At 74.3% G+C, this 110,780-nt stretch carries 120 protein-coding genes and 2 riboswitches (2 of these 122 running past the window's edge); of the genes, 62 read left to right on the forward strand and 58 right to left on the reverse strand.

The window, feature by feature from the left end; genetic code table 11:
• Positions 1-222, forward strand: partial view of an SDR family NAD(P)-dependent oxidoreductase gene (locus tag GCE86_RS10795; RefSeq protein WP_154226819.1) — the end only. The gene continues 486 nt to the left of window position 1, outside the view; the window shows 222 of its 708 coding nt (coding positions 487-708); its start codon lies off the left edge, out of view; its stop codon occupies positions 220-222.
• A 114-nt stretch (positions 223-336) separates the two neighbouring features.
• The gene (locus GCE86_RS10800; RefSeq protein WP_091257866.1) at positions 337-531 is read left to right on the forward strand and encodes a CsbD family protein; all 195 of its coding nucleotides are present in this window, start codon (positions 337-339) and stop codon (positions 529-531) included.
• 109 nt (positions 532-640) lie between these two features.
• Here the strand turns inward: GCE86_RS10800 and GCE86_RS10805 are convergent, their stop codons facing one another.
• Positions 641-2,047, reverse strand: coding sequence for a KamA family radical SAM protein (locus tag GCE86_RS10805; protein ID WP_154226820.1), 1,407 nt, complete (start codon positions 2,045-2,047; stop codon positions 641-643).
• 142 nt (positions 2,048-2,189) lie between these two features.
• Here GCE86_RS10805 and kdd point away from each other — a divergent pair, with 142 nt between their 5' ends.
• Genes kdd through GCE86_RS10835 form a run of 6 tightly spaced genes read left to right on the forward strand, consistent with a single transcriptional unit; the run spans position 2,190 to position 8,856 of the window.
• The gene (gene kdd / locus GCE86_RS10810; protein WP_154226821.1) at positions 2,190-3,251 is read left to right on the forward strand and encodes an L-erythro-3,5-diaminohexanoate dehydrogenase; all 1,062 of its coding nucleotides are present in this window, start codon (positions 2,190-2,192) and stop codon (positions 3,249-3,251) included.
• A 5-nt stretch (positions 3,252-3,256) separates the two neighbouring features.
• Positions 3,257-4,831, forward strand: a complete 1,575-nt coding sequence (locus tag GCE86_RS10815; protein WP_154226822.1) for an amidohydrolase — start codon at positions 3,257-3,259, stop codon at positions 4,829-4,831.
• Positions 4,828-6,387, forward strand: coding sequence for a lysine 5,6-aminomutase subunit alpha (kamD, locus tag GCE86_RS10820; protein ID WP_154226823.1), 1,560 nt, complete (start codon positions 4,828-4,830; stop codon positions 6,385-6,387). Before GCE86_RS10815 ends, kamD begins: the two co-directional genes overlap by 4 nt.
• Positions 6,384-7,136, forward strand: coding sequence for a lysine 5,6-aminomutase subunit beta (kamE, locus tag GCE86_RS10825; RefSeq protein WP_154226824.1), 753 nt, complete (start codon positions 6,384-6,386; stop codon positions 7,134-7,136). The genes kamD and kamE overlap by 4 nt, the downstream gene beginning before the upstream one ends.
• Positions 7,133-7,525, forward strand: coding sequence for a 3-aminobutyryl-CoA ammonia lyase (kal, locus tag GCE86_RS10830; protein WP_154226825.1), 393 nt, complete (start codon positions 7,133-7,135; stop codon positions 7,523-7,525). The genes kamE and kal overlap by 4 nt, the downstream gene beginning before the upstream one ends.
• Complete coding sequence (locus GCE86_RS10835; protein WP_154226826.1) at positions 7,522-8,856, forward strand: glutamate mutase L; 1,335 nt, start codon at positions 7,522-7,524, stop codon at positions 8,854-8,856. Before kal ends, GCE86_RS10835 begins: the two co-directional genes overlap by 4 nt.
• A 25-nt stretch (positions 8,857-8,881) precedes the next feature.
• Here GCE86_RS10835 and GCE86_RS10840 read toward each other — a convergent pair whose 3' ends face one another.
• The gene (locus tag GCE86_RS10840) at positions 8,882-9,775 is read right to left on the reverse strand and encodes a helix-turn-helix domain-containing protein (protein WP_154226827.1); all 894 of its coding nucleotides are present in this window, start codon (positions 9,773-9,775) and stop codon (positions 8,882-8,884) included.
• Positions 9,776-9,924: 149 nt separating this feature from the next.
• Between GCE86_RS10840 and GCE86_RS10845 the strand changes: the two genes are divergently transcribed.
• The 7 genes from GCE86_RS10845 to GCE86_RS10875 all read left to right on the forward strand — a co-directional run bounded on the left by GCE86_RS10845 (position 9,925) and on the right by GCE86_RS10875 (position 15,591).
• On the forward strand, positions 9,925-10,947 hold the full coding sequence (locus GCE86_RS10845; RefSeq protein WP_154226828.1) for a zinc-dependent alcohol dehydrogenase family protein: 1,023 nt from the start codon (positions 9,925-9,927) through the stop codon (positions 10,945-10,947).
• A 10-nt stretch (positions 10,948-10,957) separates the two neighbouring features.
• Positions 10,958-11,371, forward strand: coding sequence for a (R)-mandelonitrile lyase (locus GCE86_RS10850; RefSeq protein ID WP_154226829.1), 414 nt, complete (start codon positions 10,958-10,960; stop codon positions 11,369-11,371).
• A gap of 459 nt (positions 11,372-11,830) precedes the next feature.
• On the forward strand, positions 11,831-12,139 hold the full coding sequence (locus GCE86_RS10855; RefSeq protein ID WP_154226830.1) for a hypothetical protein: 309 nt from the start codon (positions 11,831-11,833) through the stop codon (positions 12,137-12,139).
• A complete protein-coding gene (locus GCE86_RS10860) occupies positions 12,136-12,534 on the forward strand; it encodes a hypothetical protein (RefSeq protein ID WP_154226831.1) in 399 nt (132 codons plus the stop codon). The genes GCE86_RS10855 and GCE86_RS10860 overlap by 4 nt, the downstream gene beginning before the upstream one ends.
• 68 nt (positions 12,535-12,602) lie before the next feature.
• Positions 12,603-14,207, forward strand: coding sequence for an apolipoprotein N-acyltransferase (lnt, locus tag GCE86_RS10865; protein ID WP_154226832.1), 1,605 nt, complete (start codon positions 12,603-12,605; stop codon positions 14,205-14,207).
• Positions 14,208-14,232: 25 nt separating this feature from the next.
• Complete coding sequence (locus GCE86_RS10870; RefSeq protein ID WP_154226833.1) at positions 14,233-15,021, forward strand: polyprenol monophosphomannose synthase; 789 nt, start codon at positions 14,233-14,235, stop codon at positions 15,019-15,021.
• A gap of 54 nt (positions 15,022-15,075) precedes the next feature.
• Positions 15,076-15,591 carry an FxsA family protein gene (locus tag GCE86_RS10875; RefSeq protein ID WP_154226834.1) on the forward strand — a complete coding sequence of 172 codons (516 nt, stop codon included), beginning with the start codon at positions 15,076-15,078 and terminating at the stop codon, positions 15,589-15,591.
• A gap of 69 nt (positions 15,592-15,660) precedes the next feature.
• Here the strand turns inward: GCE86_RS10875 and GCE86_RS10880 are convergent, their stop codons facing one another.
• Positions 15,661-16,002 carry an RNA polymerase-binding protein RbpA gene (locus tag GCE86_RS10880; protein WP_046564157.1) on the reverse strand — a complete coding sequence of 114 codons (342 nt, stop codon included), beginning with the start codon at positions 16,000-16,002 and terminating at the stop codon, positions 15,661-15,663.
• 222 nt (positions 16,003-16,224) lie between these two features.
• On the opposite strand from GCE86_RS10880, the gene GCE86_RS10885 reads away from it, so the two are divergent.
• The gene (locus GCE86_RS10885) at positions 16,225-17,706 is read left to right on the forward strand and encodes a peptide MFS transporter (RefSeq protein WP_154226835.1); all 1,482 of its coding nucleotides are present in this window, start codon (positions 16,225-16,227) and stop codon (positions 17,704-17,706) included.
• A gap of 7 nt (positions 17,707-17,713) precedes the next feature.
• Here the strand turns inward: GCE86_RS10885 and GCE86_RS10890 are convergent, their stop codons facing one another.
• The 3 genes from GCE86_RS10890 to GCE86_RS10900 form a co-directional block, all read right to left on the reverse strand.
• On the reverse strand, positions 17,714-18,304 hold the full coding sequence (locus GCE86_RS10890) for a pyridoxamine 5'-phosphate oxidase family protein (RefSeq protein WP_154226836.1): 591 nt from the start codon (positions 18,302-18,304) through the stop codon (positions 17,714-17,716).
• Positions 18,305-18,386: 82 nt separating this feature from the next.
• Complete coding sequence (locus GCE86_RS10895; protein WP_154226837.1) at positions 18,387-19,526, reverse strand: hypothetical protein; 1,140 nt, start codon at positions 19,524-19,526, stop codon at positions 18,387-18,389.
• 26 nt (positions 19,527-19,552) lie between these two features.
• Positions 19,553-20,131, reverse strand: coding sequence for an XRE family transcriptional regulator (locus GCE86_RS10900; protein ID WP_154226838.1), 579 nt, complete (start codon positions 20,129-20,131; stop codon positions 19,553-19,555).
• 97 nt (positions 20,132-20,228) lie between these two features.
• Here GCE86_RS10900 and GCE86_RS10905 point away from each other — a divergent pair, with 97 nt between their 5' ends.
• Positions 20,229-21,647, forward strand: a complete 1,419-nt coding sequence (locus GCE86_RS10905) for an MFS transporter (RefSeq protein WP_154226839.1) — start codon at positions 20,229-20,231, stop codon at positions 21,645-21,647.
• Here the strand turns inward: GCE86_RS10905 and GCE86_RS10910 are convergent.
• A complete protein-coding gene (locus tag GCE86_RS10910; protein WP_154226840.1) occupies positions 21,602-22,957 on the reverse strand; it encodes an MFS transporter in 1,356 nt (451 codons plus the stop codon). The genes GCE86_RS10905 and GCE86_RS10910 overlap by 46 nt on opposite strands.
• A gap of 69 nt (positions 22,958-23,026) precedes the next feature.
• On the opposite strand from GCE86_RS10910, the gene GCE86_RS10915 reads away from it, so the two are divergent.
• From GCE86_RS10915 to GCE86_RS10935, 5 genes are read left to right on the forward strand one after another with little or no spacing between them, the layout of a single operon-like run.
• Positions 23,027-23,677 (forward strand): TetR/AcrR family transcriptional regulator, encoded by a 651-nt coding sequence (locus tag GCE86_RS10915; protein WP_239542650.1) that lies wholly within the window; start codon positions 23,027-23,029, stop codon positions 23,675-23,677.
• Between the two features lie 54 nt (positions 23,678-23,731).
• Positions 23,732-25,042: a flavin-containing monooxygenase gene (locus tag GCE86_RS10920; RefSeq protein ID WP_154226841.1), complete on the forward strand. Its 1,311-nt coding sequence runs from the start codon at positions 23,732-23,734 to the stop codon at positions 25,040-25,042.
• Complete coding sequence (locus GCE86_RS10925) at positions 25,039-25,863, forward strand: SDR family NAD(P)-dependent oxidoreductase (protein WP_208818087.1); 825 nt, start codon at positions 25,039-25,041, stop codon at positions 25,861-25,863. The genes GCE86_RS10920 and GCE86_RS10925 overlap by 4 nt, the downstream gene beginning before the upstream one ends.
• Positions 25,864-25,872: 9 nt before the next feature.
• On the forward strand, positions 25,873-26,382 hold the full coding sequence (locus GCE86_RS10930) for an NUDIX hydrolase (protein ID WP_154226843.1): 510 nt from the start codon (positions 25,873-25,875) through the stop codon (positions 26,380-26,382).
• A gap of 47 nt (positions 26,383-26,429) precedes the next feature.
• Positions 26,430-26,978, forward strand: coding sequence for a GNAT family N-acetyltransferase (locus GCE86_RS10935; protein WP_154226844.1), 549 nt, complete (start codon positions 26,430-26,432; stop codon positions 26,976-26,978).
• 12 nt (positions 26,979-26,990) lie between these two features.
• On the opposite strand, the gene GCE86_RS10940 is transcribed toward GCE86_RS10935, so the two are convergent.
• On the reverse strand, positions 26,991-27,650 hold the full coding sequence (locus GCE86_RS10940; RefSeq protein ID WP_244317259.1) for a sulfite exporter TauE/SafE family protein: 660 nt from the start codon (positions 27,648-27,650) through the stop codon (positions 26,991-26,993).
• 53 nt (positions 27,651-27,703) lie between these two features.
• Positions 27,704-28,126 carry a YkvA family protein gene (locus GCE86_RS10945; RefSeq protein WP_154226846.1) on the reverse strand — a complete coding sequence of 141 codons (423 nt, stop codon included), beginning with the start codon at positions 28,124-28,126 and terminating at the stop codon, positions 27,704-27,706.
• Positions 28,127-28,464: 338 nt separating this feature from the next.
• Between GCE86_RS10945 and GCE86_RS10950 the strand changes: the two genes are divergently transcribed.
• Both GCE86_RS10950 and GCE86_RS10955 read left to right on the forward strand, forming a co-directional pair.
• Complete coding sequence (locus GCE86_RS10950) at positions 28,465-29,052, forward strand: DUF1062 domain-containing protein (protein ID WP_244317260.1); 588 nt, start codon at positions 28,465-28,467, stop codon at positions 29,050-29,052.
• Positions 29,053-29,169: 117 nt separating this feature from the next.
• Positions 29,170-29,652, forward strand: a complete 483-nt coding sequence (locus GCE86_RS10955; RefSeq protein ID WP_154226848.1) for a DnaJ family domain-containing protein — start codon at positions 29,170-29,172, stop codon at positions 29,650-29,652.
• 57 nt (positions 29,653-29,709) lie between these two features.
• Here GCE86_RS10955 and GCE86_RS10960 read toward each other — a convergent pair whose 3' ends face one another.
• The 10 genes from GCE86_RS10960 to GCE86_RS11005 form a co-directional block, all read right to left on the reverse strand.
• Positions 29,710-31,143, reverse strand: coding sequence for a DHA2 family efflux MFS transporter permease subunit (locus GCE86_RS10960; RefSeq protein WP_154226849.1), 1,434 nt, complete (start codon positions 31,141-31,143; stop codon positions 29,710-29,712).
• A 75-nt stretch (positions 31,144-31,218) separates the two neighbouring features.
• On the reverse strand, positions 31,219-31,803 hold the full coding sequence (locus GCE86_RS10965) for a TetR/AcrR family transcriptional regulator (protein ID WP_154226850.1): 585 nt from the start codon (positions 31,801-31,803) through the stop codon (positions 31,219-31,221).
• A gap of 41 nt (positions 31,804-31,844) precedes the next feature.
• Positions 31,845-32,306 carry a DUF6069 family protein gene (locus GCE86_RS10970; protein WP_154226851.1) on the reverse strand — a complete coding sequence of 154 codons (462 nt, stop codon included), beginning with the start codon at positions 32,304-32,306 and terminating at the stop codon, positions 31,845-31,847.
• Between the two features lie 57 nt (positions 32,307-32,363).
• A complete protein-coding gene (locus GCE86_RS10975; RefSeq protein WP_154226852.1) occupies positions 32,364-33,362 on the reverse strand; it encodes an RNA polymerase subunit sigma-70 in 999 nt (332 codons plus the stop codon).
• A gap of 64 nt (positions 33,363-33,426) precedes the next feature.
• Entirely contained in the window at positions 33,427-34,815 is a 1,389-nt protein-coding gene (locus GCE86_RS10980; RefSeq protein ID WP_239542709.1) for an FAD-dependent monooxygenase, read from the reverse strand.
• A 455-nt stretch (positions 34,816-35,270) separates the two neighbouring features.
• Positions 35,271-35,750: a hypothetical protein gene (locus GCE86_RS10985; protein ID WP_154226853.1), complete on the reverse strand. Its 480-nt coding sequence runs from the start codon at positions 35,748-35,750 to the stop codon at positions 35,271-35,273.
• 284 nt (positions 35,751-36,034) lie between these two features.
• A complete protein-coding gene (locus tag GCE86_RS10990) occupies positions 36,035-39,262 on the reverse strand; it encodes a glycosyltransferase (RefSeq protein WP_154226854.1) in 3,228 nt (1,075 codons plus the stop codon).
• Positions 39,259-39,825, reverse strand: coding sequence for a hypothetical protein (locus GCE86_RS10995; RefSeq protein WP_154226855.1), 567 nt, complete (start codon positions 39,823-39,825; stop codon positions 39,259-39,261). Before GCE86_RS10995 ends, GCE86_RS10990 begins: the two co-directional genes overlap by 4 nt.
• 205 nt (positions 39,826-40,030) lie before the next feature.
• On the reverse strand, positions 40,031-40,615 hold the full coding sequence (locus tag GCE86_RS32575) for a hypothetical protein (RefSeq protein WP_420846464.1): 585 nt from the start codon (positions 40,613-40,615) through the stop codon (positions 40,031-40,033).
• Between the two features lie 37 nt (positions 40,616-40,652).
• Complete coding sequence (locus GCE86_RS11005; RefSeq protein ID WP_154226856.1) at positions 40,653-42,119, reverse strand: hypothetical protein; 1,467 nt, start codon at positions 42,117-42,119, stop codon at positions 40,653-40,655.
• Positions 42,120-42,346: 227 nt separating this feature from the next.
• Here GCE86_RS11005 and GCE86_RS11010 point away from each other — a divergent pair, with 227 nt between their 5' ends.
• Positions 42,347-43,861, forward strand: coding sequence for a vWA domain-containing protein (locus GCE86_RS11010; protein ID WP_154226857.1), 1,515 nt, complete (start codon positions 42,347-42,349; stop codon positions 43,859-43,861).
• A 24-nt stretch (positions 43,862-43,885) separates the two neighbouring features.
• Here GCE86_RS11010 and GCE86_RS11015 read toward each other — a convergent pair whose 3' ends face one another.
• Positions 43,886-44,704, reverse strand: coding sequence for a TIGR04222 domain-containing membrane protein (locus GCE86_RS11015; RefSeq protein ID WP_154226858.1), 819 nt, complete (start codon positions 44,702-44,704; stop codon positions 43,886-43,888).
• A gap of 39 nt (positions 44,705-44,743) precedes the next feature.
• A complete protein-coding gene (locus GCE86_RS11020; protein WP_154226859.1) occupies positions 44,744-46,291 on the reverse strand; it encodes an ArnT family glycosyltransferase in 1,548 nt (515 codons plus the stop codon).
• A gap of 89 nt (positions 46,292-46,380) precedes the next feature.
• Between GCE86_RS11020 and GCE86_RS11025 the strand changes: the two genes are divergently transcribed.
• Positions 46,381-46,776, forward strand: a complete 396-nt coding sequence (locus GCE86_RS11025; protein ID WP_091257940.1) for a cupin domain-containing protein — start codon at positions 46,381-46,383, stop codon at positions 46,774-46,776.
• 12 nt (positions 46,777-46,788) lie between these two features.
• Here the strand turns inward: GCE86_RS11025 and GCE86_RS11030 are convergent, their stop codons facing one another.
• On the reverse strand, positions 46,789-48,024 hold the full coding sequence (locus GCE86_RS11030; protein WP_154226860.1) for an MFS transporter: 1,236 nt from the start codon (positions 48,022-48,024) through the stop codon (positions 46,789-46,791).
• Positions 48,025-48,092: 68 nt separating this feature from the next.
• On the opposite strand from GCE86_RS11030, the gene GCE86_RS11035 reads away from it, so the two are divergent.
• The 5 genes from GCE86_RS11035 to GCE86_RS11055 all read left to right on the forward strand — a co-directional run bounded on the left by GCE86_RS11035 (position 48,093) and on the right by GCE86_RS11055 (position 50,951).
• Entirely contained in the window at positions 48,093-48,596 is a 504-nt protein-coding gene (locus GCE86_RS11035) for a MarR family winged helix-turn-helix transcriptional regulator (protein ID WP_154226861.1), read from the forward strand.
• Positions 48,597-48,665: 69 nt separating this feature from the next.
• Positions 48,666-49,232, forward strand: a complete 567-nt coding sequence (locus tag GCE86_RS11040) for an isochorismatase family protein (RefSeq protein WP_154226862.1) — start codon at positions 48,666-48,668, stop codon at positions 49,230-49,232.
• 147 nt (positions 49,233-49,379) lie between these two features.
• Entirely contained in the window at positions 49,380-49,901 is a 522-nt protein-coding gene (locus GCE86_RS11045; protein ID WP_154226863.1) for a DUF2087 domain-containing protein, read from the forward strand.
• A 39-nt stretch (positions 49,902-49,940) separates the two neighbouring features.
• Entirely contained in the window at positions 49,941-50,450 is a 510-nt protein-coding gene (locus tag GCE86_RS11050; protein ID WP_244317261.1) for a GNAT family N-acetyltransferase, read from the forward strand.
• Between the two features lie 75 nt (positions 50,451-50,525).
• Complete coding sequence (locus GCE86_RS11055) at positions 50,526-50,951, forward strand: Hsp20/alpha crystallin family protein (protein ID WP_154226864.1); 426 nt, start codon at positions 50,526-50,528, stop codon at positions 50,949-50,951.
• A gap of 139 nt (positions 50,952-51,090) precedes the next feature.
• Here GCE86_RS11055 and GCE86_RS11060 read toward each other — a convergent pair whose 3' ends face one another.
• Positions 51,091-52,164 carry a helix-turn-helix transcriptional regulator gene (locus GCE86_RS11060; RefSeq protein WP_154226865.1) on the reverse strand — a complete coding sequence of 358 codons (1,074 nt, stop codon included), beginning with the start codon at positions 52,162-52,164 and terminating at the stop codon, positions 51,091-51,093.
• A gap of 209 nt (positions 52,165-52,373) precedes the next feature.
• On the opposite strand from GCE86_RS11060, the gene GCE86_RS11065 reads away from it, so the two are divergent.
• From GCE86_RS11065 to GCE86_RS11080, 4 genes are read left to right on the forward strand one after another with little or no spacing between them, the layout of a single operon-like run.
• Positions 52,374-53,366 carry a tyrosine-type recombinase/integrase gene (locus GCE86_RS11065; RefSeq protein ID WP_154226866.1) on the forward strand — a complete coding sequence of 331 codons (993 nt, stop codon included), beginning with the start codon at positions 52,374-52,376 and terminating at the stop codon, positions 53,364-53,366.
• 41 nt (positions 53,367-53,407) lie between these two features.
• Positions 53,408-54,049, forward strand: a complete 642-nt coding sequence (locus tag GCE86_RS11070; protein WP_204342144.1) for a TetR/AcrR family transcriptional regulator — start codon at positions 53,408-53,410, stop codon at positions 54,047-54,049.
• The gene (locus tag GCE86_RS11075) at positions 54,046-54,420 is read left to right on the forward strand and encodes a VOC family protein (protein ID WP_154226867.1); all 375 of its coding nucleotides are present in this window, start codon (positions 54,046-54,048) and stop codon (positions 54,418-54,420) included. Before GCE86_RS11070 ends, GCE86_RS11075 begins: the two co-directional genes overlap by 4 nt.
• A 29-nt stretch (positions 54,421-54,449) precedes the next feature.
• Positions 54,450-55,295, forward strand: coding sequence for an LLM class flavin-dependent oxidoreductase (locus GCE86_RS11080; RefSeq protein ID WP_154226868.1), 846 nt, complete (start codon positions 54,450-54,452; stop codon positions 55,293-55,295).
• Between the two features lie 4 nt (positions 55,296-55,299).
• On the opposite strand, the gene GCE86_RS11085 is transcribed toward GCE86_RS11080, so the two are convergent.
• The gene (locus tag GCE86_RS11085) at positions 55,300-55,701 is read right to left on the reverse strand and encodes a winged helix-turn-helix transcriptional regulator (protein WP_154226869.1); all 402 of its coding nucleotides are present in this window, start codon (positions 55,699-55,701) and stop codon (positions 55,300-55,302) included.
• A 121-nt stretch (positions 55,702-55,822) separates the two neighbouring features.
• Between GCE86_RS11085 and GCE86_RS11090 the strand changes: the two genes are divergently transcribed.
• On the forward strand, positions 55,823-56,620 hold the full coding sequence (locus GCE86_RS11090) for an NAD(P)H-binding protein (RefSeq protein ID WP_244317262.1): 798 nt from the start codon (positions 55,823-55,825) through the stop codon (positions 56,618-56,620).
• Positions 56,621-56,668: 48 nt separating this feature from the next.
• Here the strand turns inward: GCE86_RS11090 and GCE86_RS11095 are convergent, their stop codons facing one another.
• Entirely contained in the window at positions 56,669-57,040 is a 372-nt protein-coding gene (locus GCE86_RS11095; RefSeq protein WP_154226871.1) for a VOC family protein, read from the reverse strand.
• A 109-nt stretch (positions 57,041-57,149) separates the two neighbouring features.
• On the opposite strand from GCE86_RS11095, the gene GCE86_RS11100 reads away from it, so the two are divergent.
• On the forward strand, positions 57,150-57,611 hold the full coding sequence (locus GCE86_RS11100) for an Rv0361 family membrane protein (RefSeq protein WP_154226872.1): 462 nt from the start codon (positions 57,150-57,152) through the stop codon (positions 57,609-57,611).
• A gap of 18 nt (positions 57,612-57,629) precedes the next feature.
• Here GCE86_RS11100 and GCE86_RS11105 read toward each other — a convergent pair whose 3' ends face one another.
• From GCE86_RS11105 to GCE86_RS11115, 3 genes are all read right to left on the reverse strand, one after another.
• Positions 57,630-58,349 carry a thymidine kinase gene (locus GCE86_RS11105; RefSeq protein ID WP_154226873.1) on the reverse strand — a complete coding sequence of 240 codons (720 nt, stop codon included), beginning with the start codon at positions 58,347-58,349 and terminating at the stop codon, positions 57,630-57,632.
• A gap of 61 nt (positions 58,350-58,410) precedes the next feature.
• Positions 58,411-59,808 carry an MFS transporter gene (locus tag GCE86_RS11110; protein ID WP_154226874.1) on the reverse strand — a complete coding sequence of 466 codons (1,398 nt, stop codon included), beginning with the start codon at positions 59,806-59,808 and terminating at the stop codon, positions 58,411-58,413.
• Positions 59,809-59,823: 15 nt separating this feature from the next.
• Complete coding sequence (locus GCE86_RS11115) at positions 59,824-60,591, reverse strand: glycerophosphodiester phosphodiesterase family protein (protein ID WP_244317263.1); 768 nt, start codon at positions 60,589-60,591, stop codon at positions 59,824-59,826.
• 99 nt (positions 60,592-60,690) lie between these two features.
• Between GCE86_RS11115 and GCE86_RS11120 the strand changes: the two genes are divergently transcribed.
• Together GCE86_RS11120 and GCE86_RS11125 are read left to right on the forward strand one after the other, a co-directional pair.
• Entirely contained in the window at positions 60,691-61,143 is a 453-nt protein-coding gene (locus tag GCE86_RS11120; protein ID WP_239542646.1) for a helix-turn-helix domain-containing protein, read from the forward strand.
• Positions 61,136-61,504, forward strand: a complete 369-nt coding sequence (locus tag GCE86_RS11125; RefSeq protein ID WP_154226876.1) for a DUF4180 domain-containing protein — start codon at positions 61,136-61,138, stop codon at positions 61,502-61,504. Before GCE86_RS11120 ends, GCE86_RS11125 begins: the two co-directional genes overlap by 8 nt.
• A 3-nt stretch (positions 61,505-61,507) precedes the next feature.
• On the opposite strand, the gene GCE86_RS11130 is transcribed toward GCE86_RS11125, so the two are convergent.
• From GCE86_RS11130 to GCE86_RS11145, 4 genes are all read right to left on the reverse strand, one after another.
• Positions 61,508-62,350, reverse strand: coding sequence for an SDR family NAD(P)-dependent oxidoreductase (locus GCE86_RS11130; RefSeq protein WP_154226877.1), 843 nt, complete (start codon positions 62,348-62,350; stop codon positions 61,508-61,510).
• 88 nt (positions 62,351-62,438) lie between these two features.
• The gene (locus GCE86_RS11135; protein ID WP_239542644.1) at positions 62,439-62,864 is read right to left on the reverse strand and encodes a flavodoxin family protein; all 426 of its coding nucleotides are present in this window, start codon (positions 62,862-62,864) and stop codon (positions 62,439-62,441) included.
• Positions 62,865-62,913: 49 nt separating this feature from the next.
• Positions 62,914-63,690, reverse strand: coding sequence for a lysophospholipid acyltransferase family protein (locus tag GCE86_RS11140; protein WP_154226878.1), 777 nt, complete (start codon positions 63,688-63,690; stop codon positions 62,914-62,916).
• 87 nt (positions 63,691-63,777) lie between these two features.
• Positions 63,778-64,191 (reverse strand): VOC family protein, encoded by a 414-nt coding sequence (locus GCE86_RS11145; protein ID WP_091257985.1) that lies wholly within the window; start codon positions 64,189-64,191, stop codon positions 63,778-63,780.
• Positions 64,192-64,402: 211 nt separating this feature from the next.
• Here GCE86_RS11145 and GCE86_RS11150 point away from each other — a divergent pair, with 211 nt between their 5' ends.
• From GCE86_RS11150 to GCE86_RS11160, 3 genes are all read left to right on the forward strand, one after another.
• Positions 64,403-65,818, forward strand: coding sequence for a cytochrome ubiquinol oxidase subunit I (locus tag GCE86_RS11150; protein WP_208818089.1), 1,416 nt, complete (start codon positions 64,403-64,405; stop codon positions 65,816-65,818).
• Positions 65,819-65,832: 14 nt separating this feature from the next.
• Positions 65,833-66,831: a cytochrome d ubiquinol oxidase subunit II gene (gene cydB / locus GCE86_RS11155; RefSeq protein WP_154226880.1), complete on the forward strand. Its 999-nt coding sequence runs from the start codon at positions 65,833-65,835 to the stop codon at positions 66,829-66,831.
• 223 nt (positions 66,832-67,054) lie between these two features.
• Positions 67,055-68,572: a hypothetical protein gene (locus tag GCE86_RS11160; RefSeq protein ID WP_154226881.1), complete on the forward strand. Its 1,518-nt coding sequence runs from the start codon at positions 67,055-67,057 to the stop codon at positions 68,570-68,572.
• Positions 68,573-68,588: 16 nt separating this feature from the next.
• Here GCE86_RS11160 and GCE86_RS11165 read toward each other — a convergent pair whose 3' ends face one another.
• Both GCE86_RS11165 and GCE86_RS11170 read right to left on the reverse strand, forming a co-directional pair.
• Positions 68,589-69,269, reverse strand: a complete 681-nt coding sequence (locus GCE86_RS11165) for a hypothetical protein (RefSeq protein ID WP_154226882.1) — start codon at positions 69,267-69,269, stop codon at positions 68,589-68,591.
• 67 nt (positions 69,270-69,336) lie between these two features.
• Entirely contained in the window at positions 69,337-70,179 is an 843-nt protein-coding gene (locus tag GCE86_RS11170) for a patatin-like phospholipase family protein (protein WP_154226883.1), read from the reverse strand.
• A gap of 77 nt (positions 70,180-70,256) precedes the next feature.
• Between GCE86_RS11170 and GCE86_RS11175 the strand changes: the two genes are divergently transcribed.
• Positions 70,257-70,985, forward strand: a complete 729-nt coding sequence (locus GCE86_RS11175; protein WP_154226884.1) for an SDR family oxidoreductase — start codon at positions 70,257-70,259, stop codon at positions 70,983-70,985.
• Positions 70,986-71,034: 49 nt separating this feature from the next.
• On the opposite strand, the gene GCE86_RS32340 is transcribed toward GCE86_RS11175, so the two are convergent.
• Together GCE86_RS32340 and GCE86_RS11180 are read right to left on the reverse strand one after the other, a co-directional pair.
• Positions 71,035-71,160 (reverse strand): MFS transporter small subunit, encoded by a 126-nt coding sequence (locus GCE86_RS32340; protein ID WP_275587133.1) that lies wholly within the window; start codon positions 71,158-71,160, stop codon positions 71,035-71,037.
• Positions 71,157-72,575 (reverse strand): OFA family MFS transporter, encoded by a 1,419-nt coding sequence (locus tag GCE86_RS11180; protein ID WP_154226885.1) that lies wholly within the window; start codon positions 72,573-72,575, stop codon positions 71,157-71,159. Before GCE86_RS11180 ends, GCE86_RS32340 begins: the two co-directional genes overlap by 4 nt.
• A gap of 182 nt (positions 72,576-72,757) precedes the next feature.
• Here GCE86_RS11180 and GCE86_RS11185 point away from each other — a divergent pair, with 182 nt between their 5' ends.
• From GCE86_RS11185 to GCE86_RS11210, 6 genes are all read left to right on the forward strand, one after another.
• On the forward strand, positions 72,758-73,330 hold the full coding sequence (locus tag GCE86_RS11185; RefSeq protein WP_154226886.1) for a GNAT family N-acetyltransferase: 573 nt from the start codon (positions 72,758-72,760) through the stop codon (positions 73,328-73,330).
• Positions 73,331-73,364: 34 nt separating this feature from the next.
• The gene (pdxY, locus tag GCE86_RS11190) at positions 73,365-74,216 is read left to right on the forward strand and encodes a pyridoxal kinase PdxY (protein ID WP_154226887.1); all 852 of its coding nucleotides are present in this window, start codon (positions 73,365-73,367) and stop codon (positions 74,214-74,216) included.
• 139 nt (positions 74,217-74,355) lie between these two features.
• Positions 74,356-75,300, forward strand: coding sequence for a TerC family protein (locus tag GCE86_RS11195; RefSeq protein WP_154226888.1), 945 nt, complete (start codon positions 74,356-74,358; stop codon positions 75,298-75,300).
• 53 nt (positions 75,301-75,353) lie between these two features.
• Positions 75,354-75,806 carry a helix-turn-helix transcriptional regulator gene (locus GCE86_RS11200; protein ID WP_154226889.1) on the forward strand — a complete coding sequence of 151 codons (453 nt, stop codon included), beginning with the start codon at positions 75,354-75,356 and terminating at the stop codon, positions 75,804-75,806.
• A gap of 5 nt (positions 75,807-75,811) precedes the next feature.
• Positions 75,812-76,222, forward strand: coding sequence for a VOC family protein (locus GCE86_RS11205; RefSeq protein WP_154226890.1), 411 nt, complete (start codon positions 75,812-75,814; stop codon positions 76,220-76,222).
• A gap of 83 nt (positions 76,223-76,305) precedes the next feature.
• Entirely contained in the window at positions 76,306-78,684 is a 2,379-nt protein-coding gene (locus GCE86_RS11210) for an ATP-binding cassette domain-containing protein (protein WP_154226891.1), read from the forward strand.
• Positions 78,685-78,772: 88 nt separating this feature from the next.
• On the opposite strand, the gene GCE86_RS11215 is transcribed toward GCE86_RS11210, so the two are convergent.
• Positions 78,773-79,258, reverse strand: coding sequence for a carboxymuconolactone decarboxylase family protein (locus GCE86_RS11215; RefSeq protein WP_154226892.1), 486 nt, complete (start codon positions 79,256-79,258; stop codon positions 78,773-78,775).
• Between the two features lie 167 nt (positions 79,259-79,425).
• Here GCE86_RS11215 and GCE86_RS11220 point away from each other — a divergent pair, with 167 nt between their 5' ends.
• Entirely contained in the window at positions 79,426-80,340 is a 915-nt protein-coding gene (locus GCE86_RS11220; protein WP_154230450.1) for an RNA polymerase sigma-70 factor, read from the forward strand.
• Positions 80,341-80,396: 56 nt separating this feature from the next.
• Here the strand turns inward: GCE86_RS11220 and GCE86_RS31835 are convergent, their stop codons facing one another.
• Positions 80,397-81,653, reverse strand: a complete 1,257-nt coding sequence (locus GCE86_RS31835; RefSeq protein WP_163636737.1) for a COG1361 family protein — start codon at positions 81,651-81,653, stop codon at positions 80,397-80,399.
• Positions 81,654-81,840: 187 nt separating this feature from the next.
• Here GCE86_RS31835 and GCE86_RS11230 point away from each other — a divergent pair, with 187 nt between their 5' ends.
• A complete protein-coding gene (locus GCE86_RS11230) occupies positions 81,841-82,326 on the forward strand; it encodes a YybH family protein (protein ID WP_154226893.1) in 486 nt (161 codons plus the stop codon).
• 182 nt (positions 82,327-82,508) lie between these two features.
• On the opposite strand, the gene GCE86_RS11235 is transcribed toward GCE86_RS11230, so the two are convergent.
• Positions 82,509-83,378, reverse strand: a complete 870-nt coding sequence (locus GCE86_RS11235) for an aminoglycoside phosphotransferase family protein (RefSeq protein ID WP_154226894.1) — start codon at positions 83,376-83,378, stop codon at positions 82,509-82,511.
• A 95-nt stretch (positions 83,379-83,473) separates the two neighbouring features.
• Here GCE86_RS11235 and GCE86_RS11240 point away from each other — a divergent pair, with 95 nt between their 5' ends.
• The 3 genes from GCE86_RS11240 to GCE86_RS11250 all read left to right on the forward strand — a co-directional run bounded on the left by GCE86_RS11240 (position 83,474) and on the right by GCE86_RS11250 (position 86,499).
• Positions 83,474-84,481: a tyrosine-type recombinase/integrase gene (locus tag GCE86_RS11240; RefSeq protein ID WP_154226895.1), complete on the forward strand. Its 1,008-nt coding sequence runs from the start codon at positions 83,474-83,476 to the stop codon at positions 84,479-84,481.
• Positions 84,482-84,499: 18 nt separating this feature from the next.
• Positions 84,500-85,525, forward strand: a complete 1,026-nt coding sequence (locus GCE86_RS32345) for a hypothetical protein (RefSeq protein WP_154226896.1) — start codon at positions 84,500-84,502, stop codon at positions 85,523-85,525.
• A riboswitch (ZMP/ZTP riboswitch) is annotated at positions 85,523-85,604 on the forward strand. Its footprint overlaps the gene before it by 3 nt.
• A gap of 13 nt (positions 85,605-85,617) precedes the next feature.
• Positions 85,618-86,499 carry a bifunctional 5,10-methylenetetrahydrofolate dehydrogenase/5,10-methenyltetrahydrofolate cyclohydrolase gene (locus GCE86_RS11250; RefSeq protein ID WP_154226897.1) on the forward strand — a complete coding sequence of 294 codons (882 nt, stop codon included), beginning with the start codon at positions 85,618-85,620 and terminating at the stop codon, positions 86,497-86,499.
• Between the two features lie 3 nt (positions 86,500-86,502).
• On the opposite strand, the gene GCE86_RS11255 is transcribed toward GCE86_RS11250, so the two are convergent.
• Positions 86,503-87,282, reverse strand: a complete 780-nt coding sequence (locus tag GCE86_RS11255) for an endonuclease/exonuclease/phosphatase family protein (protein ID WP_154226898.1) — start codon at positions 87,280-87,282, stop codon at positions 86,503-86,505.
• A gap of 240 nt (positions 87,283-87,522) precedes the next feature.
• Between GCE86_RS11255 and GCE86_RS11260 the strand changes: the two genes are divergently transcribed.
• The 3 genes from GCE86_RS11260 to GCE86_RS11270 all read left to right on the forward strand — a co-directional run bounded on the left by GCE86_RS11260 (position 87,523) and on the right by GCE86_RS11270 (position 90,774).
• Positions 87,523-88,239, forward strand: a complete 717-nt coding sequence (locus GCE86_RS11260; protein WP_244317305.1) for a sulfite exporter TauE/SafE family protein — start codon at positions 87,523-87,525, stop codon at positions 88,237-88,239.
• A gap of 33 nt (positions 88,240-88,272) precedes the next feature.
• Positions 88,273-89,046, forward strand: coding sequence for a GNAT family N-acetyltransferase (locus tag GCE86_RS11265; protein ID WP_154226900.1), 774 nt, complete (start codon positions 88,273-88,275; stop codon positions 89,044-89,046).
• A 159-nt stretch (positions 89,047-89,205) separates the two neighbouring features.
• Entirely contained in the window at positions 89,206-90,774 is a 1,569-nt protein-coding gene (locus GCE86_RS11270) for a VWA domain-containing protein (protein WP_154226901.1), read from the forward strand.
• A 54-nt stretch (positions 90,775-90,828) separates the two neighbouring features.
• On the opposite strand, the gene def is transcribed toward GCE86_RS11270, so the two are convergent.
• Both def and GCE86_RS11280 read right to left on the reverse strand, forming a co-directional pair.
• Complete coding sequence (gene def / locus GCE86_RS11275; RefSeq protein WP_154226902.1) at positions 90,829-91,338, reverse strand: peptide deformylase; 510 nt, start codon at positions 91,336-91,338, stop codon at positions 90,829-90,831.
• Between the two features lie 10 nt (positions 91,339-91,348).
• Positions 91,349-92,137 carry a TetR/AcrR family transcriptional regulator gene (locus GCE86_RS11280; protein ID WP_154226903.1) on the reverse strand — a complete coding sequence of 263 codons (789 nt, stop codon included), beginning with the start codon at positions 92,135-92,137 and terminating at the stop codon, positions 91,349-91,351.
• A gap of 72 nt (positions 92,138-92,209) precedes the next feature.
• Between GCE86_RS11280 and GCE86_RS11285 the strand changes: the two genes are divergently transcribed.
• Both GCE86_RS11285 and GCE86_RS11290 read left to right on the forward strand, forming a co-directional pair.
• Positions 92,210-93,169 (forward strand): ATP-binding cassette domain-containing protein, encoded by a 960-nt coding sequence (locus GCE86_RS11285; RefSeq protein ID WP_154226904.1) that lies wholly within the window; start codon positions 92,210-92,212, stop codon positions 93,167-93,169.
• Complete coding sequence (locus GCE86_RS11290) at positions 93,166-93,972, forward strand: ABC transporter permease (protein WP_154226905.1); 807 nt, start codon at positions 93,166-93,168, stop codon at positions 93,970-93,972. Before GCE86_RS11285 ends, GCE86_RS11290 begins: the two co-directional genes overlap by 4 nt.
• A gap of 34 nt (positions 93,973-94,006) precedes the next feature.
• On the opposite strand, the gene GCE86_RS11295 is transcribed toward GCE86_RS11290, so the two are convergent.
• Positions 94,007-94,495, reverse strand: a complete 489-nt coding sequence (locus GCE86_RS11295) for a MarR family winged helix-turn-helix transcriptional regulator (RefSeq protein ID WP_154226906.1) — start codon at positions 94,493-94,495, stop codon at positions 94,007-94,009.
• 51 nt (positions 94,496-94,546) lie between these two features.
• On the opposite strand from GCE86_RS11295, the gene pip reads away from it, so the two are divergent.
• Complete coding sequence (pip, locus tag GCE86_RS11300; RefSeq protein ID WP_154226907.1) at positions 94,547-95,494, forward strand: prolyl aminopeptidase; 948 nt, start codon at positions 94,547-94,549, stop codon at positions 95,492-95,494.
• Positions 95,495-95,543: 49 nt separating this feature from the next.
• Here the strand turns inward: pip and GCE86_RS11305 are convergent, their stop codons facing one another.
• Positions 95,544-96,734 (reverse strand): chorismate-binding protein, encoded by a 1,191-nt coding sequence (locus GCE86_RS11305; RefSeq protein ID WP_154226908.1) that lies wholly within the window; start codon positions 96,732-96,734, stop codon positions 95,544-95,546.
• Positions 96,735-96,857: 123 nt separating this feature from the next.
• Between GCE86_RS11305 and GCE86_RS11310 the strand changes: the two genes are divergently transcribed.
• Positions 96,858-97,058, forward strand: a complete 201-nt coding sequence (locus tag GCE86_RS11310; protein ID WP_091258044.1) for a DUF5999 family protein — start codon at positions 96,858-96,860, stop codon at positions 97,056-97,058.
• Between the two features lie 93 nt (positions 97,059-97,151).
• Here the strand turns inward: GCE86_RS11310 and gcvP are convergent, their stop codons facing one another.
• Positions 97,152-99,974: an aminomethyl-transferring glycine dehydrogenase gene (gcvP, locus tag GCE86_RS11315; protein WP_154226909.1), complete on the reverse strand. Its 2,823-nt coding sequence runs from the start codon at positions 99,972-99,974 to the stop codon at positions 97,152-97,154.
• A 73-nt stretch (positions 99,975-100,047) separates the two neighbouring features.
• A riboswitch (glycine riboswitch) is annotated at positions 100,048-100,147 on the reverse strand.
• A 66-nt stretch (positions 100,148-100,213) separates the two neighbouring features.
• Complete coding sequence (locus tag GCE86_RS11320) at positions 100,214-101,071, reverse strand: NAD-dependent protein deacetylase (RefSeq protein ID WP_154226910.1); 858 nt, start codon at positions 101,069-101,071, stop codon at positions 100,214-100,216.
• Between the two features lie 83 nt (positions 101,072-101,154).
• On the opposite strand from GCE86_RS11320, the gene GCE86_RS11325 reads away from it, so the two are divergent.
• A complete protein-coding gene (locus tag GCE86_RS11325) occupies positions 101,155-101,808 on the forward strand; it encodes an NAD(P)H-binding protein (protein ID WP_154226911.1) in 654 nt (217 codons plus the stop codon).
• Between the two features lie 49 nt (positions 101,809-101,857).
• On the opposite strand, the gene GCE86_RS11330 is transcribed toward GCE86_RS11325, so the two are convergent.
• The 12 genes from GCE86_RS11330 to clsA form a co-directional block, all read right to left on the reverse strand.
• Positions 101,858-102,583 carry a DivIVA domain-containing protein gene (locus GCE86_RS11330; RefSeq protein WP_154226912.1) on the reverse strand — a complete coding sequence of 242 codons (726 nt, stop codon included), beginning with the start codon at positions 102,581-102,583 and terminating at the stop codon, positions 101,858-101,860.
• Positions 102,580-103,731: a globin domain-containing protein gene (locus GCE86_RS11335; protein WP_154226913.1), complete on the reverse strand. Its 1,152-nt coding sequence runs from the start codon at positions 103,729-103,731 to the stop codon at positions 102,580-102,582. The genes GCE86_RS11330 and GCE86_RS11335 overlap by 4 nt, the downstream gene beginning before the upstream one ends.
• Before the next feature lie 2 nt (positions 103,732-103,733).
• Positions 103,734-104,123 carry a group I truncated hemoglobin gene (locus GCE86_RS11340; RefSeq protein WP_154226914.1) on the reverse strand — a complete coding sequence of 130 codons (390 nt, stop codon included), beginning with the start codon at positions 104,121-104,123 and terminating at the stop codon, positions 103,734-103,736.
• A 456-nt stretch (positions 104,124-104,579) separates the two neighbouring features.
• The gene (locus GCE86_RS11345) at positions 104,580-105,158 is read right to left on the reverse strand and encodes a MerR family transcriptional regulator (protein WP_154226915.1); all 579 of its coding nucleotides are present in this window, start codon (positions 105,156-105,158) and stop codon (positions 104,580-104,582) included.
• Between the two features lie 208 nt (positions 105,159-105,366).
• Entirely contained in the window at positions 105,367-105,831 is a 465-nt protein-coding gene (locus tag GCE86_RS11350; protein ID WP_091258060.1) for a bifunctional nuclease family protein, read from the reverse strand.
• Between the two features lie 216 nt (positions 105,832-106,047).
• The gene (gene ftsR / locus GCE86_RS11355; protein WP_420846459.1) at positions 106,048-106,836 is read right to left on the reverse strand and encodes a transcriptional regulator FtsR; all 789 of its coding nucleotides are present in this window, start codon (positions 106,834-106,836) and stop codon (positions 106,048-106,050) included.
• Complete coding sequence (gene odhI, locus GCE86_RS11360) at positions 106,833-107,282, reverse strand: oxoglutarate dehydrogenase inhibitor Odhl (RefSeq protein WP_046570336.1); 450 nt, start codon at positions 107,280-107,282, stop codon at positions 106,833-106,835. Before odhI ends, ftsR begins: the two co-directional genes overlap by 4 nt.
• 217 nt (positions 107,283-107,499) lie before the next feature.
• The gene (gene gcvH / locus GCE86_RS11365) at positions 107,500-107,880 is read right to left on the reverse strand and encodes a glycine cleavage system protein GcvH (protein WP_154226917.1); all 381 of its coding nucleotides are present in this window, start codon (positions 107,878-107,880) and stop codon (positions 107,500-107,502) included.
• Between the two features lie 56 nt (positions 107,881-107,936).
• On the reverse strand, positions 107,937-108,878 hold the full coding sequence (locus GCE86_RS11370; protein WP_154226918.1) for a DUF881 domain-containing protein: 942 nt from the start codon (positions 108,876-108,878) through the stop codon (positions 107,937-107,939).
• Between the two features lie 10 nt (positions 108,879-108,888).
• Positions 108,889-109,221 (reverse strand): small basic family protein, encoded by a 333-nt coding sequence (locus GCE86_RS11375; protein ID WP_007071104.1) that lies wholly within the window; start codon positions 109,219-109,221, stop codon positions 108,889-108,891.
• Positions 109,218-110,162, reverse strand: coding sequence for a DUF881 domain-containing protein (locus GCE86_RS11380; RefSeq protein ID WP_154226919.1), 945 nt, complete (start codon positions 110,160-110,162; stop codon positions 109,218-109,220). The genes GCE86_RS11375 and GCE86_RS11380 overlap by 4 nt, the downstream gene beginning before the upstream one ends.
• A protein-coding gene (gene clsA, locus GCE86_RS11385; protein ID WP_154226920.1) for a cardiolipin synthase ClsA crosses the window boundary here: on the reverse strand, positions 110,159-110,780 show its 3' portion. The gene runs 17 nt beyond the window's last position; 622 of the gene's 639 nt are visible here — the last part of the coding sequence; the start codon falls outside the window, past its right edge; its stop codon occupies positions 110,159-110,161. The genes GCE86_RS11380 and clsA overlap by 4 nt, the downstream gene beginning before the upstream one ends.

A 110,780-nucleotide genomic window follows, 5' to 3' on the forward strand; every position in this document is an offset into this window, starting at 1 on the left:
TCGAAGGCGGCGGTCAACATGCTCACCGTGCAGTACGCCAAGGCGTTCCCCGGGATGCGCATCAACGCGGTGGAGCCCGGGTTCACCGCGACGGACCTCAACGGGCGTACGGGCACGCAGACCGTCGAGGAGGGCGCGGAGGTCATCGTCCGGATGGCCCAGGTGGGCCGGGACGGCCCGACCGCCGGCTATTTCGACGCCTCTGGCCCGTTGCCATGGTGAGCCACAACCTATCTTCCTAGGATGCCTTACGCGACGTGCGCACGAGCACAGCGTTTGGGGGGACGGGCACCGGGGACGCAACCCACGGAAACCGGAACGAGCCGAGGAGGCGCGATGAGCTTCACCGACAAGGCGAAGAGCCGGGCCCAGGAGATGGCCGGCATGGCCAAGGAGCGGATCGGCAACGCCACCGACAACGAGCGGTTGCGCGCCGAGGGCGCCAACGAGCAGAGCGCCGCGCGGGCGCGGCAGGCCGGGCAGAACGTCAAGGAGGCCGGGCGCAACGTCCGCGACGCCTTCGACAAGTGATCGCTACGGCGGCGGGCCTCCGGATCGAATCCGGAGGCCCGCCGCCGTGTGCGGATGCGCGTAGCCCCCGTGAGCCGGCCGGCTCACGGGGGCTACGCGGTGGTGCGGGTCAGTCGTCGCGGTGGGCGCTCCACCAGGCCTGGCCGGCCTCCGGCAGGGTGTCGATCGGGTCGTAGTACGCGTAGCGCTTGTTGAGCGCTTCGAGGTCGGCGGACTCGATCGAGGTGCGGTAGTTCTTGGTCCAGTACGAGATGCCGCGTTCGCGGTCGTACTCGGTGAGCATGTGCACCCAGCGCTTGCCGACGAACGGGACGTCGCACACGATGCGCGGGGTCGCGTAGCCGGGCAGGTAGCCCATGATGTCGTGCTGGAGCTGCTGGGCGTGCCACACCGGGACCCGCCAGTGCTCGGCGTTGGGGATCATGTCGCACATGTAGAAGTAGTACGGCAGGATGCCGGCCTCGCCCTGGAGGGCGAAGCAGAGGTCGAGCAGGTCGGCGCTGGTGGCGTTGACGCCGCGCATGAGCACGCCCTGGTTGCGGACGTCGCGGACGCCGACGTCGAGGGCGGTCTGGGCGGCCTTGGCGACCAGCGGGGTGATCGACTGCCGGTGGTTGACGTGGGTGTGGATGGCCAGGTTGACGCCGCGGCGGGCGGCGGTGCGGGCGACCCGTTCGAGGCCCTCGACGACGTCGGCCTGGAGCCAGTGCTGGGGCAGGCCCATGAGGGCCTTGGTGGCGAGGCGGATGTCGCGGATGGTCTCGATCTCGAGCAGCCGCATGAGGTAGGACTCGAGGTTCTTCCAGGGCACGTTGGCCACGTCGCCGCCGGAGACGACGACGTCGCGGACGCCCGGGTGGGCCTTGAGGTAGGCGATGTGGGCGTCGTAGCGGTCGACCGGCTTGAGGGTCAGCTTGAGCTTGTCGACGGCGGGGGTGGAGTTGCCGACGAGGTCCATCCGGGTGCAGTGGCCGCAGTACTGCGGGCAGGTGGAGAGCAGCTCGGCGAGGACCTTGGTGGGGTAGCGGTGGGTGAGGCCTTCGGCGACCCACATGTCGTGCTCGTGGAGGCTGTCGCGGCTGGCGTAGGGGTGCGACGGCCAGTCGGTGCGCCGGTCGGAGGCGACGGGGATCATGTAGCGGCGGATCGGGTCGGCGAGGAACGCCTCGGTGGTCATGGGCTCGAACGGCACCATGGTGTTGAGCATCTGCGGCGGCACCAGCATGGACATGGTGGCCAGGGCCTTCTGGTCGGCCTCGAGGTCGGCGTAGAAGGTCTCGTCGACGAGGTCGCCGAGGACGGTGCGCAGCTGCTTGATGTTCTTGACGCAGTTGACCCGCTGCCACTGGGCGTTCTCCCACTGCTCCCGGGTGACGTGGCGCCAGCCGGGGAAGCGGGTCCAGTCGGGTTCGACCAGGGGGCTGCGGCGGTATTCGTACGGCTGCCCGGCGGTCGGAACGGCGACCGGGGCGTGACGGGGTTGAGGGATGGTCTCAACCGGTTGGGTCTGGGTCACGGCCCCTCCTGACTGTGGTGCGGGTGATCAACGATCCCGAAGGCTACTGGAAAATATCCGGTGAAGAAATTAGTCTGCCGGAAGTTTTCCCGCGACGCGAGCCCTGACCGGGGTTTCGGGCGGCTGGACATAGGGGGTCGGCGTGACGTCACCGGTGGGTCTGCACCGAGTCGTGGAACCGGCGGGGGTGCTGCCGCAGGCGGCGTGGCGCCTGGACGCCGACCCGCGGATCGCCGCGAACGAGGTGCGGATCCGGGTCGAGCGGCTCAACCTGGACGCGGCGAGCTTCCGGCAGCTGTCGGAGAAGCACGGCGGCGACGGGGAGAAGGTCCGCGCCGAGGTGCTGGAGATCATCTCGACCCGGGGGAAGATGCAGAACCCGGTCACCGGCTCCGGCGGGATGCTGATCGGCACGGTGGAGGAGGCCGGGAAGCGGTCCCCGCTGGGCCTGCGGCCGGGCGACCGGGTGGCCACCCTGGTGTCGCTGACGCTGACCCCGCTGACGATCCTCGACGGGCTGGCCCGCTGGGACGGGCGCAGCGAGCAGGTGCCCTGTGACGGGTACGCGATCCTGTTCGCCCGGTCGATCGCCGCGGTGCTGCCGGGCGACCTGCACCCGGAGCTGTCGCTGGCCGTGCTCGACGTGTGCGGGGCTCCGGCGCTGACCGCGCGGGTGGTGGCCGAGCAGGTGGCGCGGCGCCGCCGCGGGGAGGACCCGCGGCCGGTGACGGTGGCGGTGATCGGTGGGGCCGGCAAGAGCGGTTCGCTGTCCCTGGCGGCGGCACGGCGGGCGGGCGCCGGCCGTACCGTCGGGGTGGTGCCGGTGGCGGCGGAGCGCGACGCCCTGGAGGCGGCCGGCCTGGCGGACGTGGTGGCGCTGGCCGACGCGCGCGACCCGGTGGGGTTGTCCACGGCGGTGACCACGGCGCTGGGTGGCCCGGCGGACGTGACGGTGGTCTGCGTGGACGTGCCGGGTTGTGAGCACGGTGCGGTCCTGGGCACCGAGGATGGCGGCACGGTGATCTTCTTCTCGATGGCGACGAGTTTCGCGGCGGCGGCGCTGGGGGCGGAGGGCCTGGCCGCGGACGTGACCATGCTGGTGGGCAACGGGTACGTGCCGGGGCACGCGGAGTTGGCGCTGGACCTGCTGCGCGGCGAGCCGGGGGTGCGTCGTCTGTTCGAGGCGCGGTTGGCGGCAGACTGAGCATCATGACGAACCCCTCGACCTTGTACCGCGGCGGAGTGCTGCACTGTCCGGCCGACCCGAGCGCGACGGCGTTGCTGGTGCGTGACGGACGGATCGCCTGGTTGGGTGCCGACGCGGACGCGCCGGCCGCCGACCGGGTGGTGGAGCTGGGTGGTGCGCTGGTGACGCCGGCGTTCGTGGACGCGCACGTGCACGCCACGGACACGGGGTTGGCCCTGTCGGGGCTGGACCTGTCGGCGGTGCGGTCGGCGTCCGGGCTGTTGGACGCCGTGTCCGCGTTCGCGGCCGCGCTGCCGGGTGACGCGGTGGTGCTGGGGCACGGCTGGGACGAGTCGTCCTGGGCGGAGCCGGTCCTGCCGGACGCGGCGGCGCTGGACCGGGCGGCGGGGGGCCGCAAGGTGTACCTGTCGCAGGCGTCGATCCATTCGGCGCTGGTGTCGGCGGCGCTGCTGGCGGCGTGCCCGGACGCGGCGGCCGCCGCCGGGTACGACCCGTCGGGCTGGCTGCGGCGCGACGCGCACCACGTCGTGCGGGCCGCGGCGCTGGGTTCGGTCACGGCGGCGCAGCGGGTGGCTGCCCAGCGCGCGGCGCTGCGACACGCGGCGTCGCTGGGCATTGCCGCGGTGCACGAGTGCGGCGGCCCGGGCACCTCCGACGAGAGCGACTTCACCGGCCTGCTGGCGATCTCCGGCGACGGCGTGCCCGAGGTGTACGGGTACTGGGGTGAGCTGCTGGGCGCGGCGAAGGCCCGGGAGCTGGGCGCGGTGGGCGCCGGCGGCGACCTGTACGCCGACGGGGCACTCGGGTCGCGCACGGCGCATGTGTCGGCGGCGTACCTGGACGGGGAGCCGGGGGCGTGCGGGCACGGTTACGTGACCGCCGAGCAGGTGCGTGACCATCTGCTGGACTGCTCGGCGCACGGGTTGCAGGGCGGGTTCCACGCGATCGGGGACGCGGCGATCGGCACGGTGCTGGAGGGGTTCGCGCAGGCGGCGCAGAAGGTGGGCGTGGACCGGTTGCGGGCGGCCCGGCACCGGATCGAGCACGCGGAGATCATGAGCAAGCGGTTGATCGCCGGGTTCGTGGAGTACGGGATCGTGGCGTCGATGCAGCCGGCGTTCGACCGGCTGTGGGGCGGGGCGGGCCGGATGTACGAGTCGCGGCTGGGGTTGTCCCGGTCGTTGGAGTCGAACCCGATGGGCGCCATGCACGGGGTGGGTGTGGCGTTGGCGTTCGGGTCGGATTCGCCGGTGACGCCGCTGGACCCGTGGGGGTCGGTGCGGGCGGCGGCGGCGCACCACAACCCGGTGCAGCGGATGAGTGTGCGGGCGGCGTTCGCGGCGCACACCCGCGGCGGGTGGCGGGCCGTGCACCTGGACAACGAGGGGGTCCTGGCGTTGGGGGCGCCGGCGACGTTCGCGGTGTGGGACACCCCGGCCGGGGTGGAGCGGGGGCTGCCGGTGTTGCAGGCCGAGGACCCGGAGGCGCGTGGCGCGGAGGATCCGACGCCGCTGCCGGTGTGCCGCGCGACGGTGCTGCGTGGTGACGTGATCTATCAGGAAGGCACTCCTCAGTGACAGGCAAGCTTGGGTTGGATCCGGCGCTGGTGGCGCGGGCGCGGGAGTTGGCGTGCCGGGCCGGGCAGCCGGTGGTGGATCTGGCGCGCAGCCACACCACGGTGTCGGTGGAGCGGGCGGTGCTGCGGCTGGCCGGGGTGACGGGGGCCGACCCGGACGGCATCCCGTGGGTGAACCGTCTGGTGGACGCGGTGGTCGCCGACGTCGGTCTGGGGCACGGGGTGGCGGCGCCGGTGTTCGACGCGCTGGCGCGGGAGCAGATCGCCGACGTGACGCTGCTGGCGCAGAAGGCCGCGGCCGGGTCGGTGCGGTTCACCCAGCCGACGGGGAAGGCCGCGACGGCGGCGCGGCGGGTGGCCCGGAAGGCGGTGGCCGCGGGGGTGCGGCAGATCGACCGGCGGCGCGCCGAGCGGGACCGCCTGGTGAAGCGGTACGGGGATCCGGAGCAGCGGCCGTGGATCTACCTGATCGTGGCGACGGGTGACATCTACGAGGACATCCCGCAGGCGCAGGCGGCCGCCCGGGCCGGGGCGGACATCATCGCGGTGATCCGTTCGACGGGTCAGTCGCTGCTGGACTACGTGCCCGAGGGCGCCACCCGGGAGGGGTTCGCCGGCACGTACGCGACACAGGAGAACTTCCGGCTGATGCGGGCGGCGCTGGACGAGTCGTCGCGGGAGCTCGGCCGGTACGTGCGGTTGACGAACTACGCGTCGGGCCTGTGCATGCCGGAGATGGCCACCCTGGCGGGCCTGGAACGGCTCGACATGATGCTCAACGACTCGATGTACGGGATCCTGTTCCGCGACATCAACCCGATCCGCACGTTCGTGGACCAGCGGTTCTCCCGGCAGGTGCACGCCCGCGCCGGGATCATCATCAACACCGGTGAGGACAACTACCTGACCACCGCCGACGCGGTGGACGAGGCGCACACGGTGACGGTGTCGCAGCTGCTCAACGAGTACTTCGCGCACGAGGCGGGGCTGGCGGACTGGCAGCTCGGGCTGGGCCACGCGTTCGAGATCAACCCGGACCTGCCGGAGTCGTTCCGCCTGGAGCTGGCGCACGCGCTGCTGGCGCGGGAGCTGTTCCCCGACGCGCCGCTGAAGTGGATGCCGCCGACGAAGCACATGACCGGGGACGTGTTCCGCGGCAACCTGCTCGACGGGTTCTTCAACCTGGTGGGCACCATGACCGGGCAGGGCATCCTGCTGGTGGGGATGATGACCGAGGCGGTGGTCACCCCGTGGCTGTCGGACCGGGACATCGCCCTGCAGAACGTCCGGTACGTGCTGGGCGCCGCCGGCGGGCTGCACGAGGACTTCGTGCCGGCGCCGGGCGGGTTCATCCAGCAGCGCGCCCACCGGGTGCTCGGTGAGGCCGTGGACCTGCTGGAGCGCATCGGTGACCAGTCGCTGCTGACGGCGATCGCCGAAGGCACGTTCGGGATCATGAAGCGGCCCGCGGACCGGGGCAAGGGCCTCGACGGTGTCGCGAAGCACGAGGCCGACTACTACAACCCGGCCACGGACATCCTGGAGCAGGCGGCATGACGGAGAAGAAGATCGTCCGGCCGTACGGGGACACCACCGGCGACGGCATGGTGCAGGTGTCCTTCACGCTGCCGGTGCCGCACGACAAGCGCGCCGAGGGCGCGGCGGTGCAGCTGGCCAACAAGATGGGCATGGACCCGGCGATGCTGGTGCACGCCAAGCAGATGGGCGACGGGTTCACCTTCTTCGTGGTCTACGGGCGGGTGAACCACCTCGTGGACCTGGACAAGGTGCAGGTGGTGGAACGGGACTTCCCGCTGCTGTCGGCCAAGGAGGTCAACACGGTGGTGAAGCAGCGGCTGCGGCGCAAGCTGTCCGTGGTGGGCGCCTGCATCGGCACCGACGCGCACACCGTGGGCATCGACGCGATCCTCAACGTCAAGGGCATCGCGGGGGAGAAGGGCCTGGAGTACTACCGGGAGCTGAAGGTCACCAACCTGGGCGCGCAGGTGAGCGTGCCGGAGCTGGTCGAGGCGGCCCGGCAGGAGAAGGCCGACGCGGTGCTCGTCTCCCAGGTGGTGACGCAGCGCGACGCGCACCTGCACAACACCCGGGAGATGTCCGCGGCGTTCCGGGAGGCGCTGCCCGCCGGCAAGCGGCCCCTGCTGATCGTCGGCGGCCCCCGCTTCGACGAGACCATGACCGGGGAGCTGGGCGTCGACCGGATCTTCGGTCGCGGCACCACCCCCGGCGAGGTCGCCAGCTACCTGGTGCACGCCCTCATCACGAACAAGAAGGCGAGAGCATGAGCGATCCCCGCGTCGGCCTGACCGTCACCCACCGCCGGTACGTGCCGTACTCCCACGCCCACTACGCGGGCAACCTCGTCGACGGGGCGTACGCGCTGGGGCTGTTCGGGGACGTCGCCACCGAGGTGTGCATCCGCACCGACGGCGACGAGGGGCTGTTCGCCTCCTACTCCGACGTGCAGTTCAAGGCCCCCATGAAGGCCGGTGACGTGCTGGAGGTCGTCGCCACCGTCACCCGGGTCGGCACCCGCAGCCGCACCATCGACTTCGCCGCCCGGGTGGTGTGCCGGGGCCGCCCCGACAAGGGCGAGTCCGCCGCCGAGGTCCTCGCCGAGCCGATCGTCGCGGTCACCGCGACCGGCACGGTGGTCGTCCCCCCAGCGGCGTGAACCTGGCCGTCTGCGCCGACGTCGGGTCGACGTACACCAAGGCGGCGGTGGTCGACCTGGACGGCGGCCGCCTCGTCGCGGCGGCGGCCGCGCCGACCACCGTGCGCACGGACGTGCTGCACGGCCTGGACGCCGCGGTCGGCGCCGCCACCGCCGGGCTCACCGCCGGTGAGCTGCCCTGGTACGTCTGCTCGTCGGCCGGCGGCGGCCTGCGGCTGGCGGTCGTCGGCTACGAGCCGCTCGTGACCGCGCAGGCGGGCCGGCGGGTCGGGTTGTCCGCCGGGGCGAACGTGGTGCACGTGGCCGCCGGGCGGCTCGGGCAGGCCGACCTGACCGCGCTGCGCGCCGCCCGCCCCGACGTGGTGCTGCTCGTCGGCGGCACCGACGGCGGCGACGCCGACACCCTCACCCACAACGCCACCCGGCTGGCCCGGGCGCGCTGGCGGGTGCCGGTGGTGCTCGCCGGCAACGCCGACGCCCGCGACGCCCTGCACGCCCTGCTGGCCGCGGCGAAGGTGCCGGTCACCGCCGCCGACAACGTGCTGCCCCGCATCGGGGTGCTCGCGCCCGCGCCGGCGCGCGCCGCGATCCGGGAGGTGTTCCTGCGGCACGTCATCGGCGGCAAGAAGCTGTCCCGCGGCGGCCGGTTCGCCCGCCTGGTGCGGGCCGCGACCCCCGACGCGGTGCTCACCGGCGTGGAGGTCCTCGCCGACGCCCTCGGCGGGGACCTGGCCGTCGTCGACGTCGGCGGCGCCACCACCGACGTGTACTCGGTGCTCACCCCCGACGAGCGGGACAGCGGCCCCAGCCAGGAGGTCGCCGGCACCCTGTGGCGGGCCCGCACCGTCGAGGGGGACCTCGGCATGCGGTGGAGCGCCCCCGGCGTGGTCCGCGCCGCCGCCGAGGAGCGCCTCCTCGCCCCCGGTGAGGCCGACGACCTGGCCGCGGCGGCGGCGGTGCGGGCCGCCGACCCCGGCTTCCTGCCCGCCGACGACGCCGACCGGGCCGCCGACCGGCGCATCGCCGCGCTCGCCGCGACGGTGGCGCTGCGCCGGCACGCCCGCGGCGCCGCCACCGGCGAGCGGGCCGGCCGGGACCTGCGCGACGTCAAACTGATGGTCGGCTCCGGCGGGGTGCTGCGGCACGCCGAACCCGGCGACGCCGCCGGGGTGCTCGCCGCGGTCCTCGGCGACCACGCCGGCGGGTGGCCGCTGCCGCGGGCCGCCCGCGCCGTCGTGGACGTCGACTACGTGCTGGCCGCCGGTGGCCTGCTCGCCGCCGACCACCCCGGCGCGGCGGCCGCGCTGCTGCGCCGGCACCTCGCCGGCTGAGTCGCCGGCCCCGCCGGTGCGGGGGCTATTCGGCGGGGAGCCGCTCGCCGCGCGCGTCGGTCTCCCGCGAGGCCGACCAGGAGGCCAGCAGCCGCAGCTTGTCCTCCGTGGCGGAGCCCGGCTCCGCGGTGTAGACGACGAGGGACAGGCCGGGTTCGGCGGTCAGCGCGAGTGTCTCGAAGGCCAGGGTGAGGTCCCCGACGGCCGGGTGGTGGAAGCGTTTGGTGCCGGTACCGTGCCGCCGCACGTTGTGGGCGCCCCAGCGGGTGCGGAACGCGTCGCTGCGGGTGGACAATTGGCCCACCAGGTCGTGCAGGTCCCGGTCGTGGGGGTCCCGGCCCGCTTCGGTGCGCAGCACGTCGACGGTGACGTCGGCCATCAGCTCCCAGTCCGGGTAGAAGCGGCGGGCGGCGGGGTCGAGGAACTGGTAGCGGGCCAGGTTCGGCGGTTGGGGACCGCCGCCGCGGTACAGGTCACTGAAGAAGCCGCGGGCGGGCTGGTTGGTGGCGAGCAGGTCCAGGCGGCCGTTGCTGACGTACGCGGGGCCGGCCGTGACGGCGTCGAGGGTCCACTGCAGGCTGCGGTGCAGCGGGGTGTGCCGGCCCGCCCGCCGGCGGGGCCGGGCGAGCGTGTCGGAGCCCTCGGCGGCCTGCGCCAGGTGCAGCAGGTGGGCGCGTTCGGCGTCGTCGAGCTGCAGGGCGCGGGCGACGGCTTCGAGGACGCCGGGGGAGACACCGGCGAGGTGGCCGCGTTCGAGCTTGGCGTAGTACTCGACGCTGACGTCGGCGAGCGCGGCGACCTCGCTGCGGCGCAGCCCCTGCACGCGGCGGCGGGTGCCGGCCGGCAGGCCCACCCGGGCCGGGGTGATCTTGGCGCGCCGCGAGACGAGGAAGTCGCGGACCTGGTCCTGGTTGTCCACGCCGTCGACCGTACGCGGCGGGAACCGCGGCAGCCATGTACTGCCGGTGCACCCCTCACCAGGAACTCCCTGCCGGCGCGGGAACGGAGTTACCTGGACGCCGAGCGGGGAACTCGTCAAACGATCACTCATCGGCAAGGGAGAACGTCATGCGTGGCGTCGTCATGCACGCACCCGGCGACGTCCGGGTGGAGGACCGCCCGGATCCGCGGATCGAGGAACCCGCCGACGCGATCATCCGCGTGTCGGCGACCTGCGTGTGCGGCTCGGACCTGTGGCCGTACCGCGGGGTGCAGAAGGTGGAAGGCCCCACCCCGATGGGCCACGAGTACGTCGGCATCGTCGAGGAGGTCGGCGCCGACGTCACGAGCCTCACGCCGGGCCAGTTCGTGGTCGGCTCGTTCTGGGCCTCCGACAACACCTGCGAGATCTGCCGGGCCGGCTACCAGTCCGCCTGTGTGCACCGGGTCCCCATGGGCATGCTCGGTTCGCAGGCGCAGCACCTGCGGGTGCCCCTCGCCGACGGCACCCTGGTCGCCACGCCCGAGGTGCCGCCGGCCGACCTGATCCCCAGCTACCTGGCCGCCTCTGACGTGCTCGGCACCGGCTGGTTCGCCGCGGTCGCCGCCCAGGCCGGCCCCGGCCGGACCGTCGCCGTCGTCGGCGACGGCGCCGTGGGCCTGCTCGCCGTCCTCGCCGCCCGGCAGCTGGGCGCCGAACGGATCATCGCGATGAGCCGGCACGAGTCCCGGCAGCGGCTCGCCCGCGAGTTCGGCGCCACCGACATCGTCACCGAGCGCGGCGACGAGGGCGTGGCCCGGATCAAGGACCTGACCGGCGGGCTCGGCGCGCACTCGGTGGTGGAGGCGGTCGGCACGCAGGAGTCGATGATGCAGGCGATCCACGCGACCCGCGCCGGCGGGCACGTCGGGTTCGTCGGCGTCACCCACGACGTGGCCGTACCCGGCATGGAGCTGTTCTGGTCCCTGGCGCACCTGCACGGCGGCCCGGCGCCCGTGCGGCGCTTCCTGCCGGAACTGATGCGCCTCATCGGCGACGGCACGATCAACCCGGGCCGGGTCTTCGACCTCGACCTGCCCCTCGACCAGGCGGCCGAGGGCTACCGGGCCATGGACGAACGCCGCGCCGTCAAGACCCTGCTGCGACCCTGAAGGAGCGTCGATGGAACTGCGGCCCGTCAACCCCACCGTCAAGACACCCGCCCGGAACTTCACCGGCGACGTCTACCTGACCCCTGTCTACAACGGGGTCGAGCCGTCGCGGATGACCGTCGCCCTCGTGCGGTTCACCCCGGGCGCCCGCACCCACTGGCACTCCCACGCCGTCGGGCAGACCCTGCACGTCACCGAAGGGGTGGGGCTGGTCGGCACCCGCGACGGGACCGTCGTGCGCGTACGCGCCGGAGACACCGTCGTCTGCCCGCCCGGTGAGGAGCACTGGCACGGCGCCACCGAGAACACCTTCATGAGCCACCTGGCCATGCTGGAGGCGCTGCCCGGCGGGCAGGACCCCACCACCTGGCTGGAACCCCTCCCCGACGAGCAGTACCGGGCCGCGCACCAGCGCGACACCTGAGGACCCGCAGAAACCGGCGTTCGCATCGAGACACGCCGACGCGACACGCCGTGTCGCACCACACGACAGGCCGACGTGGGTTGACAGCGGCGGGGGTGGACGCCGTACCGTCTTTGAGTCCTACCACGGGAAGCGGCTGTTGTTCGCTTCGTCCCTTCGTCCGCTGGCCGAGCGACCGGAAGGTTGCGGCGGCCAGGTCCAGCGGGCGGGGGTCGGCGGGGCGGCGCGAACCGGCCGCGGTTACCGGTGTACGGGCAGGGTGAGAGGCACGGCCAGTAGACAACGGCCAGGCGGGGGCAGCCAGTCCACGTCGGGTCGGTCCGAAGGTCGGCGCCGATCGTCCTCGCCCCACCGGCCGGGAAGGGCCTGGGAGCATCGGGGCGCGGCGCGAGCCGCGCCCCGATTTTCATGCCTGCCGACGCCCCCATCAGAGCGGTACGACCGGTTACGCTGTGCGGTATGACCGGAGCGGTGCGGAAGTTGTCGATCTCGGTGCCGCCCGACGTCGCCGAGCGCCTCGAACGCGAACCCAACGCCAGCGCCTTCCTCGTGCACGCCGCGCGGGCGCTGATGCGCCGGGAAGCACTCGACGCCGAGCTGGCCCACCAGGGCGTCGCCGTCACCGAGGAGGGCGTCGCCCGGGCGCGGGCGGCGCGCGCCGCCGTCGACGTGGCCTGGCCGGCCGAGCGCTACCAGGCGATCCGGGAGCGGGTCCGGCAGGCCGCCGCCGGCGGCGAGGACGCCTCCTCCCGGGTCACCGCCGCGTGAGCGACCCCGACGGCCCGCCCGTGCGGCTGGTCCTCGACCGGTCGGCGCTGCTGGCGTACCTGGCCGGGTCGGTGCACGTGGGGGAGACGCTGCACGAGGTGATCGCCGACGGGGTGCGCTTCGGGGTGGCGGCGGTCGCCGCCGCCGAGGCGTACGCGGCCGTCGACGACCCGAAGGACCGGGCGGCGCTGCGCCGGCTGCTCGCCCTCGAGGCCTGCGCCGTGCTGCCCACCGTTGGCGCGGCGTGGCAGGAACTGGCGTACTGGCGGGGTTTCACGGGCCGGGCCGACCTGGCCGCCACCGTGCTGGCGTGCCTCGACCACGACGCGCCGATCCTCACCGGTGAGGCCCGTTACGGCACCGACGTCCTGCCGCTGATCCTGCTGCCGGAGTGACCGGCCCGGACGGGCCGGCGGGGCGGTCCGCCGGGTAGCCTTCGGCGCGTGATCGTGGTGAGGTGCCGGTGACGACGCTCGACCGGGAAGAGACCCGTGCCACCGGCGGGGCACGCCCCGGCGCCGGCGGACGTCCGCTGCCGCTGAAACTGGCCGTCCCGGCGGCCCTGCTGGCCGGTCTGGCGCTGCTTGTCGCCTTCCCCCCGTACGGGGTGTGGCCCCTCGCCCCGGTCGGTGTGGCGCTGCTGGCCGCGGCGGCGCACCGGCGGCGGCTGCGCGCCGGCGCCGGGCTGGGCTTCCTCGCCGGGGTGGCGCTGTTCGCGCCGCTGCTGGAATGGACCAACCTGCACACCGGCTACCTGCCGTGGCTGCTGCTGTCCCTGCTGCAGGCCGGCTACCTGGCGCTGCTCGGCGCCGCCACCGCCTGGGTGTCCCCGCTGGTCGACCGGCACCGCGCGGCGTGGCCGCTGGTCACCGGCGTCCTGTGGGTGGGGCAGGAGGCGCTGCGCGACCGCACCCCGTTCGGCGGGTTCCCGTGGGGGCGGCTGGCGTTCAGCCAGGACACCTCCCCGCTGCTGCGGCTGGCCGCGCTCGGCGGCGCTCCGCTGGTCACCTTCGCCGTCGCGCTCGCCGGCGGGATCCTGCTCACCCTGGCCTGGCGGGACTGGCGCCAGCCCGCCGGGCTGTGGCGGCCCGTGGCCGGGCTCACCGCCGCCCTGGCCGCGGTGCTCGCCGCCGGCCCCGCCGTCCCGGCCGGGGTACGCGGGGGCGGCGACACCGTCACCGTCGCCATCGTCCAGGGCAACGTGCCCCGCCTCGGGCTGGACTTCAACGCCCAACGGCAGGCCGTGCTCAACAACCACGTCGACGCCACCCTGAAACTGGCCGAACAGGTCGCCGCGGGGACACAACGCCACCCCGACCTGGTGGTGTGGCCGGAGAACTCCAGCGACATCGACCCGCTGCGCAACCCCGGTGCCGGTGAGCGGATCACCCAGGCCGCCGACGCGATCGGCGCGCCGATCCTCGTCGGCGCCGTGCTGCTCGGCCCCGGCGAGGGCCAGGTCCGCAACGCCGGCCTGCTGTGGCGCCCCGGGGCGGGCGCCGACCTGGAGCAGCTCTACACCAAACGGCACCCCGTACCGTTCGCCGAGTACGTGCCGCTGCGCGAGATCGCCCGGATGGTCAGCTCCGAGGTCGACCGGGTCCGCTCCGACTTCGTCCCCGGCACCACCCCCGGCGTGCTGGACGCCGGTCCCGCCACCCTCGGCGACGTGATCTGCTTCGAGGTCGCCTACGACGGCATCGTCCGGGACACCGTCACCGGCGGCGCGCAGCTGCTGGTGGTGCAGACCAACAACGCCACCTTCGACGTGGCCGAGGCCCGCCAGCAGCTGGCCATGGTCCGGCTGCGCGCCGTCGAGCACGGCCGTGCCGCCCTGATGGCCTCCACGGTCGGTGTGTCCGGGTTCGTTTCCCCGGACGGGCGGGTAGACGGGGCGACCGGGTTCAACACCGCCGCGGTGGTGGTGCGGCAGATGCGGCTCGGCGACGGCCGTACCCCGGCCACGACGGCGGGGGTGTGGCCGGAGGTGGCCCTCGCGGCGCTCGCCGTCGCGGCCCTGGCCGGCGCGGCGGTGCTGCGCCGCCGCCGGGAGGCCGACCCGGGGTAGGACGACGAGCGGGAGGCGGTATACGGTGGTCGTGGCAGCCGACAGGCGGACGGTCGGCCATCCCGGGGTGGGACGGGTCCTCGTGGTCATCCCCACCTACAACGAGGCCGACAACGTGCACCGGATCGTCGCCCGGGTGCGGGAGGCCGCGCCGGGGGTGGACGTCCTCGTCGCCGACGACAACAGCCCCGACGGCACCGGCGCCATCGCCGACGGCCTGGCCGGCGCCGACCCGCACGTGCACGTGCTGCACCGCCCCGGCAAGGACGGGCTCGGCGCGGCCTACCTGGCCGGTTTCGCGTGGGCCCGGGAGCGCGGCTACGACGCCGTGGTGGAGATGGACGCCGACGGCTCGCACGCCCCCGAGGACCTGCCGGCGCTGCTGGACGCCGCCCGCGACGCCGACGTGGTGATCGGCTCCCGGTGGACCCGCGGGGCGCGGGTGCTGAACTGGCCGCTGCGGCGGCTGCTGCTGTCCCGCGCCGGCAACCTGTACGCGCGGCTCGCGCTGGGCGTGCCGGTCTCCGACGCCACCGGCGGCTACCGGGTGTACCGGGCGGCCGCGCTGGACGCCATCGACCTGGCCTCGGTGCGTTCCCAGGGGTACGCATTCCAGGTGGAGCTGTCCCGGTTGGCGCACCGCGCCGGGGTGCGCATGGTCGAGGTGCCGATCACGTTCGCCGAGCGGGAGCACGGCGACAGCAAGATGAGCCCGCTGATCGTGGCCGAGGCGCTGTGGCGGATCACCACCTGGGGAGTGCGGGACCGGCGAGCCGCGGCGCGCCGCCCCGACGCGCTGGCCCGCTGGCCGTGAGCGCGGGCGTGTCATGCTGGAGGGGCGTGATGACACCCGGGCGGATGAGGTGAGATGCGCCGAGGACTGAGGTACGTACCACCGGCCCTGCTGCTGCTCGCGCTGCTGGAGCTGGCCGTTTTCATCCTGGTGGGCCGCGGCGTCGGGTTCGGGTTCGCGGTGCTGCTGGTGTTCGCGGCCTCGCTGCTGGGCCTGGTGCTGCTGCGCCGGGAGGGCATGCGGGCCTGGCGCGGCTTCCGGGCCGCCGCGGAGTCCGGTCAGCCGCCGGGCCGGCAGGTCACCGACGGCCTGGTGGGGCTGCTGGGCGCGCTGCTGCTGGCGCTGCCCGGCCTGGTCAGCGGCGTGGCGGGGCTGCTGTTGCTGGTGCCGCCGGTGCGGCGCCTCGCCGGCGCCGGGGTGCGCCGGGCCACCGAGCGCCGGGTGTCGTCGATGGTCGCCGGTGACCTGTTCGGGCCGCGCCGGGTGCGGGTGCGCCGGGGTGCGCCGCAGCCCACCCCGGCCCCGCAGCAGCCGCCGGTGACCGAGCCGGGCCGGGCCATCGAGGGGGAGATCATCGAACCCGGCCGGTGAGGAACCGGACAGACATGACGAAGCGCCCCCGGGGTGATCCCGGGGGCGCTTCGTCGTCGTTACGGGTGCTCAGGCGCGACCGCGGCGGGTGCGGACCTCCTGGAGCCGCTCGGCGAGGATGTCCTCCAGCTCGGCGATCGAGCGCCGCTCCAGCAGCATGTCCCAGTGCGTGCGCGGCGGCTTGGCCTTCTTCTGCTCGGGCTCGCTGCCGTCGACCAGGCGGGCGACGCTGCCGTCGAACTTGCACTCCCAGGTCGTCGGGACCTCGGCGTCGACGGCGAACGGCACCTCGAACTGGTGCCCCTTCGCGCAGAGGTACTCGCGGGTCTGACGCGGCGCGAGCTCCGTGTTGCGGTCGGATTCGTAGCTGACTGCGCCCAGCCGGCTACCGCGCAGCATACGCTCGCCCATGATCGACTTCCCCTCGTTCGTGGTGCTCGTCTTCAGGTGTAACGGCCCGTCACCGCCGGCCCATTCCCGGCCACGCCGAAGGCCCGGCGCGGGGTCGGGATCCTCAAGGGTAGCCGGTCATGACAGCTGCCCGGCGGGGTCGTCCCCGGCCGGGCCGAATCGGTGGAGTGTTTCGACTGTCAACGGGGATGTTAGCCGCCTCCACGTCCTGCGGAGGTGACGATGACCGGTGACGCGCCGGCCGAGGTGCGACCGCCCGGCGGGAAGACCTTCTTCGGTCACCCGCGCGCGCTGTCCACCCTGTTCCTCACCGAGATGTGGGAGCGGTTCAGCTTCTACGGCATGCGGGCCATCCTCGTGCTGTACCTGACCGCGGCGGTCGCCGACGAGGGGCTGGGCATCGGGGAGTCCACCGCCAACGCCGTCTACGGCACCTACAACGCCATGGTCTACCTCATGGCGCTGCCCGGCGGGTGGGTGGCCGACCGGCTCATCGGCGCGCGCCGCAGCGTGCTCTGGGGTGGCGTGGTCATCGCGGCCGGGCATTACGTGATGGCCGTCCCGGCCCGGTGGACGGTGTTCGCCGGCATGACGCTCATCGTGCTCGGCACCGGCCTGCTCAAGCCGAACATCTCGACCATGGTCGGCGACCTGTACGACCGGGACTCGCCCCGCCGCGACGCCGGCTTCTCGATCTTCTACATGGGCATCAACCTCGGTGGGTTCATCGCCCCGCTGGTCACCGGCTTCCTCGGCGAGAAGATCAACTGGCACCTGGGTTTCGGCGCCGCCGCCATCGGCATGACCTTCGGCGTGATCCAGTACGTGCTCGGCCGGCGCAACCTCGGCGACGCCGGCGCCCGCCCGGCCGACCCGCTGCTCGGCGCCGACCGCCGGCGGGCGCTGACCCGCATCGCCGTGGTCACCGTGGTGGTGCTCGTGGTGCTGGCCGTGCTCGCCCTGATCGGCCTGTTCACCGTCGACACCGTGGTGAACCTGCTCACCCTGGTCACCGTCCTGGTCACCATCGCCTACTTCACCCGGATCCTCACCGACCGGGAGATCAGCGGCACCGAGCGCAGCCGCATGAAGGCGTACGTGTGGCTGTTCGTCTTCGCGGCCGCGTTCTGGCTGATCTACGACCAGGCCGGGTCGGTGCTGAACATCTTCGCCGAGGACCAGACCGACCGGAACGTGGGCGGCTTCACCTTCCCGGCGTCCTGGCTCCAGTCGGTGAACCCGATCCTGATCATCATCGGGGCGCCGCTGGCCGCCGCCCTGTGGCTGAAGCTCGGCCACCGGGTCTCCACGCCGATGAAATTCGCCGTCGGCCTGGTGCTCAACGGCCTGTCGTTCGTGCTGATGGCCGCCGCCGCGCGGGCCGCCGTCGGCGGCGACCTGGTCTCCCCGTGGTGGCTGGTCGCCGTGTACGCGATCCAGGTCGCCGGCGAGCTGTCGCTGAGCCCGGTGGGCCTGTCGGCCACCACGAAGCTGGCCCCGGTGAAGTACGCCAGCCAGATGCTGGGCCTGTGGTTCCTCGCCACCGCCGTCGGCGACGCGATCGGCGGCCAGGTCGCCCGGCTCGCCGACCGCTGGTCCGAGTCGACCTACTTCCTGACCTTCGGCCTGGCCTCGGTGGTGTTCGGGCTCGCCGCGGTGATGTTCACCCGCCAGATCCGGCACCTCATGGCCGGCATCCACTGACCGGGAGTCACCCGGCCGGGGTGGGCGGCAGGGGCAGCGGCAGGCCGGGCAGCCCGTCGATGCTGGTGGCCACGTGCTCCTTGCCCGCGAAGTACCGGCTCAGCGACTCGTCGTCCTCGCGGGCGAACCGCCGCCCGTGCAGGTCGCGGTCGGCCTCGTAGGTCATCAGCGGCACGGCGTAGCCGCAGGTGTCGCGGACCAGCTCGGCGTGGACCACGATGATCGCCCGCAGGCCGTGCGGGCCCGGGTCGATGCCGGGGAAGTGGCCCAGCAGCTGCGGCCAGCGCGGGTCGTCGCGGAACACCGGCTCGCCCCGGCCGTGCACCCGGACGATGTTCGGCGGGCCGTCGAACGCGCACCACATCAGCGTGATGCGGCCGTTCTCCCGCAGGTGCGCGACGGTCTCGGCGTTGCTGCCGGCGAAGTCCAGATAGGCGACCGTCAGCTCGTCGAGCACCGCGAAGGAGCCCCGCAGACCCTTGGGGGAGAGGTTGATGGTGCCGTCGCCCGCGAGGGGAGCGGTGGCCGTGAAGAACATCGGCTGCGCCTCGATGAAGGTGCGCAGCCGGCCGTCGATGCGTGCGTACGTCTTACCCACACCCTGATCATGCTCGCCGGCGGCGACCTCCCACCGCCCCGTACCGGCCCGTCCCAGCCCGTGGCCGCCCGCGACGATCCCGTCAGCCGGTGCGGGAGCCCAGCCGGGCCAGTGCGCTGGCCAGGTCGCTGACCTGGTCGGCGAGCTGACCGGCCCGCCGCTGGGCGGCGTCGCGGTCGGTCTCGGCGGCGGCCAGCCGTGCCGCCAGCTCGGCGAGCCGGGCCTCGACGGCGGCGGTGGCCTGCCGCGCGGCCGCCAGGTCCGCGGCGAGGGCGTCCCGCTCCTGTCGGGCGGCCGCGGCCGCCGCGAGCGCCTCCGCCCGGCCGGCCTCGGCCCGCTCCCGGGCGGCCTGCGCCTGCGCGGCCTCCTCGCGCGCCTGCGCGGCCTCCTCGCGCGCCTGCGCGGCCCCCTCACGTGCCTGCTCGCCGGCCCGCCGCGCCTGCTCGGCCTCCGCGCGGGCAAGACTGGCCTCGGCGCGGGCCCGGTCGGCCTCGGCGCGCAGGCCCTCGGCCCGATCCAGGGCCTCACCCGCCGAGCGGGTGGCCCGCTCCGCGTCGGCCCGGGCGGCGTCCCGTTCGGCGGTCAGGTCGGCGACCCGCCGGCGCTCACCGTCGCGTTCGGTCCGCACCGTACGCAGCTCGAGGCGCGCGGCGTCGCGGTCCCGCTCGGCCTGCACCCGCAGCGCCTGCGCCGCTCCGGCCTCACCCCGCGCCTCGTCCCGGGCCGCCTCGGCGAGCCGGGCCCGCTCGGCGGCCGCGGCGGACGCCGTCTCGGCCCGGTCGGCCCGCTCCCGGGCGGTGTCGCGTTCGGCCAGCGCCGCCTGCGCCTCGTGGCGGGCCCGGGCGGCCGCCGCGGCGGCGTCCTCGGCGTCCCGGCGGGCCTCGTCGCGGGCGGTGTGCGCCGCCGCGACCTGGGCGGCCGTCTCGGCGCGCACCTCGGCGAGCTGGCGCTCCACCCCGGCCGGGGACAGCTCGGCGTGCAGCGTCTCGGTGAGGGTCTCCACGATCTGGTCGAGCCGGTCGACCGCCTCCCAGGTGCGGGCCACCTGCCCGGGCAGGCCGGGGGCGTTGCGGTGGCGCATCCGGGAGTTGCGCGAGGCCCGCTGGCAGGCACCGTCGTTGTCGCGGCAGTACCGGAAGGGGCGGCCCGCGCCGGCGCGCTGCGGCACGTCCCGTCCACAGTGGGCGCAGGGGCGGGTCTCGGGGGCGGGCTGGGCGTCCATCGGCGGCGAAGTCTAGTTGCCGCGGGTCACGACGGCGTCGACGGCCCGGTGCGGACGACGGCCTGGTCGCCGTGGGGCCCGAACAGGTGCAGGATCTCGACGGTGTCCGCGCCGGCCGGGCCGAACCAGTGCGGCTCGCCGGTGTCGAACTCGGCGACCTCGCCGGGGGAGAGGGTGAACTCGCGGTCACCGAGGACGAGGCGGAGCCGGCCGGCGAGGACGTAGAGCCATTCGTAGCCGGCGTGGGTGACGAGACTCGGCTCGCGCGGCGCGAGGACCTGCTTGAAGACCTGGACCCGCCCCGGATACTGGGTCAGCGGCACGACCACGCCGCCGCGGCGCCGCCGGTGGGGTCGCAGGTGGACGCGGGGGTCGCCGGTGGCCGGCGCCGCCACCAGTTGGTCCAGCGCGACGCGGTGGGCGCGGGCCAGCGGGATCAGCAGCTCCAGGGTGGGACGGCGCTGTCCCGACTCGAGCCGGGACAGCTTGCTCACCGAGATGCCGGTCTGCGCCGCCAGGGCCTCCAGCGTGAGCTTGCGGTCGCGGCGCAGCGCGCGCAGCCGGGGCCCGATGCCGTCGAGGAGTTCCGCGAGGTCCGCTTCCATGCTCGCCATCTTTGCGGTTTCCGCAAAAGTGCTGGGGCCGGGGGTCCGTCCGGCCCGAGCATGGCGGGCAGGCTCCCCGACCCTGGAGTGTGAGCGGATGGCCACGACATCCCTGACGGCGCGAGCCGACCTGACCGTGCGCCGACGGTGGGCGGTCCTGGCGATCTGCGCGCTGAGCATGTTGCTGGTCGGCCTGGACACCACGATCGTCAACGTCGGCCTGCCCGCGATCGGCCACGGGCTGGGGGTGGGCACCCGGAGTCTGGAATGGGTGGTGGACGCCTACACCGTGGCGGTGGCCAGCCTGCTGATCTCCTCGGGTGCGCTGGCCGACCGGCTGGGCCGGCGCCGGGTCTTCCGCTGCGGCCTGCTCGTCTTCGGCGCCGCGTCGCTGGCGTGCGCCGTCGCGCCGTCGCTCGGCGCGCTCGTCGCGGCGCGCGCCGTGCAGGGGATCGGCGCGTCGATGCTCAGCCCGGTGGCCCTCGCGATCGTGGTGAACGTGATGCCCGATCCGCGGGAGCGGGCGCAGGCCATCGGGATCTGGGCGTCCGTGTTCGGGCTGAGCATGGCGGCCGGACCGGTCGCCGGCGGCGCGCTCATCGGGGCGTTCGGTTGGCGGTCGGTGTTCTGGATCAACGTCCCGGTGGTGGTGGCCGCGCTCGTGCTGAGCGCGCTGTTCGTACCGGAGTCCCGGGCGGCGCGGGCCCGGCGGCTCGACCTGCCCGGCCAGGTTCTCCTCACCCTCGTGGTGTGCGTCAGCGTCGCCGTGCTCATCGAGGGTCCGCGCGTCGGCTGGTCGTCACCGGCGGCCTGGGGTGCTTACCTGGTCGCCGCCGCGGCCACGGCCAGTTTCGTGGCGGTCGAACGGCGTCGCCCCGAGCCCCTCATGGAGCTGGGACTGTTCCGGCGGCCGGCGTTCACCACGGCGGTGCTGGGCGCGGTGGCCGTGTTCGTCGCGCTCACCGTCAGCCTGCTGCTCACCACGCTGTACCTGCAGCACGGACACGGCTGGACCCCGCTCGCCGCGGGGAGCGCCACCCTGCCCCTGGCGCTGGGCGCGACGGTCTGCGCGCCGCTGTCGGGCCGGCTGGCGGGTCGTTACGGGGCGCGCCGCCCCCTCCTGCTCGCCGGCACGTTCCTCACCCTCGGCGGCCTCACCCTGGTCGGCCTGCGCCCCGACCCGGATCCGCGGCAACTCGTGCCGGCCTACCTGCTCATCGGCATCGGCTTCGGTTTCGCCAACGCGCCCATCACCAACACGGCGGTGAGCGGCCTGCCGCCGGCCCGCGCGGGCGTCGCCGGGGCGATCACCTCCACCGCCCGGCAGCTCGGCTCGGCCATCGGCATCGCCGTCGCCGGAGGGCTCGTCGCCGGGGTCGGCCCGGCGGGCCTGGCCCGCGCGTCCCGCCCGGGGTGGCTCCTGGTCGCGGCGTGCGGCGTGTTCCTCTTCGTCGTCGCGCGCGCCGCGCGTCACGCGCCGGCGACGTCGGCGCGGGCCGTGTCGTCGAGGGTGTAGCGGCGTTGCAGCAGCACGGCGACCACCATCACGGCGGCGGGCAGCAGGCCGAAGCCGTACCGGATGGCCGCCAGCGCACCCGGCGACTGGGTGACCGCCTGCCCGGCGGCGGAGGCCACGAAGCCCCCGGCGGCCAGGCAGAGCGCGTAGGCGTAGGGGCCGAGCGCCGCGCCGGTGGCCTCGGTGGCGGTCCACACCCCCGTGTACGTGCCGGCCCGGTCGGTCCCGGAGGCGCGGATGACGTCGGGCAGCATCGAGAAGGGCAGCAGCTGCATCCCGGCGAACGCCACCCCGAGCACCGCCACGGCGGCCACCAGCACGGGCAGCCCGGCCGGCCGGCCGACGGCCAGCACCACCGCGCCGGCGGCGAAGGCGAGCTGCGCGGCGAGCAGCGCACGTTGCTTGCCGACCCGCCGGGCCACCGCGAGCCAGGCCGGGGTGACCAGCAGCGCCGGCGCGACGAACGCGGCGACCAGCACCGTGGTGAGCTTCGGGCGGCCCAGCTCGTACTCGGCGTAGTAGGGCACCCCGGCGAGCACCAGGTGGGTGGTGGTCGACATGGCCAGGTACGCGCCGACCAGCGAGCGGAACTGCCGGTCGCGCAGGCTCGCCGCCAGGGCCCGCCACCCGCCCGCCTGATGCGGCGGCGCCGGCACGGCCGCGGCGCGGCGCAGCCGGTCGATCCCGGCGACGCCGACCGCCATGGCAGCGAGCATCCCCACCGCGAGCAGCGCCGCCATCCGCAGGTAGCCGCCACGGGTGGCGTCGTCACCGCCGGCCAGCAGCGGCGCGAGCAGCCCGGAGACCAGGATGCCGAGGGTGAGCACCACCATCCGGAAGGCCATGAGCCGGGTCCGCTCGTGGTAGCCGATCCGCAGGTCCGCCGGGGTGGCCAGGTAGGGCACCTGGTACGCGGCGAAGAGCAGGTTCCCGGCGACGAAGAACACCGCGACCCAGGCCGCGGCGGACGCGCCGCTCAGCCCGCCGGGCACCGCGAACAGCGCGGCGAACGCCAGCGGCAGGGCGCAGCCGGCCAGCAGCAGCCGCCGCCGGTGGCCACGGTGGGCCTGCTCGACGTCGCAGCGGTGCCCGATCCAGGGGTGCAGGAGCACGTCGGCGATCTTCGGCAGCAGCAGCGCCAGGCCCGCCAGCCACGGGGCGACCGCGAGGACGTCGGTGAGGAAGTAGAGCAGCAGCAGCCCGGGCACGGTGACCCAGACGCCCATGCCGAGCGAGCCGGCGGCGAAGCCGGCCAGCGGGCCGCGCGGCAGGGCGGCACCGGACCGCCGCCGCTCGTCGAGCCCGGTCATGGCCGCCTCCTCCCGGGGCACGCCGCCCCAATCCAACGGATGCTGGATTGTAGGGGGAACAATGGCGGGATGACCATGCCCCGCCGCCGACCCGGCCGGCCCCGCCGCGACGACCAGCGGCCCACCCGCGACCTGGTGCTCGCCGCCGCCACCGCGCTCTTCGCCGAGCGGGGCTTCGACGCGGTCGGCCTGCGCGACGTCGCCGCCGCGGCGGGCGTCGACGTGGCCACCGTCGCCCACCACACGGGTACGAAGGCGCAGCTCTACGACGCCTGCTTCGCCCGGGTCTTCGCCGCCGAACGGGAGGTCCTCGAGGCGGCCGGTGAGCGCGCCCGGGCGGCCCTCGCCACCGGGCCGGCCGACGCGCTGCGCGCGCTGCACGACCTCGTCGACGTGTTCGTCGACTTCCTCGAGGACCGGCCGGAGACCACGGCGCTGTGGCTGCGCCGCTGGCTGGAGCCGCACCGGCACGCCGACCTCGACCAGCGCTACGCGGCCCCGCTGTACGCGCTGGTGGAGGAGTTGCTGGCCGCCGCCGCGGCGGGCGGGGCGCTGGTCGAGCCGGCCCCGCACGTCACCGTCCGCAGCCTGGTCTGGGCCGTGCACGGGCACGTGGTGGCCCTCGCCGCGCAGCAGGGCTCCGGCGCCCGGGAGCGGCGCGAGTTCCGGGGGTTCGTGCACCGCTTCCTCGACGGGCTGTACCCGCCGGCCACCCCTTGACGGGCCGCCGCCCGCCGGGGATTATCCAGCGGTCGTTGGATTAAGGAGGCAGGCATGGCGGCACCACCCCGGGTGGCGGTCATCGGCGCGGGAGCGGCCGGACTGGCCACCCTCAAGGCGCTGGCCGACGCCGGCGTGCCGGCCGTCGCGTTCGAGACCGCCGACACCGTCGGCGGCCTGTGGGTGTACGGGTCGCCCGGCTCGCCCGCGTACCGGACGCTGCACCTGAACACCAGCAAGGGGCGCACCCAGTTCGCCGACCACCCGATGCCGGCGGACTGGCCCGACTACCCCGACCACACGCGCATCGCCGGGTACCTGGCCGACTACGCCGACCGGTTCGGGCTGCGCGACGCCGTACGGCTGCGGCACACCGTCGAGCGGGTCAGCGCGGCCGACGGCGGCTGGACCGTGCACGCCACCGGACCCGACGGGCCCGTCCGCCTCGACGTCGAGGCGGTGGTGGTCGCCAACGGGCACAACCGGGTGCCGAAGCGGCCGGACCCGTACCCGGGCGAGTGCACCGCCGAGCAGCTGCACAGCCACGACTACCGGGGGCCGGAGCAGCTCGCCGGGCGGCGGGTGCTGGTCGTCGGCGGCGGCAACTCCGCCATGGACATCGCCGTGGACGCCTCGTACGCGGCCATGCGCACCCTGCTGTCACTGCGGCGCGGCGTCTGGGTGGTGCCCAAGTACCTGCTCGGCCGCCCCTCCGACACCCTCAACGGGGCACTGGCCCGCCGGCTGCCGTGGCGGCTGCGGCAGCGGATCAGCCAGACCATGCTGACCGCCACCGTCGGCCCACCGGACCGGTACGGGCTGCCCGCCCCCGCCCACGGCTTCCTCCAGGACCACCCCACGCTGTCCGACGGGCTGCTGTCCCGGCTCACCCACGGCGACATCCAGGCCCGCCCCGGCATCGCCCGGTTCGCCGGCGACCGCGTCGAGTTCACCGACGGCCGCGCCGACGAGGTGGACCTCGTGGTCTGGTGCACCGGCTACCGGGTCGAGGTCCCCTTCCTCGACCCCGGCCTGCTCGGCGACGGCGCCGACCGGCTGCCGCTCTACCGGCACGTGTTCCACCTGGACGCCCCCGGCCTGGCCTTCGTCGGGCTCATGCAGTCCACCGGCGCGGCGTTCCCGCTGGTCGAGGCCCAGGCCCGGCTCGTCGCCGGCGCGCTCGCCGGCACCTGGGTGCCGCCGGACCGCGATCGGCAGGCGGCCGCCAGCCGCGCCGAACTGCGCGTCGCCACCGCCCGGTGGGGGCAGCGCCGGCCACACATGCGGGTCGACTTCGACGCGTACCTGGCCGAGCTGGAGCGGGAGCTGGCCGCCGGGCGGCGCCGGGCGGAGGTGCGGCGGTGAGCGGGCTGGCCGGACGGCGGGTGCTGGTCACCGGCGCGCAGGGCACCTTCGGGCGGCACCTGTGCGCCGCGCTGACCGGAGCGGGCGCCCGCGTCGTCGGGCTCGACCTGCGCCCCGACGAGCACGGTGAGGTGCCGGTGCTCGGCTGCGACCTGACCGACCCGGCCGCCGTGCCGGCCGCGGTGGCCTCCGCCGTGGACCGGCTCGGCGGGCTGGACCTGCTGGTCAACAACGCCGGCGTCGGCGGGCCCGCCCCGGCCGAGCTGCCGCCCGACGAGGTGGTCCGCCGGCAGCTGGAGGTCAACCTGCTGGCCGCCTGGCGTACCACGGCGGCGGCGCTGCCCGCCCTGGAGGCCGCGCGCGGCCGGGTGGTCTTCGTGGCCAGCCGGATGGCCGTGCTGCCGCTGCCCCTCGCGGCCGCGTACGGGGTGAGCAAGCGGGCCCTCGTGGCGTACGCCGACGCGCTGCGCCACGAGGTCGGCACCCACGTCGGGGTCAGCGTCGTCTACCCGAGCATGGTCGCCTCACCGATCCACGACAGCACCGCCGAGGCCGGGCTGTCACTGAGCGGGGTGTCCCGGCTGGAGCCCGTCGAGGGCGTCGTCGCGGCGATCCTGCGCGCCGCCACGGCCCGCCGGGCGCCCCGGGACGTGGCCACCACCGGGCGGGGACGGGTCGAGCTGGCCCTGGCCCGGCACGCGCCGGCGCTGGCCGACCGGCTGGTACGCCGTACCGTCGCGGGTCGGTTGGCCGCCGGGGACCTGGACGCCGCGCCGCTGGCCGCCGGCATGGTGCGGCGGCACCGGGAGGGCCGCCGGTAGGGTGCCGCCATGCCTGTCTCGCCCTACATCGCGCGGATGCGCAAGCACATCGGATCCGAGCTGCTCATGCTCTACGGGGTCAGCGCCGTGGTGACCGACGGGGCCGGGCGGGTGCTGCTGGCCCGCCGCGGCGACAACGGCCGCTGGTCGGTGCCGGCCGGCACCGTCGACCCGGGCGAGCAGCCGGCCGACGCGCTGGTGCGCGAGGTCTACGAGGAGACCGGCATCGAGGTCGAGATCGAACGGCTCGGCGGGGTGGCGACGCACCCGGTGGTCTACCCCAACGGGGACGCCTGCGAGTACCTCAACGTCTGGTTCCGTTGCCGGGCCGTCGGCGGCGAGCCCACCGCCGACGGGGACGAGTCCCTCGCGGTCGGCTGGTTCGCGCCCGACGAGCTGCCCGAGCTGGACGACTGGTCCCGCCTGCGGATCGACACGGCGCTGCGCGCGGACCCGCAGCCCTGGTACGCCGCGCCGGGCGAGCACCACCCCGCCCTGCACCGGCCGGACAACCTGTGAGCGCCCAGGGGGTGGCGACGGCGCCGTGACGCGCCCACACTACCGGGATGCCGATCGTGCTCCACGCCGCCGCGACCCCCTCTGCCCCCGGCCTGCTGCTGCGGCCGTGGCGCGACGACGACGCCGAGGCGCTGCTGGCCGCCTACCGGGACCCGGTGCTGCGCAACTGGACCCGGTACCCGGTGACCACGAGGGCGGAGGCCAGGGCGTTCCTGCGCCGCAGCCGGCAGGGCTGGGCGGCCGGCCGCCGGTTCAGCTTCGCGGTGCTGGAACCCGCCGACGACGGGGAGCGGCTGGTGGCCAACGTGGTGCTCAAGGAGGTCACGCCCGGCCGGCCGGCCGCCGAGGTGGGCTACTGGACGGCGGCGCCGGCCCGCGGGCGCGGGGTCGCCCCGCGGGCCGTGGAGGCGGTCACCGGCTGGGCGTTCGCCCGCTTCGGCGCGGGCGGCCTGACCCGCCTGGAACTGCTGCACCAGGTGGACAACCCGGCCTCCTGCCGGGTGGCGGAGAAGAGCGGGTACGCCTTCGCCGAGGTCCTGCCGGCCCGGCCGCCGTTCCCGCGCGACGGCCACCGCCACGTCCGCCTGCTGCCCTGAGCCCGGACACGCTCAGCGGCCGGCCAGGAAGAGCAGGGCGGCCGCGACCAGTCCCGCCTCCACCAGGGCGACGAACGCGCGGTCGCTGATCCGCCCGACGATCCGTCGCCCCACCCACGCGCCGGCCAGGGTGGCCGGCGTCAGCGCCGCGCCGAGCAGCAGCACCCGCCGGTCGAGGAGTCCCGCCCCGGCGTAACCGGCGGTCTTGGCCAGGTGCAGGGTGAGCGCGGCGGCCGCCTCGGTGCCCACGTACGCGGCCCGGGTCAGCCCGTAGGCCAGGAAGAACGGCGCGGTCAGCGGGCCGACCGAGCCGAGCAGCGCCGACCCGAGCCCGGACACCGCGCCCACCGCCACGAAGGTCCGCGCGCCGGGCCGTCCGGGTGGCCGGCCGAGGCGACGCCAGGCCACCACGCCCAGCAGGAACACCCCGAGCAGCCGCTTCAGGGCGAACAGCGGCGCGTGCGCCAGCAGCGGCGCACCGGCCAGGGCGAACGGCACCGCGCCGAGCGCGAACCGGCCGGCGAGCTGCGGGTGCAGCTCGCGCCGGTTGAGCCAGACCCGCGCGGCGTTGCTGGCCAGCTGGGTGAGGGTGAGCACGGGCACCGCCACCCGGAGCCCGAACAGCGCGGTGAAGACCGGCAGCAACAACACCCCGCCACCGAAGCCGGTCACCGCGGACAGCACGGCCAGCAGGAACGCCGCGGCCGAGGCCGCCAGCAGGCCGCTCAGCGCTCGCGCCCCTCGGCGGCCGGCTCGGCGGGCGCCGGGCCAAGCAGGCGCAGCAGCAGCCGGGGCTCGCCCGGCCAGGCGTCGAGCAGCACCTGCCGCGGCACCTGCCGGCCGGCGTAGCGCAGCGCGAGCGCCACCACCACGATGTCGTCCAGTGGGCCGATGACCGGCAGGAACTCCGGGATGAGGTCGATCGGGCTGGCCAGCCAGAGCCCCGCGAACACGATCGCGGCCTTGGCCCGCCGCGGCACCCGCGGGTCGCGGCGCAACCGGCGCACGGTGGTCAGGCAGTCCGGGATGAAGGCCGCCAGGTCGCGCAGGATGCCCGGCGGCAGCCGTCGCGCCAGCAGCACGAGCAGCGCCCAGCTGGCCAGCAGGCAGGCCACCGCGATTCCGAGGCCGATGAGCCAGTGACGCACGCCGGTGGTCCCTCCCGCACGGGTACGGGCCGCCCGCCGGCCCACCAGGAATGTACGCCGGTACCTGAGGTCCCGTCGTAAACCGTTTGAGCCTTCCGCCGGCGCCCCGTAGGTTTCCCGCAACCCCGTGGCACTGAGGACAGAGGACAAAACCACGTGACCCCGCCTGCTCTCTAGACCTGACACCTTTTTCCGCTCACCGGTAGCCGACGCTCCCGTCGGTTCCGCCGGGCTGCCTCCGCGCGCCCGGTCGTACAGCGCTTGAGGCCGCGCGTGATCGGCCTCGTGTCAGGTCTAGAGATCAGGTCTAGCGAGTCATGTCTTCATCACCTCATACCGTGCTGCCCTGGGTCGTCCGCCGGACCCGCCTGCCCCTGCTGTCGTTGCGGTGCGTGGACTGCCGGTCGGAGTCGGCGACCACCGGTAACGGCAGGTTCCGCGTCAACGCCAACGGCAAGCTGCTCGACGTGTGGCTGCTGGTCCGCTGCGTGTCCTGCGACCGCACGAGCAAGCTCCCCGTGCACGAGCGGGCGACCGTCAGGTCCATCGACCCGCAGGAGCTGCACGGCTACCACGTCAACGACCCGGACCTGGTGGCGGCCCGGCTGCTGGATCCGCTGCTCGCCCGGCGCCACCACTTCGCCCTGGACTGGACGGGGGCCTGGCGGCTGGACGCCCCTCCGGCACCGCTCGACGGGGCGTGGCCGGTGCGGGTGGAGGTCGCCTTCGAGGATCCGGTGCCGGTGCGCCCGGAACGGCTCATCGCGCACGGGCTCGGCCTCAGCAGGAACGAGGTGCTGCGCCGGATCAAGTGCGACATCTCGCTGCGCCGTCCGACGAGTACCGGATTCACCTTCACCGTGACGGCCGGGGACCAGCCGGGCGGGCCACCCGGCCCGCCCGGCTCCACCCCTGGAACCTGCTGATACCGGACACACGGAGCCTCCGGGTCGCTCTACCTCAACCCGGGGAACAGCCGGGTCCCGATTGGCGCTGAACCGGGTCGGTGACCGGCCGATACGGTGGAAACGGAGGTGACGGCGGTGACGACAGGCTGGGAGGCCGCGGTCGAGGCGCAGATCCGCTCGGCCCAGGAGCGCGGCGAGTTCGACAACCTGCCGGGGGCGGGCAAGCCGATCCCGGGCCGTGACCTGCCCTACGACGAGGGCTGGTGGATCCGCAGCTTCCTGGAACGCGAACAGCTGCCGGGCGACCTCCTGCTGCCCACGCCGCTGCAACTGCGCCGCCGTATCGAGAAGCTCTCCGCCGAGGTCCGTGACCTGCCCACCGAAGACTCGGTGCGGGCGTACGTGGCGGCCCTCAACGCGGAGGTGGTGGCCTGGCTGCGCACCCCCACGGGCCCGCGCGTGGTGGTGCGCCCGGTGAACGCCGACGACACGGTCCGCGACTGGCGCGCCGCCCGGGAACGGGCCGCCGCCGAGCGGGTGACCGCCGCCGCGGAGCCGGCACCCCCGACGACCACGCCGACCCCCGGTCGCCGATGGTGGCCCTGGCGCCCCCGCTGATGCGCCGCCGCCGGGGGACCACCACCCCCGAGCCGGTGGTCCCCCGGCGGCGACCGCTCAGGCCGGCCCCACGCCGGGACGCGGCGCCCGGGTCACCGGCAGCAGCAGCGCGGGCAGCGCCGCCAGCAGCGTGAACCCGAGCACCCACCAGAACGTCGCCCCGAACGCGGCCGCCCGACCGGCCGCGTCGGCCTGCCCGGCCAGCTGCCGCTGGAGCACCACGGCCAGCACCGCCCCGCCGAACGCGCCGCCGAGCTGCTGGAAGATCCGGATGGCGCTGGTCGCCCGGGGGATCGCCGACGCCGGCAGCCCCCGGTACGGGCCGGCCAGCACCGGCACCACGGTGGCCCCCATGCCGACGCCGCTTATCACCAGCGCGGCGGCGAGCAGCGGCTGCGCCGTGTCCGCCGCCACCTGCGTGTACGTGAGCGTGCCGGCGGCGGCCACCATCAGCCCGACCAGCACGACGGGCCGCGGCCCGATCCGGTCGGTGAGCCGCCCGGCCGCCACGAGCCCCAGCGCCATGCCCACCCCCTGCGGAGCCAGCAGGAGCCCGGCCGCGAGGGCGGACGCACCCCGTACCTGCTGCTGGTAGAGCGGCAGCAGGATGATCGCCCCGAACAGGGCGACACCGGAGAGGAACACGACCGCCGCGCAGGCCGCGAACGTCCGGTCGGCCAGCAGCCGCAGGTCGATCAGCGGCTCGCGCCGGGTCCGCAGCGCGTGCCCGGCGAACCCGGCCAGCAGCAGGCCGCCGAGCCCCACGGCGACCAGCACCGCCGGGGCGTCGAACCGGCCGTGCCGGCCGGCCTCGGCCAGGCCGTAGACGACGGCGGCGCAGCCGGGCGGCAGCAGCGCCAGCCCGGTGAGGTCCAGCGGTGCGGCGGTCGCCGGCCGGTCGTCGGGCACCGCCCGCCGGGCCAGGAGCAGCCCGGCCAGGCCGACCGGCAGGTTGACGAAGAAGATCCACCGCCAGCCCAGGTCGTCGACGATCAGGCCACCGAGGACCGGCCCGAGGACGGGGCCGAGCATGGCGGGTACGCCGATGGCGGCCATCACCCGCCCCATCCGGTCCGGGCCGGCGGCACGGGCCAGGATGGTCTGCGCCAGCGGTACGAGCATGCCGCCGCCCGCGCCCTGCACGATCCGGAATGTGATCAGGCTGCCCGCGGACCAGGCCAGCCCGGACAGCAGGGAACCCAGCAGGAACCCGGTGAGGCTGATGGTCCAGAGCGCGCGGGTGCCGAACCGGTCGGTGGCCCATCCGGTCAGCGGGATCACCGCGGTCATCGCCAGCAGGTAGCCGGTGCCGACCCACTGGACGGTCGGCAGCGTCGTGTCGAACTCCCGGAGCAGGGTGTGCACCGCGACGTTGGTCATGGTGGCGTCGAGTTGCACGGCGAGCGCGCCGAGCATGATCACGCCGACCAGGCGGCGCAGCGCCGGTGACATCCCGGACGCCGGAGCGGGCGGCTCCACGGTGCGGTCCATCGGGTCCTCCTCGGTTCTGCGGTAAATGCTTACTGCGCCGGCTGGGCTTCCGCGTCCAGTCGGTGGTGCGCTGGTTCAGCGGCCGGACACCGGCCCGGTCATGCCGTCGAGCAACTGCCCGACCACCCGGTCCCGCAGCTCCGGGCTGCCCGCCTCGGCGGCGAACGGGGGAGCGAACACCTGCAACGCCACGAGCGCGCCCATCGCGGTCGCGTACGCCACCTCGAACGGGCAGTCGGCGCGGAAGACGCCCTCCTCCTGGCCGCGCTCGTAGAGGTCCCGGATCGCCGCGGGCAACTGGTCGGCGGTGGGCAGGGACAGGGCGCCCGACCCGCTCAGCGACTCGTGCAGCATGAGCGCCAGCAGCCGGGGGCGGGCCCGCAGCACCTCGTAGAAGCCGCTGAAGGCGGCACGCATGCCGGCGTACGGGTCGAGAGCCGCGGCGCGGTCGAGCACCGGCGCCCAGGCGGCGGCCAGGCCCGCCCGCTGTTCGTCGACGACGGCCGCGTAGAGGCCCTCCTTGCTGCCGAAGTGGTGGTAGATCATGCGCTCGTTCACCCCGGCGCGCCGGACCACGGCCTGCACCCGGGTGCCGTGCAGCCCGGTGCGGGCGAACTCCTCCGCCGCGGCGTCGAGCAGGGCGGTCCGGCTGTCACTCATGTAGTAAGTGTTTACCGAAGGACCGGCCGGACCGCAACCCGTCACCCGCTCCGGGTACGGAGGCTCCGCGCCAGGGTCGGGATCATGATCGCGGCCGGGACGAGGTGCAGCACGAGGAGGGCGGCGGTGGTGGCGGTGTCCGCCCCGGCGACGAGGGGCGGGACCAGCGAGATAGTGGTCAGTGACGCCGCCGTCCACACGAATCGCCCGGCCGGGCGAGCGCTCCAGCGAAGCAGGGCGCCGGCGATCACGATGCCCACGACCGAGAAGAACCCGGTCACCACGGCGAACCCGGGCAGCGGGATCGCCTCGCCGCCGTCGGGGATCTCGAAGTCGACGCCGACGGCCCGGGCGAGCGCCGCGGCGAGGGTGGTGGCCACCATCGCCGCGAGCGTGGCGGCGAGGCCGGTCACGGCGAGGCCGGTGACGGCGAGCCGGCGGGTGGCGCTGTTCCGAACCGGTGCCGGGCGTGCGGCGACCCCGGTGTCATCCATGCGGTTCATGTCGTTCCTCCGTGATTCGGTCGCTGGCGAACGGGACCAGGTCGCTGGCCTACGGGACTACTCGGTGCCGTCCGCCGGCAGCCGCTCCGGCAGCCCGAGGCGGGGGAACTGGTCGTTGTGGAAGATGACGATCTCGCTGATCGCGCCGCCGGTGATCCGCAGGACGTCGATGGTCAGCGGCAGGTAGGCACCCGCCCGCTCCTGCCAGAGGTAGTAGGCGACGGCGGGCTGCCGGTTCACGGAGGTGGGGACGGCCCGCAGGCGCCCCAGGTCCGTGAACCCGTCCGCGACCCAGTCGTCCACGACGGCGTCGCGGCCGACGTGCAGGCCCGGCGTGGGCGGCATCGAGCAGCGGACGTCGTCGCGCAGCATCGCGGCGAGCCGGTCGATGTCCGTGGCCAGGCTGGCGTCGGTGAAGCGGCGTACCAGCTCGCGCGTCCCGGCGTCCTCCTCGCCGCCGGTCCAGTCCTGCCGCTCGGCGGGCAGGTGCTCCCGCATGCCGGCGCGGGCCCGTTGCAGGGCGCTGTTCACCGAGTTCACGGAGTCCCCGAGGAGCTCCGCGACGTCCTTCGCCGGCCAGCCGAGCACGTCCCGCAGGATCAGCACGGCCCGTGGGCGCGGCGCGAGGTGCTGGACCGCGACCAGGTACGCCAGCTCGATCGTCTCCCGCGCGACGGCGACGGTCTCCGGCTCGTCCGCCGCGCCGGCGGGCAGCTCGTCGAGCAGCCGGTCGGGGTAGGGCTGCAGCCACGGCACCTCGCCGCCGGTCGCGGGCTCCGGGCGGCACGTGGCGAGCCGGTCCAGGCAGGCGTTGGTGGCGATCCGGTACAGCCAGGCCCGGAACGTCGACCGCCCCTCGAAGGTCTCCCGCCGCCGCCAGGCCCGGAGGAACGTCTCCTGCACGGTGTCCTCGGCGTCCTCGAAGGACCCGAGCATCCGGTAGCAGTGCACGTGCAGCTCCCGCCGGTGCCGCTGCGCCAGCCCCGAGAACGCCGGCTCGTCGACCTCGCCCAGACCGCTCACGCCCAGCTCCCTCAGCCGTGTGTCCGTACCCATCACGTCATCCTTCCGCCTCGTCGTGTCCCGTCAGAGGTATGACGGGTGCGGGCGCGACAACTCATCACCGCGCCCGGTGGGGCTCGCCGAACCAGCGGGAAAGGTGGTCGTCCAGGTCGTGCTGATCGTCGCCGATCCAGGCGACGTGGCCGTCGGGCCGGAGCAGCAGGCAGGGCACCTCCAGTGCCGCGGCCGGGTCCCCGAGGTGATCGACCCGGTCCGACCAGCCGCCGACGGTCAGCCGTCCGGTGCGGTCCAGCAGCAGGCCGCGGCCGCGGTGCAGCAGACCGTAGAGGTTGCCCTGTTCCAGGTCGACGTCGGGCAGGCGGCGGCCGAGCAGGTCGGGGCCCGGGCCGAAGTCGTAGCGGATGCCGGTTCCGGTGATCTTCTCGAGGAGATGGCGGTTCACCACGTCGAAGTCCATCAGTTCGGTGAGCAGCCGGCGCACGGCCTGCGGGCCCGGTTCGGTGGAGAGCAGTTCCATCTGTGCGCGGGTGTTGTCCAGGACGTCCGCGGCGACCGGACGACGTTCGGCCTGGTAGGTGTCCAGCAATGTCTCCGGCGCCCAGCCGCGGATCTGCGCGGCCAGTTTCCAGCCGAGGTTGAATGCGTCCTGTACGCCGAGGTTGAGGCCCTGCCCGCCGATGGGTGGATGGATGTGTGCCGCGTCGCCGGCCAGCAGCACCCGCCCCACCCGATAGCGGTCGGCCAGCCGTGTGGCGTCCCCGAAGCGGGACAGCCAGCGCGGGGAGTGCACGCCGAAATCGGTTCCGGCGATGGCGCGCAGCCCGTGCCGGAAATCCTCGAGTGTGGGCGGTACCGCGCGGTCGCTGACTCCCGGCGCGGGGACCACGACGCTGTAGACCCCTCCGCCGAAGGGCCGGAGCCAGAATCGCGCCTGGATCCCGCGGAGTTCGGCGGCCTTGGCGGCGATCTCCTCCGGCGGCACACCGACCTCCATCTCGCCCATCAGCGTCTCGGTCCGCGAGGGCTCGCCGGGGAAGCCGACGCCGAGCAGTTTGCGTACCGTGCTGCGCGCGCCGTCACAGCCGACGAGGTACCGCGCACGCAGCCGTTCCCCGTCGGCCAGCTCGACGGTCACACCGTCGTCGTCCTGCGCGAGACCGGCGACCGCGGCGCCGTGCCGGACCTGCGCGCCCAGTTCGAGCGCATGGTCTTCGAGCAGCTGGACGATGACCGGCTGCGGGATGCCCAGCAGATAGGCGTACGGCGAATCCGGGCCCTCGGGCGCGGGCTTGTTGATGGCGGCGAAGAAGCCGGCGGCCGGGCGCTGTCTCCCACGTTCGCGGACGCGCTCCAGCAGCCCGCGCATCGCCAGCAGCTCGATACTGCGGATGTGCAGGCCGACGATGCGGATGAACGACGCGGGCTCGGTTTCCTGCTCCAGGACGAGGACCCGTACGTCGTGCAGCCGCAGTTCGGCGGCCAGCATCGCGCCGGTCGGCCCGCAGCCGGCGATGATCACGTCGTACGCGAGGGGCGCCCGGCCCGCGCCGGAGGTTGGCGACGGTTCGGCGGTGAACTGCAGAGAGCGCACAGGTGTTGCCTTTCGGGAGTGCCTTGACGGCGCTCCCGGCGACACCTAGGTCGATCGCCCGGCCGTGACGGGAAGGGGGAGCACCCACATCGGTACAGCGGTCATGGGTCTCACCTCCTCGGGCGGTGTCACGGGCATCTGCAAGTTACAAGTCCCGGCGTCGCCGGTCCAGTCTCTTTTCACCGCCCCCTCAGCAACGGATTACCTGATTACCGGTAACGCCAATCCGATAATCAAGACGGACAAAACGCACATAGCGGTGGCACACCATAATGACAGTTATGTGCGTATGGGATGAGCCTGAGGCGGCCGCCTACGCCTGACGGCTCGCCCGGGCCGCGGCGACGGGTTCACTGGCCCAGGCGGCAGTGTGGCAGCGAGTGGGACGGCGCCCTCCGGGCGCGGGCGTTGTTCTCGGCGAGCGCCACGTCGAGGAACGCCCCGACACCGACCTCGGTGGCGTCGGCGAGCCGGGCGATGAGCAGCAGCCGCCGCCGCAGCGCCTCCGGCTCGGCGCTGTGCGCCGGTCGCCGGCCGCCGGGGTACGGCGACGCCCGGCGCGGCCGGGCCGCCGTGCCGGCGGGCTCGTTGTCGTCGAGCTGGGCCGCCAGCAGCGGCCAGACGTCCTGGCCCTCCGGGTCGAGCTCCTCGACGAGGAGCGCGGCGGTGTCGCCGAGGACGTGGTACGCCCACGGGTGCGGCAGCCGGGCCAGCCGGTCGACCGCGGCGTCGACGCCGGCCAGGTCCGACTCGTCGGCCGCCCGCACCCCGGTCACCACGGCGTTCCACAGCTCCTGTTCCGCCGGGGTCGGCGGGTGCCACATCGCCATCTTCGCTCCGCTTCTGACCTGCGAGGGGTCCGGCGTCGTGAGTTCCGCGGCGGCCGGTGTGCCGCCCGGGTCGGGGGTGGCCGGCACGGGCCCGTAGGAGGGCGAGACCCGTGCCGGCCGCGGTGATCACCCCAATCACCGCCTTCGCGCCGCCGCGGGCGGCCGGCCCGCGGTGACGTGTCTCCGGTGGCGGGCGGACCCCGGTCGGGGCGCCCGCCATCATGCGTCAAGTATGCGACAAATTGGACGAGTTATTACGATTCGAATGTTCGTGTCGCACGTGTTCACGTCCTCACGGTGGTCGGTTCGCGCTCCACGGTGGTGGGACGCGCCAGGGGCGGGTGCCCCGCCTGCTGCGCAGCCGTACGCCGGGGCCAGGGCAGCAGTCGTGGTGGGCGCCGGGCGCTGAGGTCCTCGATCCAGCCGAGGGCCAGCACCAGGCCGATGATCAGCACGAGGGCCATCGCCAGGTAACCCACCTGGCCGAGCCGCCAGAGGCCGATGCGGTCGCCCACGGCGAAGCAGACGGCGATGGCGGCGTTGTGCCAGAGGTAGATGGTCAGCGCACGGCTGTTCAGGGCGGTCACCAGCCGGTCCAGCGGCCGTACCCGGGACAGCCAGCCCATCGGCGGCGCGAAGCGCAGCAGCACCAGCACGAACCCGAGCGACCAGAACGCCTGCGCCACCGGGATGTCGTTGAGATCGGGGCCCGCACCGGGATGCGTGACCAGCCAGCCGACCGCCACCCCCAGGCAGAGCACCGCCAGGCCCAGCAGCGCCGGCAGCCGGATCCGCCCCAGCCGGCGGTCGTGGTGGGCGAAGCCCACCAGCCAGCAGGCGGCGAACGTGACCAGGTCGGTCAGTACCGACTCCACCGGCCCGTCGAACCCGGGCGCCGCGGTCTGGAGCAGCACCACGCCGGCCAGCGGCACGGCCACCGACCACAGCGGCCACCGCCGGTGCAGCGCCACCATCGCGGGGGAGAGCAGCACCAGCCAGAGGTACGTCACCAGGTACCAGAGCACTCCGGTCACGTCCGCCGCCCACTGGCTGCCCGGCGGCTGCACCAGTGGCACCGCCCAGCTCAGCAGCGCCGGCCAGGCGGGCCGGTCGGACCAGCCGTGCCAGATCATCAGCGGCAGGAGCACGAGGGCCAGGGCCCACAGTCCCGGCAGCAGGCGGCGCAGCCGGCCGCTGACCGCCCGCTCCGGCGTACGGTCCAGGGAGCGGGCCATCAGCGCGCCGCCGAGGGCGAACATCACCCCCATGGCCGGGAACGCGAAGCTCAGCCAGGCGGCGCCGAACATGTGGTACGCGATGACCCGGCCGAGCGCGAGGGCTCGCAGCGTGTCGAACCAGCGGTCCCGGCCCGGCCGCGCCCCGCCGCCCGGCGGCACGGATGCCTTCTCGGCCACCTCACCGGCCCGCTTGACCCGGCGCCAGCCCAGCCGCGCCCCGGTCAGTGCGGTGACCATGGACCGGGCCAGCACCAGGTACATGAGCTGGCGGTAGGCGAACTGCTGGATGGGCAGGGCGAGCAGCGGGCGCAGCGGCTCCCGGTCCAGTTTGAAGGCGACCGCCGCGGTGAGCAGCTGGATGGCCAGCATGACCAGCCAGGCCACCGCCGTCTTCGTGGTGTCCAGGAAGAACAGTCCGTAGACGGCGAGCAGGTCGAGCACGGGCCCGAGCAGCGGGAGCAGCACCCCGAACAGGGCGAGCATGGGCAGCCCGAAGCGGCCGAAGCGGGCCCCGGCCCCGCGGTCGCGCACGGCGCCACGGTGCTTCCACATGGACTGGAGGGTGCCGTAGCTCCAGCGGTAGCGCTGCCGCCACAGGTCGCCCACCGAGGCGGGCGCCTCCGTCCAGGCCCGGGCCCGGTCCTGGTACACCACGCGCCAGCCGGCGCGCAGGACCGCCATGGTGACGTCGGTGTCCTCGGCCAGGGTGTCGCCGCTCATCCCGCCGACCTCGGTCAGCGCGCGCCGGCGGAAGGCGCCGATCGCGCCGGGCACGGTGGGGATGCAGCCGAGCTTCTCGTAGAACCGGCGGTCCAGGCTGAAACCGATGACGTACTCGATGTGCTGCCACTGGCCGAGCAGCCGGTGCCGGTTGGCGACCTTGACGTTGCCGGCCACCGCGCCGATGCGCGGGTCGGTGAACGGTTCGACGAGCCGCCGGATCGCGTCCGGCTCGAACACGGTGTCCGCGTCGACGGTGACGATGATCTCGTGCGAGGCGTACAGGAGTCCGGTGTTGAGGGCGGTCGCCTTGCCGCCGTTGGGTTTGCGGATCACCCGGACGCCGGGCAGGCCGAGGGAGTCGACGAGGTCGGCGGTGCCGTCGGTCGAGCCGTCGTCGACGACGATCACCTCGATGCCGTGGTGGTCGTTGGCGACCAGGGACCGGACGGTGGCGACGATGCCGGCCCGCTCGTTGTATGCGGGAACGATGACCGAGACCGGCGAGGTGGTCACCCCCCAGGGCCAGCGGTGCGCCCGCCGGCGCCGGGCCAGCCGGCGGGCCAGCAGGAGCAGCAGCAGCGTACGGGTCAGCATGAGCAGCCCGACGACCACGAAGAGCAGGGCGAGGCCGCGCAGGATCCCGTCGGCCAGCCGGATCGCCCAGGTGAGCGGGGCGGCCCGCCAGCGGTCCGCGGTGGAGGCCGGGAGGTTGCCGGCGTACGCGGCCGCCTCCGGCCGGGCCCGGTTCACGCCGCCGCTGATCGTGGTGAAGGTGTAGCCGCGGGAGCGCATCAGCGGGATGTACCGGTCCAGGGCCGCGAGGGTCTGCGCGCGGTCCCCGCCGGCGTCGTGCAGCAGCACCACGGCGCCCGCGTCGCCGGTCGGCGTCAGGTTCCGCACGATGGTGTCGACGCCCGGCCGGGCCCAGTCCTCGCCGTCGAGGTCGTTGACCACGGTCAGGTAGCCCTGCCCGGCGGCCCGCCGGATCACCGGCCAGTTGGCGTCGTCGACGGCGCTGGGCACCGACGAGTAGGGGAAGCGCAGCAGGCTGGTGCGGACCCCGGTGGCGTGCACGATGGCCATCTGGGTCTGCGCGTACTCCATGCGCTGCCGCCAGGCGGGCAGCAGGCTGACGTCGGGGTGGGTGAAGGTGTGCACGCCCAGTTCATGGCCCTCGGTCACGACGCGGCGGGCCAGGTCCGGGTGGCGGGCCACCTCCGACCCGATGACGAAGAAGGTGGCCGGGGCGTGGTGCCGGCGCAGCAGGTCGAGGACCCGGGGGGTCCAGGTCGGGTCGGGACCGTCGTCGAAGGTGAGGGCGATGGCCCGCGGGGGCATCCGGTAGGTGCGGGGTTGGTCTCCCCGCGCGTCGAGCAGTGGGCCGCCGCCCAGGATCTCGCTGGGCACGGTGACCTGGTCCTCGGCCTCGCGGACGTGGTCGGGGCGGAAGCTGGCGTTCGCGTACGCCTCGACCAGCAGCACGGACCCGACGACCAGGGCCAGCGAGGCGACGACGAACCGGCCGGCGGTGCGACGCTTCGGAAGGGTCATCCGACGACCCCCGGGGCGGTGCCGGGCTCGGTGGTCGTGGACGGTGTCGGGGTGACCGGCGGCGTCCGGTCCTCCGGCGGCGCCGGGTCCGCCGGCGTCGGCGTCGGCGACGTGGTGGGGGTGGGCCGCTCGCTCGGCGGCGCAGCGACCGGGGGCGGGTCGATCGGCCGCGGTTCCGGACGCTCGTTGCTGGCCGAGCGTTGCACGGCGGCCGGTGCCCGTCGCGGGTCCGCGGTCTTCGTCGACCGTGGAGCCGGCGACGACTGGGTCGGCGCGGGCGAGAGGGCGACGAGGGGTGGGCGGGTGGCTCCGCCGCTCGGGGCGCCGCCGACGGAGACCGGGCCGGGCAGCAGTGGCGTCGCGGGGCCCGGGAGCAGGGCGGCGGCGGCCATCGGCAGGTAGCTCAGCGAGGCCACCGCGACGAGGACGCCCGCGCGCCGGATCCGGTGCTGGCGGGCGCCCGTGGCGTCGACGAAGACCGGTCGATCGCGTCGGGGCGGGACGGTGGTGACGGGAGGATGCGGGCGGCCGGGGAGCGCGTCGAAAGAGATGCGAGAAGCCACCGGCTGAGGCTATTGGGGAGCTTGTGAGTGTATGTCCCGATTCAAAAGTGAGGGCAACGGCCGACCTTTCACTATTCGCATATCCGGAACAGTAGGCACGGTCGTCGCAGACAACGCAGGAGTGCGTCGAGCGGTCAAACGGGATTAACGTCCACAATGCTCCGCGAGCCGTCCCACCAGGGAGGCGGCTCGCGGAGCAGTTCGGTCAGGACTGCGTCCGGTCGTCGATCTCGGTGCCGGACTCCCCGGGCCGGGCGCCGATCGCCTCCTCGGCGGCGCGTCCACCGGTGCTCTCGTCGCCCAGCGTCAGGCTGCTGCGGGGCAGCCCGGACAGCCCGGCCGGATCCTGGATGTCGCCCCGCACGCCCCGGTCGTCCTCGGCGCGGTCGTCGATCTCGGTGCCGGACTCCCCGGGCCGGGCGCCGATCGCCTCCTCGGCGGCGCGCCCGCCGGTGCTCTCGTCGCCCAGCGTCAGGCTGCTGCGCGGCAGCCCGGACAGCCCGGCCGGATCCTGGGTCGGCTGGTCCGGCCAGTCGGCGGTCTGCCCGGCCGCGCCGCCGGCGGACTCCCGCCGCCCGACGCCCAGCCCGTGGTAGGCGCCCGGCACACCGGGATCACCCGGATCGGCCAGGCTCGTGTCGACCGGCCGGGCGTCCGGGTCGGCCAGCCCCGCGCGGCGCAACATGTCGACCAGCTCGTCGTGCGGCATGCGCTCGGTGTCCGTTATTCCGGCCCCGCGCGCGATGGACCGCAGGGTGGTCAGGTCCTGATCTGCGAAGGTCTCGGCCATGCCGGTGCCTTCCCGGCGCTCCGGAGAAGGAAACCTGTCAGGACCGTGCGCCGCCCAGTCCCAGCAGCACGGCCAGGCCGAGCGCGCTGCGCGGGGCGTACGGGACCCGCCACAGCCCGCCGTGCGCCGCCGCGTACGCCTCGTCCCGCCACGGGTGGTCCTGTGCCGGACCACCGCCGGTGCGCAGGTCGTGCACGAGCAGCGCAGCCATCAGGGTGTTGCTGGTGGCCGGCTCGAACACCTCGATGCCGAACCGGTGCGCCCCGGCGTACGCGGCCGCGAGAGCACGGTTGCGCAGCACCGAGCGGGTCCGGGTGGGCGGTGCCACGGTGAACGACACCGTGCTGCCGGCGTCGCGGGCCACCGCCGCCCGCCAGCGTTGCAGCCGCTTGGCCAGCGCGTAGTTCGGCCCCTGCTGCGGCACCAGGCTGTCGTTGATCCCCGGGTCGGCGCCGGGCGGGTAGTTGCGGTGCAGCAGGCGCCCGCCGGAGAGCAGCCGCAGCGACCGGCGCGCCACGCCGCGGGCCGCGTACCCGCGTTCGGCGTGGGCGACGGCCTCGGCGGGCACCGCGTACACGTCGGTGGGGGTGGCCAGGAAGGCCAACGCGGTGTCCGGGCGGCGCCGCCCCAGGTGGACGGTGAGCGCGTCGACGGCGGTGGCGACCCGGACGTTGGTCGCGCCGTCGGCGTACACGTAGTTGCCGAGCACGAGCCGGCCGTCCAGGCCGTCGAGCCAGCGGGCGGCCTGCGGCAGGCGGTGCAGCAGGTCGGCGCCGGCGCCCGCGGCGAGGGCGGCCTCGCCGCCGCCGGCGCCGGGCCGCACCGGCAGGTGCAGCCGGCCGCCGTGCCGGTGGGCGGTGCGCAGCAGGCGGCGCCAGATCTCCGGGCGGGGCAGGTCGACGGCGACCACGTCCCCGCCCCAGCGCAGCACGGACGGCAGGGGACCCATCTCGGCGCCCGCGCCGAGCACGACGATCCGCAGGTCGCGCAGGTCCAACCAGTCCGGCTCGGCCTGCACCGCGCGGACGGCCTCCGCGCAGCTCGGCTCGATCACACCCGCGTCCACCCAGGCGTCGAGGCGGCGGCGCAGGTCGTCGCCGCGCAGGCGCTGCCCGCGGTACGGGACGGACAGCTCGCGCTCCACCGGGCCGGCGCCGGTCACCGTGGCGGTCTCCAGCGGCGGCTCCCCGTCGGGCAGCGCGAACGCCTCCTCGAGCGCCACCTCGCCACCGGCGGCGGGCAGGTAGCGCATCCGGGCGTGCAGTGCGGCGAGTCCGTCGCGGGCGATCGTGAGCGCGGCGTCCCGGGAGAGCAGGCCGGCCTCGACGAGCCGGCGGAAGTGGCTGACGTAGCCGTGCCGCCAGTCGGTCTCGTGCTCGGCCGAGCGGGCGCCGACCGGGTCCACCGCGCGCAGGGCGTCGGCGACCACCGCCCGCCCCAGCGCGGTCGTGCTGCGCCGGCCGTCGCCGGTCGCGGGGAACACCACCCCGGTCGGGCCGTCCACGGCTCCACCTCCCGCTCGTCCCGGCCGCCGCCGGCCGTGGGCCCACTCTGCCGCATCGGCCGGCGCACCGCCCGCCGAGGGCCGCCCGCCGGCCCGCTCAGGTCACGGTCCGCGCACGGATCGGTCACGACGGTCGCGCTTCGGTCTCGGCTCGATCACGGCGGGATCGGCCGGTCGTGGCCCCGCGTCGATGACCACGACCCGTCCCCCATCCCTGCGGAGGAGCCATGGTCCACCTCAGACGGTCGGTGCTGCTGCTGGCGGCGCTGGCCACCACCCTGACGGTCGGCGCCTGCACGGCCGACGGCGGCGCACAGCGCAGCGACTCGGCCCACGGGCCGGCCCGTGGGCAGCGCAGCGACGCGGCGCCCGGGGCCGCCCGCCCGGACGCCGACGCGCCCCGGTCCGGCGACGAGACCCGGGCCTCGGACGACCCGCTGTCCACCTTCGCCGTCGACGTCGACACCGCCTCCTACGGGTACGCCCGCCGGCTCATCCTGGACGGCCGGCTGCCGGAGCGCGGCACGGTCCGGCCGGAGGAGTTCGTCAACTCCTTCCGCCAGGACTACCCCCAGCCCGCCGGTGACGGCTTCGCCGTGCACGTCGACGGCGCCCGCCTGCCGGAGACCCACGAGGCCGGCGGTGACGAGCGGCTGCTGCGGGTCGGCCTCCAGACCCGCGCCCAGGACGAGCAGCGCCGCCCCGACGCGGCGCTCACCTTCGTGATCGACGTGTCGGGGTCGATGGGTGAGCCCGGCCGGCTCGACCTGGTCCGCGACGCCCTGCACACGCTGGTCGACCAGCTGCGCCCCACCGACTCCATCGCCGTGGTCGAGTTCAGCAACCGGGCCCGGGTGGTCCGGGAGATGACGCCGGTCGCCGACGCCCGCCCGCTGCACTCGGCGATCGACTCCCTGCACACCCGGGACAGCACCAACCTGGAGGCCGGTCTGGTGCTCGGCTACCGGGTGGCCCGCGACGGCTTCCGCCCCGGCCGGACGAACCGGGTGATCGTGCTCTCCGACGGCCTGGCGAACACCGGCAGCACGGAGGCCGAACCGATCCTGCGCCGCGTACGCGCCGAGGCGGAGAAGCAGATCGCCCTGCTCGGCGTGGGTGTCGGCAGCGACTACGGCGACGAGCTGATGGAGCAGTTGGCCGACCGGGGCGACGGCTTCGCGGTCTACGTCAGCGAGCGGGAGCAGGCCCGGGAGGTGTTCGTGCGGCAGCTGCCGGCGACGCTGAGCGTGCGGGCGCTGGACGCCAAGGTGCAGGTGAGCTTCGCGCCGCAGGCGGTGCGCTCCTACCGGCTGGTCGGCTACGACAACCGGGCGGTGGCCGACCAGGACTTCCGCGACGACCGGGTCGACGGCGGCGAGGTGGGCCCCGGGCACAGCGTCACGGCCCTGTACGCGGTCCGGCTCGCCGAGGGCGCGTCCCCCTCGGACCGGATCGCGCAGGTGCAGGTGCGCTGGACCGACCCGGTCGAGCGGACGCCGGCCGAGACGTACGGGTCGGTGACCGTCGCCGACGTCCAGGGCGGCTTCGCCGCGGCGTCGCCGCGGTTGCGGGCCTGCTACGCGGCGGCCTGGTTCGCCGAGACGCTGCGGGGTGCGGAGTCGGCCGGCCCGGTCCGGCTCGCCGACCTCGCGGCCATCGCCGACGGGGCGGCCGCCGCGACCGAGGACCCGGAGGTGCGGGACCTGGCGCGGGTGATCCGCTCGGCCGACGAGCTGCGCTGACCCGGGGCGGGCCGGGTCGTCCGGTCAGCGGCGGGCGGGTTTCCGCTCCGGGGTCGGGCGCCCCCGCTCCGGGTCGACACCGACCTGCACGGCGACGGCCGGGTCCACGGCGAGCAGCGGGCGCGGCCCGAACAGGGCCATGGCGGTGAGCAGCTGCCCGGTGTCGCGCTCGCGCCAGGTCGGCCGCCGCTGCGGGTCCAGCTCGGCGTGCTCCCGGCGCTGCCGGCGCAGCAGGCGGCGGGCCGCCGCACCGGTCTCCGGCACCTCGCACAGCCACCAGCCGCCGAGGGCGGTGGCCAGGCAGCACAGGAGCAGGCCCGCCACGGAGGCCGGCCCGCCCGCGTTCCGCCCCTCGACGGCGCTGTCGACCAGGCGGGTCACCCCGACCGCGGCGACCGCGAACAGCGGCACGGTGCCCAGCGCGACACGCCGCCGCTGGGCCGGGGTGAGCAGCCAGCCGTCCCGGACGAGCCGGCCGACCAGCCGGCGCAGCGCCCGGCCGACGCCGGGGTCGGCGAGCACGGCGGCCCACGTCTGCGGCCGGCGCAGCGCGGCGTGCAGGGCGCGGACCAGCGGGGCCGACCGGGGCGGCGGCGGGCCGTCCACCGACAGGGTGGCCAGCTCGCCGAGGCGTACCACGCCGGCGCGGTGCAGCGCGGCCACGGCCACCTGGCAGGCCAGCAGGGCCCGGTCGGTGAGGTAGGCCAGCTCGATCGGGTCCGGGGTGGCGCCCCGGGACCGCCGGCCGGTCAGCTCCCGCGCCGCCAGGGCGACGGCGAGAGCCACGGCGACCGCCCCCAGGTAGTCGAGGAGGAAGAGCGGTCCGCTGACACCCCAGAGCATGGCGCCAAGTATGGCCCGGCCGCCCCGGTGCCCCGGCACTCAGGAGGCGTGCGTCACCTCGCTGTCCCAGATCTGCGACCAGGGACGGCGCAGGCCGCGGCAGACGAAGATCGGCTCGCCGTTCTCGTCGTTGTCCACGTCGACCCGCTGGTCGACCCGACCGGCCTCGGTGACCTCGGTGAACCAGGCGCGCAGACGGTCGGGCCTGTCCCAGCCGACCGCGATGACCAGGTCGGCGTCGTCGGCCGGGCGGCCGAACGAGGCCATGCTGTTGTGCCCGGAGTAGGCCCGGGGCAGGCCGCGGGCCGGGCCGTAGCGGGCCAGCGCCCCGGCCTCGCCGTAGTTGCCGGTGAGGACGACGGCCCGGGCCCGTTCCTCGGGCGGCAGGCCCCGGTGCACGGCGGCGACCGAGTCGGCGAACGCCGGCCAGCCGATGGTCTCGCCCGCGTCGTAGTTGGCGTCGACCACGATCCCCGGCAGCCCGTCGGCGGGCAGGGTGGGCAGCAGCAGGACCGCGCTGCTGGCGACCATCAGGGCGGCGGCGGTGGCGAGCAGCGCCTGCCGCACCCGGGCCGCGCCACGCCGCGCCCAGTCGGCGGTGACGATCGCGCCGGCCGCGGCGAGCACGAGCAGCAGCGGGGCGTCGTAGTAGCCCTTGCCGCCGGCGAGCACGACGATCGCGAACGCCACGAGCCACGCCCAGCCGATCGCCCGGTACGCCGCCCAGGCGGGCCGGCGCAGCAGCGCCACCAGGCCGGCGACCCAGACCGGGGCGGCGAACGGGCTGATGATGGCCAGTTGGAGCAGTATCGCGTCGACCCGGCCGCTGTAGGAGCTGCCGCCGCCGGCGATCGACGACGCCACCACGAGCTGCGGGAAGCCGTGCGCGACCTGCCAGGCGACGTTGGGCACCGCGAGCAGCACGGCGATGCCGGCGCCGGCCAGCACCCACCGGTCGCGCAGCAGCCGGCGCGGCCCGGCGATCAGCACCCCGGCCAGCAGGCCGACGCCGAGCAGCGCCGGCAGCAGCTTGTTGAGCATGCCCACGCCGAGCGCCAGGCCCAGGACGAGCGCCCAGCGGGTGTCGCCGGTGCGCAGCAGCCGCACCGCGCACCAGGCGGCGACGAGCCAGACCAGCACGTCGACCGTGGTGGTGCTGAGCAGGTGACCGGGGGCCAGCACGATCCCGGACGCGGCGGCCAGCACCGCGGCGGCCAGCTGGACGCCCCGGCCGGCGCCGAACTCCCGGGCCAGCGCCGCGACCAGCAGCACCGACGCGCCGGCGATCAGCGCCGACGGGGTACGCAGCAGCACCAGGTTGCCGGGCGCGACGGTGTCGGCCAGCCGGGCGAGCGCGGGCACGAGCGGGCCCTGGTCGACGTAGCCCCAGTCGAGGTGCCGGCCGCAGAGCAGGAAGTAGAGCTCGTCGCGGTGATAGCCGTAGCGGCCGGCGAGCAGCAGCAGCACGGCGGTGACGGCCCCGCCGACCAGCCAGGGCGCGGCGGTGCGCGGCCCGGGTGGCGGGGTCGTCGGCGCGGCGGACGCCCCGGCGTCGGGGCGGTCGAGGTCGGTGACGGGTTCGGCCACCCGTCCATGATGGTCCGTCCGGGCAACCGCGCGCTGCCCCGCGCCGCCGGGGTTTCCCGTGCACGGCGCGGGCGGGCGAGGATGGACCGATGAGCACTGAGCCGATCGAGCTGGCCGCCGCCCTGGCGCGCTTCGACCAGCTGTGGAGTCCGCGCATCGTCACCACCGTCAACGACTACGACGTCCGGATCGCCAAGGTGGCGGGGGAGCACGTCTGGCACGCCCACGACCACACCGACGAGTTCTTCCTGGTGCTCGACGGCGAGCTGCGCATCGCCCTGCGCGACGGCGCGGACGGCGCGGAACGCGAGGTGGTGCTGCCGCGTGGCGCCGTGTTCGTGGTGCCGCGCGGGGTGGAGCACCGGCCGTCCGCGCCGGACGGCGCGTCGATCCTCATGTTCGAGCCGTCCGGCACGTCCAGCGTGGGGGAGCGGCACGACGAGGTGCCCGGGCACGTGGACGCCACCACCGGGCACCGGCTCTAGCGCCGGCCCGCCTCAGCGTCCGGCCGGCGCGGGCTCCGCGACGGCCGGCGGGGCCGGGGCCGGCCAGCCCAGCCGGCGTACGCCCGGGACGGCCGCCGTCCCGACGCAGGCCACCAGGACCAGCGCCCCGGCCACCGCGAGGGGGACCGGGGCGCCCCACTCCCCGGCGGCGAGCGGGGCCAGGGCGTACCCGAGCGGCATGGCGCCCAGCGACATGAGCCAGTCGTACGAGGTGACCCGGGCGAGCACCTCGGGCGGAAACTGGCCCTGCACCACGGTCTCCCACACGGGGTTGAGGAAGCCGAGGGCGACCAGCGCGAGGCAGTAGGCGGTGATGGTCACCGGGGCGGGCGCGGCGGCGGCGAGCAGCAGCAGGGGCGCCGCGTAGGCGGCGAGGGCCAGGTTGCCCAGCAGCACCGGCCGGCGGGGGCGGGCCCGGGCGGCGAGCAGTGACCCGGCCAGCAGGCCGATCGCGCCGGCCTGCTGGAGCAGCACCCAGACGCCCTCGCCGCCGAGGTGGTGCACGGCGACCACCGGGCCGAGGGTGAGCAGCACCGCGGCGGCGCCGTTCCAGACGCCGTGGGCGAGCAGGCTGCTCCAGTACCAGTCGCGGGCCCGGACCTCGCGCCAGCCGAACACCAGGTCGGCGCGCAGCGACCGGTGCGGGACGGGCACGTGCCGCACCCGGATGACGGCCAGCAGCGCGGCGCTGACCGCGAACGAGGCGGCGTCCAGCACGAACGCCCAGCCCGGCCCCGCGGTCCAGATCAGCAGCCCGGCCAGCGCCGGCCCGGCCAGCCGGCTGGCGTTGCCGGTGGCGCCCATCAGCGCGTTGGCCCGCTGCCGGCCGTCGGCGTCGACGGTGCCGGCGACCAGCGGGGACGAGGTGGGCATGGCGAACGCCGATGCCGCGCCGCCTACGGCGCTGGCCACCGCGAGGTGGGCCAGGGTGGGCGCGCCGCCGAGCAGTTCGGCGCCGACGACCAGTTGGGCGGCGCAGCGCACCAGGTCGGTGCCGAGGGCGACGCGCCGGGCGTCGAAGCGGTCGGCGACGACGCCGCCGAGGGGAAGCAGCAGCAGCCGGGGCACCATCGCGCAGGCCAGCACCACGGCGAGGGCGGTGGTGGAGCCGGTGGCTCGCAGCACGGCCAGCGCCAGTGCGGTGGGCACCACGGCGTCGCCGAGCGCGGAGACGGTGCGGCCGAGGAAGAGCAGGCGGAAGGCGCGGAGCCGGAGGGGATGTGTCACCTTGGCAGAGTAATTCGACACCGAATATTTCGGCAACGAATATTTCGTTGTCGGCGTATCGTGGTCGGGTGAGCGACCGCGACGCCGTCGACCAGCACGTCGAACGCTGGCTGCCCGTGGTGCCCGACCTCGACCCCGATGTCGAGGGGGCGGTCGTCCGGATGTCCCTGCTCACCCGGCACCTGCGCGAGGTGAAGGACCGGGCGCTGGCCGCGCTCGACCTCCAGGAGAAGGAGTACGGCACCCTGCACGCCCTCGCCGGCCGGGGCGGCCGGGCCGCGCCCTCGGAGATCGCCGGCGACCTGCGGATGGCGCCCGCCTCGATCACGGCGCGGGTGGACGCGCTGATCCGCCGGGGCTTCGTGCAGCGGATCCCGTCCGAGGTGGACCGCCGCCGGATCGACGTGGAGCTCACCGACGCCGGCCGGGCCGCGTGGCGGCGCGCCATGGGGGTGGTGGGTGACGAGGAGCAGCGGGTCCTCGGCGTGCTCACCGCGCAGGAGCGGCGGGTCCTGGCCGACCTGCTCCGCCGGGTCACCCTGGCGGCCGGGTCACCGCCCGGCCGGATCTGAGCGCTCGGACTGTCGGTGGGCGGGGCTAGGTTGGTCGTCGACCAGCCGACGGCCGTCCTGGGAGGCGCCATGAGCACACTCGTCGACCGACCGCACACCGCCCTGCTCGTCATCGACGTGCAGAACGGCGTCGTGCAGCACGCCCACGACCGCGACCGGGTGATCGGCAACATCGCCACCCTCGTGGACCGGGCCCGCGCGGCCGGTGTCGAGGTGGTCTGGGTGCAGCACCGCAGCGAGGAGCTGCCCACGGGCAGCGAGCAGTGGCAGTACGTGCCCGAGCTGGTGCGCCGCGACGGCGAGGCGCTGGTGCACAAGGCCTGGGGCGACTCCTTCGAGGAGACCGACCTGGAGTCCGTCCTCGCCACGCGGGGCGTCAGCCGGCTCGTCGTGACCGGCGCGCAGACCGACGCGTGCATCCGCTCGACGCTGCACGGCGCCATCACCCGCGGTTACGACGCGACGCTGGTCGCCGACGCGCACACCACCGAGGACCTCTCGGCCTACGGCGCCCCGCCGCCCGAGCAGGTCATCGCCCACACCAACCTCTACTGGCGCTTCCACTCCGCGCCCGGGCGCACCGCCGGCACGGTCGACACCGCCGACGTCGACTTCGCCGCGCGCGTCCCCGCCTGAGCCGCGCCGCCGACGCCGGCCCCTTCGCCGGCCGACGTCGCCTCTGGCGGACAACCACGGCGGGCCGGCCGTGCGATGAATCGCGACCGGTCGGCCCGGCGGAAAACCCGTGGCCGCCCGGTGGCGGGCGCTGGCAGGCTGCCCGTCATGAGTGCACAGGCCCTCGCGGGGGCGCTCGCCGACGAGCGCCGCCGCGCCGTGTTCGGCGCGATCGTGCTCGGCGCCGGGGACCTTCCCGCCGTCGTGTCCCGCACCGGGCTGTCCGCCCGGGACGCCGCCACCGCGGTTCGCCGGCTCACCGACGTCGGTGTGCTGACCGACGACGGGGCCGGGCTGCGGGTCGACGGCGAGCGGCTGCGGGACTTCGCGCGCGCCGGTGGCCCGCCCGCGCCGGCGCCCGCGGCGGACCCCCGGGAGACGATCCTGCGCACCTTCCTGCGGGACGGCACGCTGACCCGGTTGCCCGCTCAGCGGGGCCGGCGCCGGGTGCTGCTGGAGCACATCACCGAGCGCTCCTTCGAGCCGGGCGTGCGCTATCCGGAACGGGCCGTCGACGACGCGCTGCGCCGCTGGTGCGAGGGCGGCGAGGCCGACCACGTGACGCTGCGCCGCTACCTGATCGACGACCTGCTGCTCACGCGGGACCACGGCGTCTACTGGCGACCCTGAGCGGCGAAAAGCCGTTGACCGGCCGGTGAGGATCAAGCGGTGAGCACCTGGACCAGCCACTGCACCGCCCCCGACTCGGCCGACGCGCGGGTCATGCTGCGCGAGTACCTGGCCGAGACGGTCCGCCGCTGGCACGGCCGGCCCGAGCGGCCGGGTGAGGTGAGCGCCGCCCTCGAGGAGTCGCCGAGCGACGACCTGTCCCCACCCACCGGGTTGCTCCTGCTGGCCCGCCGCGACGGGCACCTGGCCGGTTGCGCGGGGCTGCGCTGGCGGCCGGGCTGGGCGGAGCTGACCCGGGTCTACGTCCGCCCGGCGCACCGCGGCGCCGGCGGCGGCGCGGCGCTGCTCGCCGCCGTCGAGCCGTACGCGCGGGACGCCGGGCTGGACCGGATCCGGCTGGACACCCGCAGCGACCTCGTGGAGGCACGCGCCCTGTACGCGCGGCACGGCTACCGGGAGATTCCTGCCTTCAACGCCGACCGGTACGCCCAGCACTGGTTCGAGAAGCTGCTGCCGGCCCGGGTTGACGACGCGCTCCCAGCGCGCTAAAAAAAGAAATCGAGAACTTGAGTCACCTCGACTCAACTTGACACCTTCGGCCAGGAGAACCGAGGAGGCACGGCCATGTTGATGCGTACCGACCCGTTCCGTGAGATCGACCGGCTCGCCGAGCAGTTCTTCGGCACCACGGCCCGTCCGGCGGTCATGCACCTCGACGCCTACCGCGACGGCGATTTCTTCCACGCCGCCTTCGACCTGCCCGGCGTCGACCCGGACAGCATCGACTGCACGGTGGAGCGCAACGTGCTGACCGTCCGCGCCGAGCGCCGGCGGCCGGACGGCGACAACGTCGAGCTGGTGGCGGCCGAGCGGCCGATGGGCACCTTCACCCGGCAGCTCTTCCTGGGTGACACCCTCGACACCGACAAGCTGGAGGCCGGCTACGAGAACGGCGTGCTGACCCTGCGCATCCCGATCTCGGAGCGGGCCAAGCCCCGCCGGATCGCGGTCACCGCAGCGAGCAACGGCCGCCGCGAGATCAGCGCCTGACCAGGCGCCGCCAAACGAGATCAGCGCCTGACCAGGCGCAGGCGCAATCAGCGACCGACCAGGCTCCGCCGGCGAAGTCAGCGAATGCCCAGGCGCCGCCGGGCGAAATCAGCGCCTGACCGGGCGCCGTCTGGGAGGGTCAGCGCCGGACCGGCGCCGCCGGGTCAGCCCGCGGCGTCAGGGGACAGGGCCGAGCGGGGGTGGCCGGGGGACCGGCCGCCCCCGCCGGCGCATCCGGGGCGCCCGGGTAGAGCCGCGCCATCGCGTGCGCCGTGGCGGCGAGGCGCTCGCGCAGCTCGGCCGGCTCCAGCACTTCCACTTCCGCGCCGAGTTTGAGCAGCTCGGTGTGGGCGTGTCTCACCGACTCGATGGGCACGGTGGTCTCCAGCCAGCCGTCCGGGCCGGGCTCGCCCGCCGCCGCCCGGGCGCCCCGGCTCATCTCCGGCGGGAAGACGTACGGCATGAACTCCAGCGCCGCCACGGTCAGCCGGATCCGGGCGTGGTCGCGGTAGACGTCCCGCTCGTAGCGCTCGGTCCACTCCCGCCAGTAGTCGGCCAGGTCGAAGTCGGCGGGCCGCTCGTGGCGCTCGTCGGAAACCGCCACGTCGAGGACGGCGCCGACCCGGTAGGTGCGTACCTGGTCGTCGCAGCGGGCCACCAGATACCACCGGCCCGCCTTGAGCACCACACCCAGCGGGGCGACCGTCCGGGTCACCTCGCGCGGCGCGCGCCAGCGCCGGTAGCGCATCTCCACGAGCCGGTCCTCCCACACGGCCCGGGCGAGCGCGGTCAGGTGCGGGGTGGGTTCGGGGTGCCGGAACCAGCCGGGGGCGTCCAGGTGGAACCGCTGCCGGGCCCGGCCGCCCCGGTCGGCCAGCTCGCCGGGGAGCGCGGCGAGCACCTTCAGCTCGGCGGCCGCCACCACCGGCCCGAGCCCCAGGTCGGCGGCGGGGCCGGGCATCCCGGCCAGGAACAGCGCCTCGGCCTCCGGCGCGGTCAGCCCGGTCAGCCGGGTCCGGTAGCCCTCCAGCAGCTGGTAGCCACCGGCCGGGCCGCGGTCGGCGTACACGGGAACGCCGGCGGCGCCGAGCGACTCGACGTCCCGGTAGACGGTCCGGACCGACACCTCCAGGGCGTCGGCGAGCTCCTGGGCGGTCATCCGGCCGCGTGTCTGCAGGAGCAGCAGCAGGGAGACCAGGCGGCTGGCACGCACGTCGTGACGGTATCCCGGGCCGGAGATCCACCGACGGCCCGGCCGGGTCGCCTGCGTCGGCCGGCACGAGCGATCCGCGACGACGCGGCCGGGCGCAGCGGCCCCCGACCACCGCCCCGCCGGCCGCGGTCCGGCTGTGGAGGAGACGGCGTGAGATCGTCGGGCGCGCCTCGTCGCGAATCACCCGGTCGGCTGAGAGCCTTTCTCACATGCTGCGTCCCGAGGTGCTGCCCCGCGGGTCGACCCCGGCCGCCCTGGGCGGCGGGCCGACCGACTTCACCGAGGCGTGGCTGCGCAACCGGCGGCTGTCCGAGCACACCCGCGACGCGTACCGGCGGGACGTCACGGGCTGGCTCAGCTGGTGCGCCGGCCGGGAGCTGGACCCGCTGCGGGCGAGCTTCCTCGACGTCAACGCCTACGGGCGGGAACTGGAGGCCACGCCGTCGGGGCGTGGCGGGCGGCCGCTGACCCCGGCCACCGTGGCCCGCCGCCTGTCCGCCCTGTCGAGCTGGTACGACTTCCTGGTCAAGCTGCGCGCCGTGGAGGCCAACCCGGTCGCCGCCGCGGACCGTCCCCGGGTGGACCGGGACCACTCCGCCACGGTCGGGCTCACCCCGGACGAGGTGGACGCGCTGCTCGCCGCCGCCGACGCGGACACCGGCGCGACCGCCACCCGCAACCGGGCCGCCATCGCCCTGCTGGCCGACCTGGGGCTGCGGGTCGGCGAACTGGTCTCGCTGGACCTCGCCGACCTCGGCGCCGAGCGCGGGCACCGCAGCGTGCGGTTCGTCGGCAAGGGCGGCAAGGCGCGTCGCCGGGCGCTCACCCCCGGCACCGCGTACGCGATCGACGCCTACCTGGCGGCGCGCGCCGCCGCCGAGGGGGTGAGCGTGGCGGAGCTCAGCGGTCCGCTGCTGGTCACCGCGACCGGCGGGCGGCTGGACCGGCACGCGGTGTTCCGGCTGGTGCGCCGGCTCGCGCAGGCCGCCGGGATCCCCGCCTGGGCGAAGCTGTCCCCCCATTCGCTGCGGCACGCGTTCGCCACCACGGCCCGCGCCGAGGGGGTGCCGCTGGAGGACGTGCAGGACGCCATGGGGCACGCCGACCCGCGGACCACCCGCCGCTACGACCGGGACCGCCACAACCTGGACCGGGACCCGGCGTACGCGATCTGGGCGGCGCGCGCCCGTCGGCGCGGATAGTCCCTTGACGGAGTGAGTACTCACTCCGCATCCTGGTCGGCATGACCGATTCGCAGCGACCCCGCCGTCGCGCGCCCGGCATGAGCCCCGACGAGCGCCGGGCGATGATCGTGCAGGCTGCGCTGCCCCTGCTCACCACGCGCGGGGCGGCGGTCACCACCGCCCAGGTGGCGCGCGCCGCCGGCATCGGCGAGGCGACCGTCTTCCGCGCCTTCCCCGACAAGGATTCCCTGCTCGACGCCGCCGTCGCCGAGGCGTTGCGCCCCGACACCGTGCTCGCCGAGCTGGCCGCGATCCCGCTGGACCAGCCGCTGGCCGACCGGCTCACCGAGGCCGCCGGGGCGCTGCTGGCCCACCTGGACCGGCTGGGCGCGGTGCTCGCCGTCGCCCACACCGCCGGCCGCCCCGGCCGGGGCCGGCGAACCACGAGCGGGGACCACCCGCCGCCCGACGGCACCGGGCGGCGTGAGTCCGCGGACGCCACCCGGACCGCGGTCGCCGCGTTGTTCGCCCCGGAAGCGGACCGGCTGCGGCTGCCGGCCGACCGGCTGGCCGCCCTGTTCCTCGCCGTCCTGCTGCCCGGCCGACCACCGCTCGCGGACGACCGGCCGACCCCGGCCGAGCTGGTCGACCTGTTCCTGCACGGCGCGCTCGCGCCGCCCACCCCCGAGGAGAGCGCATGACCGTCACCCTCAACCACACCATCGTCCCGGCCCGCGACCACCATGCCGCCGCCCGGTTCTTCGCCGAGGTGATGGGCCTGCCGGTGCTGGCGCCCGCGGGCCGGCACGGCCACTTCGCCCCGGTGCGGATCAACGACCAGCTCACCCTGGACTTCATGAGCGTGCCCGCGCCGGAGGGGCATCACCTGGCCTTCGACGTCGACCCGGCCACCTTCGACGCGATCCTGGCGCGGCTGCGGACCGCCGGCGTGCCGTACGGCAGCGAGCCGGGGGCGCCGGACAACGGCCGGACCGACCACCCCCTGTGCGCCCGGGGACTGTTCTTCCGCGACGACGCCGGCAACCTGTTCGAGGTGATGTCACCGGCCTGACCGTCGTACCCCGCCCGTAGGGTGCCGGGATGCGGCACGGTCTGGAGATCTCCTGCGGCGGCGCCTCGGTGACGGTGGCCGATCTCGTCGCGCTCGGTTCGCTGGCCGAGCGAGCCGGCTGGGACGGGGTGTTCCTGGAGGACTACCTCATCCACCACTCCGGCGACGACCCGCCGACCTGGGATCCCTGGCTGGTGCTGGCGGCGGTGGCCGGCCGCACCGACCGGGTCCGCCTGGGCACCACGGTGACCGCGCTGCCCCGGCGCCGCCCGGCCAAGCTGGCCCGCGAGGTGCTCACCCTCGACCACCTCTCCGGCGGCCGGGCCGGGGTCGCGGTGGGTGTCGGTGACCCGGCCGACCGGGGGCTCGCCGCGTTCGGGGAGCCGACCGACGTGAAGACCCGCGCCGCGATGCTCGACGAGGGCCTCGACCTGCTGGTCGGGCTGCTCGGCGGCGAGCGGGTCACGCATCGGGGCACGCACTACCGGGCCGATGCCGTGGCGCTGCGGCCCGCGCCGGTGCAGTCGCCGCGGGTGCCGGTGTGGGTCGGTGGCAGCCTGCAGGCCAGATCCGTGCTGCGGCGGGCGGCCCGGGCGGACGGCATCGTGCCCTACAAGCTTACCGACACGGCCGGCTGGTCCGACGTCACTCCCGACGAGGTGTGCGAGCTGGTCGCCGCGCTGCCGGCGGTGCGCGCCGACGGGCAGCCGTTCGACGTGGCGATCGGTGGCCGGCGGCGGCGGCTCGATGAGCGGGCCGAGCGGGCCTACCTGGGGGAGCTGGCCGCGGCCGGCGCGACGTGGTGGCTGGAGTACGTCCCGGCCGGCGACCCGGCCGAGATGCGGGCCGCGGTCGCCCGGGGGCCCCTGCGCTGACCGTTCAGCGCCCGCGCGACGGCCGCTGGCGGGCGTCGTAGTCCTGCCGGGCCTGCTCGACCCGGTCGAGGTTGCCGGCCGACCACTGTGCCAGGTGGGCGAAGATCGGGGCCAGGCTGCGCCCCAGCTCGGTGATCTCGTATTCCACCCGGGGCGGGACCTCGGCGTGGTAGGTGCGCCGCACGAGGCCGTCGCGTTCGAGCTGCCGCAGCCGCTGGGTGAGCACCTTCGGGGTGATGATGACGAGCCGCCGTTCCAGCTCGACGAAGCGCTGCCGGCCGTACTCGTGCAGGGCCCAGAGGATCGGCGTGGTCCAGCGGCTGAACACGAGGTCGACCACCGGGGCGATCGGGCAGGCCTGCTCCGGGTCACCGTCCAGCCCGGAGCGCCAGGTGGTGCTGGTCACAAATCCTCCCGACGCCGTTACTTTCCTCTAGGTACCTACTATACGCAGGCGATTAGCGTGCTCCACATCGCACATTCGAGAGGGGCACATCATGATCGTGGTTACCGGGGCGACGGGAAACGTGGGACGTCCGCTCGTACGGGCGCTGGCCGAGGTGGGCGAGGAGGTGACGGCGGTGTCCCGGCGCGTCTCGGCGGCGGAGCTGCCGTCCGGCGTCCGGGCGGTCCGCGCCGACCTGGCCGACCCGACCGGGCTGAAGGCGGCGGTCGACGGCGGCGAGGCGCTGTTCCTGCTGTTCACCGGCGAGCAGTTGGCCGGTGGCGCGGACGCGGGCGCCATCCTCGACGTCGCGCGGCAGGGGGGCGTCCGCCGGGTGGTCCTGCTGTCCTCGCAGGGCGTGGCGACGAAGCGCCATCCACCGGGGCAGGAGGAGGCGGTCCGTGCGTCCGGGCTGGAGTGGACGGTGCTGCGGCCGGGTGGCTTCCACTCCAACGCCCTCGCCTGGGCGCCCGGGGTGCGCTCCGGGCGGGTGGTGCACGCGCCCTTCGGCGACGTGGCGCTGCCCAGCGTCGGCCCGGCCGACATCGCCGAGGTGGCGGCGCTGGCGCTGCGCGACGGGCGCCACGCCGGCGGCACCTACGAGCTGACGGGGCCGGCGGCGGTGTCGCCGCGGGAGCGTACGGCGGCGCTGGCGGCGGCGCTCGGCGAGCCGGTCCGGTTCGTCGAGCAGACCCCGCAGCAGGCGCGGGAGCAGATGCTGGCGTTCATGCCGGAGCCGGTGGTGGCGGCGACCCTGAGCATCCTGGGCACGCCGTCGCCGGCCGAGCAGCGGGTCAGCCCGGACGTCGCGCGGCTGCTCGGCCGGGCGCCGCGCAGCTTCGCCGACTGGGCGGCGCGGCACGCCGCCGACTTCCGCTGACGGAACCCGCCGGCCCGCCGGGCAGCCCGGGCGGGCCGGCGAGGGTCGTCAGCCCTGCGGCCGGGGGCAGAGGCAGAACGGCTGGCCGATCGGGTCGAGCAGCACGGTCCACCGTTCCCCGCCCGGCTGGAACTCGGGCCGGGTGGCACCAGCGGCCACGAGATCCTTCTCGGCCAGGGTCACGTCGTCGACGTAGAGGTCGAGGTGGTAGCGCTTGCCGGCGGTCTCGTCCGGCCAGGCCGGGGGCGCGTACCCGGGCACCAGGCCGAAGCCGATCGACGTGCCGTCCTTGCTGATCATCGCGTATTCGGCCTGGCTGTGTGTGACCTCCCAGCCGAGGGCGCGGGAGTAGAACGCGGCGTGGGCGGCCGGGTCGGAGCTGTCGAGGTTGACCATGGCGAGGTCGGCGTTCACTGTCATGCCGGCCAGTCTGCCGACGGTACCTGCCACCTTCTGTCAGGATCAGCCGGCGGATCACAGCGGCACAAGTGCCTGCGGTACGGCCCGCCAGTCTCTACCGTCGGTGGTGATGGGCAGGGAGCGGGCGGGGAGCCGGCCGGCCCGGCGCCGCCGCCGGCCGGTACGCGCCGGTGTGCTGGTCGCCGTCCTCGGGCTGGGCACGTGCCTGGTCGGGGTGGCCGGGCTCGGGGTCTGGAACGTGCAGGTGGTGCTCCAGGCCAACGGCCCGGTCCGGGACACCGCCGACGCGTTCTTCCGCGAGGTCGCCGCCGGGGAGACCGACCAGGCGTACGACAAGCTGTGCCGCGAGGCGCGCGGGAAGTGGAGCCAGGTCGGCTTCGGCAGCTGGGTGCGCACCCCGCCGCAGGTCAGCGGCTACGAGATCGTCGACGTGGCGGTGCAGACCCGCGGTGGCCGGCCGCGCGGCACGGTGACGGTGCGCCTGACCCGCGACGGCGGCGGCAGCGAGGAACGGGAACTGCCGATCGTGCAGGAGGACGGGAAGTGGCGGGTGTGCGGCGACCCGTTCTGACCCCCTGGGGGACCGGCGTCAGGCGCGTGGGCCGAGGTCGCCGGAGCGGTAGTGGCGCCGGCACAGCACCTGGTAGCGCACGTCGGCGGTGTCCACGGTGTCGCCGATGACGACCTGCTCGCCCTCGCGCACGACCCGCCCCTCGACGACCCGGGCGTTGAGCTGCCCCTCGCGGCCGCACCAGCACAGCACCTCGACCTGGATGCGGGCCACCTCGTCGGCGAGTTCGAACAGCCGCTGCGCGGCGGGGAACAGGCAGGAGCGGAAGTCGGTGGCCAGGCCGAAGGCGTACACGTCGACGTCGAAGTTGTCCACCAGGTCGGCCATCTGCTCGATGTGGTCCAGGTTGTAGAAGGACGCCTCGTCGCAGATCAGGTAGTCGACGCGGACCCCCTCGGCCCAGGCGTCGCGCACCAGGTCGCGCAGGTCCAGCTCGTCGGTCACCTCGACGGCCGAGTGCGCGAGCCCGATGCGGGTGGTGACCTGCGGGCCGAGGGAGCGGTCGATGCGCGTGGTGACCAGGCCGCGGCGGCCCTGCCGGGCGTGGTTGTAGTTCATCTGCAGGGCCATCGTGGACTTGCCGCAGTCCATCGGGCCCCAGAAGAACTTCAGCGCGGCGGCGTGCAGCGGCCGGCCGTCGACGGCGCGCGCGGCGGCGCAGCCGCCGGCACGGTCGTCGCCGGGGCCCGGGAGTGGGAGGGCCAGGCAGATCGGGGCGGCAGCGGCGTCGTCGGTCACGTCGGGGCAGCCTAGCCCATCGACGCGGAAGGATCTTGCCCGCGCGGACGTCCGGCAGGCCTCACAGCACCCGGGGCGGGGTGTTCCCGGCGGCGATGATGGCCCGGCGGATCGGCACGGCGGCCAGCAGCGCGAACCCGACCACGAAGAAGATCAGCAGGGAGACGAGGCCCACCCGGTACGACGAGGTCAGCTGGAACACCAGGCCGAAGGCGAGCGGTCCGAGCCAGCTGGTGCCCTTGTCGCTGATCTCGTAGAAGCCGTAGTACTCGCCCTCCTTCCCGGCGGGGATGAGCTGGCTGAACAGCGACCGGCTCAGCGCCTGGCTGCCGCCGAGCACGAGACCGATGCACCCGCCGAGCACCATGAACGGCAGCGGCGCCTCGGCGGGCAGCCGGAACGCCGCGATGATCACCCCGGTCCAGAGCACCAGGGACAGCAGCACCGTCTTCCAGGCGCCGATGCGCCGTGCGAGGGCGCCGAGGGCGAGCGCGCCGCCGAAGGCCAGGAACTGCACCAGCAGGATCGTCACGATCAGGGTGCTCTGCTCCAGCTTCAGTTCCTCGGTGCCGTACTGGCTGGCCAGGGTGATGACGGTCTGGATGCCGTCGTTGTAGACCAGGAAGGCGAGCAGGAAGAACAGCGTCAGCGGATAGGCCTTGATGTTGCGCAGGGTGTGGCCGAGCTGCCGGAACCCGTCGGTGAGCACGTTGCCGCGGCCGACCCGGGCCGCCGCAGCGGCGGCGGGGTGCTCCCGCAGCCAGCGCAGCGGCAGCAGGGTGAACGCCGCCCACCAGACGCCGGCCGAGACGATCGACCAGCGGGCCAGGTCCAGGGTGCGCTGCGGGTTGCCCTCCTCGCTGAGCAGCGTGACCGCCACCAGGTTCAGCGCGAGCAGCAGCCCGCCGCCGAGGTAGCCGATGGCCCAGCCGCGGCTGGAGATGGCGTCCCGGTCGTCGGGGCCGCCGAGCTGCGGCAGGAACGAGTTGTAGACCACCACGGCGGCGCCGAAGGAGATGTTGGCGACCAGGAACAGCGCCCCGCCGAGCAGGTAGCGGTCGCCGGTGACGAAGGCGAACCCGATGGTCGCGCCGGCGCCGGTGAACGCGGCGAGGGCGAGCAGCCGCTTCTTGTGCGCGGACCGGTCGGCGATCGCGCCGACCACGGGAAGCACGAACACGGTGAGGAACACCGACAGCGAGATCAGGTACGGGTAGAAGGAGCCCGCGGCGACCCGGATGCCCAGGGGGTGCACGACCCCGTCGCAGCTGTCGGCGCCCAGCTCGCAGCCGGCGGCCAGCTCGGTGACGGTGGTGAGGAACGGGCCGAGGAAGACCGTGATAACCGTGGTCTGGAAGGCGGAGTTCGCCCAGTCGTAGAAGTACCAGCCGGTGCGTTCGCGGCGGGTGCTGCCCGGGTGGGCGGGTTCGGCGACGGCGGGGGCGACCGTATCGGCCATCGGGGTCCTCGAGGTTCAGGCGGCCCAGTGGCCGCGGCTGCGGTAGACGTCGCGCAGCACGCCGACGTGATCGGTCATGATGCCATCCACACCAAGATCAAGTAAGTCGTGCATCTCGGCGGGTTCGTCGATCGTCCAGACGTGCACCTGCAGGCCGATCCGGTGGCAGTAGTCGAGGAAGCGCCGGTCGACCACGGGCAGGCGCCCGTACCGGACGGGGACCTGGGCCGCGACCACGGACGGGGGCAGCCGCAGCGACCGCCCGTGGAGGGAGGCCATCCGCAGCCGGGCCACCCCGCGCATGCCGAGGCTGGTGGCGACCTTCGGCCCGGCCAGGGCGCGCAGCCGGGCCAGCCGGGCGTCGCTGAACGAGGCGAGCAGCACCCGGTCGCCGGACCCGGTGCGGGCCACGGTGTCGACGGTCGGGACGACACCGCCGTCGGCCTTGACGTCGACGTTGAACCGGACCTCCGGCCACGCGCCGAGCACCTCGTCGAGGCGGGGCACCACGGCGGCGCCGCCGACGCGTACCGAGGCCAGGTCGGCCCAGCGCAGGTCCGCGATGCGGCCGGGCTCACCGGTGACCCGGCGCAGGCTGGCGTCGTGGAAGATCACCGGCACGCCGTCGGCGGTGGCGTGCACGTCGGTCTCCACGTACCGGTAGCCCAGGGCGATGGCGCGGGCGAACGCGGCGGCGGTGTTCTCGTCGCCCTCGGCCGCGCCGCCGCGGTGGGCGAAAGCGAGGGGCGCGGGGGCGTCGAGGTAGCCGTGACGGGGCTGCACGCCGGAAGTATGCCGGGCGCGGGTGGCGTCCCGGTGACCGCCCGGCGTCGCCGCAACGAACTTCCCCATCCTTCCCCAATCGCGCTAACATAGGGAGCGATGGGTAATGACATGTACTCGGTGGAGCAGGTGGCGGACCTGCTCGGGCTGCACGTGCGCACCGTGCGCGGCTACATCCGCACGGGCCGGCTGCGCGCCGTGCGGATCGGCAAGCAGTACCGCGTGGCCCGCGCCGACCTGGACGCGCTGACCGGCCGGCCCGCCCCGGCCGCCGGCCCGCCGGCGCTGGAGGTGTCCAGCATCGTGCAGGTCGACGGCGTCAACCGGGCCGCCGCCGACCGCCTGGCCACGCTGGTGCTGGCCGGTGTCAACACCCACCACGACCCCGCCCGCCCGCTGCGCGTGCAGACCGTCCACGACGAGGAACGCCACCGCATGAAGATCGTGATCCTGGGTGACGCCGCCGCCACCGCCGACCTGCTGCACCTGGTCGACGCCGTGCTGGCCGGCGACAACGACCTGCGCACCGCGAAGGAGGCCGGCGATGCCTGACGTGCTTGAGGAGCGGACCGGGGTGCCGGTGCTGGTCTGCGACCCGGCCGGCCCGCCGGTGGCCACCACCGAGGCGGCCCTCGACCTGATCGGCGGCGCGTCCTTCGGCGGCGCCGAGGTGGTCGCCGTGCCCGCCGAGCGGCTCGACCCGAGCTTCTTCGCCCTGGGCACCCGCTTCGCCGGTGAGGTCATGCAGAAGTTCGTCAACTACCGGCTGCGGCTGGTCGTCGTCGGCGACATCTCCGCGCATCTGGCGGCCAGCGGCGCGCTGCGCGCCCTGGTGGCCGAGTCCAACCGTCACGACCACGTCTGGTTCGTCCCGGACCTGGCCGCGCTGGACGCCCGGCTGGGCGGCGGCTGATCCTCAGCGCACCCAGCCGGCGGTCAACGCGGTCACCCCGAGCCCGTCGGGGTCGGCCAGCTTGACGCCGACGAACTGCCGGGCGGCGGGGGAGGTCTGCACCCGGGGCGGGGGCTCCGGGTCGATCAGCGTCGCGACCACCGCCGCGGCGGCGTCCGCCGGTGACTGGGCGGCGGCGAACGCGGCGGCGGCGCGATCCAGGTACGCGCGCAGCGCCGGCCCGTACACGCCGGCGGCGGCCACCGCGGCCTCGGCGTCGAGGCCCACGTTGGCGACGAACTCGCTGGCCACCGCGCCCGGCTCGATCACGGTGACGCTGATCCCGAGGGTGGCGGCGACCGGGGCGAGGCTCTCCATGAACCCCTCGACGGCGAACTTCGCCGCGCAGTACGCCTCGTTGAACGGCTGCCCGACCACCCCGCCCACGCTGGTCACGGTGATCAGCCGGCCCCGGGTGGCGCGCAGGTGCGGCAGGGCGGCCCGGGTGACGTGCAGGACGCCGAAGAAGTTGACCTCCAGGACGGCGCGGATGTCGCCGATCGTCTCGCGTTCGAGGGTGCCGACGTGGCCGGCGCCGGCGTTGTTGACCACCGCGTCGAGCCGGCCGTGGCGGGCCACCACGTCAGCCACGCAGGCAGCGGCCGCGGCCTGGTCGACGACGTCGAGCCGGCGTACCTCCAGCAGGTCGCCGACCCCGGCGGCGTCGGCGGCGGCGCGCAGCCGGTCGGCGCGGGCGGGGTCGCGCAGCGTGGCGACGGTGCGCCAGCCGGCGCGGGCCGCGCCCACCGCGGTCTCCAGGCCGATGCCGGTGGACGTGCCGGTGATCAGGACCGTTGGTGCGCTCATCCCCGCCCCCGCCGTCGGCTACCGCCTTCCGCTCGCAGGGTCGCACCGGGTGGCGGGTTGGCGCAGCGGAACGCCCGACGTGGGCGCGTCAGCCCGGCTGCCGGCTCGGGCCGACCCCGGCGTCGCGGGTCTGCGGCGGCGGGTACGGCTGCTCGGCCAGCAGCCGCGCCAGGTGCGCGCTGTTGAGCGCCAATGCCGAGGTGGTACGGCCGGTGGTGTCCGGTTTGGGGCGGGCGTCGATGTAGTCGGTCTTGTGCAGCGCCTCACCGACCCAGTAGGTGGCTGCGGCGGCAGGGCAGGTGAAGCCGACCTCGTTGAGCGCCTGCTGCACCTGGCCGATGGTGTGGTGCGCGCCGTCCTCGTTGCCGACCACGGCGACGCCGGCCACCTTGCCGTACGTGCGCAGGCGGCCCTCGGCGTCGGTCTCGGACAGCTCGGCGTCCAGCCACCCGTCCCCGTGACCTTCGTCGGTCGAGACCCCGAAGCGGACGGAGTGGTCGACGACCCGGACCATCTCCCCGGAAACCCCCTGGCTGGCCAGCGCATCGGGGAAGCCTCTCCGGTCAGCGCACCGGCCGGCGGCGGTGTGCCCGGGTGGTCTCGGTGGGCCGGCCGGGGTCGACGTGCCGGGGCCGGTCCGGCTCGTCGGGGCGCAGCGGCACGAGTTCGTCGGTGATCGCGTCGATGATCCGGTCGGTGGCCTGCCGGGCCGCGCCGGGGGTGCCGGGGTGCAGGTCGCGCAGCAGCACCGGGGCGCCGAAGCGCACCCGGATGACGGGCCGGCGCAACACCGCCCGGGCCAGGCCGCGCAGCATGCCCCTGGGCGCCTGGTAGGGCACCACCTCGTGGCAGCCCCACTGGGCGACCGGTACGACGGCGGCCCCGGCGGCGAAGGCGAGCCGGGCGGCGCCGGTCTTGCCCCGCTCGGGCCACATTCCGGGGTCCAGGCCGATGCGCCCCTCGGGGTAAACCAGCACCACCGAACCGCCGGCCACCGCGCCGGCGGCGATCTCCAGCGAGTGGTGCACCCGGCTGGTGCCCCGGTCGACGCGGATGTGCCCGGCGCGGCGCATCAGCGCGCCGATCACCGGGGCGCGGAACAGCCCGCCGGTGGCCATGATCCGCGGGTGGACGCCGCGGACCTGGCAGGCCGCCGTGAGCACCACGGGGTCGAAGGGGCTGATGTGGTTCGCGGCCAGCACCAGCGGCCCGTGGCGCAGCTCGTCGGGTACGTCGCCGCTGACCTCGAGGCGGCCGACCAGGCCGACGAGGCCGCGGGCGGCCAGCTGGGCGGCGCGCCAGAGCAGGGGCGCCCGCCAGTGGGTGATCGGGGTGTCCATCAGTGCTGGATGGTGCCACGCGCCGGGGTGAGCGGGGGAACCGATCCCGGTCGGTGCCCACCGCGGTGGGCACCGACCGGCGAGCCGTCACTCCGCGTACGGCTGGTTCTCGCCCTGGGCGCTGTAGCCGAGGCTCCAGATGTAGCCGTCCGGGTCCGCGAAGGAGCCCCCGTACCCGCCCCAGGGCAGGGGGCCCGCGGGCTTGAGGATCGTGGCGCCGGCCTTCTCGGCCTCCGCCATGACCTCGTCGATCCGCGCCTCGCTGCGGACCACGTAGGTGAGGACCAGGCCGCTGAAGCCGCTGCCGTCCGGGCTCGTGCCGACCTGCTCGGCCAGGCCGTCGCGGCCGTAGAAGCCGACGGGCGAGCCGCCGTCGGGTGCGAAGAACACCGAGACGCCGTAGTCCTGCGCGACCTTCCAGCCGAGACCTTCCGTGTAGAACCGCTTGGACCGCTCCATGTCCCGGACGCCGAGCAGGATCGAGCTGACGTGGGATTTCATGCGTTGTCTCCTTCTCCGTGCCTGCCGATCAGGTGCACGCCAGTGACGCTACGGAGCGACCGCGGACCCGCGCTTCTCGAATCCTGACCGGATGGGAGGTGATCAGGGTCATTGGTCCCGGGCCGGTTCGGGCCCAGTGGCCCTGCCGATTCGTCTACGACGCCGAGTAGTATTTACTACGTCTCGTAGTATGCACAGCTGGGGGTTTCAGGTGGACGCGTTGGACGTCGCCCGCTGGCAGTTCGGTGTCACCACCGTCTACCACTTTCTCTTCGTGCCCTTGACCATCGGCCTGTCCGTGCTGGTGGCCATCCTCCAGACGCTGTGGCACCGCACCGGCAAGGAGCGATACCTCAAGCTCACCAAGTTCTACGGCAAGCTCTTCCTCATCAACTTCGCCATGGGCGTGGTCACGGGCATCGTCCAGGAGTTCCAGTTCGGCATGAACTGGTCGGACTACTCGCGCTTCGTCGGCGACATCTTCGGCGCCCCCCTGGCCATCGAGGCGCTGGTCGCGTTCTTCCTGGAATCCACCTTCATCGGCCTGTGGATCTTCGGCTGGGACCGGCTGCCCAAGCGGCTGCACCTGGCCGCCATCTGGGCCGCGGCCGTCGGCACGAACCTGTCCGCCTACTTCATCCTGGCCGCGAACTCGTTCATGCAGAACCCGGTCGGCTACCGGGTCAACCCCGACACCGGCCGCGCCGAGCTGACCGACTTCGTCGCCGTGCTCACCAACAAGGTCGCCCTCATCACCTTCCCGCACACCCTGGCCGGCGCGTTCCTGGTCGCCGGATCCCTGATCGTGGCCGTCGGGCTGTGGCACGTCATCCGCCGCCCCGGTGACGGCGACACCGACGCCTACCGCTTCGCCACGAAGTTCGGCTCCTGGGTGGTGCTGGTCTCCGCCGCGCTGGTGCTGTTCACCGGAGACATCCAGGGCAAGATCATGACCCAGGTGCAGCCCATGAAGATGGCCGCCGCCGAGGGCCTCTACACCACCGAGAGCCCCGCCTCGTTCTCCGTGCTCACCGTCGGCAGCCTCGACGGCAGCCGGGAGATCTTCGCCATCAAGATCCCGCACCTGCTGTCGTACCTCGGCACCGGCGACCCGAACGGCACCGTGCACGGCATCAACGACCTGCAGGCCCAGTACGCCAGCCAGTACGGCGCCGGCAGCTACACCCCGATCATCCCGGTCACCTACTGGAGCTTCCGGTTCATGATCGCGCTCGGGATGGCCGCCGCCGCGATCGCCCTGCTCGTGCTCTGGACCCAGCGCAAGGGCCGCACCCCGACCAGCCGCTGGCTGCTGCGCGCCGGCCTCGTCATGCCGGTCCTGCCGCTGCTGGCCAACTCCTTCGGCTGGATCTTCACCGAGATGGGCCGCCAGCCGTGGATCGTCTTCGGCGAGATGCTCACCCGCAACGGCGTGTCCCGCAGCGTCTCGCTGACCGAGGTGCTCACCTCGTTCACCGCCTTCACCCTGATCTACGCCACCCTCGCGGTGATCGAGTTCAAGCTGCTGGTCCGGTACGCGAAGGCCGGCGTGCCCGACGTCACCCCGCAGCCCGCCGCAGACGACGACACCGACGACGCCGAGCGCCCGCTGGCGTTCGCCTACTGACCCCGGAGCCCACCGTGGAACTGACGACCGTCTGGTTTCTCCTCGTCGCCGTGCTCTTCACCGGCTACTTCGTCCTCGAAGGCTTCGACTTCGGCGTCGGCATGCTGCTGCCCGTGCTCGGCCGCGACGACCGGGAACGCCGCGTCCTGATCAACACCATCGGCCCGGTCTGGGACGGCAACGAGGTCTGGCTGATCACCGCCGGCGGCGCCATGTTCGCCGCTTTCCCCGAGTGGTACGCCACCCTCTTCTCCGGCTTCTACCTGCCGCTGCTGCTCATCCTGCTCGCCCTCATCGCCCGCGGGGTGGCCTTCGAGTACCGCCACAAGCGCCCCGAGGCGTCCTGGAAGCGCCGCTGGGACGCCGCCATCTTCGTCGGCTCGCTGCTGCCGGCGATCCTGTGGGGCGTCGCCTTCGCCAACATCCTGCGCGGCGTGCCGCTGACCGCCGACCACGAGTACGCCGGCGGCCTGTTCGACCTGCTGCACCCGTACGCCCTGCTCGGCGGGGTGACCACCCTGGGCCTGTTCCTCACCCACGGCGCGGTGTTCCTCGCCCTGAAGACCACCGGCGACATCCGCGAGCGGGCCGGCGCGCTGGCCGTCAAGGTCGGCGTCGGCACCGCCGTGGTGGCGGTGGCCTTCCTGGCCTGGACGCTGACCATCCGCTCCAGCGCGGCCGCCGTCGTGCTCGCCGTCGGCGCCGCCCTCGCCCTGCTCGGCGGTCTCGCCGCCGCCCGGGTACGCCGGGAGGGCTGGGCGTTCACCGGCACCGCCGTGGCCATCGCCCTGGCCGTGGCGACCCTGTTCGCCGCGCTGTTCCCGAACGTGCTGCCGTCCACCCTGGACGCCGCCGGCACGCTCACGGCGACCAACGCCGCGTCCACCCCCTACACCTTGAAGATCATGACCTGGGTGGCCGTGGTGTTCACCCCGATCGTGCTGGCCTACCAGGGCTGGACCTACTGGGTGTTCCGCAAGCGGATCGGGGTGCAGAACATCCCGCAACACTGACGAGCCTGCGGGCGCGGGGCCGGTGGGTCGCACCGGCCCCGCGCGGGGCGTCCCGCGCCGAACCACCCGTACACCATCGGTGGCCCGTCCGGCCACGGGGGATCATCCGAAGGGCCGAAACAACCGGCGGGATTGCCCGCCGCGCCTTGGACGGGACAGCCGGCGCGTGCCGGTGGCGGTTAGGTTCTCACCGCCCTCCTCACCCGACCCGCAAGGTTCCCGCGTGCCCGCAGCAGCCACCGAAGACCCGGCCGTCCCGTCCCGGGCACCCCTGTCCCGGGCGATCCCGTCCCGGCGCCACCTGCCGCTCGCCGCGCTGCTGGTCGTCTACCTCGCCGCACGGCTGTTGATCCTCACCCGGGTCACCGTCTTCATCTCGGCCGACTCGGCCTCCTACGCCGGCCGCCCGCCGGCCTCCATCGACGCCCTGTCCTTCACCGGCCACGCCCCGCGGCCCTGGGGGGTGCCGCTGCTGTACGCGCTGGCCGGCACCGACCACACCCGCGTCGTGCTGCAGTGGGGGATCGGCACCCTGGCCTGGGCCCTGCTCGTCTGCGCCTGCTGGCTGTGGCTGCGGTCCCTGGCGGCCCGGCTCCTCGCCGCCACCGCCCTGATCGTCCTGGCGCTGGCCCGGTCGGTCTACTCCTGGGACGAGGCCATCCTCTCCGAGGCCCTGACCATCAGCCTCGGCGTCGCCGCGCTCGCACTCCTGATCATCTGGACGCGGACCCGCTCCCGCACCGCTCTGGTCGCGCTGACCGTGACCGCCTTCTGGTGGACGTTCACCCGGCCCGACGTGCTGCCCTACGTGCTGCTGCTGACCCTCGCGCTCGCCGCGTCCGCGCTGCGGCGCCACCGCCGTGCCGCCGCGGCGGGCGCCGTGGCGGCCCTCCTGGCGGGCCTGACCTGGCAGAGCGTCACCGTGCCCACCATCGACCAGAGCTACCGGTCCTGGGGCAGCGGCCTGAGCCTGTCCGAGGCCACGTTCGTCTACCGGCTGCGCTTCCAGATCCTCGCCGATCCCGCCGTACGCGGCGTCTACCAGCGTGAGTTCGGGATGCCCCGCTGCGAGCGGGCCGAGCAGATCGCCCAGGCGCGACCGTGGGCGATGGCGGCGTTCATCGACGCCTACCGCGCCTGCCCGCCCCTCGTCGAGTGGACGCAGCGGGAGAAGGGCACCGTCAGCTACCGCTACGTCCTCGCCGAACCCGGCCAGTACGCCGACAGCGTCGTGGCCGACCTGCCCACCACCCTCGGCGGCACCGCGGGCCGCTACGGCGCCGCCGTACCCGGGGTGCCCGCGTTCCCGGAGCGGATCCTGTTCCCCCGGCCGTCCGACATCCTGCCCCGCACCGGCGTCGTCCTGCTCGTGTGCCTCACCGTCGGGCTGGCGGCCGGGGCGTTCCGCCGGGCCCGCTGGCCGGCCCTCACCGGCCTGCTCACCGTCGCCGCCAGCGCGGCCGGCGCGGTCGCCGGCATGCTCTACTCCGCCGGGGAGTACGGCCGCTTCGGCATCCAGGAGGCGGTGTTCCTGCGCATCGGACTGATCCTCCTGGCCGCCGCCGCGATCGAGGCGGTCGCCGCGGTGGTCACCGACCGGCTCGCCGCACGCCGCCGGCCGGCGCCGCCCGGGGACGACCCGACCGGCCCCGGAACCGCACCGCCCGGAGACGACCCGACCGGCTCCGGGGACGGCCCGTCCCCGGAGCCCACCACCGACGTGGTGACCACCACCGGCTGACCCGCCCCCGCCGCGGTCAGCGGGCCTCGCGCAGCTCCGCCAGCCGGGCCTCGATCTCGGCCAGCTCGGCGCGCAGCTTCTCCGCCTGCTGCTCCGCCTCGGCCCGCTCGGCGGCCAGGATCTGCTCCACCGCCTCCTGCACGCCGGGCACGTCGACCAGCGCCACCATCCGCAGCGCCTCGGCCGGCTTCACCACGTACGGCTTCGCGAGGGCCTTCGTGCCCTGCTGCGCCGCCACCGTCCACTCGCCCTCGGCGTAGGCCAGGGTCACCGTCAAGCCGGCCGGGCTCTTCGGCTTGACCGCCTTCACGGCCCGCCGCGCCGGCTTCGGCTCCGCCTGCTGCTCCACCCTCGGCTCCTCCCGCCGCGGCGCCGGCACCGGCGGCGCGTCCAACACGAACTCCGGCTCCGCGGGCGCCGCCGCGACCGGGGGCTCCGGCTTCGGCTCCGCCGGCCGCCGCCCGGCCCCCTTCGGCGCGATCGCCACGTCCGTGGGGGAGAAGGGCAGCTCGTCGCGGCCGAACCGCACCACCACGAACTCCTCGGACACCTCCGGGTCGGTCAGCTCCACCACCTGCCCGAGCTGGCCCGATATCTGCCCGGCCGCCGCCGTGAACACCACCTTGGGCTTGCGGCCGGCCGCCAGCGCCTCCCGGATGCCCTGTACCTCGTCAGTGGACAAACCCTGGCCCGCCATCACAGCCCTCTTCCGTACCCGTGTCTGATGCCTGCCTTGATACCAGCCGGCACCGACAGCCGGAAGATCAACCCCCGGCGGTCCAGACGGCCGACACCTCCTCGGCCACCGCGGCGGCCTGCGCGAACCCGGCCCGCGCCGACGCGGCCCGCCGCGCCGGGTCCAGCACGTTGCGCCCGATCGCCGCCCGCGCGGCCCGGTCCGGCGACACCACAACCACCTCCGCGCCCGCCGAGCGCAGCTGCGCCACCTGGGCGGCCAGCCGCGGCATCGGCCCGAACCCGGCCCGCGTCGGCGCCAGCACCACCACCGCCCGCGCGCCGGCCGCCAGGTCCGCGTTCACCGCGGAGCGCACCCCACCGTCGACGTACCGCCGGCCGCCGATGGTCACCGGCGGCCACACCCCGGGCACCGCGCAGCTGGCACCCACCGCGTCCACGAGCGCCACCTCCGACGTGGCGTCGAAGACCAGGAACTCGCCCGAGGCCGCGTCCACGGCGGTCACCAGCAGCCGCCGCGCCGGCCACTGCCGCACCGGCAGCCGCGCCGCGATGACCGCCCGCCGCGACTCCTCCGACGGGGTACGCGCGGCCAGGGCCATCGCGCCGACCCGGGCGCGCGCCCGCACCTCGTCCCGTCCCCGGGCGCCCGCCCACGCCCAGCGGGCCAGCACCCCGACGCCGAGCCGGGCCGCCACCTCGCCCCGCGCGGGGCGCAGCTGCGCCGCGTACAGCTCCTCGACCGGCGTGCCGGAGCACACCTGCGCGCCGACCACCGAGCCGGCCGAGGTGCCCACCACCAGCTCCGCCCCGGTGACGTCCAGGCCGCGCGCGGCCAGCCCGGCCAGCAGCCCCAACTCCCACGCCACGCCGGTCACCCCGCCGCCACCCAGCACCAACGCCCGCGTCATGTGTGACCGTCCTCTCCACCGGCAGCCGCGCCGATCACGGTAACGTCACCGGCACCGCCAGGGCAGGGGAGAGAACATTGACCTCCGTCACCATCGTCACGGGTGGGGGGCGCGGTATCGGCGCGGCCGTCGCCCGCCGTCTCGCCGCCGCCGGCCACGACGTGGTCATCGGCTACCGCAGCGACCACGCGGCCGCCGACGCAGTCCTCGCCGACGTGCGCGCCGCCGGCCGCCGCGCCGTCGCCGTCGCCGCCGACACCGCCGACCCCGAGCAGGTCCACCGCCTCTTCGAGGCGGCCGCGACGCTGGGCCCGCTCACCGGCCTGGTCAACAACGCCGGCATCACCAGCCCGATCGGGCCCTTCGCCGACCTGCGCGTCGAGGACCTGCGCCAGGTCGTCGACGTCAACCTCGTCGGGTACGTCCTCTGCGCCCAGCAGGCCGCCCGCCGGATGGCCCGGGGCGGCGCCATCGTCAACGTCTCCTCCGCCGCCGCGACCCTCGGCAGCCCCGGCGAGTACATCCACTACGCCGCGGTCAAGGCCGCCACCGACACCCTCACCGTCGGGCTGGCCAAGGAACTCGCGCCGCAGGGCATCCGGGTCAACGCCGTCGCCCCCGGCATCATCCGCACCGACATCCACGCCCTCTCCGGCGCGCCCGACCGTCCCGACACCGCGGCGGGCCGCATCCCGCTGGGCCGCGCCGGCGAACCCGACGAGGTCGCCGGCGCCGTGGCGTTCCTCCTCGGCCCCGACGCCTCCTACACCACCGGCGCCGTCCTGCGCATCGCCGGCGGCCTCTGACACCACGGCGGCCCGGGGACCGTCGTCCCCGGGCCGCCGCCTGCCTCCGTCAGTGGGTGAACAGCTTCGCCGCCGTGATCACCGTCTGCACCACCCCGTATCCCAGCAGCGCCGACACCACCACCCACGACACCACCAGGCGGACCCGCTGCCCGCCACCGGCCTGCCCGTTCACGACCCGCTCCTCTCCGCCGCCACCGGCTGTGCACCCTCGACACCGTCCCGGCCCGACGCCGGCTCGTGGAACCGCTCCGGCACGGGCCGGATCAGCAGGTTCGCCACGAAGCCGACCGCCAGCACCCCGACCATCGTGAACAGCGCCGGCCGGTACGCCGCCGCCGTCAACGTGCCCGGCTTGCCCTGCGCGTCCAGGAACGCGTTCACGATCAGCGGACCGGCCACCCCGGCCGCCGACCACGCCGTCAGCAACCGGCCGTGGATGGCGCCCACCTCGAACGTGCCGAACAGGTCCCGCAGGTAGGCCGGCACGGTCGCGAACCCGCCGCCGTAGAACGAGAGGATCACGCACGCGAGCAGCACGAACAGCGCCGTCGCCGCCTGCCCGAACACCGCCAGCAGCACGTACAGGACCATGCCCACGCCCAGATACATCAGGTAGATCGGCTTGCGGCCGATCAGGTCCGACGTCGAGGACCACACGAATCGGCCGGCCATGTTGAACAGCGACAGCAGGCCCACGAACCCGCCGGCCGCCGCCACCGACACCGCCGACGTGCCGTTGTCCCGGAAGAAGTCCTGGATCATGGGGCTGGCCTGCTCCAGGATGCCGATCCCGGCCGTCACGTTGCAGAACAGCACCACCCACAGCAGCCAGAACGACCGGGTCTTCACGGCGTTCGCCGCCGACACGTTCGCCGTGGTCACCAGAGGTTTCGCCGCCACCTTCGCCGGGTCGAACCCGGCCGGGCGCCAGTCCGCCGCCGGCACCCGCACGTTGAACACCCCGACCATCATGATCACGAAGTAGCCGATCCCCAGGGTCAGGAACAGCCACACCAGGGCGCTGCCCGACGCCGTCGAACCGGCGTTCGCCGGGTCGTACCCCGGGTCGTAGAACGACAGCAGCTGCCGGGACAGGGGAGAGGCCACCATGGCCCCGCCGCCGAACCCCATGATCGCCAACCCGGTGGCCAGGCCCGGCCGGTCCGGGAACCACTTGATCAACGTGGAGACGGGGGAGATGTACCCGATCCCCAGCCCGATCCCGCCCAGCACCCCGTACCCCAGATACAGCAGCCACAACTGCTTCGTCGCGATGCCCAGCGCGCCGACCAGGAACCCGGCCGCCCAGAAGCACGCCGAGACGAACATGGCCTTGCGCGGCCCGTTCGCCTCCACCCACGTGCCCGCCACCGCGGCCGACAACCCCAGCATGACGATCGCGATGCTGAAGATCACCCCGATCGCCGTCTGCCCGGTGTCGAAGTGCGCGATCAGCGAGTTCTTGTACACGCTCGTGGCGTAGACCTGCCCGATGCAGAGGTGGATGGCCAACGCCGCGGGCGGTATGAGCCAGCGGCTGTAGCCCGGCGGCGCGACGGTGTGCCGACGATCGAGTGCGGAAAGCATGATTGCTTCCTCTCCGGAAGAATGGCGAGAAACTCACCCGTTCATGCCCCTGCCGGGCCGTACGGCGAAACCCGCCGCGCGCCGGGCGGTCGAAACCCTGAGCCGAACGGTCACGCCAGCTCCCGGCCCCGCACCCGCCGTCGCCCGACCGTCACCGGCGGTCGTGGCGGATCATCGAACCCATGCCGCTGCTCACCACCCCGGCCCTGCCCCCGGGCACCCTCGCCGGCCGCCCCCAACCCGACCTCGACGCCGGCGACCTGCTCCTGCGCCCGTGGCACCCCGACGACGGGCAAGCCGTCCTCGCCGCGTACGCCGACCCGGCCATCCGCCGCTGGCACTGCCGCACCATGAGCGGCGACGAGGCCCGCGACTGGATCGACGCCTGGCCGCGACGGTGGCACCAGGAGACGGACGCCAGTTGGGCCGTCACCGACCACGCCGGTGTACTCGGTCAGGTCGGTCTGCGCGCCGTCGACCTCTACGAGGGTGAGGCCGCGGTGTCGTACTGGGTGCTGCCCGCCGCCCGCGGCCAGCGGGTGGCCGCCCGCGCCCTGACCGCCCTCACCGCGTTCGCCTTCGACCGGCTCGGCCTGCATCGCCTCGGGCTGCGCCATTCCACGGCCAACGGCGCCTCCTGCCAGGTGGCGCAGCGCGCCGGCTTCCACCTCGAGGGCACCAACCGGGGCGCCGCCCGGCACACCGACGGCTGGCACGACATGCACGTGCACGCCCGCCTGCGCACCGACACCTGACCGGCGCCGCCGCCGCGGATGCGACGATGAGCCCGTGAAGATCCTGTCCATCCAGTCGTCGGTCGCCTACGGTCACGTCGGCAACTCCGCCGCCGTGTTCCCGCTGCAACGGCTCCGGCACGAGGTCTGGCCCGTGCTGACCGTGCACTTCTCCAACCACACCGGCTACGGCGCCTGGCGCGGTCCGCTGCTGCCGCCCGCCGACGTCGCCGAGGTCATCGCCGGCATCGAGGACCGCGGCGTCCTCGGCACCGCCGACGCGGTCCTGTCCGGCTACCAGGGCGACCCGGCGATGGGCGAAGTGATCCTCGACGCGGTCGCCCGCGTCAAGGCCGCCAACCCCGACGCCGTGTACTGCTGCGACCCGGTGATGGGTGACGTCGGCCGCGGCATGTTCGTCCGCCCGGGCATCCCCGAGTACCTGCGCGACACCGTCGTGCCCCGCGCCGACATCGTCACCCCGAACCAGTTCGAGCTGGAGTTCCTCGCCGGCCGCAGCACCGACACCCTGGACGACCTGCTCGCCGCCGTCGACGTCGTCCGCGACACCGGCCCGCGGCACGTGCTGGTCACCAGCGTGCTGCACGGCGACCTGCCCGCCGGGTCGCTGGAGGTCGTCGCCGTCTCCGACGCCGGCGCCTGGGCGGTCACCACGCCGCTGCTGCCGATCACCCCGAACGGCGGCGGCGACGTCACCGCCGCGCTGTACCTGGCCCACCTCGCCACGTCCGGCTCGCCGGAGACGGCGCTTTCGCGGACCACCAACTCCGTCTACGCCATCCTCGAGGCCACCCTCGCCGCCGGCACCCGGGAGTTGCAACTGGTCGCCGCCCAGGACGCCATCGCCGACCCGCCCACCCGGTTCGGCGCCCGCCGGCTGCGCTGAGCCGCCGGCGGACTTCGCCGGACCGCCGTACCCCGGCCGGCGGCTCGCCTAGGCTCGGGGGCGACGCAGCCCGCCGCCGCCCCCGGCCGGCCGGCACGGGCACCCGGCCCCGCCCCGAGGCGGATGCGGAGGACGCCGGATGGACCAGACCACCTTCGCGGCGCCGGTCTGGGCCTGGGTGGCGGTCGGCGCGGTCATCGCCGCCATGCTCGCCGTCGACGTGTTCTCCCACCGCGACCACCACGTCATCGAGCTGCGCGAGGCGCTGCGGTGGAGCGCGGTGTGGATCACCGCCGGGGTCGGCTTCGGGCTGCTGGTCTGGCTGTGGCGCGGCAGCGGGCCGGCCGCGGCCTACTACTCCGGCTACCTGCTGGAGAAGGCGCTGTCGATCGACAACGTGTTCGTCTTCGCGCTGCTGTTCGACTACTTCCGGGTGCCCGCCGTGTACCAGCACAAGGTGCTCTTCTGGGGGGTGCTCGGCGCGCTCGGCTTCCGGCTGCTGTTCATCGTCGCCGGCGCCGAACTGCTGGACCGGCTCGCCTGGGCCGGTCTCGTGCTCGGCGCGTTCCTGATCTGGACCGGCTGGCGCCTCGCCGTGCGCGGCAAGCCGGACGTCGACCCCGACCGCAACATCGCCGTCCGGCTGTTCCGCCGGCTGGTGCCCACCGAGTCCCGCTACCACGACGGGCGCTTCACCGTCCGGGTGGACGGCCGCCGCAGGGGCACCGTGCTGCTGGTCGCGCTGGTGGCGATCGAGGCCACCGACGTCGTCTTCGCGATCGACTCGGTCGCGGCGATCCTGGCCATCACCACCAACACCTTCCTGGTCTGGACGGCCAACGCCTTCGCGGTGCTCGGCCTGCGCAGCCTGTACTTCTGCCTGGCCGGCCTCCTGCGGCACTTCGGCTACCTGCGCTACGGCCTGGCGGTGCTGCTCGCCTTCGCCGGGGTGAAGCTGATCCTCGCCGAGACCCCCGTGGGGAAGCTGCCCGTCTGGCTCACCCTCGCCGTGGTGGTGCTGACCCTCGCCACCGCCGTCGGCTGGAGCGTGGTGGCCGCCCGCCGCGGCGCCGGCGCCCGCTGACACGCCCCGCAACGCGGTGGGCAACCCCGGCGCCACGTGGCACGATCTGGCAGGTGAGCAGCAGTTCCGACCGGGCGCAGCAGCTGCGCGACCTCGCCCGGCTGCGCCGGGTCCGCGACCGCATCGACCGGGAGCACGCCCAGCCACTGGACGTCGAGGCGCTCGCCCGCGGCGCGCACATGTCCGCCGGGCACCTCAGCCGCCAGTTCCGGCTCGCCTACGGCGAGTCCCCGTACGCGTACCTCATGACCCGGCGGATCGAGCGGGCCATGGCGCTGCTGCGCCGCGGTGACCTCAGCGTCACCGACGTCTGTTTCGCGGTCGGCTGCTCGTCGCTGGGCACCTTCAGCACCCGCTTCACCGAGCTGGTCGGCATCCCGCCCAGCACCTACCGGGCCCGGGCCGCGGCCGGCGAGGCCGCCGAGCTGCCGCCCTGCGTGGCGAAGCAGGTCACCAGACCGATCAGGAATCGAGAAGCGCCCGCCGTGGCGGCGCACCTAGCCTGACAGCCATGGACATCACCATCGACACCACCGTCCTCCCACACGACGACCCGGAGGCCTCCCTGGCCTTCTACCGCGACATCCTGGGGTTCGAGGTCCGCAACGACGTCGGGCAGGGCCGGATGCGCTGGATCACCGTCGGCCCCGCCGGGCAGCCCGGCACGTCCATCCTGCTGGCGCCGCCGGCCGCCGACCCCGGTGTCACCGACGAGGAACGCCGTACCATCGTCGAGATGATGGCCAAGGGCACCTACGGGTGGATCCTGCTGGCCACCCACGACCTCGACGCCACCTTCGAGAAGCTCCAGGCCGGCGACGCCGAGGTCGTCCAGGAGCCGATCGAGCAGCCCTACGGCGTCCGCGACTGCGCGTTCCGCGACCCCGCGGGCAACCTGATCCGCATCAAGGAGCTGCCCTGACCTGTCGGACCGACATGATCGGATCGAGCGAGCCGACGCCGGAGGGGGCCGCGACCGCGGCCCAACGGACAGATGGAGACACGATGAGCACGGACACCTCCTCGCCCGCGCAGCACGTCGCCGACACCCATGAGCTGATCCGCGTGCAGGGAGCACGCGAGAACAACCTCAAGGACGTCAGCATCGAGATCCCGAAGCGCCGGCTGACCGTGTTCACCGGCGTCTCCGGCTCCGGCAAGAGCTCGCTGGTGTTCGGCACCATCGCCGCCGAGTCGCAGCGGCTGATCAACGAGACCTACAGCGCCTTCGTGCAGGGCTTCATGCCGACCCTCGCGCGGCCCGAGGTCGACGTCCTCGACGGGCTCACCACCGCGATCATCGTCGACCAGGAACGGATGGGCGGTAACCCCCGCTCGACCGTCGGCACCGTCACCGACGCCAACGCCATGCTCCGCATCCTCTTCAGCCGCCTCGGCCAGCCCCACATCGGCTCGGCCCAGGCGTTCTCCTTCAACGTCGCCTCCATCAGCGGCGCCGGCGCGGTCACCGTCGAACGCGCCGGGCAGACCACGAAGGAACGGCGCAGCTTCAGCATCACCGGCGGCATGTGCCCCCGCTGCGAGGGCATGGGCTCGGTCACCGACTTCGACCTGACCGCGCTCTACGACGACAGCAAGTCCCTCAACGAGGGCGCCCTCACCGTCCCCGGCTACAGCGTCGACGGCTGGTACGGGCGCATCTTCAGCGGCTGCGGCTTCTTCGACCCCGACAAGCCGATCCGGAAGTTCACCAAGCGGGAGCTGCACGACCTCCTCCACAAGGAACCCACCAAGATCAAGGTCGAGGGCATCAACCTCACGTACGAGGGCCTCATCCCGAAGATCCAGAAGTCGTTCCTCAGCAAGGACGTCGACGCCATGCAGCCCCACATCCGGGCCTTCGTCGAACGCGCCGTCACCTTCACCACCTGCCCCGAGTGCGACGGCACCCGGCTCAGCGCACTCGCCCGCTCCTCGAAGATCGCCGGCATCAGCATCGCCGACGCCTGCGCCATGCAGATCAGCGACCTGGCCGAATGGGTGCGGGGCCTGGACGAGCCGTCCGTGGCGCCGCTGCTCACGGCACTGGGCGCCACCCTCGACTCGTTCGTGCGGATCGGGCTGGGCTACCTGTCGCTGAGCCGGCCCTCCGGCACACTCTCCGGCGGCGAGGCCCAGCGCACCAAGATGATCCGCCACCTCGGCTCCTCACTCACCGACGTGACCTACGTCTTCGACGAGCCCACCATCGGCCTGCACCCCCACGACATCCAGCGGATGAACGACCTGCTGCTGCAACTGCGCAACAAAGGCAACACCGTCCTCGTCGTCGAGCACAAACCCGAGACCATCGCCATCGCCGACCACGTCGTCGACCTCGGCCCCGGCGCCGGCACCGCCGGCGGCGAGGTGGTCTTCGAAGGCACCGTCGCCGGGCTGCGGGCCAGCGACACCCTCACCGGCCGGCACCTCGACGACCGCGCCCACCTCAAGCCCGCCGTGCGCACCCCCACCGGCGTGCTGGAGGTACGCGGCGCCGACACCCACAACCTCCGCGACGTCGACGTCGACATCCCGCTCGGCGTGCTCGCCGTCGTCACCGGCGTGGCCGGCTCCGGCAAGAGCTCACTCATCCACGGCTCCGTGTCCGGCCGCGACGGCGTCGTGACCGTCGACCAGAGCGGCATCCGCGGCTCCCGGCGCAGCAACCCGGCCACCTACACCGGGCTGCTCGACCCCATCCGCAAGGCCTTCGCCAAGGCCAACGGCGTCAAACCCGCGCTGTTCAGCGCCAACTCCGAAGGCGCCTGCCCCACCTGCAACGGCGCCGGCGTCATCTACACCGACCTCGCCATGATGGCCGGCGTCGCCACCACCTGCGAGGAGTGCGAGGGCAAGCGGTTCCAGGCCTCCGTGCTGGAATACCACCTCGGCGGCCGCGACATCAGCGAGGTGCTCGCCATGTCCGTCACCGAGGCCGAGGAGTTCTTCGGCGCCGGCGACGCCCGCACCCCCGCCGCCCACAAGATCCTCGACCGGCTCGCCGACGTCGGGCTCGGCTACCTCACCCTCGGACAGCCGCTCACCACCCTGTCCGGCGGCGAACGGCAGCGCCTCAAGCTGGCCACCCGGATGGCCGACACCGGCGGCGTCTACGTCCTCGACGAGCCGACCACCGGCCTGCACCTCGCCGACGTCGAGCACCTGCTCGCCCTGCTCGACCGGCTCGTCGACTCCGGCAAGTCGGTCATCGTCATCGAACACCACCAGGCCGTCATGGCACACGCCGACTGGATCATCGACCTGGGCCCCGGGGCCGGCCACGACGGCGGCCGGATCGTCTTCCAGGGCACCCCCGCCGACCTCGTCGCCGACCGCTCCACCCTCACCGGAGAACACCTCGCCGCCTACGTCGGCGCCTGACCCGGCCGCCCCGGGACGGCGTGGCCACCGAACCACGCCGTCCCGGCGCCTCGAATCGACGGCGAACCCGCCGGGGGAGCGCCGCCGGTCAGTTGAGCGCGGCAGCGAACATGCCCGCCTCGTACGCGCCGCCCCGCTGGTGCACGATCACCGCCATCCGGTTCGCCGCGTTGATCAGCGACACCAGGGCCACCAGCGCCGCGATCTGGTCGTCGTCGTAGTGCTTGCGCACCGCCTCCCACGTCTCGTCCGACACCCCCTGGTGGGCGTCGGCGAGCCGGGTGCCCTCCTCGGCGAGCGCCAGCGCCGCCCGCTCGGCCTCGGTGAACACGGTGGATTCCCGCCACGCGGCCACCAGGTTGAGCCGGACGGCCGTCTCACCGGCGGCCGCGGCCTCCTTGGTGTGCATGTCGATGCACCACCCGCACCCGTTGATCTGGCTGGCGCGCAGCGACACCAGTTCCTGCGTGGAACTCGGCAGCGGCGACTGGTGGATCACCATTGCGGCGTTGGCGAACCGCTTGGCGAACTTCATGGCGATCTCGTTGGCCATCATGTCGAATCGAGCTTCCATGGCTCGGCCTCCCTCGTGCTGTCGCATCGGACGACCACGAGATGCCGGGCGGCCCGCCCCCGTGACAGGGCGGCCGCGTGACCCACCCCACACCCGTCCCGGTGTCACACCACAGCCCGACCCGGCATCTGATGGGTGACACCCTCGCGACCGAACAGGAGCCACCCATGGCCGGCACCGCGCAGAGCGGACCCGACGACCGCCCGGATCCCGCCACCGAGGTGTTCCTCACCCATCGCAACCTGCTGTTCACCGTCGCCTACGAGCTGCTCGGGTCGGCCGCCGACGCCGAGGACGTCCTCCAGGAGACCTGGCTGCGCTGGGTGGGCGTCGACCTCGACACGGTGCGGGAGCAGCGCGCGTACCTGGTCCGGATCACCACCCGCCAGGCGCTCGCGCGGCTGCGCACGCTCGGCCGCCGCAAGGAGTCCTACGTCGGCCCGTGGCTGCCCGAGCCGCTGCTCACCGCGCCCGACGTGGCCGAGGACGTCGAACTGGCCGACAGCGTCTCGATGGCGATGCTGCTGGTGCTGGAGACGCTCACGCCCACCGAACGGGCCGTGTTCGTTTTGCGCGAGGTGTTCGACCTCGGCTACGACGAGATCGCCGAAGCCGTCGACAAGAACCCGTCCGCGGTCCGCCAGATCGCCCACCGGGCCCGGGAACACGTCGCGGCGCGCCGGCCCCGCGGGCCCGTGTCCGCCGCCGAGAGCCGGGACGCCCTCGCGGCGTTCCAGCGGGCCACCGAGACGGGCGACCTGCAGGGCCTGCTCGACATCCTCGCCCCGGACGTCGTCTTCCTGGGCGACGGCGGGGGAGTCCGCCAGGCCGTCCCGCGGCCCGTCGTCGGCGCCGACAAGGTGGCCCGACTGCTCGCCGCCGGGCTGGGCAGGATCGCCGAGCTGATGTCGCTGCGGCCGGCACAGGTCAACGGCTTCCCGGCGCTGATCATGGAGCAGGGCGACGAGATCGAAGCCGTCCTGGCCGTACGCATCGACGACGGGCTCGTCACCGGGCTCTACGCCGTACGCAACCCGCACAAGCTCTCGCACATGGAGCGCGAGATCAGCCTGAGCCGATGAACGCGCCTGTCGTGACCACCAGTGCCGTCAGGTGCGCACCGGTCACCCGTCGCGGGTCATCGGACGGCCCGGCGCCGTCGGGTCAGGAGCAGCAGCACGCCGCCACCGACCAGCAGGGCCAGGCCGGTCCCGGCGGTCACCCCGGCCCGGGACCCGGTGACCGGCAGGCCGCCACCACCAGCGCCACCACCGTCACCCGGGTTGCTTCCACCACCGCCACCAGCGCCTCCACCGTCACCGGGGTCGCCGCCACCACCACCGCCGCCGCTGCTGTTCGCGACCACCACGATGGCGAACCCGTCCTGGTTGTCGCTGTCGTCCACATCCACCGCCCGTACCGCGACGGCGTTCGTGGGAAGCGCGCTCCGCGCCGGGCCGGAACGGTCCGATTGGGGGTCGCTCAGACCCTCGACCCGGACGGTCCCGTTTCGCAACGTGACCGGCGCCTTCGTGGCCGCCGACACCGTCACCAGGTGGTACAGCTCGACGGCGGAGTGGCGCTGGTCGTTCGGGTCGGTGTCCTGGTCGACCGGAACGAGGGCCAGCCGGTCGTAGGTGCAGACCGCCGCACGCCCCGCGTCACCGAGGGCGCACTCACTGGGCGGCCTGGTGAAGGTGGCGCCCGCGGGCAGGCGCAGCTCGACCTTGACGCCATCGACCGGCTTCCGCCCCTGGTTGGCGATCGTGTAGCGCACCGCGCCCGTCTCGCCCGGATTCAACGTCCCGGTGGATGTGAGGCTGCCGTCGGCAGCGACCCGCACCGACTGCGTCACGTCCGGCGCGACCACCGAAAGGTCGGCTTCGGCCTGATCCACCACCTCGATCGGGAACCACTTCGTGTTGTCGGCCGGATTCGTGTCGACCGGTTCGACCTCGACGGTCACCTTGATCCGGCCCGCGAGGGGCTCTCCGGTCTGGACGGTGGCGACAACGGGAAGGTCCACCGTCTCGCCCGGCCCCGGAACGTGATCCGGCAGCAGGTCGCAGTACCAGCCGGAGAAATCCCCGTCGCACTCAGCCAGCCCGCCGGTCGGCCAGAGCGTGAGCCGGAAATCCAACCTGTCCAGGTCCGACGCGTCGACCCGGACGACGACCTGGGTCGGGGTCGCGTCGCCCCGGTTGCTGATCTTCAGGTGCAGCGTCTTCTTCGTGACCCCCAGCGGAATCGTCCCGCCGGCCAGGTCGACGGTGAGGTCCGTACCCGCCGGCGCCGACGGCGCCGCCGAAGCGGAAGCCGCGGGCACGCCGACCCCGCCGAGAAGAAGCAGCACGGTGGCCACCGTTCGGGGCAGCCACGGAAGTCCGAACCTCATGACGCAGCCCTCCGGATGAACGGACGGTGGATCTGTGGACACTATCGGCAACCGGCCGGGTTCGGTATCCCTCGCGCGAGCCGGGTCGGGCCGCCCCTACAGCTGTCGCACCTGGAGCGAAGGTCAGCCTGAGCCGCCGAACACGGCCGGGCACGGGAAGTTCCCACCGAAGGAGAGGCAGGAGAAAATGGCGGACGAGACCAGCATCCGGCAGCAGATCGAGGGGATCGTCGAAGGACTGCGGAACAAGGACCTCGAGGCCCTGCGCAGGCTCTACACGACCGACGTGGTGTCCTTCGACGTCGAACCGCCGCTGCAACACGTCGGGATCGACGCCAAACTCAAGAACTGGGCGAACGTCTTCGCGTTCTTCGACACCGTGTCCTACGAGGTCCGGGACCTGACCCTGACCGTCGGCACCGACGTCGCATTCGGACACGCGTTCGGCCGGCTCAGCGGCACACTGCACGACGGGACCGCGACGAACGGCATGTGGGTCCGGGCCACCTTCTGCTTCCGGAAGATCGACGGAACCTGGCTGATCGCCCACGACCAGGTCTCCGTGCCGCTCGACATCCGCACCGGCAAGGGAGTGGTCGACCTCCAGCCCGGACCGGCGGCCGAGGCCGGTCGAGCCGGAACCGCGGGGCGTCCGCCCAGCCAGAGACCGTGATAGGCACCTGGTGTGGGTGCACTGCGCGACCTCGGAATGTCCGACCTGACCGAGCGAGACTGGCACGACGAGGTCACGTTCGAGGGCCCACACCGCCGGGTCACCGTGGGCCGCACGCTGCCGCAACGCCAAAGTCGATAATGTACATTATGTCAAGTAGACAGTTCGGGGGCCTCCCCGGGTCAGCCCACGACCGGGTCGGCCAGGACCGCCGCGAGGATCCGCGACTGCTCCTCGTTCCGCCCGTCCGGGCGCGCCAGCGTGATGAGCGCCTTCCACAACGCCCAGCCGCGGGCGCGCCGCCAGGCGTCGCCGGTGAGGCCGGCCGCCTCCCGGAACACCTTCCGCTCGTTGCCGGCGAACCAGGTCCAGGCCGGCACCAGGTCGCACGCGGGGTCACCGACACCGCAGGTGCCGAAGTCGATGACCGCGGACAGCCGCCCACCCGAGACGAGCAGGTTGCCGGCGGCGACGTCCCCGTGGAACCAGACCGGCGGCCCCGGCCAGGCCGACGTCTGGGCGTGGGCCCAGACGTCCCGGCAGGCCGCCGTGTCCACCCGGTGGCCCAGCGCGTGCAGGGCACGCTCGACGTCGTCGCCGTAGGCGCTCGGATGGCAGCCCCGGAAGCAGGAGTGACCTCCGGCCGCCGGGCCGCCGGCGGTGGGCGCCTGCCGCAGCGCGGTCAGGAACGCCCCGAGGTCGCGCGCCACGGCGGGCCGGTCGACCTCCCCGGCGGCCTCGAGGGTGTCGCCGGGCAGCCAGCGCCGCACCGACCAGGGGTACGGGTAGCCGTCGCCTGGTGCTCCGGTGGCGACCGGTTCGGGTACGGGCAGCGGCAGGTGGCGGGCCAGTTCCGGCAGGCAGCGGTCCTCCTTGGCGACGCCGGGCACGTAGCCCTCGGCGCTGGGCAGCCGCACGACGAGGTGGTCGCCGAGGCGGAACGTGCGGTTGTCCCACCCCTGCCGCGGCACGGCGGCGACCGGCAGGTGCGCCCACCGCGGGAACTGTGCGGCGACGAGCCGGCGTACGAGTTGTTCGTCGATGTCCACCACGGACCCAGTCTCCGGGGGGCGACAACCGGTTTCCGGGGTCGCTCCCCCGGGATCGGACCCTACCGGGAACGCGAAAATGATGCATAATATGCCTTATGCATGACAAACCGGACGAACCGGTAGGGCGGTTGATCGACGAGTTCCTGACCGCCCGGGCCACCCGCAAGCCCTCCCCGCACACCCTGGCGGCCTACCGGCGGGACCTGACCACGGTGGCGGGTCTGGTGGCGGCCGAGCACGACACCACTCCCCTCCCCCTCGACCGGCTCCCGGTCAGCGCCCTGTCGCCCCGGGTCATGCGTGCCGCGTTCGCCCGTTTCGCCGCGCCCCGCGCCGCCGCGTCGGTCCACCGTGCCTGGTCCACCTGGAACAGCTTCTTCACGTTCCTGGTGGCCGAGGGCGTCGTACCCGGTAATCCCATGCCGGCGGTGGGGCGGCCCCGGACCCCGCTCCCCCAGCCCAAGCCGCTGCGCGGCGAGGACACCCCGGAGGAGCTGCTGGCCGCGGTGGCGCGGGAGGACGGCCGGCAGCGCGACCCGTGGCCCGAGCGGGACCTGGCGGTGCTGGTGCTGGCCCTGTGCGCCGGTCTGCGGCTGTCGGAGCTGCTGGCGCTGCGGGTGGCGTCGGTGGCGGGCCGGGACGGTGAGCGGCGGGTGGACGTGGCCGGCAAGGGTGGCCGGCCGCGGACCGTGCCGATCGAGGCGGGTGTGGACCGGGTGCTGGCGGACTATCTGGACAGCCGGCGGCGGCGGTTCAGGACGCACAGCGTCCGGCCGGACTCGCCGCTGCTGGTGGACCGGCAGGGCGAGCCGCTGCGCCGGGGCGGCCTGCAGTACCTGGTGGAGTCGTGTTTCCGGCGGGCCGGGATCGGTGACCGGGTGCCGCGGGGTGCGCGGCTGCACGCGTTGCGGCACACGTTCGCGACGCGGCTGGCCGAGGATGGGGCGAGCGCCGCGGAGATCATGCGGTTGCTGGGGCACGCGTCGCTGGCGTCGTCGCAGACGTACATCGAGGTGACGGCGGGTCAGCAGCGCGCCGCGGTGGCGTCGAACCGCACGAACCGGGCCCTCGCCGGCTTGCTGGCGAGGCGGGCGGAGCCCTGAGCGGGCAGCATGGCCGGGATGCGGGTGGGCGAGGCGCGGGTGGTGGCGGCCGGGTGGGTGCGGGAGGCGATGCGCCGGGACCCGTCGATCGGGGGCGCGTTCTTCAGCGGGTCGACGGTGGGTCTGCCGGACGGGGCGGTGCTGCCGGCGTCCTCGGATGTGGACGTGCTGCTGGTGCGGGACGCCCCGGCGGCGAAGGTGGGCAAGTTCCGCCACCGCGGAGTGCTCCTGGAGGTCTCGGCGCTGACGTGGGCGGAGCTGGGGTCGCCGCAGGAGGTGCTGGGGTCGTGGGTGTTCGCGCCGATGTTCCGCACGGACACGGTGATCGCGGACCCGTCGGGCCGGTTGGCGGTGATCCGGGAGCGGGTGGCGGCCGGGTACGCGGATCCGGTGTGGGTGCGGCGGCGGTGTGCCGGGGTGCGGCGGCGCGTCGAGGACGGGTTGGCGCGGCTGGACGGGCGCGCGCCGCTGCACGACCAGGTGCTGGGGTGGGTGTTCCCGACGTCGCTGCTGGCGGTGCTGCCCGCGGTGGCGGGGTTGCGGGATCCGACGGTGCGGCGGCGGTACGTGCGGGCGCGGGAGGTGCTGGGCGTGTACGGGTTCGCCGACCGGTACGAGGAGTTGCTGGCGTCGTTGGACGGCGGCGGGGTGGGTCCGGGCCGGGTGCGGGAGCACGTGGCGGGGTTGGCGGTGACGTTCGACGAGGCGGCGCGGGTGCGGCGTACCCCGGTCGCGTTCGGGGCGGATCTGTCGGCGGCGGGGCGGCCGGTGGTGGTGGACGGGAGCGCGGAGCTGGTGGCGGCGGGCGCGCACCGGGAGGCGATGTTCTGGATCGTGGTGACGTACGCCCGGTGTCACGCGGTGCTGGCGGTGGACGCGCCGGAGCGGGAGCGGGTGTTGCGGCCGGCGTTCGAGGCGGCCGTGGCGGATCTGGGAGTGGTGTCGGCGGCGGACCGGCGGCGGCGGGCGGCGGCGGTGCTGGGGTCGTTGCCGCGGTGGCAGGCGGTGGCGGATGCGGTCGCGGAGCGCGCTGTGGCAGGCTGAGGGGAACGCGACTGGCGGCACGGGGATGGGTCAACCATCGGGGAGCTCGTCGCGGGGGTCGACCGCCTGGGCCTCCGCGGGCGGGGTGCGGCATGTCTTCTTCGGGTACGGCGACGGCGCGGTTGCTGCCGGGTGCGCCGGTGGCGGCGCAGGTGCTGGCGGAGGTCGCCGAGTCGGTGGTGGCGTTGCGGGCGGCGGGTGTGACGCCGGCGTTGGCGACGGTGCTGGTGGGCGACGACGACGCGAGCGCGGGTTACATCCGGATCAAGCAGCGGCAGGCGGCGGAGCTGGGTTTCGTGTCGCCGCACGTGCATCTGCGGGCGTCGGCGTCGCAGGCGGACCTGCACGCGGTGCTGGCGGATTTCAACGCGGACAAGGCCGTGCACGGGGTGCTGGTGCAGTATCCGATTCCGGGTCACCTGGACTACGACCGGGCCCTGGCGGAGCTGGACCCGGACAAGGACGTGGACGGGATGCACCCGGTGAACATGGGCCGGTTGGCGTTGGGCCTGCCGGGTCCGTTGCCGTGCACGCCGGCGGGGATCGAGGCGTTGCTGGCGTTCCACGGGGTGCCGGTGGCGGGCCGGGAGGTGGTGATCCTGGGTCGGGGCGCCACGTTGGGCCGGCCGTTGGCGATGCTGCTGGCGCAGAAGCGGCCGACGGCGAACGCGGCGGTGACGGTGGTGCACACGGGGGTGCCGGACTGGCCGCGGTACACGCGGCGGGCGGACATCCTGGTGGCGGCGGCCGGGGTGCCGGGGATCATCCAGCCGGAGCATGTGCGTCCGGGTGGTGTGGTGGTCGGTGGCGGGGTGCGCTACGAGGGGCGGCGGTTGCTGCCGGACGTGGACGAGTCGTGCGCCGAGGTGGCGGGGGCGATCACGCCGCGGGTCGGCGGGGTGGGTCCGACGACGGTGGCGATGTTGTTCCGCAACGCGGTGCGCGCGGCGCAGCGGGTGTCGGGGCTGGGCTGAGGCTCAGCCGAGGTCGACGATGAGCGGCCGATGGTCGGAGATGGTCGACAGCGGGGTGTCGACCGCGGTGACCGGGGGCAGCCGGTCGAGGCCGCGCCGGTCGGCGAGGACGTGGTCGAGCTGCACCCTCGGTTCCCCGGCCGGGTAGGTGGGGCGTCGGCCCAGCGGCCGCCAGCGGGACAGCAGCGCCGCGGGACCGGCGGGCAGGTTGAGGTCGCCGAGGAGGATCCGCGGGGCGGGCAGCGCGCGCAGGGCGCGGACGACGCGGCGCAGTTGCAGGGCGTTCCAGCCGGGCACGAAGGACAGGTGGGTGGCGGCGACGGTGAGCGGCCCGTGCGGGGTGTCGAGGACGGCGGCGAGGACGACGCGGGGTTCGTCGCGCAGCAGCACGAGGCCGCCGCCGGGGCCGGGGACGTAGACGGGTGAGCGGACGGGGGCGGGTCGCAGGCGGGTGACCTGCCAGGAGCGGACCGGGTAGCGGCTGACCAGGCCGACGCCGTAGAGGGGTTCGCCGTGGCCGTCGTCGTCGTGGGTCAATGGGCGGAACTGTTCGCCGGGGGTGCCGACGACGGCGGCGGCGAAGCGGTGTTCGGGGGCGTCGAGGGCGCGGGCGGCGATGGCGGTGAGGTCGAGGTTGCCGCTGCGGGACTGGTCGCGGTCGACCTCCTGCAGGGCGAGGACGTCCGCGTCGAGCGCGGTGACGGCGGCGGCGAGCCGGTCGGGGTCGACGAGGCCGTCGGTGAGGGACCGGCCGTGCAGCAGGTTGAAGGTGGCCAGGCGCACCAGCACACCCTACGTCCGCGTGGCACGCTTGCCCGGTGCTGAAGGCGTTGCTGTGTTCGATGCTGGTGTTCGTGGCGGTGGCGTCCATCGGGTTGTGGTTGCGGCGTCTCCGGGGGCGGTGAGCTGCGGTGACGCTGGCCACAGGGTGGCGTCGCCGGGGTCCCGGGGTGGGCAGAATGGCGGCCCGTGGACCCTGTGTCGCTGACGACCCTGTTGAGTGCGGCCGCCCTGGCGGGCTGGGTGGACGCCGTGGTGGGCGGCGGTGGCCTGCTGCTGTTGCCGGCGCTGCTGCTGGGCGCGCCGGGGGTGCCGGTGGCGACGGCGTTGGGGACGAACAAGCTGGCCGCGATCTTCGGTACGTCGACGGCGGCGGTGACGTACGCGCGGCGGACGAAGCTGGACTGGGCGGTGGCGGGGCCGGCGGCGGGCCTGGCCGTGGTATCGGCCGGGTTGGGCGCGGCGCTGGCGGGTGCGGTGCCGGCGGGGGCGTACCGGCCGGTGGTGCTCGTGGTGCTGGTGTCGGTGGCGGTGTTCGTGCTGACCCGGCCGCAGCTGGGGGTGGTGTCGTATCCGGAGCGGCGCACCCCGGTACGGGTGGCGACGGCCGTGGCGGTGGCCGGCCTGGGCATCGCCCTGTACGACGGGTTGATCGGACCGGGCACCGGCACGTTCCTGGTGCTGGCGTTCACGGCCCTGCTGGGGTCGGACTTCGTGCACGCGTCGGCGATGGCGAAGGTGGTCAACGCGGGCACGAACCTGGGTGCGCTGGTGGTGTTCGCGGCGACCGGGCACGTGTGGTGGCTGCTGGGCGCGGCGATGGCGGTGTGCAACATCGCGGGGGCGGCGGTGGGCGCGCGGATGGCGTTGCGGCGCGGCTCGGGGTTCGTGCGGGTGGTGCTGCTGGTCGTGGTGGTGGCGCTGGTGGGCAAGCTGGGCTACGACCAGTGGGTGGCGTGACGGCCCCGGCCGCCCGCATGTGATCATCGGCGGGTGCCCGTCCGCGCCGAACACGATCGTGCCGTCCTCGCCGAGCTGCTGGGCCGGGACCCGGTGCTGCACGCGTACCAGCTGGGTGACCTGGACGATTTCTTCTGGCCGTACACGTCGTGGTTCCGCCGCGACGACCAGGTGGTCCTGCTCTACCACGGTGTGGAGCTGCCCACGCTGCTGGCGTTCGCCGCGCCGGAGCGCGCCGGGGCGCTGGCGGAGCTGCTGGTCGAGGCGGCGCCGGTGCTGCCGGCCCGGCTGTGGGCGCACCTCTCCCCCGGCCTGGAGGCGACGGTGGCCCGCTGGTACGCGGTGTCCGACGCCGCGCCGCACCACCGGATGGCGCTGACCGACCCGGCGCGGTTGGCGGCGGTGTCCCCGGCCGGGGAGCCGCTGGGGCGCGCCGACCTGCCGGAGCTGCTCGATCTGTACGCGGCCGCGTACCCGGGCAACTGGTTCGACCCGCGGATGCTGGACACCGGCCGCTACGTGGGGGTGCGGGAGGCGGGCCGCCTCGTCGCGGTGGCCGGGGTGCACGTGTGGTCGCCGACGTGGCGGGTGGCCGCCCTGGGCAACGTGACGACCCACCCGGACGTGCGGGGGCGGGGCCTGGCCGCTGCGGCCGTCGCCGCGGTCTGCGCGGGACTGCGGCCCACCGTGGACCACGTGACGCTCAACGTGCAGGCCGGCAACACCGCGGCGGTACGCCTCTACGAGCGGCTGGGTTTCACCCGGGTGGCCGAGTTCACCGAGTGCGCGCTGCGCCGCCTGCCGTGACCGCCTGACCGGTCAGTCTGTCCTGTCCAGCCGCCACGCCGGGTCAACAACCCGACCCTGACCTGGGCTGGTGTCTGACCGGCCCGCCGCGGCGCAGCCCCTAGCGTCTGGCTTCGAGGCCGCGCCCGGGGCGGGCGCGGCGGAGCTGGAGGAGACACGATGGGTTTCACAGCAGTGCGCGGGGGGCGAAGAACGGCGGTGACCGTGGCTGCCGCGGTGACCGCGTTGGTCACGGCGACACCGGCCTGGGCGGCGCCGGGCGTCGCCCCGGCGACCGTGGACCGGTCCGCGGACCCGGGTGCCACGATTCCGATCAGCAAGGTGGTGTCGACGCCGCCGATCCCGCCGAACGCGGACGTGGTGCTGCTGGTCGACACGACCGGCAGCATGGGCGGGGCGATCGCCAACGTGCGCACCAACCTGCAGCAGGTGATCGACAACGTGCGCGGTTCGCAGCCCAGCGCCCAGTTCGCGGTGGCCTCCTACCGGGACGAGGGCGACGGCGCGGAGCTGTTCCGGGTCCGGCAGAACCTGACCGGTGACGCCACCGCTCTGCAGAACGCGGTGGACGGGCTGGTCGCCGGTGGCGGCGGCGACGTACCGGAGGCGTGGGTGAACGGCCTGTTCCAGGTGTCCGAGGGCGCCATCGCCTACCGGGCCGGCAGCAGCCGGATCGTGGTGCTGGTCGGTGACGCGCCCAGCCACGACCCGAGCGCCGGGCACAGCCTCGCGCAGGCCACCGCCGCGCTGCAGGCCGACGATGCCCGCGTGCTCGCCGTCGACGTCACCGGCGGGGGCGGCGGCCTGGACGCGACCGGGCAGGCCAGCACCGTGGCCGCCGCCACCGGCGGGCAGGTCGTCGGCAGCGCCCCGGACACGGTCACGGCGGCGATCCTGTCCGGGCTGCGGGACCTCGACGTGACCGTCACCCCGCAGGTGGTCTGCGACCCGGGCCTGTCGGTGGGCTTCGACGCGCCGTCGAGGACCCGGCAGAGCGGCACCGACGTGCCGTTCGCGGAGACCATCACGGTCGCCGGTGACGCGCACCAGGGCGCCACCCTGCACTGCACGGTGGACTTCCTGCTCAACGGGCTCTCCGGCGGGCCGGCGTTCGTCGAGCACATCGCGGTGACGGTCAACGACGTGACCCCGCCGACCGTGGTCGTGGACGACCGGACCGTGGAGGCCACCAGCCCCGCCGGCGCGGTCATCACCTACCCGGCGAGCGCCACGGACAACGTCGACGGCCCGCTCACCCCGACGTGCGCGCCGCCGCCGGGCAGCACCTTCCCGCTGGGCGCCACCACGGTCACCTGCACCGCCAGCGACGCCGCCGGCAACACCGGCAGCGACACCGCGGTGATGCGGGTGGTCGACACGACCGCGCCGACCACGCAGTGCGTGCCGACCAACAACCCGAGCGGCGGCAACGTCCCCGGCTCGTACAACCCGGACGGGTTCTACCAGCTCACCGCGACCGACATCGTCGACACCGCCGTCGTCGTGTACATCGCCGACGCCGCCGACCCGTCGGTGCGGTTCGGGCCGTTCCCGGCCGGCACGAAGATCAAGCTGGTGCAGGCGCCGGGCGCGCAGTCCCGGGTCAAGGACGGCACCGGCGACATCGACTACAAGGTGACGTTGCGCGGCGACGCGATCATCACCGGCGTGGACGACTCCGGTAACACCTCGACCGCGACCTGCCTGGTGGCCCCGCCGCCGAAGTGACCGTTCGGGACCCACGTGCGGGGGTGGCCGTCCCGGCCACCCCCGCCGCCGTGGTCAGCGGCCCCGGCTGGGCGAGTCGAACCGGCCGGCGCGGATCTCCCGCAGCGCCCGGCGGCGGGTGTCGCCGCGCAGCGTGTCCACGTACAGGCGGCCGTGCAGGTGGTCGGTCTCGTGCTGCAGCGCGCGGGCCAGGAACCCGCTGCCGCTGATGGTCAGCGGCTGGCCGTGCTGGTCGAAGCCGCGGGCCGTGGCGTGCATGGCCCGCTGGGTCGGGAAGTACAGCCCGGGGATGGACAGGCAGCCCTCGTCGTCGTCCTGGCGCTCGTCGGACAGTTCCAGCGTCGGGTTGACCAGGTGGCCGCGGTGCCCGTCGGCGTCGTAGACGAACACCTGCGCGTTGACCCCGATCTGCGGGGCCGCCACGCCGGCCCGGCCGGGCGCGCCGAGCAGCGTGTCCATGAGGTCCTGCACGAGCGCGCGCAGCTCGGCGTCGAAGCTGGTGACCGGCTCGGACGGGGTGCGCAGCACGGGGTCGCCGATGATCCGGATCGGGCGCATAGTCATGCCCGGAAGGCTAGCCGTCCGTTACCCCGGCGGGTGCGGCACCCGCCCGGTCGGCCACCAGGACCGCGACGCCGTCGAGCAGGCGGGCCAGCCCGAACTCGAAGGCCCGCGCCGGATCGCCGGCGGCCTGGTACTCCTGCCCGGCGGTGGTGCCGACCCGGGCGGCGAGGGGGAACCGGTTCGGGTCGAGGACCTTCTCCAGGTAGGGGGCGTGCGCGTGCCACCACTGCTGCTCGGTCATCCCGGTGTCCCGGCTCGCCTGGGCCGCCTCCACGGCCGGGCGGGCCGCCCCGTGCACGTACCCGGTGACGAGGGTGACCACGGCGTCCATCTCCAGGTCGGTCAGGCCGATGCCGTCGACGGCGCGCAGCTCGTACTCGTACTTCGCGATGAGGTTCGGGCCCAGCGGCGGGCGGGTGGTGGCGACCTGCAGCAGCCAGGGGTGGCGCAGGTAGAGGGCGAAGTTCTCCTGGGCGATCTGCGTGAGCCGGCCCCGCCAGCCACCCTCGACCTGCTCGGGGCGGGCGGTCTCCCCGTAGACGGTGTCGAGCATGACGTCGAGCAGCTCGCCCTTGCCGGGCACGTGCGTGTACAGGGTCATGGTGCCGACGCCGAGCCGTTCGGCGACCTTGCGCATCGACAGCGCGGCCAGTCCTTCGGCGTCGGCGACCTCGATGGCCGCCCGCACGATCCGCTCCACGGAGAGGTCGCCGCCCTTGCGGCTGGCCTTCTCCCGGGTACGCCACAGCAGGGCGAGGCTGCGCGCCGGGTCCCCGGTGCCGCTGTACTCGGTGGTCACCCGCCGACTGTACCGACCCCCCTTCTCGTATGGTGTACGGTACGGCGTACCGGACGAGGAGTGGAGGGGCCAATGCGACGGGACGGACCGGCCATCGAGGCGGAGGGCCTGCACAAGCGCTACGGCGACGTGGTCGCCCTGGACGACGTCGACCTCGCGGTGCCCGCGGGCACGGTCTGCGCCGTGCTCGGGGTCAACGGCGCCGGCAAGAGCACCCTGGTGCGCATCCTGACCACCCTGCTGCGCGCCGACGCCGGGACCGCCCGGGTCGCCGGGTACGACGTACGCCGGCAGGCCGACCGGGCCCGCGCGCACCTCGGGCTCGTGGGCCAGCACGCGGCGGTCGACGAGATCCTCGGCGGCCGGCAGAACCTCGTGCTGTTCGGCCGGCTGCACCACCTCTCCCCGGCCCGCGCCGCGGCCCGCGCCGACGAGCTGCTGGACCGCTTCGACCTGACCGCGGCCGCCCACCGGCCGGTGGCCACCTGGTCCGGCGGGATGCGCCGCCGCCTCGACCTGGCCGCCGCGCTGATCGTCGACCCGCCCGTGCTCTTCCTCGACGAACCGACCACCGGCCTGGACCCGCGCGCCCGCAGCGACGTCTGGGACGCCGTCCGCGGCCTCGTCGACGCCGGCGCCACCGTGCTGCTGACCACCCAGTACCTGGAGGAGGCCGACCGCCTGGCCGACAGCGTGCGGGTCCTCGACCACGGCCGGGTGACCGCCGCCGGCACCCCGGAGGAGCTGAAGTCGACCCTCGGCGGCGACCGGATCGACGTCGTGCTGCACCACCCCGACGACCTGGCCCCGGCCGCCGCGGCGGTCACCGCCGCCACCGGCGCCGCACCCACCGTGGACCGCGCCGCGCTGCGGCTCAGCGTCCCGGTCGGCGACCGGGTCGCCGCGCTCGCCGCCGTGCTGCGCGCCGTCGAGGCCGCCGGGCTGCGCGCGGGTGACGTGGCGGTGCGCCGGCCCACCCTCGACGAGGTGTTCCTGCACCTCACCGACTCCCGCACGGAGGTGCCGGCATGACCGTCGCGCCGCTGTCACGGGCCCGCTGGGCCGCCGCCGACACCGCCACCCTGACCCGCCGCACCCTCGCCCACTGGGCCCGCCGCCCCGGCGAGGTGCTGGTCGGCCTGCTGTTCCCCGTCCTGCTGCTGCTGATGTTCGGCTACCTGTTCGGCGGCGCCATGGCACTGCCCGACGGCGCCGACTACCGGGAGTTCCTGCTGCCCGGCATGGTGGCCATGACCATGCTCTTCGGCGTGGAGACCACCTACACGGCGGTGGCCGTGGACACCACCCGGGGCGTGACCGACCGGTTCCGGTCGCTGCCCATGAGCCGCGCCGCGGTGGTCACCGGCCGGGCCGTGGCCGACCTGCTGCACGCCGCGGCGGCCCTCGCCGTCGTGCTCGGCTGCGGCGTGCTGATCGGCTGGCGGCCGCACCGCGGCCCGGCCGCCGCGCTGGCCGCCGTCGCGCTGCTGCTGCTCCTGCGCTTCGCCATGATCTGGCTCGGCGTGTACCTGGCGCTGCTGCTGCGCCGCCCCGAGACCGTCACGGCGCTGCAGATCCTGGTGTGGCCGCTCGGCTTCGCCTCCAACGCGTTCGTCGCCCCGGCCACCATGCCGGGCTGGCTCGCCACCCTCGCCGCGTGGAACCCGCTGTCGGCCACCGTCGCGGCCACCCGGGACCTGTTCGGCAACCCCGGCTGGGGCGCCGGCTCCTGGCCCGCCGAGCACGCGGTGGCCCTGGCGGTGGCCTGGCCGCTGCTGCTGGTCGCCGTGTTTCTGCCGCTGTCGGTGCGCCGCTGGCAGCGCCTGGGCCGCTGAACGCCGGCCGGCCCCCGCCCGGGCTGCGCGGGGGTCAGGCCGCGCGGGTGGGCGCCAGGCCGGTGTCGGCGATGCGGTCGCGCAGCGGGCGGCGGCGCAGCGCGGCGAGCACCGCGTACAGCTCGTCGGCCAGGGGTACGGGCAGCTCGGCGTCGAGCCGCCGCATGGCGGTGGTGGTGGCCGCCCACTCGGCCTCGATCACCGGCAGCAGGGCGCGCGCCCGGTCGGTGAGGGTGACGATGCGCTGCCGGGCGTCCGCTCCCGGGGCGAGGACGGCCAGGCCGGCGCGGGCCATCTGGGCCACGGTCTGGCTGGCCGCGGAGTGCGTGACGCCGACCCGGGCGGCCAGGTCGCGGATCGCGAGGGGCCCGTCGGCGACGAGCGCCCGCACCAGCGGTGAGTAGCGCGGCCGGTAGTCGGCCAGGCCCAGGTCGGCGTAGACGGCGGCGACGTCGCCGTCGAGCACCTCCAGGACGTGGCGCAGCAGGGTGCCGAGGGCCTCGCGATCGGGGTTGACGGTCACGTCCGCTAATGTAACAGCGCTGTTGGATTCGGGCCGTGGGAGGGGAACGCGATGTATCCACCGATCGAGCCGTACGCCCAGGGCCGGCTCGACGTCGGCGACGGCCAGCGGATCCACTGGGAGACCTGCGGCAACCCCGGCGGGAAGCCCGCCCTCGTGGTGCACGGCGGCCCCGGCTCCGGCGCGGGCGCCTCGTGGCGGCGGCTGTTCGACCCGGCCGCCTACCGCATCGTCCTGTTCGACCAGCGCGGCTGCGGCCGCAGCACCCCACCGGCCAGCGACCCGGCCACCGACCTGTCGGTCAACACCACCGCGCATCTGCTGGCCGACATGGAACGGCTGCGCGCGCACCTGGGCGTCGACCGGTGGCTGCTCTGCGGCGCCTCGTGGGGCTCGTCGCTGTCCCTGGCGTACGCCCAGCGCCACCCGCAGCGGGTCACCGCGCTGGTGCTGTTCAGCGTGGTCGCCAACACCCGCCGCGAGATCGACTGGGTGACCCGGGACATGGGCCGCATCTTCCCCGAGGAGTGGGCCCGGTTCCGCGACGGCGTGCCGCCGGCCGAGCGCGACGGCGACCTGTCCGCCGCGTACGCCCGGCTGGTCAACGACCCGGACCCGCAGGTGCGCGACCAGGCCGCCCGCGACTGGTGCGCCTGGGAGGACGTGCACGTCTCCCTGGCCGGCGGCTACCAGGCCAGCCCCCGCTACGCCGACCCGGTGTTCCGGGCCGGGTTCACCCGGCTGGTCACCCACTACTTCAGCAACCTGGGGTTCCTGCCCGACGGGCAGCTGCTGCGCGACGCCGGCAAGCTGGCCGGCATCCCCGGCGTGCTGGTGCAGGGCCGCCTGGACGTCAGCGGCCCGCCGGACATCGCCTGGCAGCTCACCCGGGAGTGGCCCGACGCCCGGCTGGAGATCGTCGAGTCCGGCGGCCACGGCAGCGGCCACGGGGTGGGCGAGCGGGTCGTGGCCGCCCTGGACGCCTTCGCAAGCGCCTGACGCCGCACCACCGCCGCACCGCCGCCGGCCGCGGCACCGACGACGCGGGTCAGGCGGCGAGCAGGGCGCGGACCGGGGCGGCCTTCGCGGCGGCCTCGGCGACCTCGGCGGCCGGGTCGCTGCCCCAGGTGATGCCGCCGCCGGCCCACACGTGCAGCCGGTCGGCGTCCGCGGCGGCGGTGCGGATGGTCAGCCCCAGGTCGACGCGGCCCGGCCCCACCCAGCCGAGCGCGCCCATGCCGGCGCCCCGGCCGACGGGCTCCAGGGCGGCGATCTCGTCGAGCGCCGCGAGCTTCGGGGCGCCGGTCACCGAACCGCCGGGGCAGACCGCGCGCAGCAGGGCGGCCAGGCCCAGCCCGTCGGCGGGCACGGCGGACACGGTCGACTCGGCCTGCCACAGGTCGCACCAGCGCCGTACGGCGAACAGCTCGTCGACCCGCACCGAGCCGGTGCGGGCCACGCGGGCCAGGTCGTTGCGTTCCAGGTCGACGATCATGACGTGTTCGGCGCGTTCCTTGGCCGAGGCGAGCAGCTCGCGGCGGCCGGCCGGGGTGGCCGGGCGGGTGCCCTTGATGGGCCGGGTGACCAGGCGGCCGTGCTCCACCGCGACGAGGGTCTCCGGCGAGGCGCAGCCGATCGCCCAGCCGAGCCCGGACAGGGTGCCGCCGTAGCGGGCGCCGGGCAGGGCGGCCAGCCGCGCGAGGGCGGGCAGCGGGTCGCCGGCGTATCCGGCGGCGGCGTGGCCGACCACGTTGACCTGGTAGACGTCGCCGCGCCCGATGGCCGCGCGGACCGCCGCCACCGCCTGCGCGTGCGCCGCGGGGGTCCAGCTGTCCCGCCACGGCCCCAGCCACCAGCCGCCCGGCCGGGGGCGGACCGGCGGGGCGGGCGCGTCGGCGTGGCCGTAGACGACCGCCACGAGGTCCGGCAGCGCCGGCACGGGACTGGGCGCACCCACGGCGCCGCCGGCGGCGCGGGCCCCGGCGGCGGCCGACAGGAACAGGGCGGCGCCGCAGGTGCCGTGCGGGTCGTGGGCGGCCGGCCGGCCCAGGTCGGACAGGTCCACACCGTGCGCGGCCAGGAACTCCTGGGCGAGCGCCGCCGGGTCGCCGCCGTCGGCGAGCCACCATTCCAGCCGGGCCCGTTCGACGAGCCGTCCGCGGCACTCCGGCGGCGCCCCGGGCACGTCGATCCCCGTCTTTGGGAGCGCTTCCACACCGTCCGGTCGGTTCACGCTCATCCGTTCAGCCGATTTCGGGTGAACAAGCCGCATCCTTGCTCGATAGCGCGCGCTTGCGCTTGGTACTGTGCGTCACTGGTCATGTGAACCATGACACAGTGCCCCCACAGTCCGGAGAACCCGATGTGCCAGCACCTACCCACCTGCCCCTCCGCTGAGGCGACCGATCGCGAAGCCGCGCGCGTCATCGCCTGCTTCCCTGAGCAGGGCTGGAGCCTGCTCTGCAACGGTGTCATCGTCTTCGAGGACACCGGTGAGCTGCTCCCCGACGGCAGCACCATCGCCCCGCACCGCGGCCCCGCCCGGCACGCCCTCGTCGCCTGAACGATCACGCTCCGTCAGGGAGCCTACGCGTCGGCCCACCGGTCGACGCGCCGGCCGGGGCGGCGGCACTGCACCGCCCCGGCGCGCTGCGCCTCAGCTTTCGAACGCCTCCGGCGCGGGGCACGAGCAGACCAGGTTCCGGTCGCCGTACGCGCCGTCGATCCGCCGCACCGGCGGCCAGTACTTCCCCGCCCGGTCCACCCCGGCCGGGTACGCGCCCACCGACCGCGGGTACGGGTGGGGCCACTCGTCACCGGAGACCATCGCCGCCGTGTGCGGCGCGTTGGCAAGCGGGTTGTCCCCCGCCGGCCACTCCCCCGAGCCCACCTTGTCGATCTCCGCGCGGATCGCGATCATCGCGTCGCAGAACCGGTCCAGCTCGGCCAGGTCCTCGCTCTCGGTCGGCTCCACCATCAGCGTCCCCGCCACCGGGAACGACATCGTCGGCGCGTGGAAGCCGTAGTCGATGAGCCGCTTCGCCACGTCGTCGACGCTCACCCCGGTCGCCTTCGTCAGCGGCCGCAGGTCCAGGATGCACTCGTGCGCCACCAGGCCCTTGTTGCCGGCGTACAGCACCGGGTAGTGCTGCCGCAGCCGCACCGCCACGTAGTTCGCGGCGAGGACCGCCACACCGGTGGCCCGGGCCAGCCCCTCGGCGCCCATCATCCGCAGGTACGCCCACGGGATCGGCAGGATGCCCGCCGACCCGTGGTTCGCCGCGGAGATCGCCGGCCGCCCGTCGACGTGCGCGCCGAGCGGGTCGCCGGGCAGGAACGGCGCCAGGTGCGCGCGCACCGCCACGGGGCCCACGCCGGGGCCGCCGCCGCCGTGCGGGATGCAGAAGGTCTTGTGCAGGTTCAGGTGCGACACGTCCGCCCCGAACCGGCCGGGCTTGGCGAACCCGACGAGGGCGTTGAGGTTCGCGCCGTCGACGTACACCTGGCCGCCGGCGTCGTGGACCTTCGCGCACAGCTGCGCGATGCCCGTCTCGTACACGCCGTGGGTGGACGGGTAGGTCACCATGATCGCGGCCAGCGCGTCCCGGTGCTTGTCGATCTTCGCGTCGAGGTCGACGAGGTCGACGTTGCCGTCGTCGTCGCAGCCGACCACCACGACCCGCATGCCGGCCATCACGGCCGACGCGGCGTTGGTGCCGTGCGCCGACGACGGGATGAGGCACACGTCGCGGTGACCCTCGCCGCGCTGCCGGTGGTAGGCCCGGATGGCCAGCAGCCCGGCAAGCTCACCCTGCGACCCGGCGTTGGGCTGCACGCTGACCGCGTCGTAGCCGGTGACCTCGGCCAGCCAGCCCTCCAGCTGGGCGATCAGCTCCCGGTAGCCGGCGGTCTGCTCGGCCGGGGCGAACGGGTGCAGGTGCGCGAACTCCGGCCAGGTGACCGGCTCCATCTCGGTGGTGGCGTTCAGCTTCATGGTGCACGACCCCAGCGGGATCATGCCCCGGTCCAGGGCGTAGTCGAAGTCCGACAGCCGGCGCAGGTAGCGCAGCATCGCCGTCTCCGAGTGGTGGGTGCGGAACACCGGGTGGGTGAGGAAGTCACTGGTGCGGGCCAGCCCGTCCGGCAGGGCCGCGTCCACCTCGCCGTCGACGCCGTCGACGCCGAACGCCGCCCACACCGCCTCAAGGTGCGCGGCCGTGGTGGTCTCGTCGCAGGAGATGCCGACCCGGTCGGCGTCGACCAGCCGCAGGTTCACGTTGCGCGCCGCGGCGGCGGCCACCACCTCGGCAGCCCGCCCCGGCACCGTGGCGGTGACGGTGTCGAAGAACGCGACGTCCGCGACCTGCACGCCGCCGGCGCGCAGCCCGGCCGCGAGCCGCGCCGCCGCCTCGTGGGTACGCGCGGCGATGCCCCGCAGCCCGTCCGGCCCGTGGTACACGGCGTACATGCCGGCCATCACGGCGAGGAGCACCTGCGCGGTGCAGATGTTGCTGGTGGCCTTCTCCCGGCGGATGTGCTGCTCGCGGGTCTGCAACGCCAGCCGGTACGCCGGGTTCCCGTCGGCGTCCTTGGACACCCCGACGAGGCGGCCGGGCAGCATCCGCTCCAGCCCGGAGCGGACGGCCAGGTAGCCGGCGTGCGGGCCACCGAAGCCCATGGGCACGCCGAACCGCTGGGTGGTGCCGGCGGCGATGTCGGCGCCGATCTCCCCGGGCGGGCGCAGCAGGGTCAGCGCCAGCAGGTCCGCGGCGACCGTCACGAGCGCGCCTGCGGCGTGCGCGGCCTCCACGAGCCCGCGGTGGTCGCGGACCGCGCCGGAGGCCCCCGGGTACTGCAGGTGCAGGCCGAAGAACTCGCCCGGCAGCTCGTCACGCTCGACGTCGAGGACCCGCACGTCGATGCCGAGCGGCTCGGCGCGGCTGCTGATCACGGCGATGGTCTGCGGCAGGGTGTCGGCGTCGACCACGTACACCGGGCTCTTGGTCTTCGACGCGCGGCGGGCCAGGGTCATGGCCTCGGCCGCGGCGGTGCCCTCGTCGAGCATGGAGGCGTTCGCGGTGGCCAGCCCGGTCAGGTCGGTGACCATGGTCTGGAAGTTCAGCAGCGCCTCGAGCCGGCCCTGGCTGATCTCCGGCTGGTACGGCGTGTACGCCGTGTACCAGGCGGGGTTCTCCAGCACGTTGCGGCGGATCACCGCCGGGGTGTGCGTGCCGTGGTAGCCCAGCCCGATCATCGACACGGCCACGGTGTTGCGGGCGGCCAGGGCCCGCAGCTCGGCGATGGCCTCCCGCTCACTGGCCGGCGCGGGCAGGTCCAGGGCGCCGTGCCAGCGGATCACCTCGGGAATCGCGGCGTCCATCAGCTCGTCGATGGAGCTGTGACCGACGGCCTCCAGCATCCGGCGCTCGTCGTCCGGGCCGGGGCCGATGTGCCGGTCGGCGAACTGCTCTGCGGTCATGCGCTGCGCTCCTTGCGGGGGCGAGGTCGACGGGTCGGCCTCCCCCTGAGTCGCGCTGACGCGCTCCACAGCGCCTGCCCACGTGGTCCTTTTGCCTGAGAGGTTCCGGGGAGGAATCTGCCCCTTCGGCGCCGTCCGGGTGGTTCCCGGGCGGTCTCTCCCACGTGGGTGGTACCGGCATGGTCAACGCTACCAGCGACCATGTTTCCGGCTCATGTCGTACCCCGCCGCGGGGCCGGTCACACGGCGGCGGGCACCGTTTCGGCGGCGACCCGGTCGGCCAGGGCGGTCAGCGTGGCGCCCAGCGGCGCGTCGAGGGTGAGGGTGGCGTGCCCGTCGCCGCGGGTGGGGCCCTGGTTGACGATGGCTACCGGGATGCCGAGCTTCGCGGCGCGCAGCACGAACCGGCGCCCCGACATGACGGTCAGGGAGGAGCCGAGCACCAGCAGCGCCCGGGCCCGCTCCACCAGGGCGAAGCAGTCGGCGACGCGCGGCGCGGGCACCGTCTCGCCGAAGAACACCACGTCGGGTTTGAGCATGCCGCCGCCGCAGATGCCGCAGTCGACGGTGCGGAACCGGGCCACCGCCTCGTCGGGCAGGTCCACGTCGCCGTCGGGGTTGACGTGCGCGACGTGCGCGTCGAAACCCGGGTTGGCCTCGGTGAGCCGCCGGTCCAGCTCGTCGCGGGAGGTCAGGTTGCCGCAGTCCAGGCAGGTCACCTCGTCGAGCCGGCCGTGCAGCTCGATGACGCCGGCGGCGCCGGCCTCGGTGTGCAGGCCGTCGACGTTCTGGGTGATGATCCCGTCGAGCAGGCCGGCGCGTTGCAGCCGGGCCACCGCCCGGTGCCCGTCGTTGGGGGCGGCCCGGGCGATCAGCCGCCAGCCCAGGTGGCTGCGCGCCCAGTAGCGCCGTCGCGCGTCGGCGTCGCGGGTGAACGCCTGGAAGGTCATGGGGGTGTGCCGGCGGGCCGCGCCGGAGGGCCCCCGGTAGTCCGGGATGCCCGACTCGGTGGACAGGCCGGCGCCGCTGAGCACCACCACGTCCCCGGCGCCCACCAGCCGGGTCAACGCGTCGAACGTCTCGGTCACGGCGTCCATGCTGCCTCGCCCGACCCGCCGCCGGCCAACCCGGGCCTGCCGCTCACCCGGTGCGGGCCCGGCGGCGGGTCTAGGTTGAGGGCATGCGCGTCGTCATCGCCGGGGGCCACGGCAAGATCGCGAAACTGCTGGAGCGGGAACTCGCCGGCCGCGGCGACACCGCCGTCGGGTTGATCCGCAACCCGGACCACGCGGCCGCGCTGCGCGCCGCCGGCGCGCAACCGGTCGTCTGCGACCTGGAACACACCGACGCCGGCACCGTCGCCGGGCACCTGGCCGGCGCCGACGCGGTGGTCTTCGCCGCCGGCGCGGGCCCGGGCAGCGGCGCGGCCCGCAAGGACACCGTCGACCGGGCCGCCGCGGTGCTGCTCGCCGACGCCGCGCAACGCGCCGGGGTCCGCCGCTACCTGCTGGTCTCCTCGATGGGCGTGGACCGGCCCCCGAGGGCGGGCACCGACGAGGTGTGGGCGGCGTACCTGCGGGCGAAGAAGGCCGCCGAGGACGACGTCACCGGGCGGGACCTCGACGTGACCGTGCTGCGCCCCGGCCGGCTCACCGACGACGAGCCCGTCGGCCGGATCACCCTGGCCCGGCACGTCGACCCCGGCGCCGTCACCCGCGCCGACGTGGCCCGGGTGCTGCTCGCCCTGCTGTCCGCCCCGGCCACCGCCGGGCTCACCCTGGAGGTCGTCGGCGGGGAGACCCCGATCGGCGAGGCCGTCCGCGCCCTCACGTGAACCCGCGCCGATCCCGGCCGGCCCACCGATGCGGGCCGGCCGGGGGCGATCACCGCTGCTGGTGACGGGGGGCCACGGCCACCTCCCGCACCCGGCCACCGTCCGTCCGTGCACCGACGCCGCGCGACCCGGCACCGCCGGTGGCCTCCACGGCGAGGCGCTGCATCGTCCGCGACAGCTGCTCGCTGCCGTCGTCGAGGTGCCGGGCCGCCGCCTGCATGTGCGAGATCATCATCTCGCCGAAGATCCGCAGCGCCTCCCGGGTCGCCACCGAGTCGTCGAAGTTGACCCCGGCGGTGCTGCGGTACTCCGTCACCGCCCGCTCGGCCTCCTGCTTCGCCTCCTCCGCCGCGGCCCGCATGTAGCTCTCGTACTGCATCCGCGCGTACTCGGCGACCCGGCGGGCGTAGTCGTGGGCCTGCGCGATGATCTGCTCGGCCTCCCGCTGCGCCGCCGACAGCAGGTTCACCTCCTTCGCCGCCGGCACCGCCGCCGCGTTGTCGGCGCTCGGGATCACCCCGTGCCGGTGCAGCTCCAGATGGTCGTTGAGCCGCTCGTTCTCCGCCCGCAGATTCGCCAGCTGCGTGGCCAGCAGATCCAGCTCGTCGGCCACCTGCAGCCGGAACCGGTCCACGTCGGCGTGGTCGTAGCCGCGGCGGGTGAACGACGCCGACCCGAACTCCCACCGGCGCACCCGGTCCGCGGTCAGGCGCACCTGCACCCCGCCGCCGGTCACCTGACCGGCCTCGTACCTGCTGATCGGGGTCGCGCTCATGGAGCCACCTCCGTCGTCGTCCGGAACGCCGGCCCGTACCAGTGCTTACCGAAACCCTCGTGGTGCAGCTGACCCGGCTGGTAGCCGGCACCGGTCAGCGTCGCCACCGAATGGCTCACCATCTCGTCGGAGCCGCACACGAACACGTGCCGGGACCGCCAGTCCCCGTCGGTCAGGACCTGGTCGGCCACCTGCACGAACTCGCCCGGCCGCCGCGCGTCCGAACCCGCCACGTACGTCACCCGCAGCCACGGGTACGAGGCGGCGAACTTGTCGATCGCCTCGCTGTCGTAGAACTCCAACCGCGACCGGGCCCCCACGTACAGGTCCACCCGGCGGTTCGCACCCTCCGCCGCGACCTGCTCCAACACGGACTTCACCGGCGCCCAGCCGGTGCCACCGGCCAGCAGCAGCAGATCCGACGACCCGGCCTGCCGCAACGTCAACCGCTCACCCACCGGCGCCGCCAGGTGCAGCTGGTCACCCACCGCGCACCCGTACACCAGCCGCGACGACACCGCGCCACCCGGCGCGGCCCGCACGTGCAACTCCAACGTCCCGTCCGGGCGCGGCGCGTTCGCCGGCGAGTAGTAGCGCCACGACCGCACCGCCGGATGCGACACCCCGATCGACTGGCCCGGGGTGAACGGCAGCAGGTACTGCGGGCGCACCGTCAGCACCGCCACGTCGAACGTGCGCCGCTCGTGCCCGAGGATCTCCGCCACGTACCACGGCGGGGACTTCGCCTCCGCGGCCTGCGCGGCGTCCATCATCACCTGCGCGACCAACCCGTACGCGGCCGCCCAGTCGGCGGCCAGCTCGTCGGTCCACGCCTCGCCCGCGAAGTGCCGCAGCGTCGCCAGCAGCGCCTCACCGACCGCCGGGTAGTGCTCGGCGCGCACCGCGAACTTGCGGTGGTCCGCGCCGAGGTCCTGGAGGAACCCGACGAGCCGGTCCACCTGGTCCACGTGGGACACGATGTGCCCCAACGCGTTCACCAGGCGGTCCCGCTGCCCGGCCATGTTCGTGGGGAACATCTGCCGGGTCTCCGGGTGCGCCAGGAACAGCGTCGAGTAGAAGTAGAGCGGCACCTGGTCGCCGTGCGCGGCGACCAGGCTCCAGCTCTGCTTGAGCCGTGCCGCGTCCACGCTCAGGCGTTCCCCGTCGACACGACCTGGTCCTGCACCTGGCCCAGCACGACCTGCACGTCGGCGATCACGTCGGCCGGCACACCCAGCTGCACCAGCGTCGCGGTCAGGTGCTCGCCGACCTTCGCGTAGTGCGCCACCGGAATGTTCAGCGGCTGGTGCGCCTCGGCCAGGCCCCGGCCCGCGTACTCGTTCGGGCCGCCCAGCACCACGGCGAGCATCAACGCCAGGTGCCGCCGCTGCTCCGGCATGTTCACGTCGGTGAAGTAGCCGGCCAGGTCCGGGTCCGCCAGCACCTTGTCGTAGAACAGGTCCACCGCGGCCTTCACGGCGGCGGCGCCGCCGATGCGCTCGTAATGGGAGATCGGGGTGGTCTCTTCGGTCACCGTCATGGTGAGTCCTTCCGGGAGGGGGCAACGCGACCAGCGCCGCGGAGGGGACAACCGGCAGCCCACGCGCACCGCACCGGCTCCACCGAACGGCCACGCGCAAACGGCCGTGTCGGACCATAGCGTGCCCGCCGAGACGGTTCAGCCCTGCCCTATCGGATTCCCGACATCCGTCGATCACGGACAGTCAACGCCTCCCGGGAGACGCTCGCCGCCCGCGAGCACACCGACACGCAGCGTCGACCCTCAATCGACGCGTGGTCCCTTTCGGACAGCACCCCCGGACCGTCCACACGATCACCGTTTGCGCACGTCACCTGCGCCCCACCCGGCCCCGCCACCCCGGCCCGGCCGGCACCGCCGCACCCGCCCAACGGACGACACGCGCTGTGACCCAAAAAAGAGGACCGCGCCCTACCCGTTCTGGGCGTGGCGCGGCCCGCAGACCAGACGGCCGGCTCAGCCGGCCCGACGACGCGCCCGCCGCGCCGCCAACTCGTCACCCACCGGCTCGGACTCCGCCTCCGCCGGCGGGGCCGCCGGCTCCGGCTGCCCACCCACCGGCTCCGCCGGCAGATGCGACAGCGAACCCTGGATCTCCTTGAACGCGCCGCCGATCGCGATGCCGAACACGCCCTGGCCGCCCTGCAACAGGTCGACCACCTCCTCCGGCGACCGGCACTCGTACACCGTCGTCCCGTCCGAGATCAACGTGATGCCCGCCAGGTCCTCCACCCCACGCGACCGCAACGCGTCGATGGCCTTCCGGATGTTCTGCAACGACACCCCGGCGTCCAACAGCCGCTTCACGACCTTCAACACCACCAGGTCGCGGAAGGAGTACAACCGGGACGTCCCCGACCCCGAGGCGTCCCGCACGCTCGGCACCACCAGACCCGTGCGGGCCCAGTAGTCCAACTGCCGGTAGCTGATCCCCACCGCGTGACACGCCGTCACACCCCGGTAGCCCACCTCACCGTCGACGACCGGGTCGGGCTGCTGCTCCGTAGTCGGACCAGGATCTCGCGGCTCATGCATCCGGACTACCTCCCCGCCCGTGCGGTGCCACGCCGTCTCCCCGTACGCGCACCCCTCGACACCGCAACCCTAGCGCCGGCACCGGCAGTTCACCCGCAGGAGACACCGCGACACGCCGCACCCCCGACCGGAAGATCACTGACGGCGGCCAGCCGTCACCCACCGTGACAACCGCCGCCGCGCGACACCGGCCCACCGGCCGGCCACCTCAACCCGCGAAGTCCTCCGGACGCACCTGCTCCAGGAACTCCCGGAACTTCTCGACCTCGTCCTCCTGCTCGTCCGGGATCACGATCCCCGCCTCGGAGAGGACCTGCTCGGCACAACGAATCGGAGCCCCGACCCGCAACGCCAACGCAATCGAATCGCTCGGCCGCGCCGACACCCGAACGCCGTCACCGATCAACAGATCGGCGTAGAAGACGTTCTCCTTCAACTCGGTGATCTCCACCGCGTGCAACGGCGCCTTCAACGCCGCCAGCACGTCCCGCAGCAGATCATGCGTCAACGGCCGCGCCGGCTTGACCCCCTGCTGCTCATAGGCGATCGCCGTCGCCTCGACCGCGCCGATCCAGATCGGCAGATAGCGGTCCCCCTCGACCTCCCGCAGCAGGACGATCGGCTGGTTGCTGGGCAGCTCCACCCGAACTCCGACCACGCTCAGCTCGCGCACCGCCGCCTCCGTGTCGTTGTCACCTACGCCCGCACCGCGCCCTTCCCTGCACGGTACACGGACCGCGACACGGGAGTCCCATCCGCTACGTGCACCACGCCTCGCCGCAACGGGTTACCCCGGCAAGCCTACGACACGCACCCCGACCGAGATCTTTCCGCGCCCACCCACGGCGAAGGCCGGGCGCCCCCACGACACCCGGCCCCACACCACACCTCACCGGCCCAACGTCGACCGCAGCCCCACCCGCACCAACGCCGCGTGCAACTGCTGCGACAACGCCACCAACTCCCGCGCCGTCTCCGCCGCCCGCGCCCGCGCCGCCGGATCCGACTGCCGCGCCAACGGCGCCACCAACTGCGCGAACAGACCGACCTCCCGATCCGCCGCCGTCCGGTACGCCCGCAGGTGCCGCGGCTCCAACCCGTACGCCGCCAGACCCGCCACCGCCCGCGCGATGATCAACGCGTCCGCGTCATACCAGCCCGGCGGATCCGCCACCAGCACACCCAGCCGCTCCAACTCGGCCAGCGTCGACTCGTCGACCCCGCTCCGCGAGATCAGCTCCGCCCGGCCCAGCCGCACCTCCGGCGACTCGGCGGACCCCGCCACCTCCCGGCCCGGCACCTCACCACCGGGACCGACCGCCACCAGATTCGGCCGCTGCCGCCCCGGCGCCGCACCCGACGAATCCCACTCCGCCAACTGGTCCCGGATCACCCGCAACGGCAGGTACTGGTCCCGCTGCGCGGTCAACACGAACCGCAACCGCGCCACATCGTCCCAGCTGAACTTCCGGTACCCCGCCGCCGTCCGCTGCGGCTCCACCAGGCCCTCGGCCTCCAGGAACCGCAACTTCGAGATCGTGACGTCCGGAAACTCCACCCGCAACTGCGCCAACACCTCGCCGATGCTCATCAGCGGAGTCGCCCGCGCCGCGGCGGCCGATGAGCCCAGCGGGTCGTCCGCCGCACCCGGCGACGTCGAAGCCGCAGGCCCGTTCACCCCCGGCCGGCCTCCTCCGGACGCGGACCGGCGATGAACACCACCCGGAACTTACCGATCTGCACCTCGTCGCCGTTGCTCAGCGTCGCCGCCTCGACCCGTTCCCGGTTCACGTACGTGCCGTTCAGACTGCCCACGTCCCGCACCGTGAACGTGCCGCCGTCCCGGTGGAACTCGGCGTGCCGCCGCGACACCGTCACGTCGTCGAGGAAGATGTCACTGTCCGGGTGCCGGCCACTCGTCGTCACATCGTGGTCCAGCAGGAACCGGGCGCCCGCGTTCGGACCCCGGCGAACCACCAGCAACGCCATCCCGGGCGGCAACGAACCGGACATGCGGCTCGGCACCACATCGGTGTCCGGGCCCTCCAGCACTTCGTCGAGGGAACCGAGATTGAGCGTCGAAGTGACGTCGAGTGGGGGGAACTCGTCGTCTGGGCGCGTCATGGGGACCACCTCACGGATCTGTTTCGGTCGGCGTCGGGCAATGGCGGGTCTGGCCGCCGGGCAGAAACACACCCGGCGGCTGGCTCCCCGTGCCGGGAAGGCGCATTCCGCAACGCTCAAACTATTGGTTCTCGGTCAACTGGGCGAGCCTAGCCAGCACCGAAAAACAGGGCAACCGGACGCGCGGACACCACCGCGCCGCCCGAAACGGACAAACTCAGCTCTCGGTGAGCTCGCGGTACGCACCAGCGGTCAACAAACCCTCGACCGCCGCCGGATCATCCGGAGTGATCTCCACCAGCCACCCCGCACCGTACGGGTCCGTGTTGATCACCTCAGGGGTGTCGGCCAACGCCTCGTTGCGCGCCGCCACCGTGCCGCTCACCGGCGCGTAGAGCTCCGAAACGCTCTTCGTCGACTCGATCTCACCCAGCGACTCACCCGCCGCCACCACCGCGCCCTCGTCCGGCAACTGGACGAACACGATGTCACCCAGGGCGTCCTGCGCGAAGTGCGTGATGCCGACCCGGACGGCGCCGCCGTCCCCACCAGCCACCCACTCGTGCTCGGCGGTGTACCGCAGATCCTCAGGAATCACCAGCTGCGTCCTTCGTCATCGGTGCACCGGGGGGAAACCGGCGCGGCCGCGACCGGTCAGGAGACCGGCCGGGCGTGTTCCAGCTTGATCGGCGCGTGCAGCTGCGAAACCTCCACAGCCTCACTGTCCTCCGGCGTCACGTTACCGCCGTCCTCCTCCACCGATGCGACCACCCCGCCGGGAATGTTCAACGCCGTACGCAGCGTCGGCGGATCACCGATCACCGAGATCACGTACGGGCCGCTCAACCGCCGCCCGTCCACCACCAGGCCACCACCCGGCCCGTCCACGAAATACGTCGACGCGATGATCCGCACCGCCGTACCGTCCGACCCCGCGATCTGCATCGCCTCCGCGCCCGCACCCCGCAGCTCCTGCACCGCGTCCAGGATCCGCGCCGCCGAGATCGCCTTGTCCGGACCCGCGAACCGCACCGACAGGCCCGGACCCACCGCCGGCAACGTGCCCGCCAGGATGCCCAGCTCGTCCGCCCGCCGCGTCGCCTCCTCCAGCGCCGCCTGCCGGCCCTGCTCACCCGAACGCAACTGCCGCTGGCTCTCCTCCAGCGCCTCGATGTCCTGCCGCAGCCGCCGCTCCCGCGAATCCAGATCCGACGAGATCCGGACCAGGTCCTCCTCCCGCGTCGCCGCGAGGGTCGGATCCGCCGACGTCGTCTTCAACTGCACCACCAGGGTGAACCCCAGCAACGCCAGCAACACCGCGATCATCGCGCCCGCCGACGTCAACCGCCGCGACACCCGCGCCGGCGCCGCCTCGGTCGCGGTCTCACTCTCGGTCGCGGTCGCCCCGGGCTCCTCGGCCGGCGACGGCACGCCCTCCTGCTCCACCGGCTCCGGCTCCGCCGGCGCCAACGGGCTCAACTCGTCCGGATCGGGCGCGTCCGGGCGCGGATCCGGCTCACCGGCCGGCCCCGCCGGCCGGTGCGGCTCCGCCGGCTCCGGCCAGCCCGTCCCCGTCTCCCTGTGCTCCTCGCTCATCGCCACAAACCTACGCCCGGAACAGGTGCCGGCGGATCGCCGCCACGTTTCCGAAGATGCGCACGCCCAGCACGACCACCACACCGGTGGACAACTGACCACCCACCCCCAACTGGTCACCCAGGTAGACGATCAGACCCGCCACCAGCACGTTCGAGATGAACGACACCACGAACTGCTTGTCGTCGAAGATCCGGTCCAGCTTCGCCCGCACACCACCGAACACCGCGTCGAGCGCCGCCACCACGGCGATCGGCAGGTACGGCTGCAGCGCCGCGGGCACCGTGGGATCCAGATACACCCCGAGCACCACACCGGCGAGCAACGCCAGCACCGCGATCATCGGCCACCTCCGGAGGGGCTGGGAGAGGAACCCGAGCCGGACGGCCCGGGACTGGTCGAACCGGCGACACCCGAACCCGACGGGCTCGGACTCACCGAAGGCTCGGCGTAGCGTAGCCGCGGCTGCGGAGCGGCCGGCAGGGTGAGGCCGTCCTCCTCCTTCACCCCGAACGACAGGCCCGTCGTCCGCGCCACGTCACGCATCAGATCCGCCGCCCGGCTGTCGTCGAACCGGTCCCGCATCGAACCCGGCCCGATCGCCGTCACCTCGTACGGGCTCGTCACCGGCCGGTAGTCCACCAGGATCGCCTCACCCGCCGAACGGATCGTCGACGTCGCCGTCAACCGCTGCCCGTTCACCGCCACCGCCTCCGCACCCGCCGCCCACAGCGCGTTCGCCACCTTCTGCAGGTCGGAGTACAACACCCGGGACGGCCCCGCGTCCGCCCCGGTCACCGCGTCCTGGTCCCGCGGCGCGTCCGCCAGCCGCACCACCACACCGTCACCGCGCACCCGGCCCAGGCCGGTGCCCGCCTCCAGGTTGCGCAGCCGCGACGCCTGCGACCCGCTCAACGCCGCGTCCCGCTGCCGGCCGACCTCCTCGCGCAACTGGTCCGCCCGGGCGGTCAGCCGGTCCGTCTCCGCCTCCCGCTGCTTGATCTCGGCGATCAGCCCGGCCCGCGCCTTCGCCCGGCCCGGCTCCTCCGCCATCGTCTCGCGGTAGGCCACCGCGAACAGGAAACCGATCACCAACAGCACCACCACGCTCACCGGCCGGCCCAGCACCCGCCGTAGCCGCGACGGCGACACCGTCGCCCGCCGGGCCGCCGCGTCGGCGTAGCCCGGGTCCAGCGGGTTGCGGAACAGTTCGGTGAGGAAGTCCGGCGCGTACACCCGCGCCGACGGGTCGCGGCCCTTGTCCTGCGGGGGCGTCGCGGTCACGCCGCCGCCCCCGCGCGCCGCGCCCGCATCGCGCGGACCAGGCGGCTGGCCTGCACCACGTACATGGCTCCGGCCACCCAGTAGAGCACCAGGCCCCACCAGGCCAGACCCCAGCCGATCGCCCCCGCCGCGGTGGCGACGCTCTCGGCGGCGGACGCCAGCAGCAGGATCGGGAACGCGGCCAGCAGCAGGAACGTGGCGGTCTTGCCCACGTAGTGCACCGGCGGCGGCCCGTAACCGTAGCGGCGCAGCACGCCCAGCGAGCCGAGCAGCAACAGCTCACGGGCCAGCAGCGCGGCGGTGAACTGCCACGGCACCACCTCGCGCGCGGTGAACGCCAGCAGCGTGGCCAGGATGTAGAGCCGGTCGGCGAGCGGGTCGAGCAGCTCGCCCAGCCGGCTGACCTGGTGCAGGCGCCGGGCGATCCAGCCGTCCACCCAGTCGCTGGTGCCGCCCACGGCCAGCACCACGACGGCGGCCACGTCGGCCTTGACCACGAGGAACAGGTAGAGGAACAGCGGTACGCCGACGAGCCGGACGAAGCTGATGAGGTTGGGCACGGTGAGGACGCGGTCTCCCACGACCGCCGCACCGCCGGGAGCCGGGTGCTCCGATGGA

Origin of the sequence: Micromonospora terminaliae (assembly GCF_009671205.1) — a bacterium.
Classification (GTDB): Bacteria; Actinomycetota; Actinomycetes; order Mycobacteriales; family Micromonosporaceae; genus Micromonospora; species Micromonospora terminaliae.

Coding starts and splice junctions, on each gene's coding strand:
- GCE86_RS10800 (WP_091257866.1), top strand. CDS start 337: ATGAGCTTCACCGACAAGGCGAAGAGCCGGGCCCAGGAGATGGCCGGC.
- GCE86_RS10815 (WP_154226822.1), top strand. CDS start 3,257: ATGACGAACCCCTCGACCTTGTACCGCGGCGGAGTGCTGCACTGTCCG.
- kamE (WP_154226824.1), top strand. CDS start 6,384: ATGACGGAGAAGAAGATCGTCCGGCCGTACGGGGACACCACCGGCGAC.
- kal (WP_154226825.1), top strand. CDS start 7,133: ATGAGCGATCCCCGCGTCGGCCTGACCGTCACCCACCGCCGGTACGTG.
- GCE86_RS10845 (WP_154226828.1), top strand. CDS start 9,925: ATGCGTGGCGTCGTCATGCACGCACCCGGCGACGTCCGGGTGGAGGAC.
- GCE86_RS10850 (WP_154226829.1), top strand. CDS start 10,958: ATGGAACTGCGGCCCGTCAACCCCACCGTCAAGACACCCGCCCGGAAC.
- GCE86_RS10855 (WP_154226830.1), top strand. CDS start 11,831: ATGACCGGAGCGGTGCGGAAGTTGTCGATCTCGGTGCCGCCCGACGTC.
- GCE86_RS10875 (WP_154226834.1), top strand. CDS start 15,076: ATGCGCCGAGGACTGAGGTACGTACCACCGGCCCTGCTGCTGCTCGCG.
- GCE86_RS10880 (WP_046564157.1), bottom strand. CDS start 16,002: ATGGGCGAGCGTATGCTGCGCGGTAGCCGGCTGGGCGCAGTCAGCTAC.
- GCE86_RS10885 (WP_154226835.1), top strand. CDS start 16,225: ATGACCGGTGACGCGCCGGCCGAGGTGCGACCGCCCGGCGGGAAGACC.
- GCE86_RS10895 (WP_154226837.1), bottom strand. CDS start 19,526: ATGGACGCCCAGCCCGCCCCCGAGACCCGCCCCTGCGCCCACTGTGGA.
- GCE86_RS10900 (WP_154226838.1), bottom strand. CDS start 20,131: ATGGAAGCGGACCTCGCGGAACTCCTCGACGGCATCGGGCCCCGGCTG.
- GCE86_RS10905 (WP_154226839.1), top strand. CDS start 20,229: ATGGCCACGACATCCCTGACGGCGCGAGCCGACCTGACCGTGCGCCGA.
- GCE86_RS10910 (WP_154226840.1), bottom strand. CDS start 22,957: ATGACCGGGCTCGACGAGCGGCGGCGGTCCGGTGCCGCCCTGCCGCGC.
- GCE86_RS10915 (WP_239542650.1), top strand. CDS start 23,027: ATGACCATGCCCCGCCGCCGACCCGGCCGGCCCCGCCGCGACGACCAG.
- GCE86_RS10920 (WP_154226841.1), top strand. CDS start 23,732: ATGGCGGCACCACCCCGGGTGGCGGTCATCGGCGCGGGAGCGGCCGGA.
- GCE86_RS10930 (WP_154226843.1), top strand. CDS start 25,873: ATGCCTGTCTCGCCCTACATCGCGCGGATGCGCAAGCACATCGGATCC.
- GCE86_RS10935 (WP_154226844.1), top strand. CDS start 26,430: ATGCCGATCGTGCTCCACGCCGCCGCGACCCCCTCTGCCCCCGGCCTG.
- GCE86_RS10960 (WP_154226849.1), bottom strand. CDS start 31,143: ATGGACCGCACCGTGGAGCCGCCCGCTCCGGCGTCCGGGATGTCACCG.
- GCE86_RS10965 (WP_154226850.1), bottom strand. CDS start 31,803: ATGAGTGACAGCCGGACCGCCCTGCTCGACGCCGCGGCGGAGGAGTTC.
- GCE86_RS10970 (WP_154226851.1), bottom strand. CDS start 32,306: ATGAACCGCATGGATGACACCGGGGTCGCCGCACGCCCGGCACCGGTT.
- GCE86_RS10975 (WP_154226852.1), bottom strand. CDS start 33,362: ATGGGTACGGACACACGGCTGAGGGAGCTGGGCGTGAGCGGTCTGGGC.
- GCE86_RS10980 (WP_239542709.1), bottom strand. CDS start 34,815: ATGCTGGCCGCCGAACTGCGGCTGCACGACGTACGGGTCCTCGTCCTG.
- GCE86_RS10985 (WP_154226853.1), bottom strand. CDS start 35,750: ATGGCGATGTGGCACCCGCCGACCCCGGCGGAACAGGAGCTGTGGAAC.
- GCE86_RS10990 (WP_154226854.1), bottom strand. CDS start 39,262: ATGACCCTTCCGAAGCGTCGCACCGCCGGCCGGTTCGTCGTCGCCTCG.
- GCE86_RS32575 (WP_420846464.1), bottom strand. CDS start 40,615: ATGGCCGAGACCTTCGCAGATCAGGACCTGACCACCCTGCGGTCCATC.
- GCE86_RS11010 (WP_154226857.1), top strand. CDS start 42,347: ATGGTCCACCTCAGACGGTCGGTGCTGCTGCTGGCGGCGCTGGCCACC.
- GCE86_RS11015 (WP_154226858.1), bottom strand. CDS start 44,704: ATGCTCTGGGGTGTCAGCGGACCGCTCTTCCTCCTCGACTACCTGGGG.
- GCE86_RS11025 (WP_091257940.1), top strand. CDS start 46,381: ATGAGCACTGAGCCGATCGAGCTGGCCGCCGCCCTGGCGCGCTTCGAC.
- GCE86_RS11040 (WP_154226862.1), top strand. CDS start 48,666: ATGAGCACACTCGTCGACCGACCGCACACCGCCCTGCTCGTCATCGAC.
- GCE86_RS11045 (WP_154226863.1), top strand. CDS start 49,380: ATGAGTGCACAGGCCCTCGCGGGGGCGCTCGCCGACGAGCGCCGCCGC.
- GCE86_RS11055 (WP_154226864.1), top strand. CDS start 50,526: ATGTTGATGCGTACCGACCCGTTCCGTGAGATCGACCGGCTCGCCGAG.
- GCE86_RS11065 (WP_154226866.1), top strand. CDS start 52,374: ATGCTGCGTCCCGAGGTGCTGCCCCGCGGGTCGACCCCGGCCGCCCTG.
- GCE86_RS11070 (WP_204342144.1), top strand. CDS start 53,408: ATGACCGATTCGCAGCGACCCCGCCGTCGCGCGCCCGGCATGAGCCCC.
- GCE86_RS11075 (WP_154226867.1), top strand. CDS start 54,046: ATGACCGTCACCCTCAACCACACCATCGTCCCGGCCCGCGACCACCAT.
- GCE86_RS11080 (WP_154226868.1), top strand. CDS start 54,450: ATGCGGCACGGTCTGGAGATCTCCTGCGGCGGCGCCTCGGTGACGGTG.
- GCE86_RS11095 (WP_154226871.1), bottom strand. CDS start 57,040: ATGACAGTGAACGCCGACCTCGCCATGGTCAACCTCGACAGCTCCGAC.
- GCE86_RS11100 (WP_154226872.1), top strand. CDS start 57,150: ATGGGCAGGGAGCGGGCGGGGAGCCGGCCGGCCCGGCGCCGCCGCCGG.
- GCE86_RS11110 (WP_154226874.1), bottom strand. CDS start 59,808: ATGGCCGATACGGTCGCCCCCGCCGTCGCCGAACCCGCCCACCCGGGC.
- GCE86_RS11120 (WP_239542646.1), top strand. CDS start 60,691: ATGGGTAATGACATGTACTCGGTGGAGCAGGTGGCGGACCTGCTCGGG.
- GCE86_RS11125 (WP_154226876.1), top strand. CDS start 61,136: ATGCCTGACGTGCTTGAGGAGCGGACCGGGGTGCCGGTGCTGGTCTGC.
- GCE86_RS11130 (WP_154226877.1), bottom strand. CDS start 62,350: ATGAGCGCACCAACGGTCCTGATCACCGGCACGTCCACCGGCATCGGC.
- GCE86_RS11135 (WP_239542644.1), bottom strand. CDS start 62,864: ATGGTCCGGGTCGTCGACCACTCCGTCCGCTTCGGGGTCTCGACCGAC.
- GCE86_RS11140 (WP_154226878.1), bottom strand. CDS start 63,690: ATGGACACCCCGATCACCCACTGGCGGGCGCCCCTGCTCTGGCGCGCC.
- GCE86_RS11145 (WP_091257985.1), bottom strand. CDS start 64,191: ATGAAATCCCACGTCAGCTCGATCCTGCTCGGCGTCCGGGACATGGAG.
- GCE86_RS11165 (WP_154226882.1), bottom strand. CDS start 69,269: ATGGCGGGCCAGGGTTTGTCCACTGACGAGGTACAGGGCATCCGGGAG.
- GCE86_RS11170 (WP_154226883.1), bottom strand. CDS start 70,179: ATGACGCGGGCGTTGGTGCTGGGTGGCGGCGGGGTGACCGGCGTGGCG.
- GCE86_RS11180 (WP_154226885.1), bottom strand. CDS start 72,575: ATGCTTTCCGCACTCGATCGTCGGCACACCGTCGCGCCGCCGGGCTAC.
- GCE86_RS11185 (WP_154226886.1), top strand. CDS start 72,758: ATGCCGCTGCTCACCACCCCGGCCCTGCCCCCGGGCACCCTCGCCGGC.
- GCE86_RS11195 (WP_154226888.1), top strand. CDS start 74,356: ATGGACCAGACCACCTTCGCGGCGCCGGTCTGGGCCTGGGTGGCGGTC.
- GCE86_RS11205 (WP_154226890.1), top strand. CDS start 75,812: ATGGACATCACCATCGACACCACCGTCCTCCCACACGACGACCCGGAG.
- GCE86_RS11210 (WP_154226891.1), top strand. CDS start 76,306: ATGAGCACGGACACCTCCTCGCCCGCGCAGCACGTCGCCGACACCCAT.
- GCE86_RS11215 (WP_154226892.1), bottom strand. CDS start 79,258: ATGGAAGCTCGATTCGACATGATGGCCAACGAGATCGCCATGAAGTTC.
- GCE86_RS11220 (WP_154230450.1), top strand. CDS start 79,426: ATGGCCGGCACCGCGCAGAGCGGACCCGACGACCGCCCGGATCCCGCC.
- GCE86_RS31835 (WP_163636737.1), bottom strand. CDS start 81,653: ATGAGGTTCGGACTTCCGTGGCTGCCCCGAACGGTGGCCACCGTGCTG.
- GCE86_RS11230 (WP_154226893.1), top strand. CDS start 81,841: ATGGCGGACGAGACCAGCATCCGGCAGCAGATCGAGGGGATCGTCGAA.
- GCE86_RS11240 (WP_154226895.1), top strand. CDS start 83,474: ATGCATGACAAACCGGACGAACCGGTAGGGCGGTTGATCGACGAGTTC.
- GCE86_RS32345 (WP_154226896.1), top strand. CDS start 84,500: ATGCGGGTGGGCGAGGCGCGGGTGGTGGCGGCCGGGTGGGTGCGGGAG.
- GCE86_RS11250 (WP_154226897.1), top strand. CDS start 85,618: ATGTCTTCTTCGGGTACGGCGACGGCGCGGTTGCTGCCGGGTGCGCCG.
- GCE86_RS11270 (WP_154226901.1), top strand. CDS start 89,206: ATGGGTTTCACAGCAGTGCGCGGGGGGCGAAGAACGGCGGTGACCGTG.
- def (WP_154226902.1), bottom strand. CDS start 91,338: ATGACTATGCGCCCGATCCGGATCATCGGCGACCCCGTGCTGCGCACC.
- GCE86_RS11285 (WP_154226904.1), top strand. CDS start 92,210: ATGCGACGGGACGGACCGGCCATCGAGGCGGAGGGCCTGCACAAGCGC.
- GCE86_RS11290 (WP_154226905.1), top strand. CDS start 93,166: ATGACCGTCGCGCCGCTGTCACGGGCCCGCTGGGCCGCCGCCGACACC.
- pip (WP_154226907.1), top strand. CDS start 94,547: ATGTATCCACCGATCGAGCCGTACGCCCAGGGCCGGCTCGACGTCGGC.
- GCE86_RS11305 (WP_154226908.1), bottom strand. CDS start 96,734: ATGAGCGTGAACCGACCGGACGGTGTGGAAGCGCTCCCAAAGACGGGG.
- GCE86_RS11310 (WP_091258044.1), top strand. CDS start 96,858: ATGTGCCAGCACCTACCCACCTGCCCCTCCGCTGAGGCGACCGATCGC.
- gcvP (WP_154226909.1), bottom strand. CDS start 99,974: ATGACCGCAGAGCAGTTCGCCGACCGGCACATCGGCCCCGGCCCGGAC.
- GCE86_RS11320 (WP_154226910.1), bottom strand. CDS start 101,071: ATGGACGCCGTGACCGAGACGTTCGACGCGTTGACCCGGCTGGTGGGC.
- GCE86_RS11325 (WP_154226911.1), top strand. CDS start 101,155: ATGCGCGTCGTCATCGCCGGGGGCCACGGCAAGATCGCGAAACTGCTG.
- GCE86_RS11330 (WP_154226912.1), bottom strand. CDS start 102,583: ATGAGCGCGACCCCGATCAGCAGGTACGAGGCCGGTCAGGTGACCGGC.
- GCE86_RS11340 (WP_154226914.1), bottom strand. CDS start 104,123: ATGACGGTGACCGAAGAGACCACCCCGATCTCCCATTACGAGCGCATC.
- GCE86_RS11345 (WP_154226915.1), bottom strand. CDS start 105,158: ATGCATGAGCCGCGAGATCCTGGTCCGACTACGGAGCAGCAGCCCGAC.
- odhI (WP_046570336.1), bottom strand. CDS start 107,282: ATGACGCGCCCAGACGACGAGTTCCCCCCACTCGACGTCACTTCGACG.
- GCE86_RS11370 (WP_154226918.1), bottom strand. CDS start 108,878: ATGAGCGAGGAGCACAGGGAGACGGGGACGGGCTGGCCGGAGCCGGCG.
- GCE86_RS11375 (WP_007071104.1), bottom strand. CDS start 109,221: ATGATCGCGGTGCTGGCGTTGCTCGCCGGTGTGGTGCTCGGGGTGTAT.